The organism is Bradyrhizobium sp. DOA9 (genome assembly GCF_000617845.2).
GTDB lineage: Bacteria > Pseudomonadota > Alphaproteobacteria > Rhizobiales > Xanthobacteraceae > Bradyrhizobium.
On the sequence record NZ_DF820426.1, the window covers coordinates 519,044 to 633,384 of the forward strand.

At 63.0% G+C, this 114,341-nt stretch carries 101 protein-coding genes and 2 pseudogenes (2 of these 103 running past the window's edge); 69 read left to right on the forward strand and 34 right to left on the reverse strand.

Going from position 1 to position 114,341, the window contains the following annotated elements; genetic code table 11:
• Both BDOA9_RS35555 and BDOA9_RS35560 read right to left on the reverse strand, forming a co-directional pair.
• Nucleotides 1-929 carry the 5' portion of a winged helix DNA-binding protein gene (locus BDOA9_RS35555; protein ID WP_025038678.1) on the reverse strand. 46 nt of this gene lie to the left of the window's left edge, so only the first 929 of its 975 coding nucleotides appear in the window; its start codon is at nt 927-929; its stop codon lies beyond the left edge, outside the window.
• Between the two features lie 75 nt (nt 930-1,004).
• A complete protein-coding gene (locus BDOA9_RS35560) occupies nt 1,005-2,318 on the reverse strand; it encodes a hypothetical protein (RefSeq protein WP_042337049.1) in 1,314 nt (437 codons plus the stop codon).
• Between the two features lie 644 nt (nt 2,319-2,962).
• Between BDOA9_RS35560 and BDOA9_RS35565 the strand changes: the two genes are divergently transcribed.
• The 3 genes from BDOA9_RS35565 to BDOA9_RS35575 all read left to right on the forward strand — a co-directional run bounded on the left by BDOA9_RS35565 (nt 2,963) and on the right by BDOA9_RS35575 (nt 8,247).
• Entirely contained in the window at nt 2,963-4,207 is a 1,245-nt protein-coding gene (locus BDOA9_RS35565) for a GGDEF domain-containing protein (protein WP_152033752.1), read from the forward strand.
• A gap of 661 nt (nt 4,208-4,868) precedes the next feature.
• A complete protein-coding gene (locus tag BDOA9_RS35570; protein WP_042337183.1) occupies nt 4,869-5,948 on the forward strand; it encodes a HoxN/HupN/NixA family nickel/cobalt transporter in 1,080 nt (359 codons plus the stop codon).
• Between the two features lie 46 nt (nt 5,949-5,994).
• Complete coding sequence (locus BDOA9_RS35575) at nt 5,995-8,247, forward strand: TonB-dependent receptor (protein WP_152033753.1); 2,253 nt, start codon at nt 5,995-5,997, stop codon at nt 8,245-8,247.
• Here BDOA9_RS35575 and cybH (BDOA9_RS35580) read toward each other — a convergent pair.
• The gene (gene cybH, locus BDOA9_RS35580) at nt 8,244-8,966 is read right to left on the reverse strand and encodes a Ni/Fe-hydrogenase, b-type cytochrome subunit (protein WP_025038682.1); all 723 of its coding nucleotides are present in this window, start codon (nt 8,964-8,966) and stop codon (nt 8,244-8,246) included. The genes BDOA9_RS35575 and cybH (BDOA9_RS35580) overlap by 4 nt on opposite strands.
• 472 nt (nt 8,967-9,438) lie before the next feature.
• On the opposite strand from cybH (BDOA9_RS35580), the gene BDOA9_RS35585 reads away from it, so the two are divergent.
• From BDOA9_RS35585 to BDOA9_RS35695, 23 genes and pseudogenes are all read left to right on the forward strand, one after another.
• Entirely contained in the window at nt 9,439-11,436 is a 1,998-nt protein-coding gene (locus BDOA9_RS35585) for a methyl-accepting chemotaxis protein (RefSeq protein ID WP_192859684.1), read from the forward strand.
• Nucleotides 11,437-11,552: 116 nt separating this feature from the next.
• Nucleotides 11,553-12,876, forward strand: a pseudogene (locus BDOA9_RS35590) (DUF3422 domain-containing protein).
• A gap of 60 nt (nt 12,877-12,936) precedes the next feature.
• Nucleotides 12,937-13,953: a HupU protein gene (locus BDOA9_RS35595; protein ID WP_025038684.1), complete on the forward strand. Its 1,017-nt coding sequence runs from the start codon at nt 12,937-12,939 to the stop codon at nt 13,951-13,953.
• The gene (locus BDOA9_RS35600; protein ID WP_025038685.1) at nt 13,950-15,389 is read left to right on the forward strand and encodes a nickel-dependent hydrogenase large subunit; all 1,440 of its coding nucleotides are present in this window, start codon (nt 13,950-13,952) and stop codon (nt 15,387-15,389) included. The genes BDOA9_RS35595 and BDOA9_RS35600 overlap by 4 nt, the downstream gene beginning before the upstream one ends.
• A 196-nt stretch (nt 15,390-15,585) precedes the next feature.
• On the forward strand, nt 15,586-16,677 hold the full coding sequence (locus BDOA9_RS35605; protein ID WP_025038686.1) for a hydrogenase small subunit: 1,092 nt from the start codon (nt 15,586-15,588) through the stop codon (nt 16,675-16,677).
• A 29-nt stretch (nt 16,678-16,706) separates the two neighbouring features.
• Entirely contained in the window at nt 16,707-18,497 is a 1,791-nt protein-coding gene (locus tag BDOA9_RS35610; RefSeq protein ID WP_025038687.1) for a nickel-dependent hydrogenase large subunit, read from the forward strand.
• 9 nt (nt 18,498-18,506) lie between these two features.
• On the forward strand, nt 18,507-19,250 hold the full coding sequence (gene cybH, locus BDOA9_RS35615; protein WP_025038688.1) for a Ni/Fe-hydrogenase, b-type cytochrome subunit: 744 nt from the start codon (nt 18,507-18,509) through the stop codon (nt 19,248-19,250).
• Between the two features lie 17 nt (nt 19,251-19,267).
• The gene (locus BDOA9_RS35620) at nt 19,268-19,843 is read left to right on the forward strand and encodes a HyaD/HybD family hydrogenase maturation endopeptidase (protein WP_025038689.1); all 576 of its coding nucleotides are present in this window, start codon (nt 19,268-19,270) and stop codon (nt 19,841-19,843) included.
• Between the two features lie 26 nt (nt 19,844-19,869).
• On the forward strand, nt 19,870-20,166 hold the full coding sequence (locus tag BDOA9_RS35625; RefSeq protein WP_025038690.1) for a HypC/HybG/HupF family hydrogenase formation chaperone: 297 nt from the start codon (nt 19,870-19,872) through the stop codon (nt 20,164-20,166).
• Nucleotides 20,167-20,436: 270 nt separating this feature from the next.
• On the forward strand, nt 20,437-20,883 hold the full coding sequence (locus BDOA9_RS35630; protein WP_025038691.1) for a hydrogenase accessory protein: 447 nt from the start codon (nt 20,437-20,439) through the stop codon (nt 20,881-20,883).
• Nucleotides 20,880-21,743 carry a hydrogenase expression/formation protein gene (locus BDOA9_RS35635; RefSeq protein ID WP_025038692.1) on the forward strand — a complete coding sequence of 288 codons (864 nt, stop codon included), beginning with the start codon at nt 20,880-20,882 and terminating at the stop codon, nt 21,741-21,743. The genes BDOA9_RS35630 and BDOA9_RS35635 overlap by 4 nt, the downstream gene beginning before the upstream one ends.
• A complete protein-coding gene (locus BDOA9_RS35640; RefSeq protein ID WP_025038693.1) occupies nt 21,740-21,949 on the forward strand; it encodes a rubredoxin in 210 nt (69 codons plus the stop codon). The genes BDOA9_RS35635 and BDOA9_RS35640 overlap by 4 nt, the downstream gene beginning before the upstream one ends.
• Entirely contained in the window at nt 21,946-22,452 is a 507-nt protein-coding gene (hybE, locus tag BDOA9_RS35645; protein WP_025038694.1) for a [NiFe]-hydrogenase assembly chaperone HybE, read from the forward strand. Before BDOA9_RS35640 ends, hybE begins: the two co-directional genes overlap by 4 nt.
• Entirely contained in the window at nt 22,449-23,537 is a 1,089-nt protein-coding gene (locus tag BDOA9_RS35650) for a hypothetical protein (protein ID WP_025038695.1), read from the forward strand. The genes hybE and BDOA9_RS35650 overlap by 4 nt, the downstream gene beginning before the upstream one ends.
• On the forward strand, nt 23,530-23,871 hold the full coding sequence (hypA, locus tag BDOA9_RS35655; RefSeq protein WP_025038696.1) for a hydrogenase maturation nickel metallochaperone HypA: 342 nt from the start codon (nt 23,530-23,532) through the stop codon (nt 23,869-23,871). The genes BDOA9_RS35650 and hypA overlap by 8 nt, the downstream gene beginning before the upstream one ends.
• A complete protein-coding gene (gene hypB / locus BDOA9_RS35660) occupies nt 23,871-24,770 on the forward strand; it encodes a hydrogenase nickel incorporation protein HypB (protein ID WP_025038697.1) in 900 nt (299 codons plus the stop codon). The genes hypA and hypB overlap by 1 nt, the downstream gene beginning before the upstream one ends.
• Nucleotides 24,767-27,025, forward strand: a complete 2,259-nt coding sequence (gene hypF, locus BDOA9_RS35665) for a carbamoyltransferase HypF (protein WP_025038698.1) — start codon at nt 24,767-24,769, stop codon at nt 27,023-27,025. Before hypB ends, hypF begins: the two co-directional genes overlap by 4 nt.
• Entirely contained in the window at nt 27,025-27,261 is a 237-nt protein-coding gene (locus BDOA9_RS35670) for a HypC/HybG/HupF family hydrogenase formation chaperone (protein ID WP_025038699.1), read from the forward strand. The genes hypF and BDOA9_RS35670 overlap by 1 nt, the downstream gene beginning before the upstream one ends.
• Nucleotides 27,258-28,400: a hydrogenase formation protein HypD gene (gene hypD, locus BDOA9_RS35675; protein WP_025038700.1), complete on the forward strand. Its 1,143-nt coding sequence runs from the start codon at nt 27,258-27,260 to the stop codon at nt 28,398-28,400. The genes BDOA9_RS35670 and hypD overlap by 4 nt, the downstream gene beginning before the upstream one ends.
• The gene (hypE, locus tag BDOA9_RS35680; RefSeq protein WP_025038701.1) at nt 28,397-29,437 is read left to right on the forward strand and encodes a hydrogenase expression/formation protein HypE; all 1,041 of its coding nucleotides are present in this window, start codon (nt 28,397-28,399) and stop codon (nt 29,435-29,437) included. Before hypD ends, hypE begins: the two co-directional genes overlap by 4 nt.
• 6 nt (nt 29,438-29,443) lie before the next feature.
• Nucleotides 29,444-31,147 (forward strand): hydrogenase maturation protein, encoded by a 1,704-nt coding sequence (locus BDOA9_RS35685; RefSeq protein ID WP_340162415.1) that lies wholly within the window; start codon nt 29,444-29,446, stop codon nt 31,145-31,147.
• Nucleotides 31,144-32,580, forward strand: a complete 1,437-nt coding sequence (locus BDOA9_RS35690; RefSeq protein WP_042337052.1) for a sigma-54-dependent transcriptional regulator — start codon at nt 31,144-31,146, stop codon at nt 32,578-32,580. Before BDOA9_RS35685 ends, BDOA9_RS35690 begins: the two co-directional genes overlap by 4 nt.
• A complete protein-coding gene (locus tag BDOA9_RS35695; RefSeq protein WP_025038703.1) occupies nt 32,573-33,940 on the forward strand; it encodes a sensor histidine kinase in 1,368 nt (455 codons plus the stop codon). Before BDOA9_RS35690 ends, BDOA9_RS35695 begins: the two co-directional genes overlap by 8 nt.
• Before the next feature lie 123 nt (nt 33,941-34,063).
• Here BDOA9_RS35695 and BDOA9_RS35700 read toward each other — a convergent pair whose 3' ends face one another.
• Together BDOA9_RS35700 and BDOA9_RS35705 are read right to left on the reverse strand one after the other, a co-directional pair.
• Nucleotides 34,064-34,729 carry an RraA family protein gene (locus BDOA9_RS35700; protein ID WP_025038704.1) on the reverse strand — a complete coding sequence of 222 codons (666 nt, stop codon included), beginning with the start codon at nt 34,727-34,729 and terminating at the stop codon, nt 34,064-34,066.
• Nucleotides 34,730-34,756: 27 nt separating this feature from the next.
• Nucleotides 34,757-35,965 carry an aspartate transaminase gene (locus tag BDOA9_RS35705; RefSeq protein WP_025038705.1) on the reverse strand — a complete coding sequence of 403 codons (1,209 nt, stop codon included), beginning with the start codon at nt 35,963-35,965 and terminating at the stop codon, nt 34,757-34,759.
• 172 nt (nt 35,966-36,137) lie between these two features.
• On the opposite strand from BDOA9_RS35705, the gene nac reads away from it, so the two are divergent.
• From nac to BDOA9_RS35765, 12 genes are all read left to right on the forward strand, one after another.
• On the forward strand, nt 36,138-37,076 hold the full coding sequence (gene nac, locus BDOA9_RS35710; RefSeq protein ID WP_025038706.1) for a nitrogen assimilation transcriptional regulator NAC: 939 nt from the start codon (nt 36,138-36,140) through the stop codon (nt 37,074-37,076).
• Between the two features lie 112 nt (nt 37,077-37,188).
• Complete coding sequence (locus tag BDOA9_RS35715) at nt 37,189-37,629, forward strand: acetyl-CoA carboxylase biotin carboxyl carrier protein (RefSeq protein WP_025038707.1); 441 nt, start codon at nt 37,189-37,191, stop codon at nt 37,627-37,629.
• Between the two features lie 4 nt (nt 37,630-37,633).
• Nucleotides 37,634-38,986 (forward strand): acetyl-CoA carboxylase biotin carboxylase subunit, encoded by a 1,353-nt coding sequence (gene accC, locus BDOA9_RS35720; protein WP_025038708.1) that lies wholly within the window; start codon nt 37,634-37,636, stop codon nt 38,984-38,986.
• Nucleotides 38,983-39,642 (forward strand): 5-oxoprolinase subunit PxpB, encoded by a 660-nt coding sequence (gene pxpB / locus BDOA9_RS35725; protein WP_025038709.1) that lies wholly within the window; start codon nt 38,983-38,985, stop codon nt 39,640-39,642. The genes accC and pxpB overlap by 4 nt, the downstream gene beginning before the upstream one ends.
• Entirely contained in the window at nt 39,639-40,625 is a 987-nt protein-coding gene (locus tag BDOA9_RS35730) for a 5-oxoprolinase subunit C family protein (protein ID WP_025038710.1), read from the forward strand. Before pxpB ends, BDOA9_RS35730 begins: the two co-directional genes overlap by 4 nt.
• Nucleotides 40,622-41,047 carry a hypothetical protein gene (locus BDOA9_RS35735; RefSeq protein ID WP_025038711.1) on the forward strand — a complete coding sequence of 142 codons (426 nt, stop codon included), beginning with the start codon at nt 40,622-40,624 and terminating at the stop codon, nt 41,045-41,047. Before BDOA9_RS35730 ends, BDOA9_RS35735 begins: the two co-directional genes overlap by 4 nt.
• Nucleotides 41,044-41,835, forward strand: a complete 792-nt coding sequence (locus tag BDOA9_RS35740) for a LamB/YcsF family protein (protein ID WP_025038712.1) — start codon at nt 41,044-41,046, stop codon at nt 41,833-41,835. Before BDOA9_RS35735 ends, BDOA9_RS35740 begins: the two co-directional genes overlap by 4 nt.
• 83 nt (nt 41,836-41,918) lie before the next feature.
• On the forward strand, nt 41,919-42,686 hold the full coding sequence (locus BDOA9_RS35745; protein ID WP_025038713.1) for an SDR family oxidoreductase: 768 nt from the start codon (nt 41,919-41,921) through the stop codon (nt 42,684-42,686).
• 13 nt (nt 42,687-42,699) lie between these two features.
• A complete protein-coding gene (locus BDOA9_RS35750; protein WP_025038714.1) occupies nt 42,700-43,401 on the forward strand; it encodes an amino acid ABC transporter permease in 702 nt (233 codons plus the stop codon).
• A 1-nt stretch (nt 43,402) separates the two neighbouring features.
• On the forward strand, nt 43,403-44,167 hold the full coding sequence (locus BDOA9_RS35755) for an amino acid ABC transporter permease (RefSeq protein WP_042337055.1): 765 nt from the start codon (nt 43,403-43,405) through the stop codon (nt 44,165-44,167).
• On the forward strand, nt 44,164-44,940 hold the full coding sequence (locus BDOA9_RS35760) for an amino acid ABC transporter ATP-binding protein (protein ID WP_445291840.1): 777 nt from the start codon (nt 44,164-44,166) through the stop codon (nt 44,938-44,940). Before BDOA9_RS35755 ends, BDOA9_RS35760 begins: the two co-directional genes overlap by 4 nt.
• A gap of 144 nt (nt 44,941-45,084) precedes the next feature.
• On the forward strand, nt 45,085-45,834 hold the full coding sequence (locus BDOA9_RS35765) for an ABC transporter substrate-binding protein (protein ID WP_445291844.1): 750 nt from the start codon (nt 45,085-45,087) through the stop codon (nt 45,832-45,834).
• A gap of 79 nt (nt 45,835-45,913) precedes the next feature.
• Here the strand turns inward: BDOA9_RS35765 and BDOA9_RS35770 are convergent, their stop codons facing one another.
• On the reverse strand, nt 45,914-46,810 hold the full coding sequence (locus BDOA9_RS35770) for a LysR substrate-binding domain-containing protein (RefSeq protein WP_025038718.1): 897 nt from the start codon (nt 46,808-46,810) through the stop codon (nt 45,914-45,916).
• Between the two features lie 110 nt (nt 46,811-46,920).
• Between BDOA9_RS35770 and BDOA9_RS35775 the strand changes: the two genes are divergently transcribed.
• The 5 genes from BDOA9_RS35775 to BDOA9_RS35795 all read left to right on the forward strand — a co-directional run bounded on the left by BDOA9_RS35775 (nt 46,921) and on the right by BDOA9_RS35795 (nt 52,651).
• The gene (locus BDOA9_RS35775) at nt 46,921-47,670 is read left to right on the forward strand and encodes an SDR family NAD(P)-dependent oxidoreductase (protein ID WP_025038719.1); all 750 of its coding nucleotides are present in this window, start codon (nt 46,921-46,923) and stop codon (nt 47,668-47,670) included.
• Between the two features lie 23 nt (nt 47,671-47,693).
• The gene (locus BDOA9_RS35780; RefSeq protein ID WP_025038720.1) at nt 47,694-48,545 is read left to right on the forward strand and encodes a transketolase; all 852 of its coding nucleotides are present in this window, start codon (nt 47,694-47,696) and stop codon (nt 48,543-48,545) included.
• Nucleotides 48,542-49,552 carry a transketolase family protein gene (locus BDOA9_RS35785; protein WP_025038721.1) on the forward strand — a complete coding sequence of 337 codons (1,011 nt, stop codon included), beginning with the start codon at nt 48,542-48,544 and terminating at the stop codon, nt 49,550-49,552. The genes BDOA9_RS35780 and BDOA9_RS35785 overlap by 4 nt, the downstream gene beginning before the upstream one ends.
• Nucleotides 49,553-49,736: 184 nt before the next feature.
• Nucleotides 49,737-50,762, forward strand: a complete 1,026-nt coding sequence (locus BDOA9_RS35790; RefSeq protein WP_025038722.1) for a TRAP transporter substrate-binding protein — start codon at nt 49,737-49,739, stop codon at nt 50,760-50,762.
• A 35-nt stretch (nt 50,763-50,797) separates the two neighbouring features.
• Entirely contained in the window at nt 50,798-52,651 is a 1,854-nt protein-coding gene (locus tag BDOA9_RS35795) for a TRAP transporter large permease (RefSeq protein ID WP_244521653.1), read from the forward strand.
• 45 nt (nt 52,652-52,696) lie between these two features.
• On the opposite strand, the gene BDOA9_RS35800 is transcribed toward BDOA9_RS35795, so the two are convergent.
• The 6 genes from BDOA9_RS35800 to BDOA9_RS35830 all read right to left on the reverse strand — a co-directional run bounded on the left by BDOA9_RS35800 (nt 52,697) and on the right by BDOA9_RS35830 (nt 59,717).
• Nucleotides 52,697-53,587 (reverse strand): SMP-30/gluconolactonase/LRE family protein, encoded by an 891-nt coding sequence (locus BDOA9_RS35800; protein WP_025038724.1) that lies wholly within the window; start codon nt 53,585-53,587, stop codon nt 52,697-52,699.
• A 23-nt stretch (nt 53,588-53,610) separates the two neighbouring features.
• Nucleotides 53,611-54,717 carry an ABC transporter ATP-binding protein gene (locus BDOA9_RS35805; RefSeq protein ID WP_025038725.1) on the reverse strand — a complete coding sequence of 369 codons (1,107 nt, stop codon included), beginning with the start codon at nt 54,715-54,717 and terminating at the stop codon, nt 53,611-53,613.
• Nucleotides 54,718-54,727: 10 nt separating this feature from the next.
• Nucleotides 54,728-55,567: a carbohydrate ABC transporter permease gene (locus BDOA9_RS35810; protein ID WP_025038726.1), complete on the reverse strand. Its 840-nt coding sequence runs from the start codon at nt 55,565-55,567 to the stop codon at nt 54,728-54,730.
• Nucleotides 55,564-56,487: a carbohydrate ABC transporter permease gene (locus BDOA9_RS35815; RefSeq protein WP_192859685.1), complete on the reverse strand. Its 924-nt coding sequence runs from the start codon at nt 56,485-56,487 to the stop codon at nt 55,564-55,566. Before BDOA9_RS35815 ends, BDOA9_RS35810 begins: the two co-directional genes overlap by 4 nt.
• 62 nt (nt 56,488-56,549) lie before the next feature.
• On the reverse strand, nt 56,550-57,986 hold the full coding sequence (locus tag BDOA9_RS35820; RefSeq protein ID WP_025038728.1) for an ABC transporter substrate-binding protein: 1,437 nt from the start codon (nt 57,984-57,986) through the stop codon (nt 56,550-56,552).
• A 1,125-nt stretch (nt 57,987-59,111) separates the two neighbouring features.
• Nucleotides 59,112-59,717 carry a MarR family winged helix-turn-helix transcriptional regulator gene (locus tag BDOA9_RS35830; RefSeq protein ID WP_025038730.1) on the reverse strand — a complete coding sequence of 202 codons (606 nt, stop codon included), beginning with the start codon at nt 59,715-59,717 and terminating at the stop codon, nt 59,112-59,114.
• 151 nt (nt 59,718-59,868) lie between these two features.
• On the opposite strand from BDOA9_RS35830, the gene BDOA9_RS35835 reads away from it, so the two are divergent.
• The 10 genes from BDOA9_RS35835 (at nt 59,869) to BDOA9_RS35880 (ending at nt 69,059) form a co-directional block, all read left to right on the forward strand.
• Entirely contained in the window at nt 59,869-60,387 is a 519-nt protein-coding gene (locus tag BDOA9_RS35835; protein ID WP_025038731.1) for a flavin reductase family protein, read from the forward strand.
• Nucleotides 60,388-60,407: 20 nt separating this feature from the next.
• Complete coding sequence (locus BDOA9_RS35840) at nt 60,408-61,877, forward strand: 4-hydroxyphenylacetate 3-hydroxylase family protein (RefSeq protein ID WP_025038732.1); 1,470 nt, start codon at nt 60,408-60,410, stop codon at nt 61,875-61,877.
• Nucleotides 61,878-61,894: 17 nt separating this feature from the next.
• Nucleotides 61,895-62,275 (forward strand): hypothetical protein, encoded by a 381-nt coding sequence (locus tag BDOA9_RS35845; protein WP_025038733.1) that lies wholly within the window; start codon nt 61,895-61,897, stop codon nt 62,273-62,275.
• A 170-nt stretch (nt 62,276-62,445) separates the two neighbouring features.
• A complete protein-coding gene (locus BDOA9_RS35850) occupies nt 62,446-63,717 on the forward strand; it encodes an ABC transporter substrate-binding protein (RefSeq protein WP_042337186.1) in 1,272 nt (423 codons plus the stop codon).
• Nucleotides 63,718-63,759: 42 nt separating this feature from the next.
• Nucleotides 63,760-64,659: a branched-chain amino acid ABC transporter permease gene (locus tag BDOA9_RS35855; protein WP_025038735.1), complete on the forward strand. Its 900-nt coding sequence runs from the start codon at nt 63,760-63,762 to the stop codon at nt 64,657-64,659.
• Nucleotides 64,659-65,582 carry a branched-chain amino acid ABC transporter permease gene (locus tag BDOA9_RS35860; RefSeq protein ID WP_025038736.1) on the forward strand — a complete coding sequence of 308 codons (924 nt, stop codon included), beginning with the start codon at nt 64,659-64,661 and terminating at the stop codon, nt 65,580-65,582. The genes BDOA9_RS35855 and BDOA9_RS35860 overlap by 1 nt, the downstream gene beginning before the upstream one ends.
• Complete coding sequence (locus BDOA9_RS35865; protein ID WP_025038737.1) at nt 65,579-66,325, forward strand: ABC transporter ATP-binding protein; 747 nt, start codon at nt 65,579-65,581, stop codon at nt 66,323-66,325. The genes BDOA9_RS35860 and BDOA9_RS35865 overlap by 4 nt, the downstream gene beginning before the upstream one ends.
• Nucleotides 66,325-67,017 carry an ABC transporter ATP-binding protein gene (locus BDOA9_RS35870; RefSeq protein ID WP_025038738.1) on the forward strand — a complete coding sequence of 231 codons (693 nt, stop codon included), beginning with the start codon at nt 66,325-66,327 and terminating at the stop codon, nt 67,015-67,017. Before BDOA9_RS35865 ends, BDOA9_RS35870 begins: the two co-directional genes overlap by 1 nt.
• Entirely contained in the window at nt 67,001-67,684 is a 684-nt protein-coding gene (locus BDOA9_RS35875; protein ID WP_025038739.1) for a DUF2848 domain-containing protein, read from the forward strand. Before BDOA9_RS35870 ends, BDOA9_RS35875 begins: the two co-directional genes overlap by 17 nt.
• 22 nt (nt 67,685-67,706) lie before the next feature.
• Nucleotides 67,707-69,059, forward strand: coding sequence for an amidase family protein (locus tag BDOA9_RS35880; protein WP_025038740.1), 1,353 nt, complete (start codon nt 67,707-67,709; stop codon nt 69,057-69,059).
• A gap of 99 nt (nt 69,060-69,158) precedes the next feature.
• Here the strand turns inward: BDOA9_RS35880 and BDOA9_RS35885 are convergent, their stop codons facing one another.
• Genes BDOA9_RS35885 through BDOA9_RS35895 form a run of 3 tightly spaced genes read right to left on the reverse strand, consistent with a single transcriptional unit; the run spans nt 69,159 to nt 71,865 of the window.
• On the reverse strand, nt 69,159-69,503 hold the full coding sequence (locus BDOA9_RS35885; protein WP_025038741.1) for a hypothetical protein: 345 nt from the start codon (nt 69,501-69,503) through the stop codon (nt 69,159-69,161).
• 20 nt (nt 69,504-69,523) lie between these two features.
• Complete coding sequence (locus BDOA9_RS35890; RefSeq protein WP_052363165.1) at nt 69,524-70,402, reverse strand: amidohydrolase family protein; 879 nt, start codon at nt 70,400-70,402, stop codon at nt 69,524-69,526.
• Nucleotides 70,403-70,407: 5 nt separating this feature from the next.
• Nucleotides 70,408-71,865 carry an MmgE/PrpD family protein gene (locus BDOA9_RS35895; RefSeq protein WP_025038743.1) on the reverse strand — a complete coding sequence of 486 codons (1,458 nt, stop codon included), beginning with the start codon at nt 71,863-71,865 and terminating at the stop codon, nt 70,408-70,410.
• Between the two features lie 197 nt (nt 71,866-72,062).
• Between BDOA9_RS35895 and BDOA9_RS35900 the strand changes: the two genes are divergently transcribed.
• From BDOA9_RS35900 to BDOA9_RS36565, 6 genes are all read left to right on the forward strand, one after another.
• Entirely contained in the window at nt 72,063-73,025 is a 963-nt protein-coding gene (locus BDOA9_RS35900; RefSeq protein WP_025038744.1) for a hydroxymethylglutaryl-CoA lyase, read from the forward strand.
• The gene (locus tag BDOA9_RS35905; protein ID WP_025038745.1) at nt 73,022-74,269 is read left to right on the forward strand and encodes a CaiB/BaiF CoA transferase family protein; all 1,248 of its coding nucleotides are present in this window, start codon (nt 73,022-73,024) and stop codon (nt 74,267-74,269) included. The genes BDOA9_RS35900 and BDOA9_RS35905 overlap by 4 nt, the downstream gene beginning before the upstream one ends.
• Nucleotides 74,266-75,399 (forward strand): ABC transporter substrate-binding protein, encoded by a 1,134-nt coding sequence (locus tag BDOA9_RS35910; RefSeq protein ID WP_082848006.1) that lies wholly within the window; start codon nt 74,266-74,268, stop codon nt 75,397-75,399. The genes BDOA9_RS35905 and BDOA9_RS35910 overlap by 4 nt, the downstream gene beginning before the upstream one ends.
• Nucleotides 75,400-75,403: 4 nt before the next feature.
• Complete coding sequence (locus tag BDOA9_RS35915; RefSeq protein ID WP_025038747.1) at nt 75,404-77,116, forward strand: ABC transporter permease; 1,713 nt, start codon at nt 75,404-75,406, stop codon at nt 77,114-77,116.
• On the forward strand, nt 77,113-78,165 hold the full coding sequence (locus BDOA9_RS35920) for an ABC transporter ATP-binding protein (RefSeq protein WP_025038748.1): 1,053 nt from the start codon (nt 77,113-77,115) through the stop codon (nt 78,163-78,165). Before BDOA9_RS35915 ends, BDOA9_RS35920 begins: the two co-directional genes overlap by 4 nt.
• A gap of 88 nt (nt 78,166-78,253) precedes the next feature.
• Nucleotides 78,254-78,964: a GntR family transcriptional regulator gene (locus tag BDOA9_RS36565; RefSeq protein ID WP_082848008.1), complete on the forward strand. Its 711-nt coding sequence runs from the start codon at nt 78,254-78,256 to the stop codon at nt 78,962-78,964.
• 39 nt (nt 78,965-79,003) lie between these two features.
• Here the strand turns inward: BDOA9_RS36565 and BDOA9_RS37440 are convergent.
• Nucleotides 79,004-79,953 (reverse strand): IS630 family transposase gene (locus BDOA9_RS37440; RefSeq protein WP_152033754.1). Its coding sequence is split into 2 segments (ribosomal slippage): nt 79,004-79,615 and nt 79,618-79,953, totalling 948 coding nucleotides; the frame shifts between segments, so codons are not numbered across the junction.
• A 281-nt stretch (nt 79,954-80,234) separates the two neighbouring features.
• Between BDOA9_RS37440 and BDOA9_RS35940 the strand changes: the two genes are divergently transcribed.
• Entirely contained in the window at nt 80,235-82,328 is a 2,094-nt protein-coding gene (locus BDOA9_RS35940) for a methyl-accepting chemotaxis protein (protein ID WP_042337061.1), read from the forward strand.
• Nucleotides 82,329-82,751: 423 nt separating this feature from the next.
• Here the strand turns inward: BDOA9_RS35940 and BDOA9_RS35945 are convergent, their stop codons facing one another.
• Entirely contained in the window at nt 82,752-84,173 is a 1,422-nt protein-coding gene (locus tag BDOA9_RS35945; RefSeq protein WP_025038752.1) for an MFS transporter, read from the reverse strand.
• Between the two features lie 285 nt (nt 84,174-84,458).
• Between BDOA9_RS35945 and BDOA9_RS35950 the strand changes: the two genes are divergently transcribed.
• The 3 genes from BDOA9_RS35950 (at nt 84,459) to BDOA9_RS35960 (ending at nt 87,439) form a co-directional block, all read left to right on the forward strand.
• The gene (locus BDOA9_RS35950; RefSeq protein ID WP_025038753.1) at nt 84,459-85,415 is read left to right on the forward strand and encodes a hydroxymethylglutaryl-CoA lyase; all 957 of its coding nucleotides are present in this window, start codon (nt 84,459-84,461) and stop codon (nt 85,413-85,415) included.
• The gene (locus tag BDOA9_RS35955) at nt 85,412-86,647 is read left to right on the forward strand and encodes a CaiB/BaiF CoA transferase family protein (RefSeq protein WP_025038754.1); all 1,236 of its coding nucleotides are present in this window, start codon (nt 85,412-85,414) and stop codon (nt 86,645-86,647) included. The genes BDOA9_RS35950 and BDOA9_RS35955 overlap by 4 nt, the downstream gene beginning before the upstream one ends.
• Nucleotides 86,648-86,782: 135 nt before the next feature.
• On the forward strand, nt 86,783-87,439 hold the full coding sequence (locus tag BDOA9_RS35960) for a YitT family protein (RefSeq protein WP_210183864.1): 657 nt from the start codon (nt 86,783-86,785) through the stop codon (nt 87,437-87,439).
• A gap of 29 nt (nt 87,440-87,468) precedes the next feature.
• On the opposite strand, the gene BDOA9_RS35965 is transcribed toward BDOA9_RS35960, so the two are convergent.
• From BDOA9_RS35965 to BDOA9_RS35995, 7 genes are read right to left on the reverse strand one after another with little or no spacing between them, the layout of a single operon-like run.
• Complete coding sequence (locus tag BDOA9_RS35965; RefSeq protein ID WP_025038756.1) at nt 87,469-88,338, reverse strand: fumarylacetoacetate hydrolase family protein; 870 nt, start codon at nt 88,336-88,338, stop codon at nt 87,469-87,471.
• An 18-nt stretch (nt 88,339-88,356) separates the two neighbouring features.
• Nucleotides 88,357-89,337, reverse strand: coding sequence for a 3,4-dihydroxyphenylacetate 2,3-dioxygenase (gene hpaD / locus BDOA9_RS35970; protein WP_025038757.1), 981 nt, complete (start codon nt 89,335-89,337; stop codon nt 88,357-88,359).
• Nucleotides 89,338-89,358: 21 nt separating this feature from the next.
• Entirely contained in the window at nt 89,359-90,900 is a 1,542-nt protein-coding gene (gene hpaE, locus BDOA9_RS35975; protein ID WP_025038758.1) for a 5-carboxymethyl-2-hydroxymuconate semialdehyde dehydrogenase, read from the reverse strand.
• A 45-nt stretch (nt 90,901-90,945) separates the two neighbouring features.
• Nucleotides 90,946-92,457 carry an aldehyde dehydrogenase family protein gene (locus tag BDOA9_RS35980; protein ID WP_025038759.1) on the reverse strand — a complete coding sequence of 504 codons (1,512 nt, stop codon included), beginning with the start codon at nt 92,455-92,457 and terminating at the stop codon, nt 90,946-90,948.
• 30 nt (nt 92,458-92,487) lie between these two features.
• Nucleotides 92,488-94,110: a thiamine pyrophosphate-dependent enzyme gene (locus tag BDOA9_RS35985; protein ID WP_025038760.1), complete on the reverse strand. Its 1,623-nt coding sequence runs from the start codon at nt 94,108-94,110 to the stop codon at nt 92,488-92,490.
• A 45-nt stretch (nt 94,111-94,155) separates the two neighbouring features.
• On the reverse strand, nt 94,156-95,460 hold the full coding sequence (locus BDOA9_RS35990) for an MFS transporter (protein ID WP_042337064.1): 1,305 nt from the start codon (nt 95,458-95,460) through the stop codon (nt 94,156-94,158).
• Nucleotides 95,457-96,374, reverse strand: a complete 918-nt coding sequence (locus tag BDOA9_RS35995) for an NAD(P)H-binding protein (RefSeq protein WP_052363169.1) — start codon at nt 96,372-96,374, stop codon at nt 95,457-95,459. The genes BDOA9_RS35990 and BDOA9_RS35995 overlap by 4 nt, the downstream gene beginning before the upstream one ends.
• 218 nt (nt 96,375-96,592) lie before the next feature.
• On the opposite strand from BDOA9_RS35995, the gene BDOA9_RS36000 reads away from it, so the two are divergent.
• On the forward strand, nt 96,593-97,585 hold the full coding sequence (locus BDOA9_RS36000) for a LysR family transcriptional regulator (RefSeq protein ID WP_025038763.1): 993 nt from the start codon (nt 96,593-96,595) through the stop codon (nt 97,583-97,585).
• A 21-nt stretch (nt 97,586-97,606) separates the two neighbouring features.
• On the opposite strand, the gene BDOA9_RS37445 is transcribed toward BDOA9_RS36000, so the two are convergent.
• The 5 genes from BDOA9_RS37445 to BDOA9_RS36025 all read right to left on the reverse strand — a co-directional run bounded on the left by BDOA9_RS37445 (nt 97,607) and on the right by BDOA9_RS36025 (nt 102,535).
• Complete coding sequence (locus BDOA9_RS37445) at nt 97,607-98,944, reverse strand: RidA family protein (protein ID WP_025038764.1); 1,338 nt, start codon at nt 98,942-98,944, stop codon at nt 97,607-97,609.
• A gap of 350 nt (nt 98,945-99,294) precedes the next feature.
• Nucleotides 99,295-99,639, reverse strand: coding sequence for a MoaF-related domain-containing protein (locus BDOA9_RS36010; protein ID WP_192859687.1), 345 nt, complete (start codon nt 99,637-99,639; stop codon nt 99,295-99,297).
• A gap of 112 nt (nt 99,640-99,751) precedes the next feature.
• On the reverse strand, nt 99,752-100,726 hold the full coding sequence (locus BDOA9_RS36015) for a tripartite tricarboxylate transporter substrate-binding protein (protein ID WP_025038766.1): 975 nt from the start codon (nt 100,724-100,726) through the stop codon (nt 99,752-99,754).
• 37 nt (nt 100,727-100,763) lie between these two features.
• Complete coding sequence (locus tag BDOA9_RS36020; protein WP_025038767.1) at nt 100,764-101,516, reverse strand: SDR family NAD(P)-dependent oxidoreductase; 753 nt, start codon at nt 101,514-101,516, stop codon at nt 100,764-100,766.
• A 113-nt stretch (nt 101,517-101,629) separates the two neighbouring features.
• Nucleotides 101,630-102,535: a helix-turn-helix transcriptional regulator gene (locus BDOA9_RS36025; protein ID WP_082848040.1), complete on the reverse strand. Its 906-nt coding sequence runs from the start codon at nt 102,533-102,535 to the stop codon at nt 101,630-101,632.
• Between BDOA9_RS36025 and BDOA9_RS36030 the strand changes: the two genes are divergently transcribed.
• The 4 genes and pseudogenes from BDOA9_RS36030 (at nt 102,511) to BDOA9_RS36040 (ending at nt 107,720) form a co-directional block, all read left to right on the forward strand.
• Nucleotides 102,511-103,188, forward strand: coding sequence for a GntR family transcriptional regulator (locus tag BDOA9_RS36030; RefSeq protein WP_025038769.1), 678 nt, complete (start codon nt 102,511-102,513; stop codon nt 103,186-103,188). The two genes, BDOA9_RS36025 and BDOA9_RS36030, sit on opposite strands and share 25 nt — an antisense overlap.
• A gap of 86 nt (nt 103,189-103,274) precedes the next feature.
• A pseudogene (gene fahA, locus BDOA9_RS39820) lies at nt 103,275-104,549 on the forward strand (fumarylacetoacetase); the annotation flags it as partial.
• A gap of 144 nt (nt 104,550-104,693) precedes the next feature.
• Entirely contained in the window at nt 104,694-106,040 is a 1,347-nt protein-coding gene (hmgA, locus tag BDOA9_RS39825) for a homogentisate 1,2-dioxygenase (RefSeq protein WP_025038770.1), read from the forward strand.
• A gap of 27 nt (nt 106,041-106,067) precedes the next feature.
• Nucleotides 106,068-107,720, forward strand: a complete 1,653-nt coding sequence (locus BDOA9_RS36040; protein WP_025038771.1) for an FAD-dependent monooxygenase — start codon at nt 106,068-106,070, stop codon at nt 107,718-107,720.
• A 43-nt stretch (nt 107,721-107,763) separates the two neighbouring features.
• Here BDOA9_RS36040 and BDOA9_RS38590 read toward each other — a convergent pair whose 3' ends face one another.
• The 5 genes from BDOA9_RS38590 to mhpA all read right to left on the reverse strand — a co-directional run bounded on the left by BDOA9_RS38590 (nt 107,764) and on the right by mhpA (nt 113,799).
• Nucleotides 107,764-108,114, reverse strand: coding sequence for a hypothetical protein (locus tag BDOA9_RS38590; RefSeq protein ID WP_152033755.1), 351 nt, complete (start codon nt 108,112-108,114; stop codon nt 107,764-107,766).
• A gap of 348 nt (nt 108,115-108,462) precedes the next feature.
• Nucleotides 108,463-109,428 carry a Bug family tripartite tricarboxylate transporter substrate binding protein gene (locus tag BDOA9_RS36045; RefSeq protein ID WP_192859688.1) on the reverse strand — a complete coding sequence of 322 codons (966 nt, stop codon included), beginning with the start codon at nt 109,426-109,428 and terminating at the stop codon, nt 108,463-108,465.
• Nucleotides 109,429-109,978: 550 nt separating this feature from the next.
• Nucleotides 109,979-110,887: an NADP-dependent oxidoreductase gene (locus BDOA9_RS36050; protein WP_025038773.1), complete on the reverse strand. Its 909-nt coding sequence runs from the start codon at nt 110,885-110,887 to the stop codon at nt 109,979-109,981.
• Nucleotides 110,888-111,148: 261 nt separating this feature from the next.
• Nucleotides 111,149-112,207 (reverse strand): alpha/beta hydrolase, encoded by a 1,059-nt coding sequence (locus BDOA9_RS36055; RefSeq protein ID WP_025038774.1) that lies wholly within the window; start codon nt 112,205-112,207, stop codon nt 111,149-111,151.
• Nucleotides 112,208-112,224: 17 nt separating this feature from the next.
• Nucleotides 112,225-113,799 (reverse strand): bifunctional 3-(3-hydroxy-phenyl)propionate/3-hydroxycinnamic acid hydroxylase MhpA, encoded by a 1,575-nt coding sequence (mhpA, locus tag BDOA9_RS36060; protein ID WP_025038775.1) that lies wholly within the window; start codon nt 113,797-113,799, stop codon nt 112,225-112,227.
• Nucleotides 113,800-113,902: 103 nt separating this feature from the next.
• On the opposite strand from mhpA, the gene BDOA9_RS36065 reads away from it, so the two are divergent.
• A protein-coding gene (locus tag BDOA9_RS36065; RefSeq protein ID WP_025038776.1) for a LysR family transcriptional regulator crosses the window boundary here: on the forward strand, nt 113,903-114,341 show its beginning. Its footprint extends 500 nt past the window's final position; 439 of the gene's 939 nt are visible here — the first part of the coding sequence; it begins with the start codon at nt 113,903-113,905; the stop codon falls past the right edge of the window.

The following is a 114,341-nucleotide window of genomic DNA, read 5'->3' on the forward strand; positions in this document are numbered from 1 at the left end:
CCTGCAGGGAACGAGGCAGGCTTCGGACTGCTCACCGCCCCAATTGACGTGGAGGCGCCGTGACCTTCGTCTTTCTTCACCTGCACGATCGTCACCGACGAGCCATGATAGGAGCTCTTGGTCCTTGCCTTCATATATCCCGGTGCCGTCGGTCCAGGCGAATGGAGCTGAAGCAGATAGTCCTCCATCACCTGACGCACGCCAAGCGGATCACGCACAAGTAGCCCGGCCGCGTGCGACGTAACGTGGGTCGAGCTCGGCAACGGCACATCAAAGAGGGTGCGAAGGACCACATGCTCTTCAGCTGTGAGCGCAGGGCGGGTCTTAAGACGCAGTTTTTTGTCCATAAGCTTGGCCAATCGGTCGGCGCTACCTGCACCGGGCCGTTCGTGCTTCTCAAGAGCGATGAGGCCATCGCGCGTGAGCGCAAAATGAGCGAACTTCCCTGACGTCGTTCGTTCGACAAAACGCGCATTCGTCATCAGGCGGAGGATACGGCTGAGATTGGCGTCCTTCAGATCCAATTTCTTGGCAATAGCCGCCTTCTCCAGCTGACGCGATGGTGCATCCCGCAAGAGCTGCAGAATCTCAACGACGTGCTGACGGTGCATGACCTCGCTTGGCCGAGCCACCTTGGCTGTGTTGATCGACATTTGCAGGAGATCATAAAACGCCCTGAAGCGCTCGGCATAAGCGGCATTCTTCGGCGCGAGCGAGGCGCTCACCCGACGCAGAATATCGAACCATTCCCGCAGCTCCGCGTCACGGCGCCGGCTCTCAAGAGAGTTCCAGAGCCAGGCCCCGAGCGTTGCATAGATGCGCTCCAGGCTCCTTTCGGATCCCTCCTTGAGGAACTCCGAAATGACGCCCCGCGCCTCGGTCGCGGTGGCCTCGCCGCTCTCTATCTTTTCCAATGTAACGTCCGACATGGCCAAGTCCTACCGCACAACCCTTAAGATCATTTTACAACGCTTTACTCTGATTTTAGTCCCGGAATCTAGGTGTCAATGGCCCCATTTGTAGGCAGTCCAAACGGTTTTTTGGCCGAGTTCCCGGGTCGAAACACCGTTCGGCTCCTTGAGTAGTGGTAATACAGTACCTAGTCTGGCGTCGGCATATCGGTTGTGAGTGGGGTGCTGCACGACAAAACTTCGCGTGCCGAACTTCACTTCTACTTGGCTTGCAGTGGTCTGGTGGCCCTGCATGGTCCGGTCGTTCCCCATTGACGGGACCAGCATCACGTCAACATCCAGATCGCTGAAAGGCGTGGAGCAGACGTCACAAAAATCGAGGCAGATAGCGACCCCAATCAGTGCCCCTTCGGTCGCAAGGACGCAGATCCGCTCGCCGGCGACGATGTTTTCGATACCCCAATCGTCATCGGCATACGGGGCGATCTTGTCGTAGACGAGCAGCTCCCCACCATAACCGTCATAAATACGCGCCCGATTGACCGTGCCTTTGCCTGCCGTCTCGTGCCCCGTTCCCGGAAGGACGATCTCAGGAGGCTCGAGCGGGTCGGCCACGTCTCGCTCGCGGATCAGTTTGACGATCCTATCGCGCAGCTCTGGCGAGACCGTAAGCTCCGGCCAGACGATTGCGATGCAGTTCTCCTGAAAGGCGCCAGCCATCTGGACAGAGACTGCGTCCTCGGCCGACGCGGCATCTGCACCACGGACCGTAAAGCGCTTGTCCCCGTCTGCCGTGGCGAACTCCGCCTCGAGCTTGACCGCCTCGAAAAGACAGGCGCCCATCTTCCACTTCGCTGGGTCTTGGGCTGCACTGTGCAAGGTACGGCTATCGACCACCTCGACGGGATAGTTGTCAATGAAGGTCGGCAAGATCCGATGAAACAGCATGCCACGTTTTGTATATGCCTGGCTCCGCCGGGCGGGGCGGCCGGCACTCGCGCCAAGGCGTGGAATGAACCAGCAGCCGAGCTCCTCCAGGCACCATTCCTTTGGTGAGATCGGCCATTGCGATCGGCGTTCGAGCAGCACGCGATCTATCGCGCGGATCACTCCGCCAAGCAACAGGGCAACCTGCTCGGGGTTCTCTTCGGAGAGAGACCACAGGATGCGCCCTTCACCAATGCTGTTACCGAAATTCCTCGCTGATTCTTCCAGACGTCGCTCCGAAAGATTGCGGTAGCTCTTGTGCACGCTTGGCGGCGCACTGCGAAACAGTGCATCGAGCCCGATCAAGGCCTTCGTGAGCTCGTCCCGCCCAGCATGCGTCATCGAAGCCTGGGATTGAGCAAGCTCACCAGCTGCCGTCTTCCACTTGCCGAAATCCGGTGTTTCGACGCGGCTCTCCACACGCCCAGCCAAAAGACTCGTCCAAATAATTTTGCCAATATGCGTTATTGATAGCGAGCGGTTCGGTATTTGCAACCAGCCAGCTGAGTTTCGGCCTCTCATCATTCGCCACATGTGCAGCTGACGCTGAGCGTCAGCTCGCGCAGCAAATCTGCATCGAATTATTCGATAGTAACGAAAGTTGCATATTACCTCCGATATGCTTGACGAAGCCTGAGCGAAGCACTTCAGTCTGCGCGGCAGATCCGCGACGCGGACGGGGGCGCAAGTCATTCTCGGGCGAAAGCGTCGGGTCGGAAAGACTGCAGGTGGATCGCGACGGACGCCTGTTCGTCGCACACGCTTCGCCCAGCCACGTCTTCATGCTGGCGCCGAACGGCGAGTGCATAACATGCCGGGTACTACAATGACGACCCCATCGGCTGTGCGCCGCCGGCCAGGCAATGCTCAAGCATGGGCGCAATAACGGGGCCACGAGCACTGCAGGTGCATGCTGACGCTGTCAACAGGCCTGCTCGCATCGTCGTTGAACCAAATCTTAATAACGCTTGAAAGCCGTTTGCTAATCCCGGTCAGTTACATTCCTGACCGGACTGGGCAGGATTTCGCACGTGCAACCTACATTGGCATCGGTGGAAGCGTTCATGGCTGCGCGAAAGCGCAGCTCGACCGCCTTTCCCAGCGAAATCGAAAAGCAGTTCGAGGCGGATACCCATATCAAACGCTGCAAGCGGCTAACGACCGGCCTGCTTGTCTCCGCTCCGCTTTACAACCTGTTTCTTTTGGCCGATTGGCTACTTGTGCCTGACGTTGTCCACTTGGCGGTTTGGCTTCACCTGGCGATCGTGACACCATGGATGCTGGCGGCAGCCTTGATCATTTCGAGACGTCCTCGTCCGTTCATTCGAGAATGCCTAGCAGCGAGCGTGCCATTAGCGATCATCCTGCAGATTGACGTAGGATTCGCCTTTACCTCGAGTCCTGCTGCGGCACACTATCAATACGTGGTCATTCCAACGCTCCTTTACACCAACGTCTCTCTACATCGGCTCCAGTTTGTGTTCGCTCGCGCTGTGACGGCCCTTGTTCTAGCTCTTCACTTGAGCGTGGTACTGCGGGCCGACTATCTTTCGGCTCCCGTTGCAGTGACGATCATCGTTCAGATCGGGATCTGCGCCTACATCACTCTGGTCGCCAATTATACGATGGAACGGGACCTTCGCAGAGCTTATCTATTCTCGCTCAGGGACCGGCTGCGCCACGCCGAAGCAGATGCCGCCTCGCGGCGCGATGCACTGACGGGTCTGGCTAACAGATTTGAGCTCGACGAAGAACTGCGGCGGATCTGGTCCGCTTCCGCAGATCTCATGGAGGTGCCAATCTCCGTCGTCATGGTCGATATTGACCATTTCAAGCGGCTGAATGACCAATATGGCCACAGCACAGGCGACCTCTGTCTTAAGCGCGTCGCCGCACTGCTGACGACTGCACTCCGGTGCAAGGAGGACGTCGCGGTGCGATATGGTGGCGAGGAGTTCATGTTGCTGTTGCCGGGCGTCGAGATAATGGAGGCAGTGCGCACAGCTGAGAGAGTTCGCAGATCTATCGAAAGCCTCGCTATTCCGAACCACAACCCCGGGTTCTCAAGCGTGGTCACGGCGAGCTTTGGTGTGGCCACATCGGCTCCATTAAGCCTGTCTTCAGCGGAATTGATAGCAGCGGCCGATCAGGCGCTCTATGCAGCCAAACGAAATGGGCGAAACCAGGTGTGGCCCCCATTCGTCCAGCGAATGTCCGAGCACTCCGGTGTGTTGACCGGATCATCGAGATCGGGATCTTCGGCAGCAAGCACCGGATCACCGCCCAATAAGTTCTCCTCTCTGGACTGATGGGGCATCGTGATCGCCAGGTAGTTGCTCGCGAGAATCGGCCGGATCGGGCGGGGTGAAGTCTGCGCTGTCGGTATAGAGCTGCCCTGGAATATTCGTCTGCTCGGCAAGCGCCGATTGATCCACACCCCAGACGATCTGCCGGTCAGCACGATGACATCGCAGTTCTTTCAAAGAGGAGCCGTTCCGGCGACATTCTTGGGTGCATCAGATCCAGCGGCCGCGCGATGTCGTGCTCACACATGGCTCGCATCTTCGGAAGCAAACCTGTTAAAGCCCTACGTTTGCACTATCAGCCGCCCGGCTCGGCCTCCTTCTGTCCGGGAACGCGAGCTCTCGCAGACGCGAGAGGACCGGGTTGCGAACGAACCCTCTGTGCTTTGCCGGCCCTCGCGCTCGCCGTGCGAGGCCAATCTCGATGCGAGCTGTACCCGCTGTTTCGGCAAGGCGCGAAGGTCAACTTGGCAGTGTACTGGATAGCTCGTTGGCAGTAGGGGCGTCACCTTGCTAGAAGGTATTTGCGAGCTGACGCTACAATCCAATTGCAATTTCATTCGTTTGGGTGCCACGGAAGCTGCTTGCGGAAGAGACTTTCCAGAGTGGCCTGGCTCTTGCTGTATGATCATTTTTGATAGGGATCATACCGCGGGGCTTGGGGTGGATGCCGCAATTGACGAAATTCTCATTCCGGACGGCTGATCCCGGCCCAGCTCTGCTGTTCGGCGGACTTGTGTTGGTCAACATCGCCGTCTGGGCGTGGACCTTGGCGACGTTCGCCGACCGGCCCGCGGTGATGGCGAGCGCGCTTCTCGCTTGGGTGTTTGGCCTGCGCCACGCCGTCGATGCCGACCACATCGCGGCGATCGACAACGTCGTGCGCAAGCTGATGCAGGCGGGCGATGCGCCGCACAGCGCGGGCCTGTATTTCGCCCTCGGCCATTCCACCATCGTCCTGGTCGCGACCGCGCTGCTCGCGGTCGGCGTCGTCAGCCTCGGCGGCTACAGCCTGCTGAAGGAGATCGGCTCTCTGATCGGCACCTCGGTGTCGGCGCTGTTCCTGCTGGTCGTCGCGACGATCAATCTCACCATCTTCGCTGGTCTGTGGCGGACCCTTCGCGCCATGCGCGAGCACGGCGTCCACGACGCCGCTCAGCTCGGTGCGTTGCTCGCAGGCCGAGGGCCCCTGACGCGCCTGCTCGGGCCGATGTTCCGCCTCGTCACGAAGCCCTGGCACATGTATCCGCTCGGCTTCCTGTTCGGGCTCGGCTTCGACACCGCGACCGAGATCGGGTTGCTCGGCATCTCCGCGACCGAGACGGCGCGCGGTGTGTCCTTCGCGCATGTGCTGGTGTTCCCTGGGCTGTTCGCCGCCGGCATGGCGCTGGTCGACACTGCCGATTCCACGTTGATGGCGAGCGCCTATCGCTGGGCCTTCGTCGATCCCACGCGCAAGCTCTGGTACAACCTCACGATCACCGGCGCCTCCGTCGCGGTCGCGCTGTTGATCGGCGGCATCGAGGCGCTGGGGCTCGTCGGCGACCGGCTTGGCCTGTCCAGCGGGCTGTGGGCGACGGTCGATGGCCTCAACGATTCACTCGTTAATGTCGGCTCCGCCGTGGTCGCGCTGTTCGCGCTCGCTTGGCTGGTCTCGATCGTCCTCTATCGCCGCACCTTCGTCGATGGCGCGCGCCCCCCGTTGACCGAACCGATGGAGTGCGCCGATGGCACTGAAGCGGCATGACCGGCCCGGGCACCGATGCGGAGCGCTGCCCGTTCTGGTGGCCGGCATGTCCCTCGGCAACTATGGCATCGCCAGCGCTCAGGCAGATGACCTCGTCCATGAACTGCCTCCAGTCCAGGTCGAGGGCGGCGGGAGGCCTCAGGGCAAAACGCCTCCGGCGTCGCGCCGGGCCGCAAAACCCGTCGCGGCCGACAATCGTATCCTCGTCTATCCCGCCGCATCGCCCGAACCGGCGTCGTCCGGCGTCGCCACCGGCGTCAAGGGTCCGCAGAACATGGCGAGCGCGCTCACCGTCTCGGGCGACCAGCTCAATGCGCGACCGTTCACGCGTCCGGGCGAAGCGCTCGAAGCCGTGCCGGGCCTGATCGTCACTCAGCATTCCGGCGAGGGCAAAGCCAACCAGTATTTCCTGCGCGGCTACAATCTCGACCACGGCACCGACCTCGCCATCTACGTCGACGACGTCCCCGTCAACATGCGCACCCACGCGCACGGCCAGGGCTATGCCGATCTCAACTGGCTGATCCCGGAAACCATCGGCGCGATGGATGTGCGCAAGGGCCCGTACTTCGCCGACGAAGGCGACTTCGCCTCCGTCGGCAGCGTCCGTATCGGCCTGATCGACCGCGTCGAGAAAGGCCTCGCGCAGGTGACCGTCGGCAGCTTCGGCTATCGCCGCCTGCTCGGCATGGACTCTGCCAAAGTCGGCGACGGCGCGCTGCTCGTCGCCGGCGAGCTCGGCACCTATAACGGTCCCTGGACCAATCCGGACGACGTGCGCAAGCTCAACGCGCTCGTGCGCTACAGCCAGGGCACCGCGACGGACGGCGTGTCGATCACCAGCATGGCCTATGCCAACAGATGGAATTCGACCGACCAGGTGCCGCAGCGCGCGATCACGTCGGGCCTGCTCGACCGGTTCGGCTCTGAGGATCCGACCGACGGCGGCAACACCAACCGCTTTGCGCTCTCGGGCCGGATCGCGCAGAGCGACGACCTCGGCTCCTGGAAAGCCAATGCCTATGTCGTGAAGAGCCAGCTCGATCTCTTCAACAATTTCACCTACTACCTCAGCGACCCCGTGCTCGGCGACCAGTTCCACCAGCACGACGATCGCCTGATGGCGGGCGCCAATATCTCGCGCACGCTGAACGGCTTGTTCGCAGGCTTGCCGATGCAGACCACCTTCGGTCTGCAATCGCGCTATGACGCGGTCGATCTGGCGCTGACCAACACCTTCCAGCGCAGCATCCTGTCGAACGTCCGCAGCGACAAGGTCGCAGAGGGCAGCGTCGGCATTTATGCCGAGAACACCGTGCGCTGGACCGACTGGCTCAGGACCACGGTCGGCTGGCGCGGCGACTATTATGCCGCCGACGTCACCTCGCTGTTCAATCCCAGCAATTCCGGCCGCGTCGATGCCGCGCTCGGCAGTCCGAAATTCCGGATGGTGCTCGGCCCCTTCAACCAGACCGAATTGTTCCTCGGCGCGGGCTACGGCATGCATTCGAACGATGCGCGCGGCGCGACAACGATAGAGGACCCTAGCGATCCCGCGACAAAGCTCTCGCCGTCGCCGCTGCTGGTGCGCACGCGCGGCGCCGAGGTCGGCGTTCGCAGCAGGATCGTTCCCGGCCTCGATACCTCGCTCAGTCTCTTCATTCTCGACCAGGATTCCGAGATCCTGTTTTCGGGCGATGCCGGCGATACCGAGGCGACCCGCGCCAGCCGCCGCTACGGATTCGAGTGGACCAACCATTACCGGCCGCGGCCCTGGATCGACATCGACGCCGATCTCGCCATGACGCGTGCGCGCTTCCGCGGCTATGACGGCGATCAAGCGGCGGTCTACGCCTCGATAGCCGGCTTTCCCGAGACGCAAATCGGCAACGCGCTGGGCAATTACATCCCGAACGCGCCGGCGATGATCGCATCGGCCGGCATCACGCTCGGCGAGAGGACGGGATGGTTCGGCAGCGCCCGCTGGCGCTACATCGGCTCCAGTCCGTTGACGGAGGACAACGCGTTTCGTTCGCAGCCGACCAGCATCGTCAACGCGCGGCTCGGCTACCGCGCGGAGAACGGTTGGCGTCTTCAGTTCGACGTGCTCAACCTGTTCAACGCCAGGGCGAACCAGATCGCCTACGCCTATGGTTCGCTGCTGAAGACCGACACGCTCTACAACCTCTGTGCCGCGAAGGCCGCGCCCGCGGCAGTCTGCGCCAACGGCGTCATGGATTATGTGCTGCACCCGATGGAGCCGCTGGCCATCCGGGTCACGATGGCAGGCAGCTTCTAGTCCGGTCGTGAATCGCGAAAGGTACGTTCGCCGGTGATGATCGCGGACAGCATGCTCTGGCGCGACATGATGTCTTCGCGGAGTGCGGCATAGATGTGCAGGATCACGAATGTCACGATGAACCACATGCCCAAATGATGTAACGTGTGGACGTCCTGACTGTTTGGGAAGATCGAGAACACCCACCCGAACAGGCGATACCACAGGCTGCCGATGCCGGCGCCCTCCGCATAGAGCGCGAACCCGGTCATGATCATCGCGATCATCGCCATGACGAACAGGAACATCGCGGTATTGGCGAGAGGATTATGGCCGACATATTTCTTCGGGTAGCGCACCAGGAAGAGATACCAGCGCAGCTCGTACAAAAGGCCCCAGCGCCAGATCCGGTTGTAGAACGGCAGCGCGAAGAGTTGCCGCGCATAGGTATTGCCGACGAAGGCCCAGTAGATGCGGTAGAGGAAAGCTGCGGCCAGCGTCTGCCCGGATGCGAAATGGATGAAGCGGATATAGCCCATCGTGTACCAGTTCGAGGCCTCGCCCGGCATCGACGGCAGCGGCGAGGCGATCAGATAGCCGGTGATCACGAGAAGGGCGATCAGTGCGGCATTCAGCCAATGCCAGATACGCACCGGCGCTTCGTACACATAGATCGATTGGCGATTGGTTCCGGCGGCACCGACGGCATCGAGCGTGCCCGGTATTTCCATCTCTGTCATCGATAGCTCCTGCCTAAAGCGATCCGACGCAGAAACAAACGAATCAGCTCACTCTCTCCGACGATATCGCGGGCGGCCGTTTGCAGAGTCCCCGTTACGAAAAAAATTCGAGCAGCGCTTGATGCGCTGCACGATGCGCCAACATGGAAACGAATTGTGCCTCGCGATGGAAATTCACCTTTCAGTCCTCGCTTGAAACTGCTGGTTCTTTTTCAGCGCGAGCATCGCGGCATTGCCGAATGAACGCTAGCGCGGCGATCAACATCGCCGAGACGAAGGCTTCGTCCGCTGCGCAGCAGCAGGTTTCGGTTTACCGATGATTAGGGTTGAGACCGCATCGTCGCATCATTTCGAGCTTTCAGAGAGCGGGTATTGCGAAATGAATCTCAGCTTTGTCGCACGGGCTATCGCCCGGGATGGGCAACCGACGTCGCGCCTGTTTCACAGCCATGGGCGGATGAACGCCGCCGCCATGAGCCTTCCCAAGAGCGAGCCCGTCTTCGCCAACGTGTCGATCCGGGCGAAGATCATGATCGGTTTTGCGGTCGTGCTGCTGCTGTCGGCCGTAACCATGGCCGGCGCCTGGCTGGGTTATGACAAGATCCTCGACGGCTTCGGCGTCTACCGCGTCAGCATGTCGGAGTCCGATTATGCGCGCGAGATCGACAGCTCGTTGTCCGCCTATCAGAGCAACGCGCGTTATTTTGCCATGGCCGGGACCAGGGAGGCGGAGGCTGCCGCCGAAGAGGCAAGGCGAAAGCTTGAGCAGACTATCACCGCGGCCAAGACCGAGACGTCGACGTTAAGCTGGCAGCAATCCATCAAGGAACTATTCGAGGCCTATCGCGCCTATACCGACGCTTTCAACAAGATACTGGCGTTGCGCTCGGAGCTCGACCGCTCCGCGGCGATGCTGGAGGAGCAGGCGCGTGCGATCAAGGCCGCCTTGGGGGACACGAAGACGTCGCGCGGCGCCGTCGATGCGGGCGATGGTCTCCTCGATCGCTTCGAAACCATTGATTTGCTGGTGACGGCCGAGCTGAGGCGCCATGACGTCACGCTCGTGCAAGGCGCCAAGCAACGGCTCGACGCCGTGCGCCGGCTGGTCGATCGCGGCGCATTGCGGGCGACGGATGGCGGGCAGGCGCTTTCCGATCGGCTCGCCGCCTATGGCGAGAGCGTCGCGCGCGTCGCGGCATCCACACAGCAGATTGATCCTCTCGTCTCCGGGATGTGGAACCTGCGCCACAGCCTGTCGGGGGCGGCGGCCTCGCTCAAGCGCGTGGCGTTGGCCGAGCAGGCCGAGGCCGAGAAGAAAACGTCGGAGCAGATCGCCAGCGGCCAGTCCGTCGTAGTCGTTCTGGCGCTGGCGTCGATCGCCATCGGTCTCCTGCTCTCGTTTGCGATCGGGCGCGGCATCGCGCGCCCCGTGATCACCATGTGCAGCGCCATGGCGGAGCTCGCCAGGGGCCGGCATGAGATCGTGCTGCCTGGCTTGGGCCGTCGCGACGAGGTCGGCAAGATGGCCGGGGCTGTCGAGCTGTTCAAACGTCAGGCGATCGAACGTACCGAGCGGGAGGCGGCCGCGATCGAAGAGCGCAACAAGTCGGCCGCGGAGCTTCGCCGCTCCGAGCTGACGCGGTTTGCCGGCACGTTCGAGGCCGCCGTCGGCGACATCGTCAACGACATCTCGAGCTCGGCGCGGCAATTGGAAGTCGCCGCCTCGACGCTCTCGCGCAATGCGGAGGCGACCGGCGACCTCACGACCGCGGTGGTCGGTGCGTCGCGTGAATCGGCCGGCAGCATCCGTTCGGTTGCGGCGGCAGCCGAAGAGCTGTCGCTCTCGATCAACGAGATCCGGGCCCAGGTTCGCAATTCTAACGACATCTCGGAAAACGCAGTGCAACAGGCGCGCGACACTGATGTTCGCATCGCCGCGCTGTCCGAGGCCTCGCACCGGATCGGCGACGTGGTGAAGTTGATCACGGCGGTGGCGGAGCAGACCAACCTGCTGGCGCTCAACGCGACGATCGAGGCAGCGCGTGCGGGCGATGCCGGGCGCGGTTTCGCGGTGGTGGCCTCCGAGGTAAAGTCGCTTGCAAGCCAGACCGCGCGCGCCACCGAGGAAATCGGCGCGCACATCCAGGGCATGCAGCTGGCGACGGGCGAGTCGATCGCGGCGATCAAGACGATCGCCGGCACGATCGGGGAAATCTCGTCGATCTCGGGCTCGATCGCATCCGCCGTCGACCAGCAGACTGCGACCACGCAGGAGATCGCGCGCAGCGCCCAGCATGCGGCCTCAGGCACGGGTCAGGTCTCGACCAATCTTGAACAAGTCAATCGCGAGGCGACCGAGACGGGTGCTGCGGCCTCGGCGGTGCTGCAATCGGCCCGCGGCTTGACCGAGGCCAGCCAGCGCCTGCGCGTCGAGCTCGACAGCTTCATGGCGAACGTGGCGGCAGCCTGACGCCGGGTGGAGACGTCCTGCCATCGGATCGTTGCATCAGCCTGGGTACGGTGTGGTAGTGAACGATAAGGTCCGCGGCATGGCGCGCGGGCTGAAAGCGCTACCAAGGGAATGCGATGAACCCTGACCTCGACCTCGGCGGCTTTGTGCAGCATCCGCAGCGCAGTGCGGTGCTGGGCGAGGTGCATGCCCGCCCCTTCACCCCGGCTGACGGCTCCGCTCACCGTGCTGCGCTTTGCCTTTCTCGGCGAGGGGGAAGTTGCCGCCGCCGATCGGGCGCGGTTCGTGGCCTTCTGCACCTCGCATGGACAGCCGGCGCCGGATGCCGCGACCAAGCACCATCAGGTCTCGATCGGCTCGACCCAACTGCGCTGGGAGCAGCACTCAGAATTCACGACTTTCACCTGGATTCTCACCCCCACCGGCATGTCGGCCCGAGGGTTCGGCGAGATCGGCGATGAGGCCGCTGCCCTGATCAGTTCGCTGCGCCAGTCCGGGCAGCTCTTGGTCGCAGTCAAGCTCGAGGTCGAGCAGACCCAGGCGGCGCTGGAGCGCGCCCAGCAGCTGTTCGAGAGAGGCAGTCTCGCGATCGCTGCTGTGCGTAGCGGACCCGCCGTCATCGCATCGGACTTCCGCGCGGACGAGCAGGGCTTTGTTCGCATCCTCGTCGGCAATGAGGCCCTGTCGCCGGGCCGGCTCGGCGCCTTGGTGCAGCGGGTGCTGGAGATCGAGACCTATCGCACCCTCGCGCTGCTCGGCCTGCCCGCCGCACGCGAGCTTGCGCCGGCTGTCGATCATATTGGCAGGCGGCTCGTGGAAGTGCTGGAGGAGATGCAAGGGGCACAGGATCTCAAGCTCAACAACCATCTCCTGACCGAGTTGACGGCCTTGGCGGCGTCGCTGGAAAGGGGCGCTGCCGGCAGCCTGTTCCGCTTCGGCGCCAGCCGGGCCTACTACGAGATCGTGCAGGCTCGGCTCGCCGTGATCGAGGGCGGCGAGATTGCGGGCTATCCGACCTGGTCCTCCTTTCTTGCCCGCCGCATGGCGCCGGCAATGCGCACCTGCGCCACGATGGAGGACCGGCAGGCCAATCTGTCGATCAAGCTTGCACGCGCGGCCGATCTGCTGCGCACGCGCGTCGACGTCGAGCTCGAGGAGCAGAATCGCGATCTCCTGCGTTCGATGGACGAACGGACCAAGTTGCAGTTACGCCTGCAGAGCACCGTCGAAGGGTTGTCGGTCGCAGCGATTGGCTACTATGTCGTCAGCCTGTTCGGTTATCTCGCCAAGGGTGCCCACGATGGGGGCCTGCACGTCGAGCCTTCCCTGGCGACCGCGCTGTTCGTGCCGGTGGCCGTCGGCGTGGTCTGGATCGTCACTCATCAGATCCGAAAGCGGCATCTGAAGCACGACGGCGGCATGTCCGCCGGGCGCGAATGAGGTTCCCCGAGCCAAGGCGTTGCGTTTGTGCTAGGAACAAGAAGACATGGAGGAGCAGCGATGAGAGCATCGAACGGAACGACCAACGTGCTCTGGCTGCAAGGCGCAAGCTGCGGCGGCTGTACCATGTCGATCCTCGAAAGCGGCGCTTCCGGCTGGTTCGAGGAGCTCAGGCAGTTCGGCGTCAACTTGCTGTGGCATCCGTCGGTCAGTGAAGAGACCGGCGAGGAGGCGGTCGAGGTGTTGCAATCAATTCTCGACGGCAAGGTGCGGCTCGATCTCCTGTTGCTGGAAGGCTCCGTCGCGCGTGGGCCGAACGACTCCGGCCGCTTCAACATGCTCGCCGGCACGGGCCGCTCAGTCTATCGCTGGATGCTCGATCTGGCGCCACGCGCCGACTATGTGATCGCAGTAGGGAGCTGCGCCGCCTACGGCGGCGTGCCGGCCGCGGGATCGAACCCGACCGATGCGGTCGGGCTGCAGTTCGAGGGAACCGACAGCGGCGGTGCGTTGGGCGGGGCGTTCCGCTCGCGGCTCGGTCTGCCCGTCATCAACGTCGCGGGCTGTGCGCCGCATCCGGGCTGGATGATGGAAACCATCTTGGCGCTGACCACTAAGGATATCGCAGCGAGTGACCTAGACGGATATGGGCGCCCCAAATTCGTCGCCAATCATCTCGCGCACCATGGCTGTTCCCGCAACGAGTTCTACGAGTTCAAGGCCAGTGCCGAGACCATGTCGGAGCGCGGCTGCCTGATGGAGCATCTCGGCTGCAAGGCGACGCAGGCCGTGGGCGATTGCAACCAGCGCTCCTGGAACGGCGGCGGCTCCTGCACCAAGGGCGGCTACGCCTGCATCGCCTGCACGTCCCCGGGGTTCGAAGGCGCCCAGAACTTTCTTGAGACTGCCAAGCTTGCCGGGATTCCGGTCGGCCTGCCGACCGACATGCCAAAGGCCTGGTTCGTCGCGCTCGCCGCCTTGTCGAAGTCGGCGACGCCGCGACGCGTGCGGCTGAACGCAACAGCCGATCATGTCGTCGTGCCGCCGGGCCGCGCGACGACCAAGACCAAGCCATGAAACGGATCACGATCGGACCGTTCAACCGCGTCGAGGGTGACCTCGAAGTCCGTCTCGACGTCGAGGGCGGGCGCGTCGTGCGCGCCGAGGTGACGGCGCCGCTCTATCGCGGGTTTGAGCAGATTTTGGAGGGGCGTCCTCCGCTTGACGCACTGGCGCTGGCGCCGCGGATCTGCGGCATCTGCTCGGTCTCGCAATCGGTGGCCGCCGCCGCCGCGCTGCGCGACGCCATGGCGATCGAGGCCGCGCCCAACGGGTTGCTCGCCACCAACATCGCGCACGCCGCGGAAAACGCGGCCGACCATCTAACCCATTTCTACATCTTCTTCATGCCGGACTTTGCCCGCGAGGCCTATGCCGGAAACGACTGGCACGAAGCGACGCGCGAGCGCTTTGCCGCGACGCGCGGCAGCGCGGCGCGCGACGCTCTGCCGGCGCGGGCGAAGCTGCTGGAGACCATGGGCGTCATCGCCGGAAAATGGCCGCACAGCCTCGCGTTCCAGCCTGGCGGCACCACACGCGCTATTGATCTCGGCGAGCGGGTTCGGCTGTTGTCGATCACGACGGCGTTCCGCAGTTTTCTCGAGCGCATCGTGTTCGCGGATTCGCTGGAGAATGTGCTGGCGATTGCTAGCGCTGACGATCTCGATCGCTGGCGCGACGGCCGCGGCGGCGATTTTGCCCATTTCCTGCGGCTTGCGGATGGTCTCGCACTGAGCGAGCTCGGCCGGGGCACCGGCCTGATGATGAGCTACGGCGCTTATCACGGCGTCGAAGGGGGGCTGTTTCCGCGGGGGCTATTCGGACCGCGCGCGGCGATCGAGCCGTTGCCGCTCGCGCAAATCACCGAGGACGTCTCGCATGCCTGGATGCGGGATTCCTCCGTTGATCCCGCTCACAGCAACACGATTCCGGATCCCGACAAGCCGGCGGCCTACAGCTGGTGCAAGGCGCCGCGGCTATCCGGCCAGCCGATCGAGGTCGGCGCCATCGCGCGGCAGACGGTGGCGGGGCAGGCGCTGATTGCGGACCTGGTCTCGCTCAGCCGGACCAACGTGCGCAACCGCGTGATCGCACGGTTGATCGAGACGGCGCGCATCGCGCTTGCCATGGAGCAGTGGACGCGCGAGCTCCGGCTCTCGGAGCCGTTCTGCAACAATTCGCGCGACGTCCCTGACGGAAGCTATGTCGGCCTGGTCGAGGCCGCTCGCGGCAGTCTCGGGCACTGGATGGCAGCACGCGGCGGCAAGATCGAACGCTACCAGATCATCGCGCCGACCACGTGGAATTTCTCGCCGCGCGATTCCTTCGACGTCGGCGGGCCGCTGGAGCAGGCGCTGGTCGGCACCGAAGTCGGCGATGCCGGTGCGCGCGCGGTGGCGATCCAACACATCGTGCGTTCGTTCGATCCCTGCATGGTTTGCACTGCGCACTAGCCGGAAACTTCGTTGCCGACTGCAAATCGCGTTGTTTCCGCTTCGTGTCCTCAAGCGCTCCCTCGCATCATTCGAGAGAGCGATCCTGATGCTTAAGGGCTTGGAATCTCTCTACATTTGAATCGCGCGAAGCCGCTGGCCCGCTTCTTGCTGTCTTTGGCGTCATCGAAAGTCAAAGCCGAAGACGGGAGGACTTATGGGCACGGCGACGGAAACGTTTTACAGCGTGATCAGGCGGCAAGGGATCACGCGTCGAAGCTTTCACAAATTCTGCAGCCTGACGGCGACGAGCCTCGGGCTCGGGCCGTTGGCGGCGAGCCGCATCGCGAACGCGCTCGAGACCAAGCCGCGTGTGCCCGTGATCTGGATGCACGGGCTCGAATGCACCTGCTGCTCAGAGAGCTTCATCCGGTCCGCGCACCCGCTGGTCAAGGATGCCGTGCTGTCGATGATCTCGCTCGACTACGACGACACCATCATGGCCGCCGCGGGCCACCAGGCCGAAGCCATCCTCGAGGAAACGCGCGCCAAGCACAAAGGCCAGTACATCCTCGCGGTGGAGGGCAACCCGCCGCTGAACGAGGGCGGCATGTTCTGCATCGACGGAGGTAAGCCGTTCGTCGAGAAGCTGAAGATGATGGCCGAGGACGCAATGGCGATCATTGCTTGGGGCGCTTGCGCGTCCTGGGGCTGCGTGCAGGCGGCCAAGCCTAACCCGACCCAGGCGACGCCGATCGACAAGGTCATCACCGGCAAGCCGATCATCAAGGTGCCGGGATGCCCCCCGATCGCCGAGGTGATGACCGGCGTCGTCACCTTCATCACCACCTTCGGCAAACTGCCTGAGCTCGACCGCCAGGGCCGGCCAAAAATGTTCTACTCGCAGCGCATCCACGACAAGTGCTACCGGCGGCCGCATTTCGACGCCGGCCAGTTCGTCGAGGAGTGGGACGACGAGGCCGCGCGCAAGGGCTATTGCCTCTACAAGATGGGCTGCAAGGGGCCGACGACCTACAACGCCTGCTCGACCGTGCGTTGGAACGGAGGCGTATCCTTTCCGATCCAGTCGGGCCACGGCTGCATCGGCTGTTCGGAGGACGGCTTCTGGGACAAGGGCTCGTTCTACGACCGCCTCACCAACATCAAGCAGTTCGGCATTGAGAAGAACGCCGATCAGATCGGCATGGCGGCGGCCGGCGCCGTCGGCGCCGCGGTGGCCGCGCACGCGGCCGTGACGGCGGTGAAGCGGCTCGCGACCAAGCGCGAAGACGCCGACCACAATAGCTGATCGAAAAGACACATTAGGGCAGGAACACCATGGGTATCCAAACTCCCAACGGCTTCAATCTCGACAATTCCGGCAAGCGCATCGTCGTCGATCCCGTGACCCGTATCGAAGGCCACATGCGGGTCGAGGTCAATGTCGACGCCGACAACGTCATCCGCAACGCGGTCTCGACCGGCACTATGTGGCGCGGGATCGAAGTGATCCTGAAGAACCGCGATCCACGCGACGCGTGGGCGTTCACCGAGCGGATCTGCGGAGTCTGCACCGGTACCCACGCGCTGACCTCGGTACGCGCGGTCGAGAACGCGCTCGGGATCACGATTCCCGAGAACGCCAATTCGATCCGCAACCTGATGCAGCTCGCCCTGCAGGTGCACGACCACGTCGTGCATTTCTACCACCTTCATGCGCTGGACTGGGTCGACGTCGTCTCCGCGCTCTCGGCCGACCCGCGAGCGACCTCGACGCTGGCCCAGTCGATCTCGAGCTGGCCGCTGTCGTCGCCCGGCTATTTCAAGGACCTGCAGACCAGATTGAAGAAGTTCGTCGAGTCCGGGCAGCTTGGTCCGTTCAAGAACGGCTATTGGGGCAGCAAGGCCTACAAGCTGCCGCCCGAGGCCAACCTGATGGCGGTCGCGCATTACCTGGAGGCGCTCGATTTCCAGAAGGAGATCGTCAAGATCCACACCATCTTCGGCGGCAAGAACCCGCACCCGAACTGGCTGGTCGGCGGCGTGCCCTGTCCGATCAATGTCGACGGCACCGGGGCCGTTGGTGCCATCAACATGGAGCGGTTGAACCTGATCTCCTCGATCATCGATCGAATCATCGAGTTCAACGAATTGGTCTATTTGCCCGACGTGGCGGCGATCGGCTCGTTCTATAAGGACTGGCTCTACGGCGGCGGCATTTCGGGCCAGAGCGTGCTCGCCTATGGCGATGTGCCTGAACATGCCAACGATTATTCCACCAAGAGCCTGAAGCTACCTCGCGGGGCCATCATCAACGGCAATTTGTCCGAGGTGTTTCCGGTCGACCACGCCAACCCCGACGAGATCCAGGAGTTCGTTGTCCACTCCTGGTACAAATACCCCGACGAGACCAAGGGCCTGCACCCTTGGGACGGCATCACGGAGCCGAATTACGAACTCGGGCCCAACGCCAAGGGCACCAAGACGGCGATCGAGCAGCTCGACGAGGGCGGCAAGTATTCGTGGATCAAGGCGCCGCGCTGGAAAGGCCACGCGATGGAGGTTGGACCGCTGGCGCGCTGGGTGGTCGGCTATGCGCAGAACAAGGCGGAATTCAAAGATCCCGTCGACAAGTTTTTGAAAGACCTGAACCTGCCGATGTCGGCGCTGTTCTCGACCCTCGGCCGCACCGCGGCCCGCGCGCTCGAGTCGGTCTGGGCCGGCCGCCAAATGCGTTACTTCCAGGACAAGCTGATCGCCAACATCAAGGCCGGCGACAGTTCGACCGCGAACGTCGACAAGTGGAAGCCTGAGAGCTGGCCCAAGGAAGCCAAGGGCTTCGGCTTCACGGAAGCCCCGCGCGGCGCGCTGGCGCACTGGATCAAGATCAAGGACACCAAGATCGACAACTACCAGTGCGTCGTGCCGACCACCTGGAACGGCTCGCCCAGGGACCCCAAGGGCAACATCGGCGCCTTCGAGGCCTCGCTGATGAACACGCCGATGGTCAATCCGGAGCAGCCGCTGGAGATCCTGCGGACGATCCATTCCTTCGATCCATGCCTTGCCTGTTCGACTCACGTCATGAGCCCGGACGGCCAGGAACTCGCCAAGGTCAAGGTCAGGTAGGAGGCGGTCATGATGGATGCCATTGCTCCCGGCTCGGAGGCAGGGCCGAACCTCTCGGCGATCGCAGCGGACGCTTCCGGAGAACGGGCGGTGGGCCGGCCCACCGTCTATGTCTACGAAGCGCCGGTGCGTATCTGCCACTGGGTGAACGCGTTCGCGATCATCGTGCTGATGGTGACCGGTTATTTCATCGGGACGCCATTGCCGACTGTCGCGGGCGAGGCGTCCGACAACTTCGTGATGGGCTATATCCGCTTCGCCCATTTCGCCGCCGGACAGGTGCTCGCGGTGTTCTTCCTCACGCGCATCCTGTGGGCCTTCGTCGGCAATCACCACTCCCGGCAGATCTTCTACATTCCCCTTCATCGCAAGCAGTTCTGGAAGGAGGTCTTGCACGAGATCCGGTGGTACGCGTTCCTGGAGCGCGAGCCGAAGATGTATGTCGGCCACAATCCGCTGGCGCAGACCGCGATGTTCACGGGCTTCACGCTGTTCGTGGCCTTCATGATCGTCACCGGCTTTGCGCTCTATTCGGAAGGCGCGGGGATCGACAGCTGGCAGCACAAGCTGTTCGGCTGGGTGTTCGGGATCTGGCCGAACAGCCAGGACGTTCACACCTGGCATCATCTCGGCATGTGGGCGCTGGTGGCGTTCGTCATGGTGCACATCTACGCAGCAATCCGCGAAGACATCATGTCGCGCCAGAGCATCATCTCCTCGATGGTGTCCGGCGAGCGGCAATTCCGCGATTGAGAATGGGAGCCCGACCGATGCCGACATCCTCGCAAGACCGCATCCTGGTGCTCGGCATCGGCAACATCCTGTGGGCCGACGAAGGCTTTGGCGTGCGCGTGGTGGAAGAGTTCCACCGCCGCTACGCCGTGCCTGACAACGTCACCATCCTCGACGGCGGCACGCAGGGTCTCTACCTCGTGAACTATCTGGAAGAGGCAGACCGGCTGATCGTGTTCGACGCCATCGACTACGGCCTCGAACCCGGCCAGCTGAAGCTCGTGCGCGACGAGGAGGTGCCGCGTTTCACCGGCGCGAAGAAGATGAGCCTGCACCAAACCGGCTTTCAGGAAGTGATCAGCGCCGCCGATCTGCTCGGCAGGTGCCCGAAGCATCTGGTGCTGATCGGCTGCCAGCCGCTCGATCTCGAAGATTGGGGCGGGCCGCTGACGGCGCCGGTGCGCGACAAGATCGAACCCGCGATCGATCTCGCCGGCCAAATCTTGGCCGAGTGGGGCGTCACGGTGAGCCGTCGCAGCGCGCCGCTGTCGGACACCGAGCGGCTGCTCGCCAATGACATCGACCACGTCAATTACGAGATGCGGCCGGCCTGACGGCCCGGCCTTCTGGAGAAAGCGCGATGTGCCTCGGCCTGCCGATGACGATCGTCGAGACTGACGGAATGTCGGCGCTGTGCGAATTCCGGGGCGAGCAGCGCCACGTCTCCATGATGCTGCTCGACAGCCCACCGGTCGGTGGCCACGTGCTCGTCTATATCGATACCGCGATCCGGCTTCTGGATGAGGATGAAGCGCGCCTGATCGGTGCTGCGATCGACGGGCTCGGTGCTGCCCTCGACGGCGAGGATTGCGACCGCTACTTCGCCGATCTGATCGACCGCGAGCCGCAACTGCCGGCACATCTTCGGTCTGAGTAGCCGCCCCTCCTGCGGCTGCGATCCATCGTGCCCGGCCCCGGGGGCAGGCTTCGGGCGGGCATGTGTGCCTGAGAGCCGTCTTTCCATCTACAAAGATAGATTCCATCTAGATTGGAAAGTATCTTGTCGTCGCTGGATCCTCGTTCTGGTGACCAGGAAATATTTGATATAGATCAATAGGATAGATCGAGAAGGTTGCTGGAATATCCTGGCATGTGCCTTGCTAACCCTATCCCGAGCGAAAATCATAAGCTTGTCAGGGGAGGTCTGATGGAATTCCAGGTGGGGAAGCAGGATCTGACGCGGCATGGCCTGCTTGAGGTCGATGCCGCAACGGTCGATCAATTTCTTAGCCAGGCCGACGAGGCCGGCGCGGTCGCGGTGCTGCTGTCGGCGGGCGATCCCAATCGCTTTCCCGAGGCGATCGACGTCGCCGTGGTGCTGCCGGAGTTGATCACCGCGTTCAATGGCCGCTTGCGCGGCGCGATCATCGCCCGCGGTGACGAAAGCGCGCTCGGCCAGCGATTTGGCGTGCGTGTGCAACCGACGCTGATCCTGATCGCCAAGGGCGAGACGCTGGGTCTGATCGCCAAGATCCAGGACTGGTCGGTCTATATCGACCGCATCACGAAACTGATTGACCGGCCGCGCGGGCAAACGGCCGCGGTCGCCGTCACCATCGTTCCCCAGCATCGTGCGCAAGGTGTCGAGCTATGAAGGTCGGATTCTGGGATGCGCCCGAGGGCGCCGAGCAGCCGGTCAGCGTGTTTCCGATCGGCGAGGAGAGTCTTAATGCATCGAAGGGCAGCCTGACGGCGGCCGGAGCGCTGGCAAAGCTTGCAACGCTCGACAGCGCCGAACTCGCCAAGAGCTGCCCGAATGCGGTCGCGCTGCTGTCGAAGATCGCGCAAGCCATCGCGGGCCAGAAGGCGGATGCGCCGACGCAGCTGTTCCGGCTCGCCAATCTCAACGAGCTCGAGAGCAAGCTCATTGCCGACGTGCTCGGCGAAGGCGAGGTCGGCGGGGTGGTCGCATTGCCCGACGGGTCGCTGGCTCAGATCCAGGAATCGGTCCTGGCGGGGATCTGGCGCGTGCGGCTCGAGACCGACGCCACATCCGAATATCTCGAGATCGGCTCCATTCCGGAGATCGTCAGGCGCGCGGCCGCCGACCTGACCTCCGCCGATTTCGAGATCGGACCGGTGCCGGAAGGCGCCATGAACGTGCTGCCGGTGCTCGCCGAAATCCGCGAGCGCGCGCTGGCCTGGCGGCCCGGCATCCGCTCGCAGATCATCAACTTCACGCTGCTGCCGATGAGCCCGGTCGACATGAGCTTCCTGCAGGACACCATCCGCAACGGGCCGATCCAGCTCGTCTCGCGCGGCTACGGCACCTGCCGCGTGCTGTCGACGGGCATCCGCAATGTCTGGTCGGTGCAGTTCTTCAACGCCATGGACACCATCATTCTCGACACGCTCGAGGTCGGCGGCGTGCCGACCGTCGCGCTCGCCGCGGATGAGGATTTCGAGGATTCCGCCGAGCGGCTGCAGGAAATCATCGAGGCCTATTTCAAATGAGCGCCTTCGAGAATTTCGGCGTGCGTCAGGATGTCTCCGAGGCCACGCGGCTGGAATGCGGCATCTGCTGGACGGTCTACGATCCCGCCGACGGCGACGACGTCGCCCAGATCGCGCCCGGCACGCCGTTCGCGGCGCTGCCCGAGGAGTGGCACTGCCCGAACTGCGATGCTCCGAAGTCCAAATTCATGGCGATCGAAGCATGACGGGGGCTACGCCAAATCCCGAGGCCGACGCCATGGCGTGGGGGGCGCTTCTGGCCGAAAGCTATCGGGAGATCGGCGATCGCGCGATGCGCGATCTGCCGATCTATAATGATGCGCTCGGCGTCGAGGCGATCGGCTTCCGTCGGTTCAACGGCTCGATCGTCGGCATCATGGTCACCCCCTGGTTCATGAACGTGGTGATGCCGGCGAGTGCGGCGCGGGAGACGTCCGGCGCGAGCCTGCGGATCCGTTTTCCTGCGGGCGACATCGAGTTCACCCTCAGCGAGATCGGGCAGATGGGCAGGATCGCAAGCTGCTCGCTGTTCTCGCCCATGTTCGATTTCGCCGACATGGCGGCCGCGCGGGCGACCGCCGAGGCGGCGCTTGCCGAGCTGATGCTGCCGGATGACAGCGAGGAGGCGGTCCGACGCCGTGAGCCCGCGACAACCCCGATCGATCGGCGTAACTTCCTGCGTGGGACGTTAACGGAGCGGCGCGGATGAACCTGGCTTTCCGCAACGAGATCGACATCACGGTGTGGCTCGCCGGCGGCGTGATCGCCGACGTCGCGATCCAGCCGCGCAGCCGGCCGCCCCTGACGCGGCTGTTCGCCGGGAAGCCCGCTACGTCGTTGCTGCCGGTGCTGCCGCGCCTGTTCTCGCTCTGCTCGGTCGCCCATCAGGTGGCGTTCCTGTCGGCGGTCGAGGCCGCGCAAGGGCAGCAGGCGACGTCGGCGATGGCGCGCTGCCGCCTCACGGCGGTCGTTGCCGAGCGGCTGACCGAGTTGCTGCGCAGCCTGTTCGTCGGACGGCTCGCGCTCGACGGCGCGAGCGCGGCTGCCGTGCGCACAATGATGCAGGCGACTACCGTCCTCGGAGGCGCCAGCGAAGGCGTGTCGGAAACCTTGCGGCGCGAGGCCGTGGCACAGATCAAGACCGCGCTCACGGGCTTGGGGATTGCCGGCGAAGGTCCGGCGCTCGTGTCCGGCAGTGTCCTCGCTGCCCATATCGCACGTTGCGAGGGTGAGGGGTTGTCGCCGTCGCCGGTCGAGCAATCATTCCTGACGGCTGCTGACGATCTCGACGTCATTGAGCGCCTGCTCGCGGGCGGGGCTGCCTATTCCGACGCGCCGGAGCTCGGCGGCAGGATTCCGGAAACCGGTGTCTGGGCGCGATGGGCGCGGCGCGGAGCCGTCTCGCCGGAGGCCGGGCCGGCCGCGCGACTCGAGGCGCGCATCGCCGAAATCGCCCGGCTCTGCGCCTGGCTCGATCGCGGCGACGAAGATCTCGACGATGGCGCCGTCGCGAGCTACCGGCTTGGTGCAGGCAAGGGCGCCGCTGCGGTCGAATGTGCGCGGGGCCGGCTCTATCACGCCGTGGTGCTCGACGGGGAGAGCCGCGTCGTCAGTTTCGAATTCCTGGCGCCAACCGAGTGGAATTTTCATGCCCGCGGGCCGCTGGTCCGGAGCCTGAAGGGCGCGGTGCTGACGGCCGGCCGGCGCGGCCAGGACGCGGTTCGCGCGCTGGTCGGCGCGTTCGATCCTTGCGTCGGTTTCAAGCTCGATTTCCGCGAGGTCGGCCATGCATGAAATGGCGCTTTGCGAGGGCATTATCGGCATCGTCGAGGAGGAAGCGCGCAAGCGCTCCTTCGCCAAGGTCAATGTCGTCTGCCTCGAAATCGGTGCGCTCAGCCATGTCGCGCCGGAGGCGATGAAATTCTGCTTCGAGGCCGTCGCGGCACGGACCATCGCGCGCGGCGCGAGGCTCGAGATCATCGAGACGCCGGGAACGGCCTGGTGCATGGCCTGCTCGGAGAGCGTCGAGATCAAGCAGCGTCACGAGCCGTGCCCGTCCTGCGGCGGCTATCAATTGCAGGTGACGGGCGGGGAAGAGATGCGCGTAAGGGAATTGGAGGTCGATTGATGTGTACGGTCTGCGGCTGCGGCGACGGCAAGGCGTCTATCGAACACGCGCATGATCATGATCATGGGCATGGCGGACACCATCATCATCACGGTCACAGCCACGACCACGACCATGGCCATGTTCACCATCACCACCATGACCGTGCCGATGGTGAGACGGGCTTGCTCGATTGCGGCGCCAATCCGGCGGGACAGGCGATCGCCGGCATGAGCAGCGAGCGCATCATCCAGGTCGAGCGCGACATTCTCGGCAAGAACGACCGCCTTGCCACCGACAATCGTGCGCGCTTCCAGGCCGACGAGGTGCTTGCCTTCAACCTGGTGTCGAGTCCGGGCGCCGGAAAGACCTCGCTGCTGGTTCGCGCCGTCGCGGAACTGAAGGACAGCTTTCCGATCGGCGTGATCGAGGGCGACCAACAGACCTCTAACGATGCCGAACGGATCCGCGCCACCGGCGTGGCGGCGATCCAGGTCAACACCGGCAAGGGCTGCCATCTCGACGCGGCCATGGTCGGCAAGGCCTATGACCGGCTGCCCTGGCTCAACGGCGGCCTTCTCTTCATCGAGAATGTCGGCAACCTCGTGTGTCCGGCGGCGTTCGATCTCGGCGAAGCCTGCAAGATCGTGGTCTTTTCGACCACCGAAGGCGAGGACAAGCCGCTCAAATATCCGGATATGTTCGCGGCATCCTCCTTGATGCTGATCAACAAGATCGACCTCGCGCCGGTGCTTGATTTCGACCTTGCCAGGACCGTCGAATATGCGCGGCGGGTCAACCCCGGCATCGAGGTCATGACGGTGTCGGCGCGCACGGGCGAGGGGTTCCCGGCTTTCTATGCCTGGATCCGCAGGCGCTGGGCCAAAGCGAAGCAGGCCGAGATGGCGGCGCAGGGATGACGATGGACGGCGGGACGAGCGCAGAGGTGAGGAGACTGCGCCTGCACGTGCGCGGCGCGGTGCAGGGCGTCGGCTTCCGCCCCTATGTCTACGGCCTCGCCACGCGCTATCGTCTCGGTGGTTTCGTCGCCAACGATCCCCATGGGGTCGTGATCGAGGTCGAGGGTGAGCGCGCCGCCGAATTCATCACGGCGCTGCCGCTGGAGAAGCCGCCGCTCGCCCGAATCGACGACATCTCGGTGCATGCGGTCGGGACACTGGCGAGCGAGAGATTTTGCATCCGTGCCAGCGAGCAGGGCAGGGTGTCGACGCGTATCGTCGCCGACGCCGCCACCTGCAAGGAATGCCTGCGCGAGCTGTTCGATCCGAACAGTCGCTTTTATCGCTACCCGTTCGTCAACTGCACCCATTGCGGCCCGCGCTACACCATCGCCGAACGGCTGCCTTATGACCGTCCGGTCACGGCCATGAAGGGCTTTGCGATGTGCAGAGCCTGTGCGGATGACTACGCCGACCCGGGCAGCCGCCGTTTTCATGCCGAGGCGATCGCCTGCCCGGCTTGCGGTCCCAGGCTCAGCCACGAGATCGCGGACGTTGCTTCCGCGATTGCCGACGGCAAGATCGTCGCGATCAAGGGGCTCGGCGGTTACCAGCTGCTCTGCAATGCCCGCGATGATGACGTCGTGCGGCGGCTGCGGCAGCGCAAGCAGCGCGACCGGAAGCCGTTTGCCGTCATGGTCGGAGCGGTGGACGCGGTCGCGGATATCGCTGATGCCGATAGTACCGAGCTCGCGTTGCTCAAGAGCTCGCCGCGGCCGATCGTGCTGATGCGATCGCGCCACCAGCTCGCGCCGGCGATTGCACCGGAGCTGTCCAGGCTCGGCGTCATGCTGCCGGTCGCCCCGCTGCATCACCTGATCTTCGATGAACTGAACACCGCGCATGCGCGCTCCGGCGAAAGCTGGGCGATCGTCGCCACCAGCGCCAATCCCGGCGGCGAGCCGCTCCTGATCGACAATCGCGAGGCCGAGCGACGCCTTGCCGGCATTGCCGATCTCATCGTCACCCACGACCGCGACATCGTCACCCGTGCCGACGATTCCGTGGCGGCGGTGGTCTTGGGCCGGACCCAGTTCGTCCGCCGTGCCCGCGGCTACGTGCCCGAGCCGGTGCGCCTGGCGCGATCCGTGCCGGCGATCCTCGCGGTCGGCGGCGCCCTGAAATCGACCGTCACGGTCACGCGGGGCGACGAGGCCTTCGTCTCCCAGCACATCGGCGATCTCGACACGGCGGAAGGCGTCCGCTTCTTCGAGGAGGCGGTGGCGCACCTGCTGTCGACGCTCGATGTCGAGCCGGTCGCCATTGCTCATGATCTGCATCCGAACATGGCTTCGACCCGTTTCGCCGAGGCCAGCGGCAAGCCGCTGATCGCGGTCCAGCACCATCACGCCCATGCGGCCGCCGTGATGGCCGAGCACGGCGTTGTCGGCCCGGTGCTGGCGCTGGTGCTCGACGGTTTCGGCCACGGCAGCGACGGAGGCAATTGGGGGGGCGAGCTGCTGGCCTGCGACGGTGCACGCTTCCGACGGCTCGGACACCTCGCACCGATGAAGATGCCGGGCGGCGATCGTGCCGCGCGCGAGCCCTGGCGCATGGGCGCGAGCGCGCTGCATGGCCTCGGGCGAGGCGATGAGATCGCGACGCGGTTCGGAGCACGGCCGCAGGCCTCGCGCCTCAGCGCTCTGCTCGACCAGCCGGGCGTGCCGACGACGACCAGCGCCGGCCGCCTGTTCGATGCGGCGGCAGGGCTGTTGGGTCTCTGTCCGCTGCAGAGTTACGAGGGGGAAGCTGCGATGAAGCTGGAGGCGCTGGTGCGCAACCCCCGCATCGCACGAGACGGCTGGATCATCGAGAGCGGCGAGCTGTCCCTGGCTCCATTGTTCGAGCGGCTGGCAACCGGGAGCATCGATCCGGTCGAAGGCGCCGAACTGTTCCACGGCACGTTTGCCGCAGCTTGCATCGACTGGATCGGCCGGGCGGCGCGCGCGACCGGGATCACCACCGTTGCCCTCAGCGGCGGCTGCTTCCTCAACGCCGTCCTGTCGGACGAGATCGCGCGCGGCTGCAATGCGGCCGGCCTCTCGCCGCTGCCGCCGCGCCAGATGCCGCCCAATGATGGCGGTCTCAGCCTGGGACAGGCCTGGATTGCTGCGCTAACTCTCCTCGAACAACAAGACCTGAAAGGAACCGCCTGATGTGTCTCGCGATACCGGCAGAGGTCACGAAACTGCTGCCCGACGAGATGGCCATCGTCTCGATCGACGGCGTCAGCAAGGAGATCTCGGTCGCCTTGATCGAGAACCTCGCGGTGGGGGACTACGTGATCATCCATGTCGGTTATGCCCTGACCAAGATCGATCCGGAGGAGGCGCGGCGGACGCTCGAATTGCTGCGCGAGCTGAGCGTCGAGGGACAGGGAGTGGCGCCATGAAATATGCCGACGAGTATCGCGACAAGGAGATCGCATTGGGGCTCGCGAAGACGATTCGCGCCGAGACCGACCCGAAGCGGCCGTATCGTTTCATGGAGTTCTGCGGCGGCCACACCCACGCGATCTCGCGTTACGGTCTGGAAGACATGCTGCCGAACAACGTGCGGATGATCCATGGCCCGGGATGTCCGGTCTGCGTGCTGCCGGCCGGGCGCATCGATATGGCGATCCGGCTTGCGGAGCGGAGCGAGATCATCCTGTGCGTCTATGGCGACCTGATGCGCGTCCCCGGCTCGCAGGGCGCCTCGCTCCTGAAGGCAAAGGCACGGGGCGCCGATATCCGCATGGTCTATTCCACGATCGACGCGATCCGGATCGCGGAGGAAAATCCCGAGCGCGAGATCGTGTTCTTCGCCATTGGCTTCGAGACCACGACGCCGCCGACCGCGGTGATGATCCGGCTGGCCGAGAAGAAGCGGCTCGAGAATTTCAGCGTGTTCTGCAATCACGTGCTGACCCCGCCGGCCATGCAGAATATTCTGGAAAGCCCTGATATCCGCAGCATAGGGCGCGTCGAGATCGACGGCTTCGTCGGGCCGGCGCATGTCTCGACCATCATCGGCACCGCACCTTACGAGTTCTTCGCCGAAGAGTTCGGCAAGCCGGTGGTGATCTCGGGCTTCGAGCCGCTCGACATGATGCAGGCGATCTTGATGCTGGTGCGCCAGGTCAACGAGAACAGGCACGAGGTCGAGAACCAGTATAGCCGCGCGGTCACGCGCGACGGCAATCTGCGCGCCAAGGAGGAGGTCTCCGACATCTTCGAGCTGCGCGACCAGTTCGAATGGCGTGGGCTCGGCCAGGTTCCCTATAGCGGGCTGAAGCTGAAGCGCTCTTACGCGAAATATGATGCCGAGGTCCGCTTCGGCATGAACGAGGTTCGCGTCGACGACAATCCTGCGTGCGAATGCGGTGCCATCCTGCGCGGGGTGAAGAAGCCGGTCGACTGCAAGCTGTTCGGCACCGTCTGCACGCCGGAGACGCCGATGGGCTCCTGCATGGTCTCCTCCGAAGGTGCGTGCGCCGCGCATTGGACCTACGGCCGCTTCCGCGACCATCAGCAGAGGCGGGCATCATGAAGGCCTATCAGCGCAAGCTCGATATCAAGAACGGCTGCGTCGACCTCTCCCACGGCTCGGGCGGCCGCGCCATGGCGCAGCTGATTTCGGGGCTGTTCCACGAAGCCTTCGGCAATGAATGGTTGGCGCGCGGCAACGACCAGTCGGCCTTCGATGTCGGCGCCGGGCGCATGGTGATGACGACCGACGGCTATGTGGTCTCGCCGCTGTTCTTTCCCGGCGGCAATATCGGCTCGCTCGCGGTGCACGGCACCGTCAACGACATCGCCATGGCCGGTGCAAAGCCGCTTTATTTGTCGGCGAGCTTCATCATCGAGGAGGGGTTTCGGTTCGCCGACCTCAAGCTGATCGCGGACTCGATGGGGGAGGCGGCGCGCGCGGCCGGCGTCCACATCATCACCGGCGATACCAAGGTGGTCGAGCGCGGCAAGGCGGACGGCCTGTTCATCTCGACATCGGCTGTCGGGGTCGTACCTGATGGCCTCGATCTGTCGGCCGAGAACGCGCGCGTCGGCGATCGCGTCCTGATCTCGGGCACGCTCGGCGATCACGGCGTGGCGATCATGTCGAAGCGGCAGAATCTGGCCTTCGACACCGAGATCGTGTCGGATTCGGCGGCGTTGAACGGTCTGGTCGCCAGCATGGTCGAGGCCGGCGGCGCCGGCATTCGCCTGATGCGCGATCCCACCCGCGGCGGGCTCGCCGCGACGCTGAACGAGATCGCGCAACAATCCAACCTCGGCTTTCACCTCCAGGAGGAGGAGATCCCGGTCAAGCCGGGCGTCGCGGCCGTGTGCGAATTGCTCGGTCTCGATCCGCTCCACGTCGCCAACGAGGGCAAGCTGGTCGCGATCGTCGCGCCCGAGGTCGCCGATGCCGTGCTCGCCGCCATGCGGCAGCACCCGCTCGGCCGCGATGCCGCCGACATCGGCGAGGCCGTCGCGGACGATCATCATTTCGTGCAAATGGCGACGAGCTTTGGCGGTGGCCGGATCGTCGACTGGCTGTCGGGCGAGCAATTGCCGCGGATCTGTTGAGGGATCATGATGCGCATCCTGCTGCTCTCGCATGCCTTCAACAGCCTGACGCAGCGGCTGCATGTCGAATTGCGCGAGCGCGGCCACGAGGTGTCGGTCGAGCTCGACATCCACGCCGACGTCACCCGGGAAAGCGTTGCGCTCTACCGGCCGGACCTCGTGATCGCGCCGTTCCTCAAGCGGGCGATCCCCGAAGACGTCTGGCGCAGCGTGCGTTGCCTGATCGTGCATCCCGGCCCGCCCGGCGACCGCGGTCCCGCGGCGCTCGATTGGGCCATTCTCGAAGGAGCGGCCGAGTGGGGCGTCACCGTGCTGCAGGCGGACGGTGAGTTCGACGCCGGTCCGGTCTGGGCCTTCCGCACATTCCCGATGCGGCGCGCGGCAAAATCCAGCATCTACCGCAACGAGGTCACCTCATGTGCGGTCGAGGCGGTGCTGGAAGCCGTCGCTGCAATCGAAGCCGGGCGTCCGACGCCGCAGCCGATGCGCGAGGACGATTCGCGCATTCGCGTGCGCGGGCCCTGCCGCCAGCCGGACCGGGCGATCGACTGGCAGCACGACACGACCGAGACCGTGCTGCGCAAGATCCACAGCGCCGACGGCATGCCCGGCCTCCTCGACAGCCTGTTCTTCCGGGACGTGCGGCTGTTCGACGCCCATGAAGCGCGGGATATCTCCGGCGTACCCGGCACGGTCGTGGCGCAATGCGACGGGGCCTTGGCCCGTGCGACGGTCGATGGCGCGGTCTGGATCGGCCATGTGCGGCAGCTTGCGCCGAAGAGCCTGAAGCGGTCCGCGGCGAAGGTGTTCGCGGAGCAAGCCGCCGGCCTGCCGCGACGGCCGGATTGCGGCTATGCTCCCATTCAATATCGCGAGCATGGCGAGGTCGGCGAGTTGCAGTTCTCCTTCTACAATGGCGCCATGGCCACCGACGACTGCGAAGCGCTGCTGGAGGCCTACCGCGCCGCGCTGGCGCGCCCGACCAAGGTGCTGCTGCTGACCGGTGGCCTCGACTATTGGTCGAACGGCATTCACCTGGCCGAGATCGAGGCCGCCGGCAGTGCCGCCGATGAATCCTGGCGCAACATCAACGCCATTGACGATCTGGCCCGCGCCATCATCGAGACCACGGACCGGCTGGTGATCTCGGTCATTCGCGGGAATGCAGGGGCGGGCGGCGTGTTCCTGAGCCTCGCCGCCGACGAGGTCTGGGCCAGCGACCAGATCGTGCTCAATCCGCATTACAAGGACATGGGCAATCTGTTCGGCTCCGAATACTGGACCTATCTTTTGCCGCGCCGCGCGGGCGCCGAGAATGCGACGGGGATCACGCAATGCCGGCTGCCGATGGGCGTCGCCGAGGCGCAGCGCCTCGGGATCGTCGATCGCGTCCTCGCACGCGACGAGCTCGCCTGTGAATATCTCGTGAAACTCGCGGCTGCGGCGGGCGCTGATCGAGGCTTTGCCGCACGACTCACTGACAAGAAGAGACGCCGCGCGGCGGACGAGGCCGAGAAGCCCCTGCAGGCCTATCGCGACGAGGAGCTGCGGCGGATGAGGCTCAATTTCTACGGCTTCGATCCGAGCTACCACGTCGCCCGCTACAAATTCATCCACAAGGTGCCGAAATCGCGCACGCCGCTGACCATCGCCAATCATCGGTCGCGGCGAACGGCCGAGCGGCAGAGAGCCATGGTGGTGCCCTCATGAGCGTTCTGGGAACCATTCTCGTCGTCGACGACGAAATCCGGTCGCAGGAAGCGCTGCGGCGGGTTCTGAGGGAAGATTTCGAGGTGCTCTGCGCCGGCAACGCGGCGGACGCGGAAAAGCTGCTGGAGGGCGAGATTGTCCACGCCATCCTCTGCGACCAGCGCATGCCGCATGAATCGGGCGTGAGCTTCCTGAAACGCGTGCGGGAGCTGTGGCCCGATCCGGTGCGGATGATCATATCCGGCTATTCCGATTCCGAGGATATCATTGCGGGCCTCAACGAGGCCGGCATCTATCAATACATCACAAAGCCCTGGCAGCCCGAGCGGCTGCTCGTCATCGTCAAGGAGGCGGTGCAGCTCTATCGCCTGCAGAAGGAAACGGAAACGGCCGGCATCGACATCAAGGCGACCTCAGGCCACATCAAGAAGGTCGTCTCGGTCAAGCGTGGGGTTGCCAAGCAGCTCTATGATTTCGACCGCATCGTGCATTGCACTGAAAGTCCCATGCACAGGGTAATCGAGCTCGGCAAGCGCGCCGCGGACTACGACATCTCCGTGCTGATCACAGGCGAGTCCGGGACCGGAAAAGAGCTGCTCGCGCGCGCCATTCACTACCGATCGGCGCGCGCCAGTAAGGCCTTCGTCGTCGAGAACTGCGGCGCGCTGCCGGACGAGCTGCTCGAAAGCGAGCTGTTCGGCTGCAAGAAGGGTGCCTTCACCGGCGCCTATCAGGATAGGATAGGTCTGTTTGAGGTTGCCGACGGCGGCACCATCTTCCTCGACGAGATCGGCGAGACCTCACCGGCCTTTCAGGTCAAGCTGCTCCGCGTGCTGCAGGAGAGCGAGATCCGCCCCCTTGGCGCGCAGCGCGTACGCAAGGTCGACGTCCGCGTGGTGGCGGCGACCAATCGGGATCTAGAGGCAGAGGTCGAGGCGGGCCGCTTCCGGCGCGATCTCTACTATCGCCTCGCGGCATTTCCGGTCCACATGCCGGCCTTACGCGAACGGCCAATGGATGTCTCCTTGATCGCCGAAGGCGTGCTGTCGTCGGTGAAAACCTCCTTCAACCGGCCGGGCCTGCGCTTTTCTCCTTCCGCGCTCGAAGCGTTCGCCAAATACCATTGGCCGGGCAATGTCCGCGAGCTACAAAACGAGATTCAGCGCATGGTGGTGCTGGCCGACACGGACGAACTGCAGGCCCCGCCGCTGCTGGGCCGGCGCAATGGCAAGCTGCCGGTCGTCGCGGTCGCTGGCAAGCTAAACGGCGCGGCGACCCTCAAGGACAAGGTGGAAGATCTGGAGAAGGCCGTTATCATCAGCACTCTGGAACGGTACGAAGGCAATATCAGCCGGGTCGCCAACGAGCTCGGGCTTTCGCGGGTCGGTCTCAGGAACAAGCTGTCCAGGTATGATTTGAGGAAGAATGCCTGAGGTGACGCATCCTCCCGAAGCCGGCGAGCCTAAAACGCTGCTGAAGTTGATCGGAAAGCGCGGGGCGATGGAGCTCGACCACGAGCGCGAGGGCGCCTGGATCGAAGTCATCCGCAAGATGGACGAGGTCTATTCCGACCTGCTGCGCTACGAGGTCGATCTCGAGCACAAGAATGCGGAGCTGGAGGAGGCGCAGGCCTTCGTCACCAACGTCATCGAATCCGTCTCCGACATCCTCATCGTCCGCGATGCCAAGGGGCTGGTGCAGCAGGTCAATTCCGCCTTCCAGAACATGCTCGGCTGCGGCGTCACCGACATCGTCGGCGGGAACATCGCCGACGTGATCGATATCAGGGACAAGGCCAAGCTGGTCCCGCTGCTGAAGCCGCGCGGCGCTTCCGACGTCGTCGACGGCGAGCTCAGGTTTTCGCGCGAGGGCGGCAGCTCGGACCTGTTCGCCATGAACGCATCCCCCCGCCACGATCATCGCGGCCGCTTTATCGGCGTGGTGCTGACGGGACGTCCGATCGGTGAGCTTCGCCGCGCCTACGAGGAGTTGCACAAGGCGCATCACGAGCTGCAGCGGGCCCAGCGGCAGCTGGTCGAGCAGGAGAAGATGGCGAGCCTCGGCCGTCTCGTCGCCGGCGTCGCCCACGAGCTGAACAATCCGATCAGCTTCGTCTACGGCAACGTCCACACCTTGATGCGCTATCGCAGCGCTATCGTCGCCTATCTCGATGCGGTCCATGACGAAGCCAAAGGCAGTAACCTCGCGGCTGAGCGGCGAAGCCTTCGCATCGACGAGATCCTGGAGGACTTCGGCCCGCTCATCGAAGGCACCCTGGAAGGCGCTGTCCGCATCAGCGAGATCGTAAAGAATCTGCGCCGACTGTCCTTCAGCAAGCTCGGCGAAGTCGAGCGCGTCGACATCGAGCGTCTGATCAACACTGCAGTGCTGTGGGCCGTGCGCACCAAGCAGGTTCGGATCGATCTGCAGATCGAAATCGAGCCGGAGCTCTGGGTCTCCGGCAACGAGGGGCAATTGCACCAGGTGATCGTCAATCTCGTGGAGAATGCGATCGACGCAACGCGCGGCACCGAATCGCCGCGGCTAGTGGTATCGGCGGCGCGCAAGGGCAACGAAATCCTGTTCCGGATCTCCGACAACGGCCCGGGAATCGACAAGGACCACATCAGCCACATCTTCGAGCCGTTCTTCACGACCAAGCGGGTCGGCGAGGGGACCGGGCTCGGCCTCTGGATCAGCTATGGAATCGTGCGCGAGCACGGTGGCGAGCTCGGCGCCGGATATGGGCCGGAAGGCGGCGCGACATTCTCTTTTGCCTTGCCGGCGTCGTAAACAGCTGACCTACAGCCTGTAAAGAACTTGCGCGCTCGACCAAGAGAGCCCCGCTCCGCAGGCAGACGGCGTCAGTTCCTGCGCGAACGCTATCGACGCAATTTTCGGCAAAGCGAAGGGCATTCAGTTCGCGCAGCGCGCTTCCAGTACGTCGACAAAGGAGCGGTCCCAGCGGCCGTCGCGAATGGCCTGCATCGTTGCCTCCTCCTTCTGGTGCTGAGCCAGCGCCTTCTCAATGACGCTCGCGGCCAGGGCAGGCTGAAAGGCGAGGAGTCCATCCTGGTCGCCGACGATGACGTCGCCGGGATTGACCACCATGCCGCCGACCGTGATCGGCACGTTGATCTCCCCCGGACCGTCCTTGTACGGGCCGCGGTGGCTCACGCCGCGGGCATAAACGGGAAACGTCCGTGCGCCGATTTCGGCTGCGTCGCGAATGGCGCCGTCGAGCACCATGCCGGCGAGGCCCAGCGAGGCGGCCGCGAACGTCATGATGCCGCCGACCAGCGCGTTGGTGGTGTCTCCGCCGGCATCGACCACCATGACGTCGCCGGGCCGGCAGAAATCATAGGCGCGCAGAATGGCGAGGTTGTCGCCGCCGCGCGTCTTTACGGTCACGGCGGTGCCGGCCATCGGGGCGGGCGCATGGTAGGGCCGAAGACCGATACTGCCGCAGTTGCGGTGCAGTTGATCGCTGAGCAGCGCCACCGCGATGGTGCGCAGCTTGGCGATGGTCGACGGCTCGACCTGGGGCGCGGAGGGGTTTCTGACGATTCCGGGATTGGCCATGGCGGGGTGCTTTCGATCGATTGCAGGTTAGCGCAGTTCGGCAACCGCGCGGGCGATGCGATCCGTGCCTTCGTCAAGCGCGGTCTGCGACGTCGCGATCGAGGCACGGAAGAAGGGCGACAGACCGTAGGCGGCACCCTGAACGAGGGCCACGCCGGCCGCCTCCAGCAAGTACATCACGACGTCACCGTCGTTATCGAGGCGAGTGCCGGCCGGCGTCGTCCGCCCGATCAGGCCCGCGCAATTGACGTAGAGATAGAAGGCGCCGTCGGGCGGCCGGCAGCTCAGCCCGGGGATGGCGTTGATGCGCGCCAGCGTGCGGTCGCGACGCGCCCGATAGGTCGCGACGGTCTCGCCAACGAAACTCTGCTCGCCAGTGAGCGCCGCGACCGCCGCCGCCTGGCTGATCGAGCAGGCATTGCCCGACGACTGCGACAGCAGCGTGTTCAGCGCGCCGATGAGGTCGGCGGGTCCGGCGATCCAGCCGATGCGCCAGCCGGTCATCGCATAGGTCTTGGAGACGCCGTTGACGGCGAGGACGCGCTCGCGCAGCTCGGGCGCGGCATTGAGCAGATGCGGCGTCCTCTCGCCGTCGAAACGGATGTGTTCGTAGATGTCGTCGGTCATGACCAGCACATGCGGATGGCGGGCGAGAACGTCGGCAATCCCGCGATATTCCGCTGCGGAATAGCTTGCGCCGGTCGGGTTCGATGGCGAGTTGATCAACAGCCAGCGCGTCTTCTCCGAGATCGCCGCCTCGAGCTGCGCCGGCGAGATCTTGAAGCCCTGGCTCTCCGGACACGCCACGAGCTTGGGTATCCCCTCGCAGGCGAGCACCATGTCCGGATAGGACACCCAGTAGGGCGCCGGGATGATCACCTCGTCGCCGGCCTCGAGCGTCGCCTCGAGCGCGCTGTAGATGGCGCTCTTGGCGCCGTTGGTGACCACGATCTCCGCGGGATCGTAGAGGAGATTGTTCTCGCGCTTCAGCTTGGCGACGATCGCCTGGCGCAGCTCCAGCGTGCCGGCAAGCACCGTATACCGCGTCTCTCCCTTCTCCATCGCCCGGGCGGCGGCGGCGCGAATATGCGCGGGCGTGTCGAAATCCGGCTCGCCGACCACGAGGCTGACGATGCTTTTGCCCTCTCGCTTGAGAGCGCTCGCCCGATCTGCAGCCGCAGTGCTGGGCGAAGGCTTGATGCGTCTCACGCGCGCGGAGATACGAGAACGGTTCATGGCGATTGACCCCGGTCTGGAGAGGTGCGACGCTAAAGACAGCCGCCGGCGCTGACCAACACGAGTTCAATCTGGCCTGATAGGCATATCTTATGGTTGGATTCTTCCTCGGCGCCCCATTGAATGCCGCTCAGCCGGGCAGGCCGCTGCGCCGATCGATCCGAGGGACAAGGTGAATCTGAGGCGTCTTCAGTATTTCGTGAAGATCGTCGACGTCGGCAGCCTGACGCAGGCCGCCGATGTGCTTCATGTCGCGCAGCCGGCGCTCAGCCAGCAGCTCGCGACCTTGGAGGGCGAGGTCCGTCAGCAGCTCCTGGTGCGCACCAAGAGCGGCGTCGTGCCCACGGAAGCGGGCAAGGTGCTGTATCGCCACGCGCAGCTCATATTGCGTCAATGCGAGCAGGCGCGCACCGATATGAGCGCGGCGGCGAAAAGCATCTCCGGTGCGGTCGCCGTCGGACTTGCGCCTGGAACGGCCGCGGCCGGACTCGCGCTGCCGCTGCTGCGGACCGTGCGCGCCCGCCATCCCGGCATCCTGCTCTACCTCAACGAGACCTACGGAACGACGCTCTCGGAGCTCGTCATGAACGGCCGGATGGATCTCGCCGTGCTCTACGGCGGCAAGACGGCCGTCCATGGCCTCTCATTCGTGCCGCTGCTGCGCGAGCAGCTCTACGTCGTCGGCCCCGCCAGCATGATGGCCCCGCCGGGCGAGATCAGTGTGCCGGCGCTGGCCGACATGGATCTCTATCTCGCCCGTCCCTACAACGTCGTGCGCAAGATGGTCAACGAGGCCTTCGCGGCGATCGGTCAAGCGCCGAAGGTCGTCGCGGAAATCGAATCGGCGAGCACATTGACGGCGGTGATCGCCGACGGGCTCGGCGCGACGATCCTGCCGGAATCGATGGCCCGCCAGGTGGCGGGCTCCTGCGGTGGCTGGCAGTCCCGCATCGTCGATCCGATCATCGAGGCGCCGCTGGCATTGTGCCAGTCCGATCATTTGCCGCTGTCGGAGCCGGCCCAAGCCATCAAGGAAATCCTGCTCGAGCTCGTTGCCGGGCTGCCCGGCAACCTCGTCGTCGCCGAGGAGCGGGCGCAGAAAGCGTCATAGCGCTCTCTTATATGGGCAAAGCCAAACCGTCTTGGTCGGGGAAGACCGCCGGCGGTAGCGTTCGCGGACAGGTGCGACGCCGCGGGCGCCGACCTCCACGGACGGCCGGAGCATGGATCTCGATCGTATCAAGTCACTGATTGACGCCATGGCGGCCTCCGATCTGGCCGAGATGGAGTTCAGCGAGGGCGGCATGTCGCTGCGGCTGGTGCGCCGACCGCAGCCCGCCGACTCGCGGCCGGCGCTACCGGCGGTCGCCGCCACGGCGCTTCGAGCGAGCCGCCCCGAGCCTGCGCAAGCGGCACCGGTCGAGGACGCAGCGAATGGCGTCGTCGCGCCGCTGTTTGGCGTCGCCTATCTGCAGCCCGATCCCGATGCGCCGCCCTTTGTTACGGTGGGCCAGGCGATCACCGCCGGCACGACATTGTGCGTCATCGAAGCCATGAAGATGTTTCACGAGGTCAGGGCCGATCGGGACGGAGCCGTCGCCGCAATTCTCGTCGCCACCGGGCAGGAGGTGGAGGCGGGGCAAGAACTGATGCGGATCAGGTAGACCCATGTTCGGCTCGGTCCTCATAGCCAATCGAGGCGAGATTGCGCTGCGCATTCAGCGCGCCTGCCGGCGGCTCGGGCTGCGCACCATCGTCGTCCATTCGGAGGCCGATCGCGAAGCGCCCTACGTCCATCATGCCGACGAGGCCATCTGCATCGGGCCGGCCGCGGCAACGCAGAGCTATCTCAACCAGGTGGCGCTGCTGTTCGCCGCCGAGGTCAGCGGAGCCGAGGCGATCCATCCCGGCTACGGCTTCCTGTCCGAGAACCCTGGTTTCGCCGAGCAGGTCGAAGCCGCCGGCCTGACCTTCATCGGCCCGACCGCCGCTGTGATGCGCGTCATGAGCGACAAGGTCGCGGCCAAGCGGGCGATGCGGGCGGCCGGCGTTCCCTGCGTACCCGGTCCGGATGCGGCGCTCGGCGATGACCTCGATCTCGCGCGCGCAATCGCGCGGCAGATCGGATACCCCGTGATCCTGAAAGCGGCGGGCGGCGGCGGCGGCCGCGGCATGCGGATGGTGGAGAGCGAGGCTGGCCTCGTTGATGCGATCGCCGTGACGCGGGAGGAAGCGCGGCGCGGCTTCGCCAACAGCGAGATCTACATCGAGAAATTCCTGCGCCGGCCGCGACATGTCGAGATCCAGGTGATTGCAGATGCCCATGGCAATGCCGTCTGGCTCGGCAGCCGCGATTGCTCGCTGCAGCGACGGCACCAGAAGGTGCTGGAGGAGGCGCCGGCACCGGGACTGGACCAGGCCGTGCTGGCGCAGATCGGCGAGCGCTGCGCGGAGGCCTGCCGGCAGCTCGGATACCGCGGCGTCGGCACGTTCGAATTTCTCGTCGAGGATGGCGCGTTCTACTTCATCGAGATGAATACGCGCCTGCAGGTCGAGCACCCCGTCACCGAGATGACCGCGGGAATCGACATCGTCGAGGCGCAGATTCGTGTCGCTCAGGGCGAGGCGCTGCCGTTCGCGCAGGGCGACATCGCTTGCCGCGGTCATGCCTTCGAATGCCGGATCAACGCCGAAGATCCCGACACGTTCGTGCCGTCCCCCGGCGTGATCACGGCCTGGGAGCTCCCCGGCGGGCCCGGCGTGCGCATCGATAGCCACGCCAGCGCCGGGTATCGCGTGCCGCCATATTACGACTCGCTGATCGGTAAGCTCGTCGTGCACGGCACGAATCGCGCCGAGGCGCTGGACCGGCTGCGCATCGCTCTCGACGAAATGCGCGTGGAGGGGATCGCGACCAACCTGCCGCTGCACCGGCGCCTGGTCAGGGATGCCGCGTTCATCGGTGGCGGCGTCAGCATTCACCATCTCGAGCAGCAGTTGCGCGGGAGCGGCGAGGCATGACGATGGACCTGCCGCAACTCAGCCTGTTGGGGACGACCGCGCTGCTGTTCGAAGCGCCGGGCGAGACCTCGCTGACGACGCAGCGCCGCATCTGGGCCCTGGCGCTGGAGGCGGGGCTTCTGCCGGGCGTTCGGGAAGCCGTGCCGGGCATGAACAATCTCATGATCACGTTCGCAGAGCCGCCGCGGCACCGCGGGCAACTCGAGCATAGGCTGATCGAGCTGTGGCACACCGTCGAGCCGCTTCCGGCGGCCGGACGCTGCCTCGATCTGCCGGTGGTCTATGGCGGCGACGGCGGCCCGCACATGGCCGATGTCGTGGCCCACACCGGATTGAGCGTCGACGATATCGTCGCGATCCACAGCGCACCGACCTACACCGTCTACGCCCTCGGCAGTCATCCCGGGTATTGCTATCTCGGCGGCATGGACCAGCGCATCGCGACGCCGCGGCGGAAAGTGCCGGTGCTGCGCATCCCGCGTGGCGCCGTCTCCATCGGCGGCAGTCAGACCGGCGTCTCCGCCTCCGATGGGCCAAGCGGCTGGAATACGATCGGCAGCACCGAGGTCGCGTTCTTCGATGTCGAGCGCACGCCGCCGGCGCTGCTGCAGCCCGGTGACTGCATTCGCTTCAAGACCATCCGGGTGCTGCGATGATCGAGGTGCTGTCGGCCGGCGCGCTCGCCACGGTCCAGGATCTCGGCCGCACCGGCGCGCTCAATCTCGGCGTCGGGACATCGGGTGCGATGGATCCATTGGCGCTCGCCGCCGGAAACATCCTGCTGCGCAACGAGGAGAATGCGGCAGCGCTCGAGATACCGCTGCTTCCGTTCCGCGTCCGCTTCACCCGTCCGACGGTGTTCGCCGTGACCGGCGCGGATTGCGCGCCGCGGCTCGACGAGGCGCCAGTGCTGCCATGGTGGGCGCACCGCGCAGATGCCGGCCAGGTGCTCTCGCTCGCCGTTCCCTCAGCTGCGACCTGGCGCGCCTGCCGCGCCTATCTGTGCATCGCGGGCGGGATCGATGTTCCCTCGGTGCTCGGCTCGCGCAGCACCCAGCTGCGCGGCGCCTTCGGCGGGTTGGAAGGCCGTCCGCTGCGCGAGGGCGATCTATTGCCGGTTACCGAGACATGCGGTCGCGCCAAGACAGGCTTCGGCATCACGCCGCCCGGCCTTGCTCTGCCATTGCAGGTGGACGGGCTGACCGCCGTGCGGGTGCTGCCGGCGGCCGAGTACGACAGCTTCACGCCGTCCTCCCACGAGGCGCTATGGTCCGAGCCCTGGAAGATTACGTCGCAGAGCGACCGCTACGGCTATCGTCTCGCGGGCCCCGAGCTCAGGCCGCAGCGGCCCATGGAGCTGCGCTCGCACGGCATTGTTCCAGGCGTGATCCAGGTCCCCCATGGCGGCCAGCCGATCATCCAAATGCGCGATGCGCAGCCGTCGGGCGGCTATCCCAAGATCGGCACCGTCATCGAGGCCGACCTCTGGCGCCTCGGCCAGGCTCCCATCGGCAGCCGGATTCGTTTCGTGCTGTGCAACTGGGACGAGGCGCTGGACGCGTTGGCGGCGACCCGGCGCTGGCTGACCAACGCCCGCCGATTGGTCGAGCTCTACTGCAACCTGGGAGCGGTGCGATGACCAGCCCACTCGACCATGTCGACCAGCTTTGCGCCTTCCTCGCGGCGACTGACATCGGCCTGCTCGAGCTGAAAGGCCCAGCCGGGACCCTACGCCTGCGGCATGACGGCGCCCGCGTCGAGGTCCAGATGATAGAGGCAGCTACGGCGGCGGTGGCTACTGTGCCCACGCAGGTCATTCGGGCGCCGGTGCCGGGCATCTATCTCGACCGCCATCCATTGCGCTCGCAACCATCGGCCGCCGTCGGCGCCGAAGTCGCCGCCGGCACGCCGCTCGCCTTCCTCCAGATCGGACCGCTCTTGCTTCCAGTCCCGGCACCGGAGGTCGGCCTGGTGGTCGAGAAGTTTGCCGAGCATGGCGCGACCGTGGGATACAGCGCACCGCTGATCGGATTGCAGCCGCACGGGAGTGACGCCCAATGAAGATCGATCTCAATGCCGATCTGGGCGAGGGCTACGGCGCCTGGTCCATGGGCGACGACGATGCTCTGCTCGGCCTCGTCTCGTCGGCCAACATCGCCTGCGGCTTTCACGCAGGCGATCCGCTGATCATGCAGCGCACCGTGGAATCGGCAAAGGCCCGCGGGGTCGATATCGGCGCCCATGTCGGTTTCCCGGATCGCCAGGGCTTCGGCCGCCGCGTGATGCAGATTGATGCCACCGAACTTGCGGCGATGGTCATCTATCAGCTCGGCGCGCTCGCCGGCATCGTCCGCGCAGCCGGTTACCGCATGACCCATATGAGCTTCCACGGTGCCTTGGGCAACATGGCGGCCGCCAACGCCAAGCTCGCCGAACCGCTGGTCCGCGCCGTCGCCGCGTTCGATCGGGAGCTCCTCATCGTATCGTCGAGCAGCCGCGCCATCGAGGGGGCGGCGGCGGCCTGCGGCCTGCGCGTCGCAACCACCTTCCTGGCGGACCGCGCCTACGACGATGACGGATTGCTCGTGCCCCGGGGCACGGCGGGCGCGGTCATTCACGACCCAGCGCTCGTGCTCGAACGGGTGCAGCGCCTGCTCTGCGACGGCGTCGTCATCACCGCGACCGGCCGGGCGCTGCCGATGCAGGCCACATCGATCCTGCTGCATGGCGACACGCCGGGCGCGGTCGAGTTCGCCCGGACGATCCGTGCCGCGATCGAGACCGCCGGCGGGGAGGTTGCGCCGGTGTCGCGCCTGATCACCGGCAGCCCCGGGCGTGGCCGATCATAAGCGTACCTTATCCCGCCAAAGTGATTCCATCTTGGCGGCGGAACTGCTCCATCGGTAGCCTCTGGAGAACAGCGAGGAGTCAGATGCCATTTTCCGACTACAGGACGGCTCTCGTCACCGGCGCCTCGTCCGGCATCGGCCTCGCCGTCGTCGAGCGCCTGGCGCGCGAGGGGCTGCAGGTGCACGCGCTGGCGCGCAGCGCCGATCCGCTGAAGGCGCTGGCGGAGCGCACCGGCTGCATTCCCCATGCCGTCGACGTTCGCGATCTGCCCGCCATCACCAAGCTCGCGGGCAGCGTCGAGTTCGACATCCTCGTCAACTGTGCCGGCGTCGACCGGCCCAAGAAATTCCTGCAGGCGGACGCCGAGGATATCGAGCTGCTGCTCGACGTGAATCTGCGCGCCGTCCTGCATCTGTGCCGCCTCGTCGTGCCCGGCATGGTGGCGCGCGACCGCGGTCACGTCGTGAACATCACTTCGATCGCCGGCGCGTATAATTTCGGCGGCAACTCGACCTACCACGCCACCAAGGCGGCGGTCAGCATGCTGTCCCGTCAGCTCCGCATCGACGCCTTCGGCAAGCGCGTTCGCGTCACCGAGGTGTGCCCGGGGCGGGTCGCGACCGATATCTTCGCGCACGTCCACGGCGACTCCGCCGCCACCCGCGCCGCCTTCATCGAGGGATTCGAGCTGCCCGCGCCGGAGGACATCGCCGACGCGATCGCCTTCGCCATTGCCGCGCCGGTGGCGGTGAACATCGGCCATATCGAGATTACACCGACCCTGCAGGTGCCCGGCGGACTGTCGACGGTCCGTCCCGAGCGCCCCGCCAGCCCTCCAGCCGTCACCTAGAGCGGAGGCCGCGATGAAGGGCTTCGACCTCATGGCGATCCTGCTGAACCCCGAGTTCAGCCGCATGCTCGTCCACGGGGTGAAGATGACCTTCATCATCTTCGCAGGCTCCTGGCTGCTCGCCATGAGCCTCGGTATCACCCTCCTTGCGATTCGAATGCTGCCGGGCCGGATCGCCGACGCCCTGGTCGAGGCCTACGTTGCCTATCACCGCAACGTGCCGACGCTGGTGCAGCTGATGCTCTGGTACTTCGGCGTCTCCAGCCTGCTGCCCGAGCGGCTCCAGGTCTGGCTGTCCGATCAGAACGGCGAGGCGATCTTCGCGGTGATCGCGCTCGGGCTTTGTCAGGCCGCGTATTTCAGCGAAGACCATCGGTCGGGCTTGCGCGCCGTGCCAAAGGGGCAGTGGGAGGCCGCCCGCGCGCTGGGTCACAGCTATCTCGGCGCGATGGCTTACATCCTGCTGCCGCAGGCGGTCCGCAACGCGATGCCGGCGCTGGTGAACCACACGGTGTCACTGTTCAAGAACAGCAGCCTTGCCATGGCGATCGGCGTCACCGAACTCACACATGCGGTGAAGGAGGTCGAAAATCAGAGCTTCCGCGCTTTCGAGACCTACCTGATCGCGACCGTCTTCTACCTCGCATGCTCCCTGCTCCTGATGTGGCTCGGCTATTATTTCGAGCGGCGCAGCCGCATGGCGGGAGCGCTCTGACATGACGCTCCTGTTCAACATGATAGGCATCGTCAGCGACAACTGGCTGCTGCTGCTGGTCGGTCAGTTTCCGAACGGTCCGCTCGGTGGGATCGCCGCGACCCTGATCCTGTCGATCCTCGGAATTGCGCTGGCGTTCCCGCTCAGCGTGACGATGGCACTCGCGCGTCTGTCGCCCTGGCCCGTGCTGCGCTGGCCGGCGACGGCGCTGGTCTACATCGTGCGCGGCGTTCCGCTGCTGCTGATCATCCTCTGGGTCTATTTCCTGCTGCCGCTCCTGATCGGCGAGAGCGTTCCCGGCTTCGTGACCATGCTCGCCACCCTCGTCATCTACGAGGGAGCGTTCCTCAGTGAAATCGTACGAGCCGGAATCACGGCATTGCCGCGAGGGCAGATGGATGCGGCGCGGGCGCTCGGCCACAGCCACCTCGGCGCGATGCGCTACGTGATCCTGCCGCAAGCGCTGTTCAACATGATCCCGAGCATCATTAGCCAGTTCGTCTCCACCATCAAGGAGACGACGCTGGGCTACATCATCAACGTACCGGAGCTGACCTTCGCGGCGGGACAGATCAACAACCGGCTGCTGACCAAACCCTTCGAAGTCTATTTCATGCTCGCCATCATCTATTTCATCGTCTGCTGGACTCTTACCAAGCTGGCCAGCACGCTCGAGCGCCGGATTGCCGCCCGCCGCGCCCGATCCATGGATGGCGTCGCAGCCCCCGCTCTGGCGGCCGCGCCGGCCGGCGCCTCGAGGACATGACCATGTCGCACCAAGCCCCGAGCAATACGGCAGCTCCGATGATCGAATTCATCGGCATCAACAAGTTCTACGGCTCGCTGCCGGCCCTCGTCGACGTCAACGCCGAGGTGAAGAAGGGCGAGGTGGTGGTGGTATGCGGCCCCTCGGGCTCAGGCAAGTCGACGCTCATCCGCACCGTCAACCGGCTCGAGGAAATCCAGTCGGGAGTGCTGCGCTTCGACGGACAGGATGTCCACGCCAAGATAGGCAGCTCGGCGATGAATCACCTGCGCAGCCGCATCGGCTTCGTGTTCCAGAGCTTCAATCTGTTTCCGCATCTCAGCGTGCTGGACAATGTGATGCTGTCGCCGGTGAAGGTGAACGGCATCAAGCGGAGCAAGGCGCGGGAGATCGCGCTTCAGCTGCTCGACCGGGTCGGGCTTTCCAGCAAGGCGGAGAACTATCCGGCGCAGCTGTCCGGCGGCCAGCAGCAGCGTGTCGCGATCGCCCGAGCGCTGGCCATGGAGCCGCCGGCGATGCTGTTCGACGAGCCGACCAGCGCGCTCGACCCGGAAATGGTCGGCGAAGTGCTGTCGGTGATGCGGGGGCTCGCTCGCGACGGCATGACCATGATGTGCGTCACCCACGAGATGAATTTCGCACGCGATGTCGCCGACCGCGTCTGGTTCATGGATGCCGGACGCCTGCTCGAATCGGCGCCGCCCAGTGCGTTCTTCGGCTCGCCCCAGCATCCGCGCGCGCAGCGCTTCTTGTCGGACCTGCGGGCGCGATGACGACGCTTGCCTTCACTGCAAAACAGGGAGTTTGGAATGTCGATTGGGACTGAGATCGGAAAATGTGTGCTCCGCGCGGCTATTGTCGCAGCCGGCCTGAGTTGCCTTGCCCCGGTGGCGATAGCCGATCAGCTGGCCGATATCATGCAGCGCAAGGAACTGCGTTGCGGCACCTTTGCTGACGTGACCCCGTTCGCCGCGCCGGACCCGAAAACGCGCGAGATGGCGGGCTTCGATGTCGACCTCTGCAGGGCCATCGCCAAACGCTGGGGCGTGGAGGCGAAGATCAGCCCGCTCTCGGTCGAGGCGCGAGTGCCCGAGGTCAAGCTCGGCCGCGTCGACATCACGGTCGCCAATCTCGCCTACACGTTGGGCCGCGCCGAGCAGATCCAGTTCTCCGACCCCTATTACCTCGCCAAGGAGATGTTGGCGGTGAAGGCCTCGGACCCAGGCGCCACGAAGGCCGACTTCAAGGGCAAGCGGCTGGCCTCGACCAAGGGATCGACCTCCGAACTCGCGATCAAGCTGAACGAGTCGGACCCGCTCACCTTCGTCGACACCGGCTCGGCCTATATGGCCGTCCAGCAGAACAAGGCGGTCGGAATGGTGGCCAACACCATGACCATCACCAAGCTCGTCAACGAATCCAAGACCGCCGGCCAGCCGCTGAAGATGATCGAGGAGCCGATGGCACTGCAGCCGATCGGCATCGGCATGAAGAAGGATGAACCGGCGCTGCTCGCCAAGGTCAACGAGACACTGCTCGCACTCGATCAGGCTGGCGAGATCAACCAGCTCTGGGACAAGTGGCTCGGCCCGGCCACCGAGTTCAAGATGACCCGCACCGACAAGGTCGTGCCGCTCAGCCAGCTCAAGTTCACGCCGCTGCCGTGAGCCGTGCCGCCGGGATCGGTGCCTCCTTCCGTCGACGCAAATCAGCCGTCCGCTTGATGTTCGGTCAGACAGCTCGATGTCACCGCCACGACTCCGGTTTCTCGACTCCGAGTTGCGCTACGACCCACTCTGCGAAAGCTCGCACCGCCGATCTCTGTCGGCTGGCGCGCGGGTAAATGAGGCGGTGACCAACATATCGAATATTGGTTGCGCGCTTCGCCAATGGAGCAACCAATCGCCCGCTGGCCAGTTCGCGTTCAGCCAGAAGGGTCGATTCCAGAGCAACCCCCAATCCCTCGGCCGCCGTCGCAATCGCCAGAAAGCTACGATCGAATCTCATGCCGTGAAGTGCGGGAGCTTCCAATCCATTTGCGGTAAACCATTGGTGCCACTGCACCTGTTTCACATCGGAGCGGATCAGCGTCCGATCGAGCAGATCGGCAGCCTTTTTTATCGACTTTGCGAGGGGGGGCGAGCAAAGCGGCGTGACCATCTCCTCGGCGAGAGGAACAACTTCGACACCCTCCGCACGCGGTGGACCGTAGACGATATCGACATCGAAGTCGTCGTTGCTGAAGCGCGCATATTCCGTGCTCGCAGCAAGCCGAACCTCGAGCTTCGGATAAGCGGCGAGAAATTGTGAAAGCCTTGGCGCCAGCCATTGCGCAGCAAAGCTCGGCGCGGAGTGGACGCGTACCAATTGCGGTCCGCGTGCGGCGACCTCTTCGAGCCCGCGGCGGAGTTGATCGAAGGCGGCTCCGGTGTGACGCATCAGATTTTCGCCCTCAGGCGTCAATCGCACCGAGCGCGTGCTGCGCTCGAACAGAACCGTCCGAAGCGTATCCTCAAGCTTGCGGATCGCATGACTGACCGCACTCGGCGTCAAGTGAAGCTCATTCGCCGCATCGCGGAAGGATCCCGTGCGGGCGGCAGCTTCAAACACGCGAATTGCCGATATTGGGACATTTGAAAGCATTTCATAAGTGAACCAGATTCATCGATCCGTGACAACTATGCGCTTGTCCGTTTTAGTGGCGCAGGTCATTCGTAATCTTGGCAAGCAAGAATAATTTGAGGGAGGAACAGATGCTGCTCAGCGGTAAGACGGCCATCATTTCGGGTGCGGCTTCGCCGCGCGGGATCGGGCTTGCAACGGCCCGCCGGTTTGCCGCCGAGGGTGCTCGGGTCGCCATTCTGGATATCGACGCCGCAGCAGCTGCGGGTGCGGCGGCCACTCTTGGTAAGGAGCACCTCGGTTTACGCTGCGACGTCGCTGACAAGTCATCCTGCGAACGGGCTGTCGTAAGCGTGGTCGAGGCATTCGGTGGTATCGACATCCTGATCAACAATGCCGGCATTACTCAGCCGGTGAAGCTCCTGGAGATTTCGGCGGCCGATTGGGATCGCATTCAGGACGTCAATCTGAAAGGCGTTCTGTTCCTCTCCCAGGCAGCCATTCCGCACATGCGCGCCCGGAAGTCCGGATCGATCGCATGCATGTCGTCGGTTTCGGCTCAGCGCGGTGGGGGAATTTTCGGCGGCCCGCACTACTCTGCTGCGAAGGCCGGCGTCCTTGGTCTCGCCAAGGCCATGGCCCGGGAGTTCGGTCCGGATGGCATTCGTGTCAACTGCGTCACGCCGGGCCTGATCGGCACTGATATCACGTCAGGCAAGCTGACCGATGATATGAGGACGAAAATCCTCGAAGGCATTCCACTCAATCGTCTTGGGACGGCGGAAGACGTCGCTGGCATCTACACCTTCCTGGCGTCGGATCTTTCCGCCTATGTCACGGGCGCCGTGATCGACGTAAATGGCGGCATGCTTATCCACTGACGCACCAGACAAGGTCCAGATCAATGGAAACCTCCACCAAGACACTGACCAATACACCTACCCTGGCGGATCGCGCCTACAACATCCGCCGCAACGCCTTGCGCATGGGTGAGGTCCAGGGCCAGGGTTATATCGCACAGGCGCTGGACATCTCAGACGTTCTCGCGGTGGCTTACTTTCACGCAATGCGGTATCGGTCCGAAGATCCGGCCTGGGAGGAGCGCGATCGCTTCCTGCTCTCAAACGGGCACTACGCCATCGCGCTCTACGCAGCGTTGATCGAGGCGGGGATCGTCCCTGAAGAGGAACTCGAAACCTATGGCAGCGACGAGAGCCGGCTGCCGATGTCGGGCATGGCCTCCTACACGCCCGGAATGGAAATGTCGGGTGGCTCCCTCGGACTGGGGCTCAGCATTGCTGTCGGCATGGGCCTCGGCCTCAAGCGCAAGAAATCCGAGGCGCGGGTGTACACACTGTTCTCCGATGGTGAGCTCGATGAAGGCTCCGTCTGGGAGGCGATCCAGTCGGCAGGCCACTACGGGCTCGACAATCTGATCGGCATCGTCGACGTCAACAACCAGCAGGCGGACGGTCCGTCCACCCAGGTCATGGCATTCGAGCCGCTGGTCGAGAAACTTCAAGCCTTCGGCTGGTTCGTGCAACGTATCGACGGCAACGATCTGGATGCGGTGATCGCAGCATTCGATACGGCCAAGTCACATCCCGAGCCAAAGCCGCGGATGATCGTCGCCGACACGTTGATGGGAAAGGGCGTTCCTTTCCTGGAGCAGCGCGAGAAGAACCATTTCATCCGCGTCGAGCAGCACGAATGGCAACTGGCGCTTGCCGCGCTGGAAGCCGGGAGGCAGGCATGAAGACCGTCAGATCAGCACCGCAGCCGGGCAAGCCGCGCCTGACTACCTCAGCCATGATCGCCTCGATCGCTGCCGAGGGACAGAAGACGAAACCAGCGCCGTTCGGGCACGCGCTCGTCGCGCTCGCACGTAGCCGCTCCGAGGTGGTCGGTATGACGGCCGATCTCGGCAAATACACTGACCTGCACATCTTCGCCAAGGAATTTCCGGACCGATATTACCAGATGGGCATGGCCGAGCAGCTTCTGTTCGGCGCTGCCTCCGGCCTTGCCGCAGAAGGCTTCATGCCCTTCGCGACGACCTATGCTGTGTTCGCATCCCGGCGGGCCTATGATTTCATCCACCAGACGATCGCGGAAGAAGACCGCAACGTAAAGATCGTCTGCGCGTTGCCGGGCCTGACCTCGGGCTATGGTCCGAGCCATCAGGCCGCCGAGGATCTCGCGCTGTTCCGCGCCATGCCGAACATGACTGTCATCGATCCCTGCGATGCCCATGAAATCGAGCAACTGGTGCCTGCCATCGCGGCGCATCAGGGACCGGTCTACATGCGCCTGTTGCGCGGCCAGGTACCGGTCGTGCTGGAAGAATACGACTACAAGTTCGAGCTCGGCAAGGCCAAGCTGATCCGTGACGGGAAGGACGTCCTGATCATTTCATCGGGCATCATGACGATGCGTGCGCTCGAGGCCGTGCAAGCGCTTCAGGATGACCGCGTGGATGCCGCGGTGTTGCACGTTCCGACAATCAAGCCGCTCGACACCGAGACGATCTTGCTGGACGCCGGCAAGCCGGGCCGCCTCGTCGTGGTTGCCGAAAACCACACGATGATCGGCGGGCTTGGCGAGGCCATTGCCGCACTCCTCATGCGTTCAGGCGTTCATCCGCCTTTCCGCCAGATTGCGTTGCCGGATGAATTTCTCGACGCCGGCGCACTTCCGACCTTGCACGACCGCTACGGGATTTCCACTGCAGAGGTCGCAAGGCAGATCAAGCAGTGGCTTTAGTCTGCCGCCGCTAGGCGCCAACCAAGCCAAGCCTCTGTGAGGACCTACGCCCGCCGCATGTTGCGGCGGCAAACGATGCCTCTTGCCCAAACGCCGGCGGACGAGAGCCGGAGGGCGAAATGCCCGAACACCGTATGCCGGCTTTGCAGCGGGCAGTAAATCAAAGCAGGATCTGGAGGAATACATGACTGTCTCGAAGCCAGGAAGCATCAGCCGCCGTTCGTTGTTGATGGCGGCCACGGCCGTACCTCTCTGCGGGATTCTGACCCGGCCGGCATCTGCTGCCGAGTTCGTGTACAAGTTCGCGACCGGACAGGATCCGACGCATCCGGTGAACATTCGGGCGCAGGAAGCGATCGACCGTATCCGCGAGGCGACCAGCGGCCGGCTCGAGATCAGGCTGTTTCCGGCCAACCAGCTCGGCTCCGACACCGAGCTCCTGACCCAGGTCCGTAGCGGCGGCGTCGAGTTCTTCAATCAATCTTCCTCCATTCTTGCCACCCTGGTGCCGAGCGCAGGCATCGTGAACACCGGCTTCGCATTCGCCGACTACGACAGCGTGTGGAAGGCGATGGACGGCGACCTCGGCACCTACATTCGGGCGCAGATCGCCAAGACGCCGATCATGGCCGTGTCGAAGGCCTGGGATAACGGCTTTCGACAGGTGACCTCGTCCGGCCGCGAGGTGCGCACGCCGGATGATCTGAAGAATTTCCAGATCCGTGTTCCGCCTGCCCCGCTGTTGACCTCGCTCTTCAAGGCGCTCGGAGCCGGGCCGACGCCGATCAACTTCAACGAAGTCTATTCGGCGCTGCAGACCAAGGTCGTCGATGGGCAGGAGAACCCGCTACCAATCATTGCGACCGCGCGCCTTTACGAAGTGCAAAGCACGTGCAGTCTGACCGGCCACGTCTGGGACGGTTACTGGATTCTCGGCAACAAGCGCGCCTTCGAGCGTCTGCCGAAGGATGTACAGGAAATCGTGACGCGCGAGCTCGACCGCTCTGCCATCGACCAGCGCGCCGACATCGCAAAGCTCAGCCAGTCACTGCGCGCCGATCTCTCCGCCAAGGGGCTCAAGTTCATCGACGTCGATCGCGCCGCGTTCCGCCAGGCGCTGTCGAAGACAAGTTTCTACGCAGACTGGAAAGCCAAGTTCGGCGAAGAGGCCTGGTCGCAGCTCGAAAAAGCCGCGGGCCAGTTATCATGACCAGCGTGACCCATACGCCGCACGCAGATGCCGGTATGGCGGCCGGCGCGTCTCACGCAGGCTCGCTCAGTTGGATAGTGAAAGCGAACACGGTGCTCGGTCACGCCGTTGCTATACCGGCAGCGCTACTCGTGCTGGCTGAAGTCGCAGTGTTGTCCGCAGGGATCGTAGCCAGATACCTGTTCCGTTCGCCAATCGTCTGGTCGGATGAACTTGCCGGCATCCTCTTCCTCTGGCTCGCCATGTTTGGATCCGTGATTGCGTTCCAGCGGGGCGAGCATATGCGGATGACCGCCATCGTCGGGATTCTCAGTGCTGAAGTCCGAGCGTTCCTGGACGTCGTGGCCGCCGCGGCATCGCTGGCATTCCTTGCGCTCGTCGTATGGCCAGCCTATGAATTCGCGGCCGACGAGGCATTCGTCACCACGCCGGCGCTCGAGATCGCCAACAGCTGGCGTGCGGCGGCGCTGCCGATCGGGCTCGGTCTGATGCTGATCGCCGCGATCCTCCGCCTTACCCGCATCGCGAGGCTGCGCAACTTGCTCGTATCCCTGGCGATCGTCGTAGGCATCATCGCGACCTTTGTTCTGCTCGCTCCCGTCTTGAAGCCGTTGGGAAATCTGAACCTTCTGATTTTCTTCGTATTCATCGTCGGCGCGATGGTGTTTGCAGCGGTGCCGATTGCGTTTTCATTCGGCCTCGCCACCGTCGGCTATCTCGCCTTGACAACCAGCACTCCCGATGTGGTGATGATTGGACGGATGGACGAGGGCATGAGCCACCTGATCCTGCTCGCTGTGCCGCTTTTCGTCTTTCTTGGCCTTCTGATCGAGATGACGGGTATGGCCCGCGCGATGGTAGGCTTTCTCGCGAGCCTTCTCGGCCACGTGCGCGGCGGACTGCACTATGTGCTGGTCGGCGCAATGTATCTGGTTTCGGGCATTTCCGGCTCCAAGGCGGCGGACATGGCCGCCGTGGCGCCGGTACTGTTTCCAGAAATGCGGCAGCGCGGGGCCAAACCGGGCGATCTCGTCGCGCTCCTGGCCGCAACCGGCGCTCAGACCGAAACGATCCCGCCGTCCCTCGTTCTGATCACGATCGGCTCGGTGACCGGCGTCTCGATCTCGGCATTGTTCACCGGCGGCTTGCTTCCGGGCGTTATTCTTGCTGTCATGCTCGCTGCCGTGGTGTCGTGGCGATATCGCCGCGAAGATCTGTCCCACGTCAAGCGGGCGACGGGGCAGCAGATTGGCCGCGCCTTTGTCATCGCGGTCCCTGCTATCGCACTGCCATTCGTGATCCGGACTGCCGTCGTCGAGGGCGTTGCGACCGCCACAGAGGTCTCGACCATCGGCATCCTTTACTCAGCCTGTGCGGGTCTCTTCATCTACCGCCAATTCGACTGGCGCCGGATCTATCCGATGCTGGTCGAGACGGCCTCGCTGTCCGGGGCAATTCTGCTCATCATCGGCGCGGCGACGGGAATGGCCTGGGCGCTGACTCAGTCGGGGTTTTCTGCCTCTCTTGCCAAGTTCATGACCAGCCTTCCCGGCGGCGTCCCTGTCTTCCTGGCGGTCACGATCGTGACCTTCGTGATCCTGGGCAGCGTGCTCGAAGGGATCCCGGCCATCGTGCTGTTTGGCCCGCTGCTGTTCCCGATCGCGCGGCAGGTCGGGGTGCACGATGTCCACTACGCAATGGTGGTCGTCCTCGCCATGGGCATCGGACTGTTCGCGCCGCCGTTCGGGGTCGGTTACTACGCGGCCTGTGCCATCAGCCGCATCAACCCGGATGAGGGCATGAAGCCGATCGTTGGCTACATGCTAGCCTTGCTGATCGGGACCCTGATTGTGGCCGCCGTTCCCTGGCTATCAATCGGCTTCCTTTGAGGTCGTGGTGAGAGGGCCTCGCGCGACAAGCCGCGAGGCCGTTCGTCAGGTGAATTTCGGCAGATGCAGTGGCAGACCTTCGCATGGCATATCGATCTCCTCGACCTGGCCCCTGCCAACTTCGGTGACGCGCAGCTTCCTGCCCTCGAGGGTGAAGGCACAGTTCGTCGGCTGGGGGCCGTCCAGGATCAGGCGATCGACGACCTCACCCTCGCGGTTCAGAACCGTGACGTTCTTCTGGTTGTAGACCGTGCAATAAAGCCGGCCGTCCGTGCCAAAGGCCATTCCGTCCGGCCCCTTGAAATCGGGGTTGGTATCCGGTTGGAGGACGTTGCCGAATACCACGCGTTTTGGTGCAGTTTCGCCGAGGACGTCGTATCGGTAAACTTCACCTGTGAAGGACGCGTTGGCATAGAGGTGATTGTCGGGGCCGAAAGCAATGCCGTTGGTGAAGCGGATCTTGCGATCGAGGACGCGCAGAACCTTCATGACTGCCGGATCGATCTCATAGACACGGCCGTCCCAATCGAGGTCCATGTAGCCGTCGACGAAGGCCTGTCCGTTGATGAAATCCTCGGCTGCCATGCCTGAATCAGTCATATAGAGCAGTCCGTTCGGGCCGAAGCAGAGGTCGTTCGGGAACAAAAAGCGGTCGGCACCTTCGCCCTGCATGCGCCGGATCTCGTTTCCACCCTGATCGATGCAGATCAGAGCCCTTAGACCTGCTTCCGCGACCCAGATCCGGCCGTGGCCATCGGTGGTCAATCCATTCGGGCGCCCGCCGGTGGTGCGGATCACCCGGCGATTGCCGCGGTTATCCAGCCTCGTGATGCAAAGGGTGGCAGCGGACATTTCCGTCACATACATCGATCCGTCCGGCAGGCACACCGGGCCTTCGGGCGCTCCGATTTCGGTTACAAAGAGCCTCGATGCCATTCTTCCCTCCCGTTCTGGCTGCGCTACGCGATGACCAGGCCGCTGGCCGGATCGATCAGCACTACGCGATTGAGATCAATAGCGAGCTCGATCCGCTCACCATGGTTGGTGACGTCGTGAGCCTGCAACTCGGCGACGGCATCCACGCCGCCGATCTTGATAGTGGTGAATGTGCGCGTCCCTGTCGGTTGAATGAGATCGGCGGTGGCCGAATATGAGACCACTCCTTCGCGGAGAGGCCCGCCGCCACCAGCCCGGCTGAAATGCTGGGGACGAATGCCGACGAGAACCTGTCGCTCCTCCGCGCCACTCAGCAATGCGGCTTTCGCGGGCGGAAGTGTCAGCGAACCGCCGGACTTAAACACGGCTTCTGCAGCAGTTCCCGACGTTTTGAGGGTCGCCGGGATGAGGTTGATCGACGGAGACCCAAGGAAGCCGGCAACAAATCCAGTGCGGGGTTGCTCGAACAGCTCCAGCGGAGCTCCCTGCTGCTCGATCTTTCCGTCGCGCAGCAGCACGATGCGATCGGCGAGCGTCATCGCCTCGACCTGGTCGTGGGTGACGTAGATCATTGTCGTCGTGATCTCGTGATGCAGACGCTTGATCTCGCTCCGCATCTCATCGCGCAGCTGCGCGTCGAGATTCGAGAGCGGCTCGTCGAACAGGAACAGATCCGCCTTGCGCACGATGGCGCGGCCAATGGCGACCCGCTGGCGCTGCCCACCGGACAGCTGGCGCGGGTAGCGCTGCAAGAGATTGCCGATGCCGAGCATCTCGGCGGCTTCACCGACCCGCTTTCTGATTTCGATCTCGGGAGTCTTCCGTGCGCGAAGACCGAAGGCGATGTTCTCGTTGACGGTCAGATAGGGGTAGAGGGCGTAGTTCTGAAATACCATCGCGATGTTGCGCTCGCGTGGGCGCAGATCGTTGACCACAGCACCGCCGATCGTGATCGTTCCGTCGTCCGGATCCTCAAGGCCTGCGATGGTTCGCAAGAGCGTGCTCTTGCCGCAGCCGGACGGACCGACCAGAACTGCGAATTCGCCGTCGGCAATGGAAAGGTCCACCCCGCGAACCGCGTGCACATTGCCGTAATATTTATGCACGCCGGACAACTTGACATCAGCCACTCTATTCTCCCTAACCCTTGACTGCGCCCAGGGAGATCCCGCGCACGAGATAGCGTTGCATCACGGAGACCGCAACGAAGATCGGCAACGTCCCCAGCACCGACATCGCCGCGATCTTCGCCCAGAAATTCGATTGTCCGCCGAAGTAATGCGTCAACATGACCGGGAAGGTGATGACCTCGGTACGCGTCAGCACGAGTGCGAAGAGAAAGTCGTTCCAGGCGAACACGAAGGTGAAGACCGAGGTCGCCATCAGCCCGGGGCGTACCATTGGGAAGACGACTTTCCAGATCACCTCCCAGCGATTGAGGCCGTCGACAAGGGCGCTTTCCTCGAGCTCCAGCGGAACGTCGACGATATAGCCGCGCATCATCCAGATAACGTAGGGAAGGTTGAATGCCGTGTAGAGCAGGATCAGGCCGAAGTAGCCGTCGACCAAACCGAAATGGACGTAGATCAGGAAGATCGGAAAGACGACGGCAATCGGTGGGATCATGCGCTGGGAGATGATCCACATCGCGAGGTTCTCGCCGCCAGTCCCATACCGGGCGAGGCTGTAGGCGCAGAGCGTTCCCAGCACGATCGCAATGCCGGAGCTGACGCCGGCGACAATCAAGCTGTTCAGGATCGCCAGGACGTCACCATCCTTGAACAGGACGTAATAGTTCGAGAACTGGATCTGCTCAGGGATCCATAGGGGCGGCACATGATAGATCTCATCCGGCGTCTTGAACGAAATCATGAACAGCCAGTAGACCGGAAACAGGAACAGCAGGATCACTATGCCGGCGCCGAGATAGCGGACGGCGAGAATGCGGGCTTTTTTTGCCGGAAGCCTGCCGATCCTCATCGCGTAAGCTCCATGCGCTTGAGGACCAGGGTGGTGATCAGCGTCAGCAGCGCGATTACCAGGAAGGAAATCGCGGCTGTGTAGCTAGTCTCGAATTGCGAGAAGCCTTGCACATAGGTGTAAAGAGAGACGGTCTCGGTCATCGAGCCTGGCCCGCCTTCGGTAAGGGCCCAGATGATGTCGAAGATGCGGACGAGGTCGAGGCCGCGGATCAGGCAGGCCACGGCGATCACGGGGGCGATCGCCGGCAGAACGATTGCACGAAGCACGCGCAGGTAGGACGCGCCGTCGATCTCCGCAGCCTCGAGTTGCGACTGGTCGACGTTCGACAGGGCTGCAAGCAGGAGCAGGAACATGAAGGGCGCCCACTGCCAGACTTCGCAGATGATGATCGCCGGATAGACGTAGGCGGGATTGACGGTCCAAAGGATCCGGACCGGCTCGCCGGCGAAGAAACTCAGGATCTGGCCAATCGGGCCGAAGCGGACGTCAAACATCAGACGCCAGGTCGCACCCGCGACGATCGGAGAGATCACCGTCGGAAGCACCAGCAGCGCGACGAAGATCTGTCGACCCGGCATACCATCGATGAAGAGCTGCGCCATCAAGAAGCCGACCAGCAGCTCCAGGGGCAGGGCGATCGCGGTGATGATGGCGGTATGACCGAGCGAAGCCCAGAGGCGGGTATCCCTGAACAGCTCCGCATAGTTCAAGAGGCCGACGAACGACGTGTCGTTCTCGGTCATCGTGATGCGCTGGAAGCTCACGATCAGCGAGTAGATCAGGGGAAACAACCCGACTAGGAGGAGGATCAGAATGGCCGGCGCGACGATGAGATAGGGCAGGCGGTCCTCGAGCATGCGCCCGAAGCGACTGGGGCGGCGCTGCTCGGCGCCATTGAGGCTCACAGAAACTGTCATCATCAGTCCGGAAACACGGCAACGCACGGGAGGGCGACGCCTCCCGTGCGTTATCCAGTCAGTTATTGCGGGTAGGCGCCGGGCTTTGCGGCCCAGACCTTGTAGACGGCTTTCTGGTTCTCGATGCCGACCTTCTCGGTGATCGCGTCGAATTGCTGCGCCATGCGCTCGAGAATGGCCTTGGGATCTTCGCCGGCCCACAGGCTCGAGATCGCCTTGGTCATTGCCTCGTCGTACTTGTCCTGTTGCAGTAGCGAGAGATCGAGCAGGCCCTTCTCGCCCGATGTCTTGATGGTGTCGAGATACGCCGCAGCGTCAGGCCAGAGCGAACGGTATTTCTCGCTCGCGTAATGCGACAATCGGAACGGGTCGCGGAGCGTATAGGGAAGTTGGACGCGCTCGAGGCTCGTCTTCTTGCTGTTCAGCCACTGGATGAAGAGGTAAGCGGCCTCCTTGTTCTTGCTGGTTGCCGACACCGACAGGTCGAAGCCGACGCCAAGTTCCGGACGCCCGAGCGGGGTGAGCGCATAACCGACCTTGCCGGCGACCTGCGATTTGGGCACCCACTTCAACGCTTCCTCGCCCGAGCCATAACCCGCGGCCCACCGGCCGTACGGCGGCCAGGAGATCGTCATCGCTGTCGTGCCTTGGAGGAATGCCGCGAGATTGTCGACGAAATTCCACTGCTCCACGCCGGGCGGCATGAATTTGTTTTCCGCGAGCATCTGCTTGAAGACTTTGAGGCCGACATCGCCGTTCACCGTCGCCTTCATGGTGTCGGCATTGAAGAACTTTCCGCCCTCCATGCGGAAGCGCTCCTGGAACATGTATTGCGGGTAGGGCGCGGTGCGGAAGAAACCGGCGCCGTAAACCTTGGGCGCCATCTTGTCGGTGATGAACTGACCGATCTCGTCGAATTGCTTCCAGTCCTTTGGCGGAGCCAGCTCGTAGCCGAACTTAGCCTTGAACTCGTCCTTCATCTTCGGATCCTCGAAGATGTCCCTTCGGTAGTAGAGCAACATCACGTCGCCATCATCCGGGAAGCCGTAGATCTTCCCGTCATACTGCATCTGGTTGTCGCGATAGGCGGCCGCGATGTCCTGCAGCTCGTCACGGTAGCCAAACTTGTCGACGTATTTGTCGAGCGGCTCGAGCGCGCCGGCACGCGCAAGATCGGGCATCCAGGACGGAATGACGTTCAGCGCGTCATACGCGCCGGCGCCTGACTTGAAATCCTGCATGATCTTGGTGAACATCTGGTCGGTCGGCACCTCGACGACCTTCACCTTGACGCCGGTCAGCTTCTCCCACTTTGGCCCGGAGTAGTTCAGCGGATCGAGCGACTGGAGGCCCGCCTCCCAAACGATGCTGATCGTCGTGCCCGCATACTTTTTTGCGGCTTCGACCGCGATGTCTGCTGCATCCTTGTCAGCAGCGAGCGCCGAGCCACCAGTGAGCGCCAGAACGGCGGCTGCGCTGAGAATCGTTCTGAACTTCATACTTTCCTCCTCTTCCCCTGAACGTCCGCAAGCCGAAACTGGCTTTCGAGCGCTTTCACGTGGTCTCGGCCGATCAGTCAGCCGACCGCATCTGAGCCGGTACCGGCTCGGACGGCGCCGAACAAACGAATTCACCCATTTTGAGGATTGCCACGCGGCGCTTGGGACTGACCCTGCCAATCCGAATGAGCGCAGTCTGGCTTCATAGAAGCACGCGTCCTCCCAAAACCGCTAGAGAGCGTTGATTTTGGAGCTAGTCTGCGTTGAGGTGGAACTGGCCGACAAATGAGAACTTTGCAAGCATTGATGAGCTGTATTCACTCATCGAGAAGCGGAAAGCAGCCAGCTTCGTTTGATCGGTACGATCAATCCAGCAAGGCGCGATCTCGACGGTGCACCCGCGCTCCGGCCGTGCTGAAAGCCTGCCCCTGCAGTGGCCGGACGGATCGGCTCGCTGAAAGGGATGATGTCTGACGTGGGCGCTGGCGAGCTGTAGCTGGCACCGTGATCCGTCGAGCGCAGCTGTAGCGATCGCATCTCGCAGCGGCTGACAAGGCCGACGGCATGCCGATTCCATCCTAAGCAAGAGTGCCTTTGGAGCTGACGCGTACGGTCCGGGGTCCGAAGCCCGGCATTCGCCGCGAACCGGAACTGTCGCAACACGAGGATATCGTGGCGCCGCTCGCCGAGAACGAGTTTGATGCTGTCCCGGAGGAGGGCGACACTGACGCCCTACAGGCGACCCTCCCAACCGCGCGATGCCGTGCCTTGCGCGTTCGGTCAGCCTCTATCCAGACAATAAAGTGGGTCTTTGAGCGGGGCGATATAAACGGGTCAGGCTGATCTCGTTAACTGATCCCGACAGCCGTTCGATGGCGAAGGGGCGGCCGCGGTTCAGGCGTCATTGGCTACCATGTGCAGGCAATTTAACCCGACTAGAGATCTCGGACTGGACTAGCAGCCACCGTGAGTTCAAGAGCCGATAACAGCGAGGGACAGCCGTAGCTGGCCCCGCCGAGATCCCCTTTTTTGCGAGCTTCGACTTCCCGTAGATCGCCATTGAATTGAAGAGTGATAGACTCAGGTAACGGGAGCGATGGAGTAGATGCCCGCCGCCCGCCACTACTACCGAGTACTAGAACGCGTCGCCCGTCGTTTCTTACGGGATTCTGGCGCTTCTGTTCTGGCGGCTCGCTGATCCTCCTGAAGCCTGAGCGCCGCTCTGACATGTTCGGCGAGCTTCAAGGCGCTGTCTGCGTTCGAAGCGAGCCGCGACAATAATTGCGACAGCATTTTGAACTCGTCGCGCGTCAGCATCCCGAACAATGCGTCGTTGACCGGTCTCTGCAAGGCGGCAAGGCGGATCAAAAGGCTCAACCCACGCTGGGTGAGGGTAAGTTGGACCCGGCGTCCGTCTTCGGGATGGGGGCTCTTCTCGAGCAAGCCGTCGGAAACCAGTTTGTTGATTTCGTTGGTGACGAAGGCGCCGCTTAAGTACAGCCGTTCGGCGACCTTATTCACTCCCATTGGCTGTGCTGCCGTCGAATTCTTGATCGCGATCAAGATCAGATATTGGGTCGGCGACAGGTCGACGAAGCCGGCGAATATCTCCCGGCAGGCCTCCAAACCACGTCCGAAAGCGAAATAGTCGTAGAGGAGGCCGCGAAGCATGCGGTCTCCTTCCTTGTCGAGCAACTCGGGTTTCGACGCCGTCAATAGCGCATCGGTCACGGTTTTCTCTCCGCGAAATCATAGCCTTGCGAGCTGCTTAAAAAGCACGCATGCGCTCGCCCAGCAAGTGGGCTTGACACTCCCATATCGCTTTGCCAGAAAGCTACTTAAGAATTATAACTCAGGATCGTAGCAGCGAGGGCAGCCTCCCATGGAGGACCGTGCGTTCAGGCGAGTTTTGGGAGAATTCGCGACCGGCGTTGCGGTGGTGACCGCGCGCGGCAGGGGCGACGAGCTCATCGGCATGACGATGAGTTCATTCAACTCCGTATCGCTCGACCCACCTTTGGTTCTGTTCAGCGTCGACCGAAAGGCTCGCAGCCTGCCCGCGATGCTCGAAGCCAAGGGCTTTGCCGTCAACATTCTCGCGCGCGATCAGGAGCAGATCTCCAACCAGTTCGCGCGCGCGCTTTCCGACAAATGGGACCAGGTGAAGACATCGCTCGGCCACGCCGAGGCGCCGCTCATCTCCGGGGCGCTGGCTCATTTCGAGTGCGCGCCCTATGCAATCTACGAGGGCGGTGACCACGTCATCTTCGTCGTCCGTGTCGTCCGCCACTCGGCCCGCGCCGAGGCGGCTGCTCCCCTGATCTACTTTCGCGGTCGATACCGCGACCTGGTCGACGAAACCGAACGCGAGCCGACCTGGCCGCTTCCCATTCATTACTAGCTTCGAACCGGAGAACCGCGATGCGTAGCGCAAAGGACTATTTGTCGGGCCTGAAGGATGGTCGCACCATCTACATCAACGGCGGCTCCGTGGGCGATGTGACGACGCATCACGCCTTTCGCAATCTGGCAAATTCAGTGGCCGGATTGTTCGACTTTGCCAGCGCCTGGGAAAACGCCGATCTCATGACGTTCGAGACCGATGCCGGACGTGCCAACCGGATTTGGCAGCTTCCGGCATCCTACGCCGACCTGCTCCAGCGGCGAAAGGCGCTGGAAGCATGGGCGGGCTTGCATGCGGGCTTCTTGGGCCGCGCCCCGGACCACGTCGCATCGTGCATTTCCGGCCTGTACATGGGGCTCGACCTGTTCAAGGCCTATGATCCGGCCCGCGCCGGCGCACTTGAGAGCTACTACCGCTACGCGCGCGACAAGGACCTCTACCTCACCTACGTCATCATCAATCCGCAGGCGGACCGCTCGAAGGGCGCCGCCGAGCAGGCCGATCCGTTCCTCACTGCCGGCGTCGTCGATCGCGATGCCGAGGGCATCACGATCCGCGGCGCCAAGATGCTCGCCACCGGAGGCGTGGTGGCCGACGAGGTCTTCGTCACCACGATCCAGCCGATGCGTCCGGGTGAAGAGCGTTACGCGATGTCCTTTGCGATCCCGATGAATACGAAGGGCCTCAAGATGCTGTCGCGCAAATCCTACGAGGATGCCGCCGGCGCGGTGTTCGACAATCCCCTGTCGAGCCGTTTCGACGAGAACGACTCCGTTCTCTATTTCGATGACGTGAAAGTGCCGTGGGACCGGGTCTTCATCGAGGGCAACGTTGAAATGTGCCAGAAGCAGTTTCACGCCACGCCATGTCACGTCTACCAGAACTACCAGGCGATGGTCCGTCTCAGCGTGAAGCTCAAGTTCCTGACTGGCCTTGCGCATCGGACCGCCGACATGAACGGCGTCACCCAGTTCCCGCAGGTGCGTGAAATGCTCGGCCAGCTCGCGGCCGAGACCGGCATGGTGGACGCGCTGGTGGCAGCCATGGAAGCCAAGGGCACGCAGGTCGGTTCCTATTTCATCCCGGACCGGCACACGCTCTATTCCGCGCAGGTCCTGACGCAGCAGCTCTACGCCCACATCATCAACACGCTTCGCGAGCTCGCCGGCGGCGGCATGATCATGCTGCCTTCGTCGGTTGCGGATTTCGATAACCCAGAGATCGCGGCCCTCATCGGCAAGACCCAGCAGTCGCCGAAGGCCAATTCGCACGACCGGGTGAAATTCTACAAGCTCGCCTGGGATGCCGTGGGCTCCGAATTCGGCTCGCGCCACCAGCAATACGAGATGTTTTACGCCGGCGCGACCTTCGTCACCAAGGGTCATTCCTATCGCACCTACGACTGGGCCGGCGCCGACCGCCTGGTGCAGACCATGCTCGATTCCTACGACCTCAACGGCGTCTCGACCGCCAGCAAAGCCGCTTGAACCAAGAGAGACAACACATGCCCGTCAACAAGAAGCACGACGAATTCCACACGCTCGACATGGCAACCGGCTGGGAAGTGCCGCCAGGTTATCCGGCCGGCATCCAGCAGAAGATCATCGCCGGCGGCCTAGATGAGGAGAACCGGCGCGGTACGCGAACCCGGCTGCTCCGTTTCGCACCGGGCGTCTATACGACCGCGCCGTTTTCGCACGAGTACTGGGAGGAGGTCTATCTCGTCTCGGGCGACCTGATCGTCGGAAACGATGCCAAGGGAGAGGGCGGCAAGAGCTTCCCGCCGAACACCTATGCCTGCCGGCCGCCGCACGCGCCGCATGGGCCGTTCAAGTCCATTGGCGGCTGCCTGCTTTTGGAGATGCATTACTTCGACCCGGTTTGATGCCGAATCGCTACGACCAGCAACATCGTCGACCAGCCAAGGGGAAGAGCAATATGACGTTCAAAGGTATTTCCATCGTAGTTGCGCGTTGTCTGTCGTCATTCGATCTGCTCTGCAGGCTAGATCGCGGGTTGCCTCAATCCAATCTTCGGTTGGTGGTCGATGGCCTCGTGGGAGCTCTCGCGATCGGCGTCGTCGCGACAACGCCGGCCGCCGCACAGGAAAAGCCGAGCTCGCTGGGACTGGGCATCTTCACCTTCACGTCGGGGCCCGCTGCAGCCTACGGCATGCCGGGCAAGAATGCCGCCGATCTCATGATCGACGAGATCAATGCAAAGGGCGGTATCGAAGGCGTGCCGGTCAGCGCGACTTACGTCGACGAGGCGCAGGGAGCGCAAGGTGTGATCGCGGAATATCGTCGGCTGGCGGGCGATGCGAAGAACCAGGTGATGATCGCCGCCCTCTCCAGCGCGAACTGCCTGGCGTTGGCGCCGCTCGCCGAGCAGCTCGAAGTTCCGACCGTCGGCTGGAACTGCGACACCCATCAGTTGCTGATGGACGGCAAGAGCAAATATGTGTTCCGACCCAACGGCAACACCGTGCCGGAATTCATCGCCTACGCGATCTATCTTCTCGAGCGCAAGCCGGATGTGAAGACGGTCGCGATCATCAACCCGGACTATGCGTTCGGCCATGACGCGGCCAAGATCTTCACCGCGGCGCTGAAAGCGTTGAAGCCTGACGTCGAGATTGTCGCGGAGCTCTATCCGAAGCTCGGGTCGCCGAACTACCAGACGGAGATTTCCCGCCTCACCACCGTACGCCCCGACGTCGTGTTCTCCAATCTCTGGGGCGCCGATCTCGAGAACTTCGTTCGCCAAGCAACGCCGCGAGGGCTGTTCGCGTCCAGCCAGGTGGTGCTCGCGCTCGGCGAGACGGTGCTGCAACGCGTGCCGTTGCCTGACGGCGTGATCGTCGGCGTTCTCGGCGATGGCTGGTGGATGTCGCCGGATGCCGGGGCCAACCCCGAGACGGTGAAGTTTGGCGGGGCGTACAAGGCGCGCTTTGGGGAATATCCGGTGTTCCCGTCGATCAAGATGGCCAACACGCTGATCTACGTGAAGGCTGCCTACAAGGCAGCGATGCAGAAAAATGGCGGAAAGTGGCCGACCCGTGCCGAGCTCGCGGACGCCATGAAGGGCAGCACGGTTGCGACCCTGACCGGCACCGCGCAGACGCGCGCCGACAATGACGGACTCGTCGACCAGATCGTCGGCGTCACCGTGAAGACCCCGGCGCAGCAGTTTCCCGTGATCGGCGACATGGTTCGCTACAAGGGCGACAGCCTGATGCCGCAGGCAGGGCAAGATCCGCTGGCCTGGATTGCAACGCTCAACCCCGAGTTCGCCAAGTCCCTTCCGAAGCCGGGAAGCTACAAATAGGCGCGCGATAGCGTTCACTTCATTCACGTTGGGCGCAAGCCGATGTCGAATGCAATCATCCCCCTGCTGCTGGACAGTCTCGCCAGCGCCGCGTTGATCTTCTTCGCGGCCGTTGGTCTGACGCTGGTGTTCAGCGTGCTGCGCGTCCTCAACGTCGCCCATGGCAGCCTCTACTCGATAGGCGGGTATGTCGCAGCCTCGCTCTGCCTGTTCATCGCGAGCCGGCAGCTCAACCCCTATCTGTCGTTCGCAGCGTTGTTGTTCAGCGCCGTCTTCGTCGCGGCCATCTTTGGTCCGCTGATTGAGCGCAGCCTGGTCCGCTGGACCTACGGCAAGTCGGAAGCGGTGCAGATCCTGATCACGTTCGGGCTGTTCCTCATGCTGGAGGACTTGCAGCGCATGATTTTCGGCGTGCAGTCCTTTTACGAGGACGCGCCGATGCGGTTGCTCGGCACGTTGACCATCGGCGGTGTGGTCTATCTCAATTACCAGATCCTGCTGATCGGCATGGCGCTCCTGGTCGTTATCAGCCTGAGGCTCCTGGTCAACCACACTCGGCTTGGGCGCCTGATCACGGCAGTGGTGACCGACCGTGAAATGGCACAGTCGATTGGCATCGATACCAACCGGATATTTATCCTGGCGTTCTCGCTCGGCGTGTTCCTGGCGGCTCTCGGAGGAGCGCTGGCGACGCCGACGTCGGGCATCGCTCCAGGGCTCGGCGCCGATACGATGGTGCTCGCCTTTGCGGTGGCGGCGATCGGAGGGCTTGGACAGATCGAGGGGGCCGCGGTGGCCTCGCTGATTGTTGGTGTAGCGCGCGTGCTCGCGATCTATCTCGTCCCATCGCTGGATGCCGTTGCGCCCTATGCCGCCATGCTTGTCGTGCTTTTGATTCGCCCCTACGGCCTGTTCGGGTCGATGACCGCCCGGAGGATATGATGCGGACGATCGTCGCCGCTTCAGCGGTACTCATACTTGCCGTGCTGCCCGTCGCCGCCCCCTGGCTGCAATTCGTGTTGACGCTCGCGATCGCCAAGGGATTCGCGGCACTCGGCGTCGCCGTGCTGCTCCGCGCCGGCCTGATCTCGATCGGGCATGCGATGTTCTTCGCCGCGAGCGCCTATGGCGTTGCCTTCCTGGCGCGGGCCGGCATTAACGACCTCGGCCTGCTTCTGATCCTCTCTGTGCTTGCCGCCGCGCTGCTCGGCGCGATCGCCGGACTATTTCTCGTCCGCTATCGCGCGATCTTCTTCGCGATGCTGAACCTTGCAGTCTCCATGGTGTTCTATGCCCTGTGTGCCAAGCTCTACAGCGTCACCGGCGGCACCGACGGCATGACGGTGCCGGTTCCGGCCGTGTTCGGTGTCGTACTTGGCGAACCCACGTTCAAGAGCGTCCTGTTCTACATCAGCCTGGCCCTGATGTTGCTTGTCGGTCTTGCCATCCAGCGCTACCTGAACAGCCCGCTGGGCCACGCGCTCGCGGCTGTTCACTCCAACGAAATCAGGCTCGAATATCTGGGGATCCCGGTCTGGGCGGTTCTGCTGGTTGCCTACGTCGTCTCGGCGGCGCTGGCGGGTCTTGGCGGCGCAATTGCTGGCTTTGCGATCGGTCGCGTCGTCCCGGACTTCGCGTTCTGGACTGCGTCCGGTCACCTCGTGCTGATCGCCGTGCTGGGCGGCATCGGCGGCGTGCCCGGCGCGTTTATCGGCGCCCTCTTCCTGGAGTTGCTGCACAGCGTAGCCGTGACCGTGACCGATGCCTGGAATCTGATCGTGGGTCTGACGCTGATCGTCGTAATCATGTTCCTGCCGCAAGGGTTCTACGGGCTGTTCTCACGCAAGGAGGCGTCGAGCCTATGACGCGTCCCATCCTGGAGGCGAGGGGCCTCCACGTCGCTTTCAACGGGGTCAAGGCCGCCGATGGCGTCAGCATCTCGATCCACGACGGCGAGTTCCTGGCGATCATCGGGCCGAACGGATCGGGCAAAACGACGCTGCTCAACATCTGCACCGGGTACATCCGACCGGGCTCGGGCAGCGTGCTGCTCGACGGCCACGACATCACGCACCTGTCGCCGCGCGCCATCGCGCGGCGCGGCGTCGCGCGCGCGTTCCAAATCCCGCAGCTGTTTTCCGCGCAGCGCGTGATCGACAACATGATGCTGGCGCTCGCCGCAAAGGACGGCCTCTGGAACGCGATCCGCCCCCTCGATACCGGAGCACGGCGCGCGGAGGCGAAGGCCTTGCTCGACCTGATCGGGCTCGCGGACGATACCGACCGGATCAGCAGTACATTGCCTGAAGGCCATCGCAAGCTGCTGGATATCGCCGTCGCGCTGGCGCTCAAGCCACGGCTCCTGCTGCTGGACGAGCCGACCAGCGGCGTCAGTGCGCTCGAACGCTTTCCCCTGATGGAGGCGCTGATGAGCGCGCTGCGTCAGCGCCAGATCACCGCGCTGTTTGTCGAGCACGACATGGACGTGGTCGCCCGTTATGCGAGCCGGGTCCTGGTGTGGAACGCCGGAAACATCATGGCTGAGGGTCGGCCCGATCAGGTGTTCAGCAACGCGCAGGTCCGCGAGCGCGTCATAGGGGTCGCCTGATGCTCAGTCTCGACAAGGTCTGCGTCTCGATCGAGGGCGTCCGCGTGCTGCGCGGCGTCAGTTGCGACATCATCGAGCGAAAGACGACGGTGTTGATCGGCCGCAATGGCGCCGGCAAGACTACGACGCTGCGTGCGATCATGGGTCTCATCGCGCATGACGAGGGCTCGATCCGTCTCGATGCCGACGATCTTGGCAGCAGGCCCGCCTACACCCGCGCGCGGGCCGGCATCGGCTACGCGCCGGAAGACCGCCGGCTGATTCCGGAGTTGAGCGTCGAGGAGAACATCCGCCTGCCGGCGCTGGCGTTGAAGCTCGATCGTGCCGAGATCGCGCGCAGGCTCGACGAGATCTATCAGCTTTTACCCGAGTTGCACGTGATGCGCTCCAGGCCCGCGGGCGGCGTGTCCGGCGGCCAGGGCAAGATGGTCGCGCTGGGCCGCGCGCTGACGGTGGCGCGCAAGGTCCTGCTGCTCGACGAACCCTTTCAGGGCCTGGCGCCGGCCCTCGCGCTCGACTATGCGCGCACGCTCGGCGAGTTGCGCAAGCACCGGCCCGAGCTCGCCATGTTGATCACCGAATCGTCGCCGGCGCTGCTGGACCGGATCGCCGACAGGACGCTTCAGATCGAGCGCGGCGAAGTCATGGCGACATCGACCAAGGAGAAGGAACTTCATGTTGCTGCAATTTGAGCGCCTCGCAAATGACCGGACGGACCAGATTGGCGTCGAAATCGACTTTCTCATCATCGCGGGCTGGGCGGGCCGGGACGCCGCCGCCATTGAGCACCACATCGAGGAGCTCGCAGCTCTCGGCATTCCACGTCCCTCGACAACGCCGCTCTACTACCGCGTCGCGGCCCAAACATTGACCCAGGCAAGCCGCCTCGCGGTGCTCGGTCCCGACAGTTCTGGCGAGGTCGAGCCGGTCATCGTCGCGATGGCCGACGGGCTCTGGATCGGCATCGGGTCAGACCATACTGATCGCAAGGCGGAGGCATCGGGCATCGCTCTTTCGAAGCAGCTCTGCGGCAAACCGGTCGGCTCGCAGCTCTGGTCCTATGCGAGTGTCGAAGACCACTGGGACGAGCTCGTCCTTCGCTCGTGGGCGACGATTGACGGCACGAGGGTTCTCTACCAGGACAGCCCGGTGTCCTCGTTGAGGACGCCGCGCGATCTCATCCGCCGCTACGCAGGCGCAGGCACGCTGCCGGCCGGCACGTTGATGTTTTGCGGTACGCCCGGTGCCATCGGCGGCATTCGGCCAGGAACGCGCTTCGAGATGGAGCTGAGCGATCCCGTGCTCGACCGCAAGTTGACCCACGCTTACGACGTCGACGTGCTGCCGGTCGTTTCTTGATCTCGCCTCGCAGGCGGTGTCCATGACAGCAATGAACGGTCGACCCAACCAATCTGCCGTTGCACGCCTGGAGACCGCGCTGGCACGGATCCGGCTGCCGGAAGCGCAGAACGTCTTCACGGCGGTCTTCGCTGACAGCGCCCGGGGGGAGGCCGAAGCCGCAGATCGACGCGCCGCTGCAGGCCGCCCTCGCGGCCCGCTTGATGGTCGTATTGTATCGGTCAAGGCGCTGTTCGATATTGCGGGTACCGTGACGAGCGCGGGTTCCGCCGTGCTGCGCACCCTGCCGCCCGCGATTGACGATGCATTGGTCGTAACCCGCCTGCGCGCCGCCGGAGCCGTGATCATCGGCAAAACGCAGATGACTGAATTTGCCTTTTCCGCGCTCGGCACGAACCCGCATGACGGTGTCCCAGGCAATCCTCACGATCGCCGATGCTTGCCGGGCGGGTCGTCATCGGGAGCTGTCGTCTCGGTCGTGGACGGAATGGCGGATATCGCCATTGGCAGTGACACCGGAGGATCGATCCGAATTCCTGCGGCCCTATCGGGCGCGGTCGGCTTCAAGCCGACAAGCGGGTTCGTGCCAACCGAGGGTGCGTTCTCACTATCGTCGAGCCTCGACACCATCGGCCCGATTGCCTCGACCGTCGCAGACTGCTTCGCGGCCGATCAAGTGCTTTCGGGGGGAAGCATGGCGTCGCGGCCGCAGATGGCCTCTCCTTATACGTTTCGTCTCGTCGTGCCTCGCGGCCGCCTGTTTGACCGTTGCGAGCCCCAAGTGCTCAGCGCATTCGAGAATGCCGTAGAACGGTTTCGGTCTTGCGGTTTGCAGATCGAGGACAGATCGATCGAGGCGACGCTCGATCGTGTGGCCGAAATTGACAAGATCGGCACGTTTCCGTCGATCGAGCTCGGCGCGACGCTGCGTGGTCTCGGACTATCAAGCCTGGACGGGGTCGACCCGAAGACCCGCGTTCGCATCGAAGCGGGCGCCGGCCTCCTAGGTGTCGACTATGTGCGCATGACGCGGCTCCGGCAGGCCGCAATCCGATCCTTCGAACAATCCTTCGGAAACAACGAGGCTTTTGTGCTGCCGACCACGCCGATCCGCGCGCCGCTGTTGTCGTCGGTCGAGGAGCACAATGCGTTCCATCAGGCCAATGGCCTGGTGCTGCGCAATCCACGCATCGCCAATATGCTCGATTGCCCGTCGATTTCGTTGCCAATCCCGGTTGGCGGCCTGCCCGTCGGCCTGATGCTGATCGGCCGCAGGAACGCCGACCGACGCTTGTTGGAGATCGCGACCAGTGTGGAAACGATGCTGCGAGCGAGGCCAAGCGGAGCAGGGGCGTATTCCGACACCTCAACATAATTGTTGGTAACGTTGCGCGCGGAGCCTCCGACAGGTGCCCAAGATTACGACGATCCTACCAAGCCACTTTGCCGGAAACCTAGCAGGCTGTTGAAGAACTCAGCCGCGTTCGCAAACGAAGCCTGAATCGTCGCCATTGTGTATGTAGAAGTGGCCGACGAGCCTGCCAGCGGTGCCGATCGTAACCCATCCGCGACTGCAGACAGGGTCATTCTCGTCGCGCCCTTCCCATGAGAACTCAGCGCAGGCTGTACCGTCTCGGGCGCCGTAGCGGACGTCTAGTAAGCCGTTCAGCGCACCGAAGGCGATTTCACCGTCGGACTTGCCATTGAAGGTGAGATGCGCCTTTTCGACAAGATCGAGGAAGTCGCTGTCCCAGTTGTCCATCTCGACGATGCGCCAGCAGCCAGCAAAGGCCTTGGCGAAGCCGGGCACCTTGGCCACGTTGTTCGACCAGATCTCGACTAGCCCTGATTCCAATAAAGTCGCGCGGGATTGTCGACCAGGATCCGGCGAACCAGCCCATCGTCTGCCCACGACCAGAGCTGATCGAACAAAGCCGCGCCGTCCGGTTTTCCGCCGCGGCCGCGCGTATGAGGCCAATCGGATCCCCAAATCAGGCGTTCAGGGGCTTGGCACACCAATTCGCGTGCCATCGGATCGACATCCCTGAAACCATCGGCTTCGGCTGAGGCGTGGTAGACGCCCGACAGCTTCACCCAGATGTGCGGCAGGTCGAGCAAGCGACGCAACGATTGGCCTGCCGGCGTCGTCAGGCCCTTCGGCTGACGAACAAAAGCAAAATGTCCGAGGACGACCCGGCAGGGCAACTCCGCCAGGACAGGCTCAGCCTGGCACAGCAGTTCGTTGTGATGGGAGACGACGATTTCGACGTTCCATCCGAAGTCAGCAACAAGCGCAGCTGTCGCCCGAATGGCTTGAGGTGAGGGCGGGTCGCCGCGACCGAGATAAAGTCGGATTCCGCGGACGCCTTGTTGATGCAGCTGGCGAATGTCTTCCCGGCTGACGCCGCGCGGCAGGATCGCGACGCCGCGCGCAGTGTCGCCGAAGAAGCGCAGCGCGTCGAAAAAGCAATCGTTGTTGGTGCCGTACGTGGATGCCCCGATCAGCACGGACCGGCTGAGGCCGATCCGACGGCGGAACAGCGCGTAGTCATGTTTCGTTCCGATTGTGGTCAATGAGCCCGAGGGGACGGGGAAGGTCGGGTCGAAGACGTGATGGTGGCAGTCCACGGCTCCGACGGGAGCCGCGTGAGTGGGCGGCGTCGTACCCGCCGAATTCGGCACGGATAGCTGCTCGCCCGCGATCGTATTCGTCAGCACCCCCCTCATCTCCCTGTGATCGCAAGACTTTGCATGAACGATCCGACGTTGGGTTGGTCTTCGAGCGACCACGCCGTTTCGAGAATTCGGCGCCGTTGATCGGCCGGCCAGATATCGCCGACATTGCTCTCGAACTTCTCTTCGATGTCGGAGCGCTGCACCGGGTGGCCGGGAAAGCCCGGCAGATCGTCGCGCTGCTCCGACAGAGTGCGGCCGTCCTCCAGCGTGACGGCAATCCGATTGGTTGCTCTTGCGGGCACCATTGCAGTCAGGGCCGGATCCTCGACGACGGTCGTTGACTTGAGGATCGCCGCAGCTTTCGGATCGCGCAGCTTGCCTTCGGCATAGCTGTGGACGCTCAGTCGCCCGTCGAGCAGGGTTCTGACCACGGCAAACGGCAAGCTGTGATCCGCGGTTTCGGATGTGGTCGGCGCCCATTTTTCCGGCGCGTTTGCCGCAACATCCTTGGCGCTCTTCGTCGTCGTGATTTCGACCTTCTTGATCTTTGCACCCCTGATCTGTGCATGGAGCGCAGCAGCTGCCGGAACGGCAGTCTGGATGAAGGCCTGGGCCGGATAGAATTTGTAGCGCACGTCGTCGATCTTGAACGGGCGCGACTTTCCGCCGAAGCCAGTCAGGTCCAATTCGAATTCCCCGGACACCACTTTCATGAAACCGGCCTTTCCCTCGAAGATAGGCGAGGGGCCGCTGATGTGCTTGCCCGCAAGCAGGGCCGAGACGATCGCCGTGCGGGCCGCCTCCGCGTCGGCCATGCCCTTCCAGTTCGAAATAGTATCCGAGCGCGTCTGAAACAGCGGGATGTGCGCGCCAAGCGCGATATTAACGGCCTGGGCGAGCTGGGCAGGCGGCAGCTTCATCAGGCGTCCGGCGGCGAGAGCAACTGCGACCAGACTATAGGCCGGATGATCGAATCCGCGCGCCCGAAGACTGGGGCCGTCCAGAAGATGGCACATGATTTCGTAAGCCAGGACGATCGCAGTGATGACCTCCTTGCCGTCATTGCCGTTCATCTCTCCGACTGCAAAGCAGGCGGCGATGTGGTCGCTTGGGTGACCGGTATCGTGGCCGGTATAGAAATCGTTCAGGTCGAATTCGCGGATCGCGCAGCCGTTGGCAAAGGCTGCCCACTCGACGCTGGTTTGCCGCGCCGACCCGAGAAGAGTGCAGGGGCCGTTCGCCGTGCCGCTCAGTTCGCGTACTGCAACGATGGGCCCTTCATCGAGTGCGGCGATGCCGCATCCGAGCGCATCGATCAGATGCGCCTTGGCCGCCGCCACCGTGCTCGGCGGAAGATCATCATATCGGAGACTACTGGCGTAATCGGCAAGTCGCGCTGCAAGGTCGTTGGACGCCGCCGCCGCCCCCTTCGCGAACAGAAAATGTGAGCAGCTTGAAGCCAGAATCCCCTTCCATATCGCTCGGCGGCTGAAGATCGGTTCCATCGAATGGCTCCATCATTGTTAACAATTTGCTAGCAGATCGTCTCGGGAGTCAATCTACCGTTGGGCGCGCGAGGTCGCTTTTAGCTTATTTTGCAACATTTTGTGGCAACAATCATTCAAACGGCCGGACTATTTTGGTTGACAATTTTGTCTATATTCGCACTTTGACGACGGTTCGCAGGAATGGGAGAGCGCACATGACGGACCTGCCGGCGCGGGTTGAGATCAATGAGGAAGGTCCGAGAGAAGGTTTTCAGATCGAGCCGGGGCCGATCGAAACCGGCGACAAGGTCCGACTGATCGAAGCGCTTGCTGGGACCGGCGTCGCTCATATTCAGGCCTGTTCCTTTGTCAGCCCGAAGCTCGTCCCGGGCTGGCGGGACGCCGACGCCGTGGTGCGCGGCTTCTCGCCTCGTTCCGGCGTGGAGTACACCGGCCTCTGGTTCAATGAGAGGGGTCTCGATCGGGCACTGGCGCATGCGGACAAGCTGTCGTTGCGCGGAGCAATTTCGCTCTCCGCCTCGGACGATTTCAGCCGCCGCAACCTCAATCGCAGTCACGCGGAAAACCTGGAGCGGATGCGTTCACAGACGACCCTGCACCTGTCGAAGAATGTTCCAGTCACGCGCGTGGGCGTCATGGCTGCGTTTGGCTGCAATTTTCAGGGGGAGGTCACGGTCGCCGACGTGGTGCGGACGGTGGGCGATGGTTTCGGTATTGCGGGCGAAGCGGGCATATCGATCGACGAGATATCGCTTTCGGATACGATGGGATGGGCAATTCCATCGCGCATAGAGGCGGTGGTCGGTGCCGTTCGCGAGCGATGGCCGGATCAGCGCATCAAGCTCCATCTTCACGACACCCGTGGCATGGCTGTCGCAAACGCAGCGGCCGGACTTCGACTAGGTGTTGACAAATACGATTCGACTGTTGGTGGCCTCGGCGGATGTCCGTTCGCGGCTCACGCGGGAGCTGCGGGCAATATCGCAACGGAGGAGCTCGTGATGCTCTGCGAGGAGATGGGCATCGAAACCGGGATTGATCTGGATGCCTTGATCGAAGCGGGGCGTCTGGCGGAATCGATCGTGGGTCATCCACTGCCGAGCGAGCTTCTGCACGCAGGCAGTCTCCACGCGGCGCGACGGAAGGTGATGCAATGACAAATGTTCATCCCCTTGAGGGGTTGAAGGTCCTCGAATTCAGTCACGCCGTCATGGGGCCGACGGCGGGATTGTTGCTGGCCGAACTCGGGGCCGACGTGATCAAGATCGAGCCTGCGCCGGGCGGCGATCCGACCCGACAGCTGGCCGGCTTCGCAGCCGGCTATTTCTCGGCGTATTGCCGCAGCAAGCGAAGCCTGGCCATCGACCTGAAGCATCCCGAAGGCAAGGCGCTGGTTCATCGATTGGTCGCCGAGGCCGACGTCGTCCTGGAGAACTATGGTCCTGGCACAATGGATCGGCTCGACTGCGGATATACCGAGCTGTCTGCGATCAATCCGCGGCTTATCTATCTGGCTTTGAAAGGCTACCTCAAGGGGCCTTACGAAAACCGCCCGGCTCTCGACGAGGTCGTGCAGTTCCATGCCGGGCTCGCCTGGATGACCGGTCCTCCCGGCAAGCCGATGCGCGCGGGCGCTTCGGTCAACGATATCATGGGCGCGATGTTTGGCGTGATCGCGCTGCAGTCAGCCCTGATCGAGCGTCAGAAGACGGGCAAGGGGACAATCGTGAGTGCGGGCCTGTTCGAGAACGCCTGCTTCCTGATGTCGAACTATATGGCCGGCATGATCGCCGGTGAGCAAGAGCTGCGGCCGATGCCGGCGCGCCGGGGTGCGTGGGCGATCTACGAGCCCTTTGCCACAAAGGGAGGCGGGCAGGTTTTCGTGGGCGTCACGAGCGATAGCCAATGGACGCGCTTCGTTAAAGAGTTCGAGCTTCAACAGCTGGCAGATGATCCCAAGCTGGCGACTAACCGTTTGCGCACGCAACAACGCGAGCATATCCGCCCGATCATTCAGGCGCGGCTGCTCGGGCTGGAGCTGGATGATGTGAAGTCACGGCTCGATCGGGCGAATGTCTCGTGGGCTCCAGTTGGCAAGCCGTCTGATTTGTTCGAGGATCCACACCTGCAGGCTGCGGGTGGTCTTGTGGATGTTTTTGTCGGAAAGGGCGGTGGCGCCGAGGGACAAATCGTTCCCCTTCCGGCATTGCCGATGGCGTTTGGCCAGGATCGGGCACGGCCCGGTCTGGTGAGCCAGCCCCCCCTGGTCGGCCAGCACTCCGAGGAGATATTGCGCGATGTCGGTGTCAGTGCGGAGGAGTTTGCCCGCCTGTCGCAAGACGGCGTGGTCGCCTCCACAACGGCTGAGCGCTTAGAAGTCCAGCAGGCGAAGCGCACATGACCTGGTCTTCCCAGGCAGGCGATCGATCGGGACATCGTCTTTCGGCGGGCATTGCTGGCCTGCTTGCCATGGGCTTGATCGGTCTCGGGCTGTCGACACCTGCCCGCGCGCAGGCCGACGTTGCGGGCAAGAGTGCGGCGGAATTGCTGCCGGATCTCCCTCATGAGATCGTCAGGAACGCCTGTAACGAAGGCAAGCTCACGATCTACATGACGATTTTCCGCAACAACGCCGCTCTCGTTCTCGACCGTTTTCGCCAGCGCTTCCCCTGCATCGCGATCAATACCTTCGTGGGAACCGGTGGCACTCTTTACGAGCGCTTTTCCAGTGAATTTCGTGCCGGCAGCAGCCCGGCCGACATTTTCATGAATGCCAGTCCGACTTTCGGCGATGCCCTTGCCGACAAGGGAATGTTGACCAAATGGACCCCGCCGAATGCCAGCCGCGTTCCCGCACAGTGGCAACGGCCGGGTTATTGGTATGCCATCGCAATCGAAGAGATCGGGGTCGGCTGGAACACCGAGAGCCTGACCGCGGAGCAAAAGCTTTGGCTCGACAATCTGAAGACTTGGGATCAGCTGCCGTCCGCGCCCTTCAAGGAGAGCGCGGCCGTGGTCAACCCGCGCGCCGGCGGCTCGGCACAGTTGCCGCTCGATTTTTTTCGAACCACATTTGGCGATGACTTCCTCAGGAAGCTCGCTCGTCTCAAGCCCACTGTATTTGACGGCATCAATCCGCTTGTCGAGCGCCTCGTGGCGGGAGAGTTCGATCTCGCTCTGGTAGGTTTGACAAGCACGTTCGCGACGCAGAGGGCCCGCGGTGCTCCGCTCGCTTGGACCGTACCCAACCCAAGTCTCGCTATTCCCAATTTCCAGGCTATTCCTGCGACTGCTCCCCATCCGAACGCGGCTAAGCTGTTTTTGGCTTGGTCTTTGACCGAGGAAGGGCAGACGGCTTGGGTGACGAAACTCGGCATGGAACCGGCCAACCCGGAGATCGAAATCCCGCGGTTCCCGGATGAACCCGATCCCTTGCCGCAGCCCTCAAATTTCTATGCCCCGGATTGGAAGGCCATGACGAAACGGCGCGCGGCCAATGCCGAGTTTTTCACCGAGCTGTTCGGACATTAGGCCCATGTCGGATCTTGTGATTCTGGCAAAGCCGGCCCGCATCATGCGTCTCCTTGATGGAGAGACGCTTCTGAGCTTTGCTCTTCTGTTGACGCTCGCAGCCTTGGTGCTGTTGCCGCTCGGTTACCTTGCTTTCGGCGCGCTATCCAGCGCACCACCGCATGCCCCGGACGCTAGTCTGACATTTAAAAATCTTGTCGATGTTTATGCGACGTCCCGTTTCGTTGAACCGCTGCTTACGACATTGGGAATCGGGATCGCGACCGGCATCGTCTCGACCGCCATTGGCTTGGTGTTGGTTTGGCTACTCGTCCGTGTTGCCGTACCTGGCGCGCGGGTGTGGCGAGTGTTGTTGACGGTTCCTCTCTATTTTTCGCCCTTGATGCTGGCTTTCGCCTTCGTGGCACTCGGCGCCCCGCGAGTAGGACTTGTCAACCAGGTGTGGCAGGCGATCGGGGCAACGGGGTCACTCGTCAACGTCTACAGCTTTGTAGGGATCATCTTCGTACTTTCCGTCCATTACGTGCCTTATGCGTTGATCGTCCTGGCCGGACCGGTGGAAGCCGTCGGATCCGAATTGGAAGAGGCTGCGTCGGTGCTTGGCAGCAGCCACCTTCAGGTGGCGCGCTTTATCGTGTTGCCACTGCTCAGGCCTGCCTTGCTTTCAACCTTTATGATCATTGCAACGATGGCCGCCGAGAATTTTGCGGTCCCGACGCTGCTCGGTCGTTCTGCACATATCAAGACGATCCCGGGTGAAATCTACTACATGGTCTCGGCGGAGCCCACGTCGCCGAATCTGGCGGCTGCGCTGGGATCGCTCCTCCTGTTGATCGCCTGCGCCGGTGTCATGGGTTATCGCTGGATGGCCAAGGCTTCGGATCGTTATGTTGTGGTAACCGGCAAGCCGAAACGACGCGCGCGCACCGATGCTGGAAGATGGCGGCCGGCTTTGCCGGTATTGCTCGGTACATATCTGTGCTGCACCACGTTGCTTCCTCTGACAGCCCTCGTCTACGGCTCGTTCCTACCCTTCCTGGGACGCCGGATGAATCTCGATCTCCTGACCTTGCGAAACTACGAGACTGCGCTGCGGCCGGCGAACCTTCAGGCGTTGACGAACAGTCTGGTGCTGGCGGGTCTGGCCGCAACGATCTGCGTAGCGCTGGGCTTTCTGGTAAGCTTTTGCGTCGTGCGGACCCGCGCTCCATTGCGCGGAGCCCTGGACTATATCAGCTCGATGTCGGTTGCGATTCCGGGGATGGTGCTTGGCATCGGCATGTTGTGGGCCTATGTCGGCGCACCGATGGGATTATGGGGCTCCATCTGGATTTTGCTGTTGGCCTATGTTGCGAGGTTCGTCGTTCACCCCGCGCGAGCCGTATCGGCGGGGCTGCTGCAATTGTCGCGTGACCTCGACGAAGCCGGTCGCGTGTTGGGTGCGTCGGTGGTGCGGCGCATGCTGGACATCTCGGCACCGATCGTTCGAGTTCCGTTGTTGTCCTCCTGGCTGGTCGTTGCCATCTTCGCGTTGAACGAGGTGACGTCGACGGTGCTGCTCTATTCATCCCAGTCCCTTACGCTCTCGATCCTGACCTGGAATTCACTCAACTCGATTGGCGCGATGCAGGCCTTCGCATTCGCCGTCCTGCAAGGATTAATCACAATGGTCCTTGTCACTTGTGTCTATTTCCTGTCCGGGAAGGAGCGCGCATGAGCGCCACGCATGTCGAACTCAGCGGTCTTCAGAAGCGGTTCGCTCCCGGCCTGACGGTGGGCCCGATCGATCTTGCCATCGACGCCGGGGAAATCGTCGCGTTGCTAGGGCCGAGCGGATGCGGCAAGACGACGTTGTTGCGGTGTATTTCCGGTCTGGAAACGCCGAGTGAAGGTGAAATCAGGATTGGCGGCAGAACCGTCTTTTCCGCAGCCGGGAATATCAATGAGAGTCCGGAGCGACGTCAGGTCGGATTCGTGTTTCAATCTTATGCCCTCTGGCCGCATATGACGGTTGCCGAAAACGTGGCGTATGGACTCAAGCTTCGTAAAGTGGTCCGCCCAGAGATCCGGCAACGCGTCGAGGCCATTCTTGCCAGCGTCGGCTTGGCAAACATGGCCGATCGCTATCCCTCGACGCTCAGTGGAGGACAGCAGCAGCGCGTCGCCATTGCCAGAAGCCTGGTCGTCGAGGCTCGTGTGATATTGTTCGACGAGCCATTCAGCAATCTCGACGTCAATTTACGGGAGGAAATGAGGTACGAGCTGCGACGGCTGATCAAGCAATCGGGTGTGACCGGCGTATTCGTCACGCACGATCAGGGCGAGGCCATGGTCGTGGCGGACAGGATCTGTCTGTTGCGCCAAGGTCGGGTCGAGCAGATTGGACCTCCGCGTGAGCTGTTCCAGAAACCTGTTTCCCGATTTGCGCTGAATTTCTTCGGCGCTTCAAACATCTTGCCGGTCGCGCAAGAAGGTGATGGGTATGTCGTTCTCGAGGGTGGTCATCGCCTGGAAACGGGATCGAAGTTGAAGCGCGATGGTCTCCTGGCGATTCGACCGGAAATGCTGAGATTCCTTCCCGAGAATGCGGCGGGTGCGAACATCATCAAGGGTGAAGTGAGAAATGCCACGTTTCTCGGCGGGATGACGGTCTACGATGTCGACGCCGCTGGCGTTGTCCTGAAAGTGAGCAGTTCGGAGGCCGAGCACGCCGTCGGGGCGCGGGTGGCGCTCGAACTGCCGGAACGGGCGCTAATTCGCGTCTGATCTATGGTGCGAGACAGACTTGCGGCACACGGGTGGAAAGAGGCAATATCGACATGCTTTGTCGGAAAAGAATTGGCAGGGTTGAGCATTGGTTGCGAGAAAGCAGACGAAGATCTCGGTCAGGACAGTCGGAGAGCGGACCGGAGATCGGTCATCGAAGGAGCGGGGTGAAAAGCCGAACTACTACCGCCTTATTCGTGAATTGATCGTTTCCGGCGAGCTCGTGCCAAACGAGCGCCTTATCGAAAACGATCTTGCGCAACGCTTCGGTACGAATCGGGCGAATATTCGCATTGCGCTCAGTCGGCTCGATCAGGAGGGTTTGGTCAGTTGCTCTCCGAATCACAGCGCCAGGGTACGCGTCGTCGAAAGAGATGAGGCGCTTCAGATCTTTGAGACGCGCGGCGCTTTGGAACGCCTGGTTGCGGCGCACGCGGCCCGCAACGCAACGCCGACGCAGTGCCGCAAGATGCGCTCGCTGCTCGGCGCGATGGAAAAGGCGCTGGCAGCGGAAGACATGAATGCCTTTTCCGACGAGACGGCCAAATTGCGAGCGGTCATTTGGAGTGCGTCGCGGCACGAGACGGCGAGCCGGCTTCTGTCGGCAGTGAACTACCAGCTCGTTCGTTTTCGCTATCGCTCGATCACCGTTCCTGGCCGCGCAGAGCAATCGCTCCGGCAGTTCAAGGCAATCGTGGATGCGATCGAAGGAGGTCGTCCGCTTGCTGCGGAAGCCGCCATGGATGCGTATTCCGCCAGCGCCATTGCGAGCCTCCGTAAGGCCTTCCGGAGGCACTGAACAGCGGTGCGAACAGCCGCCAGTTGGCGCTAGAGCGTTTCACATTTTGACTGAAGCATAACCGGCGTTGGCGAAGTAGTTGGCGCATTCGCGAGGCTGGATGTCGTGGACTAGATGACCGATGTGGCGCCAAGTGTCCTCGATGGTGCGCTTCTGAGCTTGCCGCATCCAGTGTTTGATCTTGGCGAAGGCCTGTTCGATCGGATTGAGGTCGGGTGAGTAGGGCGGCAGGTACCAGAGCCTGGCGCCGGCGGCCTGGATCGTCTGCCTGACAGCTTTCGATTTGTGGCTTCCGAGATTGTCGAGAATGACGATGTCGCCTTCGCGCAGGGTCGGCCGGAGAAGGTGCTCGACATAAGCGCGGAAGCACTCGCCGTTGATCGGTCCGTCGAAGACACAGGGTGCCGTGAGCCGGTCGTGGCGGAGCGCACCGAGGAATGTGAGGGTCCGCCAGTGACCATGCGGAGCAAAGCCGCGCAGACGTGCTCCTTTGGGGCCCCAGCCCCGCAAAGGGGCCATGTTGGTCTTGATCCAGGTCTCATCGATGAAGACGAGCCGGCCCGGATCGAGCCCGGCCTGCCAGGACCGCCAACGCTGGCGTCTACGAGAGACGTCGGCGCGAGCCTGTTCGAGGGCGAACAGTGTTTTTTTTTGAAGCGCAGTCCTTCCCGACGCAGGAACAGCCAGACCGCGTTGTGTGAGACCTTGACCCCACGGGCCGCCAGTTCCGCCTTCAGACCATGCAGCGTCAGGTGCGGCGTCTCGGTGATCCGCTCGACGATGAAGGTGCGGTGCGGATCAAGCACCGGCTTGCGGTGACCGCCCATCTTGCCAGGCGCAACCGAGCCGGTCGCTCGATAACGCTGCGACCACTTCACAACCGACGACACCGCAACACCAAACCGTTCCGCCACGGACCGGCAGCTCTCACCTTTGGCAACAGCGGATACCGCACGCTTGCGTAAATCGTTGGAAATTGGTCGGACCATCGATGCTGGCCTCCAGCCCAGCCAGCATCTTGAATCATATTCGCCCCAGCTCGGGAATCCCTTCCGATTCAATAAATCCGTGAACCGCTCTAAAACTTCAAGACAGGAATATTACGGCCTCGGCCCGACGATGAGATCCGCGAGGTGCAAGAAGCCCGCCTGCCTTTGCCGTTTGGTCGCCTAGTCTGGCAGAAAAAACATGCCTGTGCTTGCAGCTTCCATTAATTCGTTAACGGGCTTGTCCTAGAGTCGCATAACCTTGTCAGCACACGCTGGAAACAATGTTTGAAAATCTGTCCGTTCGCGCGATTCTTGGATTGGTCATCGGTATTTTGGGAAGCCTCCTGGTCAGCCAGGTGGCTTTAAGTGTTTATGACTCATTGGGTCGTAACAGAGCCGCCCAGCGGGTCGATCAATTGGCCGCCGTAAGTCAGCAATTGTTTACGACCGTATCGAGTTTCCGCCGCGAGCGAGGGACCTTCCTCGCCGGGCTCGTGGCCGAGGCCCCGGCTGATGCCACTGCCGACAATCGCATAGCGACCAACCGAAGATTGGCCGAGACGGCCTATCAGCAGGCTCAAGATCGCTTGGCAGTCTCGGCCGACTCCAAGCTCGCGGATCGGAGCAAGGCGGTCGTTGCCGCGCATGAAACCTTGAGCGACCTTCGTGCCAGCGCCGAGGCTGCCATCCATTCGCCGAAGGCCTCGCGCGATCCCCGCTTTGCCGAGCAGTTCGAGCGTATGACACAGGCCTATCTTGATACGCTGGTCGGCCTGACGGACGCGATTGAGCAAAGCCTCATGCTGGTCGATCCCATGATCGACTATCTGCTCGGCGTAAAGCAGGCGGCATGGGCAGTTCGCGACTCTGCCGGACAAGTCATCATTCGGATGAGCGCCGCGGCTTCGAGTGGCAAGCCATGGAGTACCGCCGAAATCGTCGGTGCGGCAGAAGACGCCGGTCGCGCTGATCGTGCGTGGAGCGAGGTGCGGCACGCCCTATCTCGTCCGGATGCGCCGTCGGCCCTCGTCGAGATTATCGCTCGCTCCAAGCAACCCGAGATGGTCGCCATGACCCAGCAGCACAACGAATACGTCAAGACGTTGAACAGCGGGCAGCCGATCAACGTCAAATACGCAGATCTGGCAAGAATTGAATCCGCGCTCCAGGACCTGCCGTCGAGTGCCGCCACAACCGCCCTCGACGAGATGGTCGTTCGCGCGGGGCAGCAAATGAGTTCGGCCAGGCGCGGGCTCATCATCGATATCGCGATGATGCTGGTTGCGGTCGTTATAACCGCCGTTGGGTTTTTGCTGGTTCATCGCAGGATCACGGCTCCCCTGCGCAATCTCGCCTTTGCAATGCGGGGTCTGGCACAGCGGAACTATGGAATCGAGCTTGCAGGACTCGACCGATCCGACGAAGTCGGTGAGATGTCGCGCGCGGTTGCGGTGTTCAAGGACAGTATGATCGACGGCGACCGGCTCGCACAGGAAAAGGAAGTCGAACAGCAGGGCAAGGAACGTCGCCAAGTCGCGGTGGAGAACCTGATCAAGCGCTTCGAGGTTTCGGTTACGGAATCGCTGCACACGCTCGCGTCCGCTTCGGACGAGCTGAATGCCACGGCGCAATCGATGTCGGCGACCGCAGATGAAGGACGTTCGAAGGCGGCCGAAGTCGCCAATGTTTCCCGCGAGGCATCCGCGAATGTGCAGACAGTCGCGGCGGCGACCGAACAACTTTCGGCGTCGATCAGCGAGATCAACAGGCAGGTCGCGGATTCCACGGGGATCGCGAGTGCGGCAGCCCAACAGGCTGAATTGACCAATCGCGAGGTACAGGCGCTCTCCGACGCCGCGCAGCGGATCGGAGACGTGGTCGAGCTCATCAGCGGCATTGCGAAACAGACCAATCTCCTGGCGCTGAATGCGACGATCGAGGCCGCGCGTGCAGGCGAGGCAGGTAAAGGATTCGCGGTGGTCGCCGCCGAGGTCAAAACTCTCGCCACTCAGACCGCGAATGCGACCGAAGATATCACCAACCAGGTTGCGGCCATCCAGGCTGCGACTGGTTCATCGGTTCTGGCAATCCAATCAATCAGTCAGACCATCCAGCGCGTCAGCCAGATCGCGTCGGTCATCGCCGCCGCGGTGGAAGAGCAAGGGGCCGCGACGCGCGAGATTGCCCGGAACGTCCAGCAGACATCAGAAGGGACGACGGAAGTGTCGCGGCACATCGTCAGCGTTTCGGACGCTGCGACCGAGACTGGCGCGGCGGCCGGCGAGGTGCTCGACGCCGCCAGGATGCTGTCGCGTTTATCGAATGATCTAAGAGCCGATGTGGACCAGTTTGTCGAGAATCTGCGGGTGGCCTAGGCGAGCCGCGGCCGCGCGTCGTGGCCCACCGGCCAAGCCGTCTATCCTGCTTCGAGCGCACACCCGATGTCCGCACGGAGGTGCTTCGCCATCGCCGCGACGAGAGCGGCGCCAGGCAGAGTCATGAAAGCTGGACCGAGCAGGGTTAGCAGATCGCAGCCTCGCTGTAGGTTGGAGCTAGATAGTCGTCAAGGACCAATCGGTGGTGCGCGGAGGCCGAACCCAACCAAGGTGTTCAGGCTGAGAGCGATCGCCAAGGTCACTGCGCCCATAGACCCAGAATGACGGTTAGTTTTGCAGAACGCGATTCCGCATATGGTTGCGATCTGCCCTGAACCATCGTGCGGATATAGAATCGGACCAGCGAAGTCACCGGCTGGAATGCGCCGGACAGGAGCTGAGCGACCTTGACATAAATTTGGGTTAAGCCGCAATCTGATCTCGAGTCCTTGGCCCGAACATTGCAACTACAAGCACGACGATCAACATCGCCATTGTGATCGTGGCAAATACCCCGGAGACGCCGGAATTGCGGAGCACGAAAGCGACAATGAAGCCCGAAAACATCGCGCCCACCCGGCTTGCCGAATAGACGATGCCCGCCGACTGAGCACGAATGCGCGCCGGAAACACCTCGGTCTGATAGGCGTGGTACGCAAACGACAGCGTGGTGTTCGCGAAGGTGATCGCAAGCCCGCAGGCGATGATCGCGGCAGGCCGCACGAACTCGGCGAAGCCGTAGCCGGCGCAAGCAATGACGAAGGCGGTGGTCACGATAATCCATTTGCGTTCTACCCTGTCTGCATAGCCGATCGCAATGAGCGGCGCGAGCGGTGCGGCAAACGCAATGATGAAGGAGTATTCGAGGCTCTTGGTGATCGTGATGCCCTTCTCGATCAGGAGCGTGGGCGCCCAGCTCGAGAAGCCGTAATATCCGAATGCCTGGCAGATGTTGAAGACGATCAGCGTCAGGACGATCGGAAGGTAGGGTGTGCGCCAGAGATCGGGCAAGGCCGCAGTGGTCGATGCCCGGGGAATGAACATCGGCTTTGTCGCAGCGAGCTTGCCGCCGATCTGCTTCTCGACCCGTGCCTCGACCGCCGAAAGGATCTGATCCGCCTCGGCGGCCCGGCCCATTTGCGAAAGCCATAAGGGACTCTCCGGCACAGCGCGACGGATAAACCAGACGATGACCGCTCCGAATGCCGCAATGCAGATGACCCAACGCCAACCGTCGAAACCAAGCGGCGATTGCGGCACCAGCCACCATGCCATCAACGCCACCGACGGTTGCGCGAGAAACATGATCGTCTGATTGAGCGCAAAGGCGCGTCCGCGCATGCGGCGCGGAACGAGCTCGGTGATGTAGGCGTCGATGGTGATCGCCTCGACGCCCAAGCCGATGCCGGCGAGCAGACGCCAGATCAGCAAGCCTTCCGTCGTCGTCTGAAATGCCATAATCACGGTGGCAGCCGTGTAAATCACCAGCGCCCAGGTGAACACAAAGCGCCGGCCCAGCTTGTCCGGAATGAACCCTAGGAAAAAAGTGCCAATGAACAAGCCGATGAACGTCACGGCAACGAAGGCACCAATACCCTGAAAGCCGAAGAAGTTCGCCGTCGTCGTCGAAAGCAGGCCGCTCTTTGTCAATCCCGGAGCAATGTAGCCCGTAAAGAAGAGGTCGTACAGTTCGAAGAAGCCGCCGAGAGAAATCAGGACGACGAGACGCCACAGATAGCGGCACATGGGCAACCGCTCCATGCGTGCGGCGATGTCTTCGATGGTCCCTCTGCCGCTGTCAACGTGCGCCCCGGCGTCAACCGCTGTGGCGGTATTTGCGGCCATGTCCCATCCTCCCCCGCTTTTGGCCCGCTTTGAGGCCGAGATCGCAAGCTTTGGTATCTTGCTTGGAGGAGAGGCACGATGCCGAGTAGGCTCCGATAGTACCAATAGAACTATCCGATACGAGGCTTCTAAAAGCCAGATGCTTGGCCGCGTCTTCACGGTTGCGCAGCCGGTAGGCGGCATCTGATTCTTAGAACGAGCCAATCTCCAAATTGTAATTGTCAGGGTGACGCAGGGCATCCACGTTCGAGCATCTTCAAGGATACGGTCGGGAGGCAATCATCGATGGATCTGCCAAAGCGCGTCATCATCAATGAAGAAGGACCGCGCGAGGGGTTCCAGATCGAGAAGGGGCCGATCAAGACGGCTGACAAAATCGCCCTCGTCGATGCGCTGTCGGGATGCGGTCTCTGCCACATCCAGGTGGGCTCCTTTGTCAACGCCAAGCACGTGCCTGGTTGGGCGGATGCGGAAGCTGTTTTCGCCGGCTTTACACCGCGGGAAGGTATCGATTATTCGGCAGTATGGTTCAACGAGGCCGGGCTTCGGCGTGCGCTGGCCTTCAAGGATAAGTTGGCGCTCGAGGGATTCATCTCACTGAGCGCTTCAGAGCCTTTTGCGATCAGAAACCTCAACCGTGACCGCGCCGGGCAGATCGAAGCGATGACGAAGTATGTCCAGCTTCACCGCGACGCGGGCCTGCCAATCAGGAAGATCATCGTCATGGCAGCTTTCGGCTGCAACTTCGCCGGCGATATCGCCGCCGGCAAGGTCGTCGAGACGGTCGAGGATGCGCTCGCGCTCGCACGCGACGCCGGCGTCGCGGTCAACAACGTTACTTTGGCCGATTCGATGGGTTGGGCGACGCCCAAGCGCGTCGCGACCGCAATTGGAGCGGTTCGCAACCGTTGGCCCGACCTGGCTGTCGCGCTGCACCTGCACGACACGCGCGGACAGGGCATTGCCTGTGCCTACGAAGGGCTACGGCTCGGGGTCACGAGCTTCGATTCTGCCGTGGGCGGGTTGGGCGGTTGCCCGTTCGCCGGCCAGCCCGGCGCGCCGGGGAACATCGCTACCGAAGAGCTTGCTCTCCTGTGCGAGGAGATGGGTATTGCGACTGGTCTCAACCTGGAAGCGCTCATCGAGGTGGCGAGGCTGGCTGAACGGATCGTTGGACACGGTCTGCCAAGTGCCGCCCTCCGTTCGGGCACTCTTGCTTCATTCAGAAGGAACGCCGCATGACGACGGATGCGACAAAGCCACTGACCGGCCTCAAGGTCCTTGATTTCGGTCATACCATCATGGGGCCGTGCGCTGGCGTCGTGTTTGCCGACCTGGGTGCCGACGTTGTCAAAATCGAGTCCGTCGAAGGCGACCCCACCAGAAAGCTGCCGGGCTTCGCCGCGGGATTTTTTGCGACTTATAATCGCAACAAGCGCTCGATAGCGGTCGATCTCAAGCGTCCGGACGGGCAGGCCATCGTGCACCGGCTGGTAAAGGATGCCGACATCGTGCTCGAAAATTTCGGACCAGGCACGATCGAACGACTAAGATGTGGATGGGAGGACCTACGGAAGATCAATCCCCGCCTGGTGTACCTTTCGATGAAGGGCTTTCTGAAGGGTCCTTATGAGAATCGCGGCGCGCTCGATGAGGTCGTGCAGATGCAGTCGGGCCTCGCCTACATGACCGGACCTCCCGGCCGTCCGCTCAGGGCAGGGGCCCCCATTGTCGACATTCTCGGCGGCGTGTTTGGCGTGGTTGCGGCGCTATCGGCTCTTCGCGAACGGGATCGCACGGGCAAAGGCCAGAAGGTCTCGAGTTCCCTGTTCGAAAGTGCGACCTTCATGCTCGGCGCCGTCGTGGTCGGAAGCGCAGTCCTCGGCGGCCCAATGCCGCCAATGCCGGCGCGCAAAAATGCCTGGGGCGTCTACGACGTCTTCACGTCGAGCGATGGCGGTCAGGTCTTCATCGGCTGCACGTCGGACGGCCATTGGCAGCGGCTCTGTGACGTGTTCGGCTTCGCTGAATGGCGGGACGACCCGCGGCTGACCGGAAACGCCAATCGCTGCGAAGCGCGTCAGTGGATGCTTCCTGAACTCGAGCAACGGCTGGCCCGGCTTCCGCTGTCCGAGATTCTCGACAAATGCGAAACGGCACGAGTGGCCTATTCCCGCGTCGGAAGGCCGGATGAGCTCGCGGTTGATCCGCATCTGCTTGCCCATGGGGGGCTGCTGGCGACCGCGGTGTCGGGCTATGGTGGCGGACCCAAGGTCGGAATTCCCGCACTGCCACTGGAGTTTGGAGACGAGCGGGAAAGACTGGGTCTCGAACGCCAGCCGCCGCGTATCGGCGAGCACACTGACGAGCTGCTCCGTGCTGCTGGTTACACGGATCGCGAGATCGCAACCTTCGTATCCTCGGGCGCAGTGGCGCAAAAGTCGGAAGCGCTGGATGCGCCATCGGTTGCCTAGGGCCGCGATGAGATCGGTTCAGATTTTTATCGCGTGTTTTGAGCCTGATCTTTCCTGAACAGCCGCTGGGTAAGCGACGGTGGGAGCGGGGGCAATTCCATGCGTCGCTGCCCCGGTCGAGCGGAGCCAACACAAATGTCCGCGGACGGGGCGATAACATTGATTGAAAGCAAGCCGACCGCAGGCGCCTCGGCCGATGTGGCGCCGCACACGAGATGGGAAGACCTGCAGGCCTTGCTCACCGGCTCGTTATTCATGGCGCTCGCCATGGTGCTCTTCAGGCAGGCAGGGCTCCTGACCGAAGGCACGGCGGGGTTCGCCGTCATCGTCCACTATCTCACGCACTGGCCGTTGGGGCCGTTGCTCTTCGCCATCAATATCCCATTCTACATCTTCGCATGGGTTGCGCTTGGCCGCAAGTTTACGATGCGGACATTCGCTGCAATCAGTCTCGTCGGCCTGTTCGTGGAAGGCCTACCGCATGTCATCGCCATTGCGTCGATCAATCCCGTCTTTGCCTCGGTCTTGGCTGGACAGTGCGCCGGAATTGGCATTCTGATTCTGATCCGTCACGGCGCCAGCATGGGAGGCCTCACGGTTCTGGGCCTCTATTTGCAACAGCGGCGCGGCTTTCGCGCCGGGTGGGTGCAACTCTGTGGCGACTGCCTGATCCTGGCTCTCGGAATCTGCACGGCGACGCCACAGACCTTGGCTCTCTCTATCCTCGGTGCAGTGTCGCTCAACGCCGTGATCGCCATCAATCATCGCCACGGACGCTACTACGGGACATGACCCGAAAGGACGAGCATCCGTCCTGATGCTCAGGTCTCGTCGACAACACCGTTGCGCAAAAGGCCGATGCCTTCGGCTTCCACGTCGACGATGTCACCGGGTGCGAGCCACCGGGGCGGATCAAAACGGGCCCCGGCCCCTGTCGGCGTTCCTGACAGAATGACGTCACCGGGTACAAGAGTCGTGAAGGTCGAGATGTAGCTGATCAACCTCCGGAAATCGAAGATCATCCGGCTGGTGCGATCGTCTTGCCGGATCTCGCCGTTGACACGCGTGGTAAGCCGGATATCGGCAAGCTGAGCTTCTGAACGGTATGGGACGATCCAGGGGCCGATGGAGCCGGTGCCGTCGAAATTCTTACCCTGGGTCACGTTGAATTTAGCGTGCCGGACCCAATCGCGAATCGTTCCTTCGTTGGCGATCGAGAGGGCCGCGATGTGATCGAGTGCGTCGATCTGTCGGATGTGTCGCCCCGGCTTGCCGATGATGAAAGCAATTTCGCCTTCGTAATCGAGCTGCTGAGATGCCTTCGGACGCGTCAGCGGAAACTCATGGCCCACAAATGAACGTGGAAAGCGGATGAACAATGAGGGATTGCTTGGTGCGGCCTGGCCGTCTTTGTATTCCTCGTTTCGGTCCGGGTAGTTGACCCCGACGCAGATGATCTTTTCGGGGCTTTCGATCGGCGGAACCAGGCGGAATTCACCATCCCCAAAGTCGAGGGGGAAGGACGTTCCGGCATCCACGAGCTGGTTCAAGGCGCCATCGGCGATGACTTCCTTGAGCCCAGGCCAGCGGCTGCCAAGGCGAGCACTGAGATCGACCACGCCACCGGGACGGAAAAGGCCGTAGCGGATCTTGCCGTCAACAAGGAACGTGCAGAGCTTACCTTGGGTCATGCGCAGCTCCCCGTCCGATCACGGCGCAACGATCGGCGTTGACTTTAGCTTGGAAGCGCGAAGCTCAGTGCCCCTGAAGTTTGAGCCTTCCTCAAACCAGGATCGCGGGGCGGGAGCACCCCAAAGCGTTTGACGCTGTGGGTCCTTCAAGTCCCAGCGGATCGGTTCCAGGTCCGGGTCCACGGTCTGGTAGTCCGAGCAATAGATCTCGATGCGATGTCCATCGGGATCTCGGATGTAGAGAAAAAACGCGTTGGAGATACCGTGCCGGCCGGGGCCACGTTCGATGTTTTCGACGTAACCGGTCGTCGACATCAGATCGAGCAGGTCGATGATGTTGAGCGGCGTCGGCACCCAGAACGCCACATGGTGCAAGCGCGGTCCGCGCCCGTTCGTGAACGCGATATCGTGCACCCCGCCCTTGCGATGCATCCACGCGGCCCACAGCTCTGACCCGTCCTCCGTGTCGGTGTATTCCGTGACCCTGAAGCCAAGCGAGTTGTAGAATGCGACGGAGGCCCGCACGTCAGGCGAGAAGCAGTTGAAGTGGTCGATGCGCAGCGGCTTGACGCCCTTGTAGAGCCCGTATTGCTGGTGGATTGGAGCGAGCCGATCCATGCGGGCATAGAATTCGAGCGGGATGCCCTGGGGATCCCGGGTCCGGAACGTACGCCCCTGGTGCGGAGCGTCGACCCATTGCACCGGCAGCCCCTGAGTTTCGAAATGCTTCGCGGCGCGGTCGAGGTGCTCTTCATCGAAGACCTTGAAGCCGAGTTCGTTGGCGATGCCGTGCTCGCCTTGCTCGAGGATAACGCAATGATGCCCTCGCTCTTCGAGCGCGCGCAGATAGACCCGTCTTTCGTCCTCCGCCGTCACCTGCAGGCCGAGCGTGTCAACATAGAAGGCGCGGGACGCCTTGAGGTCCGTAACGGTCAGAACGATGTGGCTCAGCCTGACGATGTTGAAGGGCGGATATAGAACGCTGGCGGGAATTGACATTCTCTTTCTCCAAATCTCTGGTCAGACCCCGATGCGCGGGATCTTGTGACCGCCGTAGGCAATCGCGATGTTCTTGGTCTCCATGTAGAACTCGAAAGAATAGTCCCCGCCATCGCGACCGATGCCGGACTGCTTGACGCCGCCGAACGGTGTCGGCAGATGGCGGACATTCTCGGAGTTCACCCAGATCATGCCGGCGTCGAGGTCGCGCGCGATGCGGTGTGCGCGGCCGACGTCGCGCGTCCAGATATACCCGGTCAGGCCGTAGCGGACGTCGTTCGATATGCGCACGGCATCTGCCTCGTCCCTGAAAGGGATCATCGTCAGCACCGGACCGAAAATCTCTTCCTGGGCGATCCGCATGTCGTTGCGCGCGTCCGTGAACAGGGTGGGCTGGACATAATTGCCCTTGCCACCCAGCGCTCGTTCGCCGCCGACCGCGACCGTTGCTCCCGATTCACGGGCGAAAACCGGATAGCTGAGCACTTTTTCGGCGTGGCGGGGATGGATCAGGGGGCCGATTTCGGTGGCAGGATCGAGTGGATGGCCAACTTTCAGGCTCGCAACGCGTTGAGCGGCCTTGGTGGCGAAATCCTTGTAGATGCCTTCCTGCACAAGGGCGCGCGAGGACGACGTGCAACGCTCGCCGTTGAGCGAATAGATCATGAAGAGAACCGCATCGAGCGCACGGTCCTGGTCTGCGTCGTCGAAGACAATGACGGGATTCTTCCCCCCGAGCTCGAAATGGACCCGCTTCAGGGTCGCTGCGCCCTGGCGCATGATGTGGGAGCCGGTCGTGGTCTCGCCGACGAAAGCGACGGCCTTGATTTCGGGATGCTCGGTCAAGCTCTTGCCGGCGCTCTCGCCCATTCCGTGCACGAGATTGACCACCCCGGCGGGGCCGCCGTGCTTGCGGATCACCTCGTCCATGATCTCCGTCAGGATGACGGCGGAGAGCGGACTCCATTCGGCCGGCTTGTGGACGATCGTACACCCTGCCGCAAGCGCCGGCGCGATCTTCCAGGTCGATAGCATGAACGGCGTATTCCACGGCGTGATCACGCCGACCGGTCCGATCGGCTGGCGCATGGTGTAGTTGATGTGATCGGTGTCCGGCAGCGACTGGCCATCCGCTGCCCCGGGTGCGCGGTCGGCGTAGAAGCGGAAGTTCTCCGCGCCTCGCAGGGCCGCTTTTGCCATGTAGCGGATGGGCTGGCCGGTGTCGGAACTCTCCACGAGTGCGACCTCGTCCGATCTCGCCTCGATGGCATCGGCAATGGCATGAAGGATCTCGCGCCGTTTTGCCCCGGAGACATTTCGCCAGGTCTTGAATGCCTTCGCGGCCGCTTCGCAGGCCTTGTCGATATCGGCCGCATCGCCCGAGGCGACCGTGGATTGCTTTTCGTTCGTGACCGGATCGATCGTCTCGAACGTTGCACCGGAGACCGACAGCGTCCGTTGTCCTGCGATCAGGTGCGGCACGACGGCCTCGCTGAAGCGTTTCAGGTAGCCGAAAGCTCGTTGCCGGTTGGCATTGAGATTGTTCGGAGATGCGTCTGGCATGCTATTCCCCTGTGATTGGATTGCTCGATCCCGGCAGACGATCTGTCAGAGCGCAAGGCAGATCGATTTCGTCTCCATGTAGTTCTCGACCGCCGATGCGCCGTGCTCGCGGCCGATGCCGGACTGCTTGAAGCCGCCGAAGGGCATGTTGGGGTCGACCACATTGTGCATGTTGACCCAGACCGTGCCGGCCTTGACTGCGTCGGCAAAAGTGAAGCAGCGGTTGATGTCCCGCGACCAGACCGATGCCGAGAGCCCGTAGACGGTGTCATTGGCCTGGCGGATCGCGTCGTCCATGTCCTCGAACGGCATCAGGGCTGCGACGGGCCCAAAGATCTCCTCGCGCACGAGAATGTTATCGGGCTTGGCCCCGAGGATCACGGTCGGCTTGACGAAGAAACCGGCGCCGTCCGCAGCCGCACCGCCTGCGACCACTCTCGCGCCTTCGGCGACGCCTTTCTCGATCAGGCCAAGCACGCGCGACTGCTGCTTCTTCGAGACGAGGGGATTGATCTGGTTGGCGAGGTCGAACCCGGAACCGATCTTAAGGCTATTGGCGACGCCGACGAATGTCTCGGCCACCTTGTCGTAGATGCCCTTCTGCACCAGCACGCGGGAGCCGCAGGTGCAAACCTGGCCTTGATTGAAGTAGACGCCGATCGCGGCCGCCACCCCGATGAGATCGGGGTTCATGTCGTCGAACATCACCATGGGCGACTTGCCGCCGAGCTCGAGCGAAAAGCGGGTCATATTGTCGACCGCCGCGCGGCCGATGATCTTGCCAACTTCTGTCGAGCCGGTGAATGCGACCTTGTCGATGCCGGGGTGCGAGGCGAGAGCGGCGCCAGCCTCGTGGCCATATCCGGTCACGACGTTGACGACGCCCTCGGGAAAGCCGACCTCGCGAATGATCCGTCCGAGCCGAAGCGCGGTGAGCGGGGTCTCTTCCGCGGGCTTCAGCACGATGGTGCAGCCGGCCGCCAGCGCGGGCGCGATTTTCCAGATGGCCATCGAGAGCGGAAAGTTCCATGGTACGATGGCGCCGACCACGCCAACCGGCTCCTTGCGAGTCATGGCGCGATAGCGAGTTCCTGGCGGCACCGCGATCGAGACGTCGAGAGTCTGACCGTAAATCTTGGTGGCCCAACCGGCCATGTAGCGCAGATGTTCGGCGGACGCGCCGACTTCGATGGCTTTCGCGATCCCGATCGATTGGCCGTTATTGGCGGTCTCGAGCTCCGCCAGAACGGTGCCGTCGGCCTCAAGCGCGTCGGCGAGCCTGAGCAGCAAGCGCTCGCGATCAGCAGGCCGCAGTTTCGACCAGGCCCCGTCCAGGGCCTTTCGCGCTTCCTTGACCGCCGCATCGATCTCGGCCTTGCCCCCCGCGGGGACGAGGGCAATGGTGCCGCCCGCGGCAGGATCGTACACCGGGATGGTTGCGCCACTGGCTGCAACGACGTCACGCCCGCCAATCGTCATCGTGTGTTCGCCGGCGAGGAAGGTCCGGGTCGCATCGCTTACGGGCAATTCGGCGGAAGCGCGAACGTGTGTGGTCATCGATATCTCCTGATGATTGTGCATTTTGCTCTAGGAGGCCGGCGGATGGATGAAAGGCCAGGGACTTGCTTCGGAGCCCTTCTCGATCGGCACCTCGATCACGCTGGGCGCGTCCAATGCAAGCGCTTCGACCAGTGTCTTCTTCAATGCGGCGGGCGAGCTTGCGCGATAACCTCTCACTCCAAAGGACTCGGCAAGGCGCACGAAATCCGGGTTGGTGAGCTCGGACCCGATGTAGCGCCCTTGATAGGCCTGGCGCTGATCGCGCAGCACGTTGCCATAGGCGGAGTTGTTGAAGACGATTGCCACGACGTTGATGCGATGGTGGACGGCCGTGGCCAGCTCCTGGAGACCGAACAGGAAGCCGCCGTCGCCGGACACGGATACGACCGGCTTGTCCGGATTGGCGACTTTCACCCCGAGCGCCGTGTTGTAGCCAAAACCGAGATTGTCCTGATAGCCGCACGTCACGTATTGCCGGGGCGCATAGACGGGAAAGCCGAATCGGCCGGTGAATCCCATCTGGCTGACTTCCTCAACGAAGAAGCCGTCGCGCGGCAGGCTGGCGCGGATGACGTCGAGATAGGCCATCTGGGGCTGCACCTCGGCGATGGCGCTGCGAGCCGTGGCCTTGAGCTGAAGCAGTTCGTCGCGTCGCGATGGCGGACCAGTCGTCTTCAGCGCCTCGATCAGGGCTCGTGTTCCGTCCGCCGCGTTGGCGATGATGCCGACGTCGGGCTTCAGCCTCACCATCTCGATCGGATCGATGTCAATGCGGATGATCTTGATGTCTTTGGGCATCCAGCGCCAGCGCATGTACTGAAGCTCAAGCCGGCTGCCGATGCCGATCAACACGTCCGCAGTTTTCCAGTAGTCGCGGGCAGCCACGAAATCGAGCGACAACGGATCATCGTCCGACACGATACCCTTGCCGGAGCGGTGAGCTGTCACCGGGGCCTGCAGCCGTTCGGCGAATTCCTTGATCTCTCGGCCGGCACTGACGGCGCCGCCCCCGACCATGATGAGCGGGTTCTTCGCAGCGGCAATCACGGCCGCGGCCTTCTTGATCTCGTCCGGATCCGGGGATGGCGCGGGCAGCACCTGTCCGATCTGGTCTGGGTTGGCACTGTTCCCCGATTTGCCAAATACGTCCCAGGGCGCCTCGACCGCCACCGGGCCTTGCCTGCCGCTCAGCATCTGCGTGAACAGCGCGGCCATCACATCGCTCGCCTCGCTCGGATGATTGATACGTGCCGCCGCCTTCGTCAGTCCGCGCAGCGTCGCCAGTTGGTCGGGCAGTTCGTGAAGTTGGCCTCGCCCGCGGCCAATCAGATCGGACATGATATTGCCGGTAACACAAAGCACAGGCGCGTTTGCTCCATAGGCGGTACAGAGCGCCGCGCCCGAGTTCAGGACGCCCGGACCGGGAACGACCGTGTAGACGCCGGGTCTCCCCGTCGATTTGGCATAGCCATAGGCCATGTAGCCGGCACCTTGCTCATGCCGGGTGTGGATGAAACGCAGCTTGTGGCGTTGCTCGTAGAGCGCGTCATTAAAGTCGTACATGTGCGCGCCGGGAATGCCGAAGATCGTATCGACCCGGTGGTTGATGAGGGACCTGGCGATCAGAGCGCCGGTAGTTTCACGATGCATGGGCTGTTTTCCCGGATGACGTTGGCGGCGTAAACATGGGACAGCTCACAGCCGTTGCGGCTCTAGCCTCGGCTGGGAGTCGGCCTTGTCGAAGAAGGCTGCGATAAGGAGGATGGCGACGATCTGCCCGATCGCGATGGCGTGAACGCCATTCACCGGCGAACCGGTCGCATCTGCGACGATGCCGATGTAGGAGGGCGCCACGAAGCCGGCGAGATTGCCCACCGAGTTGATCAAGGCGAAGCCGACGACGGCGGCCGGTCCGAAATAGACCCTGGCCGCATAAGCCCAAAACACTGGGATGCAGCCGAGCACGCCGCTTGCAGTGAGCGCGAGCCCGACGATGGCGAGGGTCGTATTGGTGCTGTTCAGAGAGGTGATGACGAGGCCGATCGCCGCGGTGAGGCCGCCGACGACCAGATACCATTTGCGCCCACCCGCATCGGACAGGCGGCTGAACAAGGGCATTGCCACGAACGCGCAGAGCGAGGGAACTGCCGCGAGCCAGCCGATCGCGACGGGATCGGCGATGCCGGATCCCTTGATGATTTGCGGCATCCAGAACGCGATGCCGTAATTGCCGAGCAGAAGCAGGAAGTATACCGCGGCCATCAGTAGCGTGCGGGGGCTCCTCAGCATGTCGCCGATCGCATGCGTATGCGCCAGGCGCCTGGAGGTCTCCACGCCCTCTTCGACGATCAGGCGCTCGTCCTTCCCGAGCCAGCCCGCGTTCTTCGGCTCGTTGGGCAGAATGACGAATAGGAGGGGTGCAAGTGCTATCGTAACCACTCCCTCGATGAGGAAGAGCCATTGCCACCCGGACAGTCCCGCAAAGCCCGAGAGATGGCCGAGAATGTTCCCCGAGATCGGCCCATTGAGCATCCCCGCCAGTGGAATAGACATCAGGAACCAGCCGTTGACGCGTCCCCGATAGCCGTTGGGAAACCACCGCGAAAAGTAGAGCTGCGTCCCGGGTGCGAAGCCGGCTTCGGCCGCACCGACAAGGAAACGAAGGACATAGAACCAGGTCTCGTTCGTCACGAATGCCATCGCGACCGTCGCGATACCCCAAGTCACAAGAATGCGCGTGAACCAAGCCTTGGCACCGACACGCGCCAGGATCATGTTGCTCGGTATTTCGAAGACGAAGTAGCCGATAAAGAAAAGGCCTGCACCAAAGCCGTATGCCGCGTTGGACAGGCCAAGCTCCTTGGACATCTGGAGCTGTGCGAACCCGACGTTGAAGCGATCGACGATGCCGATCAGTTGCACGACGAAGAGGATCGGCAGGATCCGCCAGGCGACCTTGGCGTAGACCGAATTCGAAGAGAGCTGTTGCGATTTCATCATGAAGTCCTCTCTTGGCGCGTCAGAACGCCCCGCTGCCGCGCATGGCTGCCGAGATCGAGTCCAAGGCCGGGGAGGAGATCGCGAACGCCGGTCGGGGCGCGCCCCACCAGAGTGCGAAAGTCGTCCGTGAGTGCGCTCATGTAGCCCTCGCGGATGGCCCGTCCATAGGCGATGCGCCGCGCGATGAGATCTGCGCGCAATCCCTGACGTTCAAGGTCGGCGGCCTGCTCCTCGTCGGAGATGGCCTGGTATCTGACGGGTAGGCCGAACACTTCGGAGAACATCGCGCAGAGATCGGCGCAGCTTAGGAGCTCGGCCCCGGATAGTCGCCATGCCACTTGACTGCGTTCCGACAGGACGGCCGCTGCTGCGGCCTCCGCAAGATCCGCGCGGCCGATGAAGGGAAGTCGGGCCTCGCCGGCGGCCATGCGGAAGATCCCGTCCTGCTTGGCGGCGTCGGCAATCCGCTTCACGAAGTTGTCGGCATAGGGGCCATCGCGCAGCATCACCCAGTCTGTGCCGGACGCCATCAGGTCTGCCTCCATCAGGCGATGAACGCGGGCAACGCTGGAAGGGGAGTTGGGATCAACGTCGAAGAAGCTCGTGTAGAGAATGCGTTTGACCCCGCACGCGAGCGCTGCTTCGAGCGCGTTGCGGTGAAGCCGAATGCGTTCCTCGTCTTGTCCCTCGACCGAGACCATCAGAAGCGTGTGAATGCCGCGGAAGGCGGACGTGAGGCTTCCTGGCTCCGCGAAGTCCGCCTGTCTGACGTCGTCGGCGAAGTGCTTCAGTGCGGGCGCGTTCGCCAGCCGGCGTGTCATTGCGACAAGCGGCTGTCCGGTGGGCCGTTGTGCGGCGACTGAACGCAGAATCCTGCCGCCGAGATAGCCCGACGCACCGGTAATCCCTATCATGCGATCCTCCCCGATCGCGCCGAGCCGTGCGTTCACGGCGATGCAGTCGGTTCGAGGACCGTCTGCTTCGTTGATATGGGCGATCGTTTGAAGGCAGAGTGATGGACTTGCCGACCTCAAACAAATATAACTTCCATATAGAGACTATCTGTATTTTAGATGTTGATCCGAGAGCCGCGGCATGCGGCTCGAGAAGGATCGAGAAGCTCAGGATCCGTATGACGCTCAGTCTCAGGCAGTTGCGCTATTTCGTTGCGATCGCCGACGCGGGCGCGTTTGCTCGTGCTGCCGAGGCACTCAACATCGCGCAGTCGGCGCTCAGCCATCACGTGTCGGAGATCGAGACCGAGCTCGGTGTGAGCTTGCTCAATCGTCGGCCTCGTGGCATCGTGCTGACACCTGCGGGCCGAAGGCTCTATGAGCACGCCGGCGCCATCCTCTCCGCGATGACCAAAGCGGAATTCGACGTCAAGACGTTCACGGAGGTTGCGAGCGGTCCAGTCGCGGTGGGCCTCACCCATACCGCAGCTGCCGTCAGCGCGCTGCCGCTCATGAAAATCGTCGGTGCGAACTGCCCAAACGTGCATCTGACGATCAGCGAAGGCCTCAGCCCGCATCTGACGGAACGGGTGCTCTCGGGCGTGCTGGACCTCGCCCTTGCCTTCAATCCCTCGAACGATGCGCGACTGGAGCGTGCGCCCATTCTCAGGGAAGAGCTATTTCTGGTCGGCCGCCCCGAGGTCATTGGGAAGTCGAGCTCGCCCGTGCGCTTTGCCGACATACCTCAGGGCGCGGTGCTCGGACTCACCCCGCCCACCTCGCGTGCGATCCTTCAAACGCAGTTTCTGCGAAGCCAAATCAAGCCCAGCCCGACGCTTGAGATCGACTCGCTGAACATCATGCGCACGGCACTCGAAGCCGGCCTAGGCTGTGGCATTCTGGCAAGATCGACCGTGGGATGCGATCTCTTGCGCGGCGAGGTTCATGCCCGGCGCATCATCGAGCCGACCCTGATGCGCGATCTCAGCTTGATCTGGCTGGCGGAGCATCCGCACACGCGGGCGTTCGCAGAGGTGAGGCAGATGCTCAAGGACATTGTGCTAGAGGACGTCAGGAACGGCCGGTGGCCGGCAGAGATACTCGAGCCGGAGGGAAAGCGGTCTGGGAAGGGCGGCGAAAACAATCGCCGGGCCAACGCACGGTCGAGATAGCTGTCTCGGACGACCCCTCGTCTATTGCGGCGTGACGGCCGTGACGTCGACCTGGACCAGCATGCCCGGCGTCGGCAGTCGTGCGACATTGACGAAGGTCTGGGCAGGCTGCATTTGTGTCCCGAATGTTTCGGCCATGCATCGCCTGTAATCGGGGAGGTATCGGCTGTCGGTGACGAAGACGAGCAGCTTCGCGATGTCCGCAAGCGCGGCGCTCTGCGTCGACAGCAGCGTTTCAGCCTTCCGCAAGGATGCACGGCACTGCGCCAGAAAATCTCCTGCGAATTGGACGGTCCCATCGTCCGACGCGGCGCCGACCCCCGACAAGTAAAGCGTCCGGCGCGGACCAGACACCGTGACCGTGGCTGCGACACCCGGGTTGGTCTCGTCGGCACGGCTCTTTCTCGCGAAGTTCCGCCCGTCACCAGGATCGGGCATCATTGCAAGGATGTCGTAAGTGAAGGTCTCACCGAGCGCGCTGAGCTGCGGTACATTTAGAAGTGTACCGGGAACGCGGACGACGTCCTCCTTGGGAAGCTGAGCGCGGCATTTGGCCGAGTCCAGTTGCCGGACGTCACCGGTCACGAAAGTCGTCGACCGGACGACGTTATCGTTACTCCCGCCGAGAGCCTGCATTTCGGCTTTCATTTTCTTCTGCACGTAGCCGCATTGGCTGACGAAATCCTGCGGGAACATGGCGATCGGAAGACCCTGACCGGCCCCCTCTTGAATCGCGTGCAACCCGGACACGTAGGTCGTGTTGTCACGGCCGGAGACTTCAAGCACCTCGGTGGCGCCGACGTTCCATTTACCGAGCGTCTCCTTGTTGCGGACGATGGCGAACGTTTCGCTATCGGGATTGGCGATCGCCGCCGTCGCCTCGATTTCTACCATCATGCCAGCGTGAGCGAGCTGCGAAATATTTGCGATCGTCAGTGTTGGGCGAGGAGGGTCTCCGAACCGGTTGTCAATGCATTTGTGGAGGTCGCCGACATTGCGCGCGTCCGTCAGATAGACCCTGAGCATGGCGATGTCGGCCAGTCCCGCGCCGCGCGTCGCCAGCATCCTGCCGATCTTGTCGAAAGCATAGTCGCATTGCTTGGCGAATTCGCCGCGAAAGCGCACCTGAGGCGCATATTGCGTCGTGCTGTCCTCGTCTTCTGCGCCGACGCCCCACACGAAAATAGTCCGGCTACGGCCGGCAATGGTGACGATATCGGCGAAATGCCCCTGGTGTGCGGGGACAACGTGGAAGCTGCGCCTCGAAAATCCGGCGTCGTCCGCGCGGGCGCCCGGAAGCGGCCACAACAAGGAGCCGAGTGCCGCGAGAAGCGCCAGAGATCCAATGCCTGTCTTCACTGCCACTCCCGCGATCTGTTAAGGCCAGCCGTCCCTGACCGGGCTGGCGCGGCGCATGCGCTAGCGAAACGCACCGCGTTCAGTATATCAAGCCTAACCTCCAGATAGATTCTATCTGAGTTTTAGATGGCGTCAGGCTGCGACGGCCGCACTGGATCCGACGTCCACGAATCGCATCAGCTGATCGGACCTGCGGTCCGGATTACACGCGAGGCAGAGATGGCTTCGTGCCTCGGTCGAGGCCAGCTGGCGCCGGACAACGTCTTGCGCGGCATTTTCGGTTCCGCGCGCGAATGGCCCCAAGCTGGAGACGGTTTCGGGGTAGCCGCTCCAGCTGAGGGCGCGTCACGCTATTTGACTTCCGCGAGCGTTCCACGCCGCCGTGATGCGGACCCATCCGGCAAGATGATGTTCGTGTACGCAATTCCGCGTTTAAAATCGTCGACGTGAATGACGTGCTGTCCTGCGCGGCGGGACCAATAGATCATGTAGATTCCATCGCCGATCGGGGTCGTCGTGATGTCGACATTGGCGGTGTTCTTGCCGTCAGGAGAGGTGAACACCATCTCGTGCGCCGATTTGAAGTCGAGGCGGAACTTCTGGTCGCCGAAATCCACGTTGTAGGATTTTCCAGCTGCAATGAATTCGCTGTCCTGAGCTACCGGAACGGCGTTGGGGTCGGCGGTTTCCGCCATCGCGGAATGTCCGAGTGCGAGCGGAACGACGATCGATGCAACAATCCAAAAGTGCTTCATACAAGTTCTCCTGTACATTGAAATAGCTCCAAGCCGACGTGGCCTGGTAGCGTCACTCGATCCTCGCCAGGCCGGCGCGGTCGATCACGCTATTCCATCGCGTGATCTCGCCTGCCACGAAATCGCGCATTTCAGTCGGCGATGTCGCCTTGGCGCGCACCCCGAGATCATCAAGCTTCTGCTGGAAGGCGACGTCGTTGACCATTGCGCGCAACGTTTCGTTTAGCCGCGTGATAACTGGGGCGGGTGTGCCAGCGGGCGCGGCGATGCCGATCCAGGAGATCACTTCGAAGCCGGGAATGCGGCTGCCGATCGGCGGAATCTTGGGCAGGCCCGGCCAGGGCTCGGCGCTGGTGACGCCGAGGCCATGCAGCGTGCCCGCAGTGATACCCTGGCGCGTTACGGTGATGGTGTCGATGATCAGGTCGATGTTGCCGCCGAGCAGATCGGTCAGCGGCTGCATACCGCCGCGATACGGCACATGGGTCAGCTTGACCTCGGCGGTCAACGATAGAAGCTCGCCGACCAGATGCTGGGTCGATCCGAAACCGACCGAGCTGAAAGTCAGCTTGCCGGGCGCGGTCTTCGCTGCGGCGATGAGGCCAGACAGATCGGTGATGGAGCTGTCGGCGCGCGTCGCAACCACGAAGGGGAAGGAGCCGATGAGCGAGACGAAGCTGAAGGCCTGCACCGGGTCGAACCTGAGGCTCTTGTAGAGCGCGCCCGAGACGGCATGACCGCCGGTCAAAAGGATGAGGGTATGTCCGTCGGGCGTGGCCTTCGACACCAGCTCAGACGCGAGATTTCCGCCGGCGCCGGGCTTCGCATCCACGATCACCGTCGCGCCAAGCCTTTCCGCGAGCCCCGCAGCGACGAGGCGCGAGATGGTATCCGCATTTCCACCGGCACCGAACCCGTGCATCAGCGTGATAGACTTCTGTGGCCGTTGGTCGGCCGCCGTGACCGCTGAGGCGATCATGACGGTCAGCAGCCACGCACTGGTGGCGGCCGCAAGCTTGCGAAGCATGTAACCTGATCCTTCAATTCAAGGCTGACGGCCCAATCTAGAGATGGCGCCCGCCGTCGACCACGATGACGGTTCCGGTGCTGACCCGCAGGTGCGTAGCGCATGCAACGATCGCGGCAGCGACGTCGTCCGCCTCGACCACGCGCTTGAGCGGCGTCGATTTCGCGCTCGCCTCCAGCGCCGCCCGATCGCGCCCGGGCACGAAGTCGGTGGCGACTGCGCCAGGCGATACGCTGATCACGCGAATCTCGGGTCCCAGCGCGCGGCCCAGCGACATGCTGATGTTGTCGAGCGCCGCCTTGGAGGCGCAATAGGCGACGTTGCTGCCCGAGGCGGTGAATCCGGAAATCGAGGACACGTTGACGATCACGGCGTCCCCCGACGCCCGCAATTGTGGCCGCAGCGCGCGGATGGCGGAGTAGGGGCCACGCACATTGGCTATCAGGATCTGCTCGAACAAATCGTCGGTCAGAGTATCGAGGTCGTGATGCGGGATCGCGCGGGTGAACCCGGCGGAATTGACGAGGATGTGGAGCTTGCCGCCACGCCCGTCGATATGTGCGGCAAGGGCCTTGAAGCTGGCGGGATCCTCCAGCGCTAGGTGCGCCACCTCGTGCCGGCCGGCGGGCAGGCTGCGCAGCAACTCCCGCGCGCGATGTTCGCTGCTGTGGTAGCCGATGATCACGTCGGCTCCGGCGGCCGCAAGCCGTTTCACCGCGGCGGCGCCGATGCCGTTGCTGCCGCCGGTCACGACAGCGAGACGCCCGGCCAGTTGATCGATATCGCTCATTGAAAAGTCCTCGTTCGGACCGAACCTTGAGCCGGCCGGATCGGGAAGTCTGTCACCTGATCGAGGGACAGCGGCAGCGTCTCGGCCGGGCTATGGCTTGGCGATGCGTCTCGTCAGTTCAACACGAGGCGCATCAATTCGTTCTGCGAGGAGATACCGAGACGGGCATAGGCCCGCTTCTTGTAGGTGAGAACCGTGTTAAGCCGGACACCCAGCTCGAGGGAAATCCCCTCGGAGGTGAGGCCGAGAATAATGGCCGCGCAGACCTCCGTCTCGCGCTGCGTCAGTACCGGTGCTACGCCGGCAAGGCGATCCCGATAATAGCCGAAAGAGTGCCGCCGGTCGGCCAGCCCGTAGTCGGCGTGGCGGCGCGTCAGTGCCAGCAGGAGATGGCCACGCTCGGCGATGCGCTGGATGTCCTCGTTGGTGAAGCCTTCGCCTTCACTCCGATAGATATTGATGCGCAGGGCACGGTTGCCTTTGGTTTCGATCAAGCTGACGCGGTGATCGAGGCTTACGGAGGTGTAGCAGGAGCGCCGGTAGTCGGAATGGGCGATCTCCGACGCCTGCGTGTGCAGGATCCAGCTCTGGCGGCCCTCGCGATTGATCTGCGGCAGCACGCGATTGGCGAGGTCATGCCGCCAGTAGTCGCGGCAATACTGATCGGCGACCCCGCGGGCGATCGGCGCCATGCCCGTGTTCTCGGCGAGAACCACCCGAGGCCTTTGATGGGGCTCGAAAGCGAATGCGGTGAGGTGGCTGGCCTTTGCCCAGTCGAACGTCGTGCGGAACAACTTCGCGGGGAAAGTCGGCGTACCGAGATGCTCGATCAGATCGGTAAGGCCAAACGTGTCCGCCGCCGGCGATGGCAGTCCGATGAGGCGTTGGGCCCACATGTCCGCTCTCCTGTTCCCCTCGTCTTCGCCTTGGCGCTTGGCTTTTCTATAGACGAGGCAAGGTTTGTATGCAAATTTGCGTGCAAAGTTGGCCTGCCATGCCCCACGACGATCCGCTGCCATCCCGCCTATCGAGCGACGTCTACAATGTGTTGCGCCGGCAGATCGTGACCGGGGAGCTGCGCCCGAACCAGCCGTTGATCGAGCTCGACCTTGCCGAACGACTCCAGGTCAGCCGCACCCCGGTGCGGGAGTGCCTTCAGCGACTGGCCCATGCGGGTCTCGTCGTGCCGCGCAAGCGCGGCTGGGCGGTGCGTGAATTCACGCCTGACGAGATCAGGCAGAACGCCGAGCTGCGCATGGCGCTCGAGGGCTACGCGGCAAGTCTCGCCGCGATCCGCGGCTCGCCGTCGGACATCGCCGCCATCGTGGCGATCCACGAACGGCGGCTGACGCTGCGCAGCTCGGACGAGGAGAAGCGGGTGAAGACCAACCGCGATTTCCACGACGCGATCATGCGGGCCTCCGGCAACGGCCGGCTCACCGATGCGATTTATCATTCGGGTCAATTCTATTTCAATGCGCCGATCGCCCGTGCGACCACCGGCGAGGAGCTCAAGCTCGGCAACGCCGATCACGCCCTGATCGTCGCCGCCCTCCTGAAGCGCGACGGCGCAGCCGCCGAACGCGCGATGCGCGCACATATTCAGCGTACCTTCGCCGTGTTCTGGCGCGTCACGGGCCTTGCCGAGCCACTGCATGTCCAGCCGCGCTGATCCGCTGACCAAAGGTCCCCCGCGCATGTGACAGAAGCGATGCCGGACGCATGCTAGGTCGCCGCTGACGCGCGGAGACTCCCGAAATGACAAATCTCGCCCTCGACGCGAGCCACGATGCCTCACGCCGCAGCTGGGTGGCGAGCTCCAACCAGCCGGGGACGGATTTTCCCATCCAGAATCTGCCATACGGCGTCTTTCGTCCGATGGCCGATGGCGGGACACCGCGCGGCGGCGTCGCGATCGGCGATCATGTTCTCGACGTTTCCGCCATTGCGCCGCTGCTCGGCGAGGCGCAGGCCCTCGCCGGCCTGCTTGCCGCTGCGACGCTGCAGCGCCTGATGTCGCTATCACAGGACGCGTGGACCACGCTGCGCCTTGCCCTGGCCGGTCTGCTGGCAGCGGGATACGGCGAGCAGCACCGGGTCGCACGCCATCTGCATCCGATGTCCTTGATCGAGATGTTCCTTCCGGCGAGGCCCGGCGGCTTCGTCGATTTCTTCGCCTCGATCCAGCACGCGACCAATGCCGGTCGCATCTTCCGGCCGGACAATCCGCTGCTTCCGAACTACAAATATGTGCCGATCGGCTACAACGGTCGGACCTCGACCATCGGCATCGGGGGGACGGTGCGCAGGCCTTGCGGGCAGACCCGTGCGGCCGGTCAGGAGATGCCGTCATTTGGGCCGAGCCGGCGGCTCGACTTCGAGACGGAGCTTGGGGTCTTCCTCGGCGGACATTCCGAGCAGGGTGTGCCGGTGCCGCTGGCGCGCGCCTGGGATCACATCTTCGGCTTCTGCCTGCTCAACGACTGGTCGGCGCGCGACATTCAGGCCTGGGAATATCAGCCGCTCGGCCCATTCCTCGGCAAGAGCTTTGCCACCACCGTCTCGCCCTGGGTGGTGACGGCGGATGCGCTGCGTCCGTTTCGCGTGCCCGTGCGATCGCGGCCGCCGGGCGATCCGGCGCCGCTGCCCTATCTTGCCGACGAGGACGATCAAGCCAGCGGCGCGGTCGACATCATGCTGGAAACGCGGCTGGCGACCGCACGGATGCGCCAACAGGGGCATGAGGCGGTGCGCCTTGGCCGGGCGTCGACGCGCGAATTGTACTGGTCGGTCGGCCAGATGGTGGCGCATCACACTAGCAACGGCTGCAGCATCGAAGCCGGCGATCTCTATGGCAGCGGCACCGTCTCCGGAGACGACGAAACCGCCCTTGGCAGCCTGCTTGAGATCTCGCGCGCCGGTGCGCGCGCGTTGCCCTTGCCGTGGGGCGAGCAGCGCACGTTCCTCGACGACGGCGACGAGGTGACCGTCACGGCCCGATGCGTCCGCGATGGCTTTGCGCCGATCGGCTTCGGCAGCTGCCGCCGCACAGATTCTTCCCGCGCTTGTCAATTGAGTTGGCAGGCGCGCTGTCACCCGCGCATGGGACTGACCGGACCGCTTGGAATGACAGGATCACGACCAGCTCCACATGTTCTCACGGAAGGCCCGTCGGCCATGACCATCCATACCAATGCTTTCAGCGAAGCCGTGCTTTCGCCGCGCGACGGCTCGCCGGCCTATATGACCGGCTTCGAGAATTCCTTTGCGACCGAGGCAGTTCCCGGCGCCCTCCCGGTGATGCGCAATTCGCCGCAAAAGGCGCCGCTCGGCCTTTATGCCGAGCAACTCTCTGGCACCGCATTCACCGCGCCGCGCCACAGCAACAAGCGGATCTGGTTCTATCGCGTGCGACCCTCGGTGCTGCACGGCCGGGGCTTTCGCGAGGTCGATGCCGGATTGATCCGGACGGCGCCCTGCCGCGAGGAATCGCGCCTCCCAATCGCGCAGCTGCGTTGGCCGCCAATCGCGATTCCGGCCGATCCTTGCGACTTTCTGTCCGGCCTGCGAACGATTGCGACCAGCGGTGATGCGCATACGCAGCTCGGCATGGCCGCCCATGTCTATGTCGCGAACCGCTCGATGGACGACCGCTACTTCTACAATGTCGACGGCGAGTTGCTGCTCGTTCCCCAGGACAATGCGATCCGCGTCTTCACCGAATGCGGGCTGGTCGACGCCGGTCCCGGCGAGATCGTGATCATGCCGAAGGGCATGAAGTTCAAGGTCGATCTGCCGCACGGGCCCGCGCGCGGCTATGTCTGCGAGAACTACGGCAACTATCTTACGCTGCCCGAACGTGGACCGATCGGCGCCAATTGTCTGGCCAACCCCCGCGATTTCCTCACGCCTGTCGCAGCCTATGAGGACAAGGAGACGCCTTGTCAGCTCTACGTCAAATCGCTTGGCCGGCTCTATGTGACAGACCTGCCGCAATCGCCGCTCGATGTCGTCGCCTGGCACGGCAATTTCGCGCCGGTGAAGTATGACCTGCGCCGCTTCTCGCCGGTCGGTTCAGTGCTGTTCGACCATCCGGATCCGTCGATCTACACAGTGCTGACCTCGGCCTCCGAGACGGTGGGAACGGCCAACGTCGACTTCGTGATCTTCCCGGAGCGATGGGTGGTGATGGAAAGCTCATTCCGCCCGCCGTGGTACCACATGAACGTCATGAGCGAATTCATGGGGCTGATCTACGGCGTCTATGACGCCAAGCCTGGCGGCTTCGTGCCCGGCGGCATGAGCCTTCACAATGCCCTGATCGCGCATGGTCCGGACGCCGAGGCGTTTGACAAGGCATCGCACAAGGATCTTGTGCCAGAGCGGCTCTCGGGCACGATGGCGTTCATGTTCGAGACCCGCTATCCCCTGAGCGCGACCGCTTACGCCTCGCAGCTCGACTTGCTCGACGGCGCCTATCCCGATTGCTGGGACGGCCTCGCGCGCAAGTTCGAACGCCCGTGAACCCGCTTACGATGGTCCACAGGCCAGATGGCCAGCCATAAGACCTTCGAGCAGTTCCGCGAAGCGCTCAAGCCGGTTGGCGGACCGCAAGGGAAGGGCTGGAGCGGCGCCGACGTCGTGATCGTCGGCGCCGGCCCAATCGGCTTGACCGCCGCCAACGTCCTAGGGGCGCTCGGCATCCGGACCATCCTGGTCGAGCGTAATGTGCTGACCTCGGACTTGCCGCGCGCGCTGGTGGTCGACGACGAATACATGCGCCTGCTGGACAATCTCGGTATTCTCCAGCGAATGCACGACGATATCGCCGCGCCGTTCGGCATCTATTTCTATTCGTCGTGCGGGCGGCCGATCGTCAAGGTGGTGCCGTTCCAGACGCCGAACGGCTTCGGCACGCGAACCGGCATCGTGCAGCCCGTCTTCGAGAAGATCCTTCTGACGCAGCTCCAAAGGTTCGACTGCGTGGACGTTCGATATGGGTCGACCCTGACCGGTCTGACCGAGGCGCCCGACGGGGTACATCTCGACCTGCAGACGGCTGAAGGGCGGCAGAAGATCACGGGCCGCTATCTCCTGGCCTGTGACGGCGCGAGAAGCTTCGTTCGCTCTCACCTCGGCATTGCCTTCGAAGGGAAGCGCATCGACCAGCCGCATCTGGTGATCGACCTCGCCGAATTCCCAGATCAATCGCCGTTTTCGCGCTTCTTCTGCAATCCGATCCGCCCGCTCAACAGCATCCCGACGCCTTATGGCGGCCGTCGCCTGGAGTTTATGCTTTCGCCTGACGACGACCAGCAGGCCGTCGCGTCCCCGGAGAGCATTCGCCGTTTGCTCGATCATCATTCGCCATATCAGGGGATAGACGCAAAGATCATCCGCGCCGTCGTCTATGGTTTTTCCGAGCGGGTCGCCCGGCGCCTGCAGCGAGGGCGGATATTCCTGCTTGGTGATGCCGCCCATGTGATGCCACCCTTCGGCGCGCAGGCAATGAACACGGGAGCGCGCGACGCCAACAACATCTGCTGGAAGATCGCGGACGTTCTGGCAGGAAGGGCCGGCGAGGAGCTTCTCGAGACCTACGAGACGGAACGGCGTCCGCAAGTGGAGGCGATCATCCGGTATTCGGTCACGATCGGCCGGCTCGCGAACATTCGCAGCAAGCCGCTGGCCCTGCTGCGGGACCTCGTCTTCTCGGCCCTGAACCTCGTTCCCTCCACGAGGCGGTTCTTATCCGGCATGAGATACATGCCGAAGCCATGGCTAGAACGCGGCTTCCTAATTCGTCATGGCAAGCGGCATGCCGGCCTTGTGGGCCGCGTATTTCCGCGCATTGGCCTCGTCCTCGGCGACGGTACGTTAAAATCCATCGATGAGATTTCGGCAAACGCATTCATTCTGGTTGGCATCGGCCTCGACGCGAAGCGACTGCAGGAGCCGATGCGCCATCCGATGGCTCAACGGCAGCGTTGGAAGGCCATTGTCATCCGGCTCGAGGACGGTGCGGCTGACGCGGCCGAGACCATCGAGGTCGGGCGGATCGTTGACCACGACATCAGGCAGACCATGTCCGCCCATCGGGGCCAGCTCGTTCTGGTTCGTCCTGACAGGTACGTCGCGATCGCCAGCGATCAGGCCGCGTTCGCGGCGGACGTGGATGTCCTCTGGCGCACCTTCGCACTATGAACCACGGATGCGCCTCAACCAGACCGTCCCGGCACGATTAGGATCAGATGAAGGCGACGCCCATCGGCGTGCCTGCGATGAGGTGCCGAGCTTCAGGTCGACGTAGGGCATTGCTCGCTTCCTGCCTCGGATTGCGTGCCTGGCTCAATTGAGAATGGGTTCGGCCGCCGAATGGCATTCTAGTGCAGGCATTCCACCATTGGGTGCGATCGAACCCACATCGAGCCAATATTGTTGTCAAAGGACGCCTCTCATCATCGGCGACGTTGCGCCAGGCCGCGACCGCGGCGCCGAACGCACATCCCTTCGCAATTGAAGAAGATTGCATCGACGGCTCGACCATCCGATGCGCCATCGAGAAGCCGCAGAACGTCATCCGCTTCTCGACCATCAACGGCGACGGGCCCTGCCGGCGTATGCGACGGTCCCCGCCTTGAACGTTGAATGCCGCGCCCCGTGACCTCACGGCGAAACGAGCGGACCGAGCCGATGGGGTAGGCCTCGCCGGCCCCAAATCGTCGCGACCGCATGGCGGATTGCCGCCAGGGTATTTGCCGTATCCGCCACGGGCAGGTCGTTCCTGCATTTACGCGTGTGTGGGCAGAGACGCCAAGTCCTGGGGAAAGACCGGGTCCAAGGTTAGCCGGTCTCGGCCGCTGCGCAAGATCGAGATATAAGGTCTCTATTTTCTAGAACAGGTTCGCGGCGTTCTCGGCGCTATCTCCACTTCGATTCCCTGCGTTCAATCTTCGGGGATGTAGCTGGACGTCTTGACGATCTGCGCCCAGCGCTCTGTGTCGGCTTTGATCAGCGCCCGAAATTCCTCTGGGCTTTCGCCCGTCGCCGTAAAGCCAAAGGTGTTGAAACCTTCGAGCACCTTCTCGCTTCTCAATGCGATGCGGACCGCGTCGTTAAGATTAGCGACGAGCGAGGAAGGCAAGCCGGCGGGGCCGAGAATGCCGTACCATTCCTCAGCGATCACATCCTTGAAGCCGAGTTCGTTCAATGTGGGCACGTCGGGCAGGAAGCGCGAGCGCTGTGCTCCCGTGATAGCCAGCACGCGCAGTGTTCCGGATGCGGCCAGAGGCAACGCAGATGATAGGACGGTCAACGCAACCGGAATTTGCCCGGCAATCACGTCCTGCATCATGGGCGAGCCGCCTCTGTAGGGAACGTGAGTCGGCTGCACACCCGCACCACGCCAGAGCATGTCTCCGATGAAATGCAGCATCGAACCCGCACCGGGGGTGCCGAAGGAGGCTTGATTCGGGTTGGCTTTGCACCAAACGACGAAATCGGCAATCGATTTGACGTCAGGTCCGACTTTTGGACCGGCTACAATCACAAGGGGAGCGGTGCACACCGTGCTGATCGGCGTGAAGTCGCGCGGCGGATCATAGCTGAGCTTCTTGTAGACATGCGGATAGAGCACAACCATCGACGCCGGCGTGAGGATGAGAACGGAACCGTCGGCAGGGCTGGATTTGATTGCATCCAGCGCAATGCGTCCGCCAGCGCCAGGCTTGTTGTCGACGATAACCTTCGGGGACTGCTCTCTCATCCTGTCGGTCAGCAGGCGTGCCATCGTGTCGGCGGCTCCGCCGGCCGGAAACCCGACGACGACTCGCGAGAGTTGGGCAAGCGACTGGGCAGCGGCCGTTAGCGGGGTGATCGCTGTCGTTGCCAGCATGCCGGCTTGAGTGGCCAAGAAAGAGCGTCGCGTGATCATACCGCGCCCCCACAGGGCGCTAGCCGAGTCGAGATATGCCGCTCCATGGCTCCTCCGGCCTGGTCCGCCCTGTGATTGCGGGCAGTCTTGTGCAACTGATCGGGCACCAGGGTGCAAGATAGTTGTCGAAGGCAGCCAAACCGCACCAGTAGAACTTATCGATAGAGATTATCTCGAAATCAGATTGCTGACCTCGGCCATCGGATGTAAAGCCGTATCTCAGGTCGGACTCGAAGCTCACTTCCGCCACCTGAACCAGGTCACGATGCGATCGCGATACGTCAGTCATTCTTTGCATGCCTTGCGGAAGTCGGGCTCCTCTTCCGTTTCTTCGCGTTGAGAGAATGCTGGGTAGCGACCCAATCTTATGGGAGGACCGCAACGCCCCATCGGTACGCGAGCCCAGCGTAGAGATTTCGCCAGGCTAAGCGCACGCCGCGGAGCAGCTTCGCGGCGTGGATTTCAGCATACAACTAAGTCACAATTCTGCGGCTGGCGGACACGCACTTACGAAAGGACCATGGCCTAGCTAAGTCACTTTGATGATGAGCTTGCCCGTGACACGGCCTGCCTCACTGCGCTTTTGCGCCGCTGACGCTTTCTCGATCGGGAAAGTCTCCTCCACAGGCATGCGGAAGACGCCTTTGGAGTGAAGCAGAGCCGCTTCGGCAAATATCAGCTCCGGGTTCTTTTGAAATTCCGTGAAAGATCCTTGCACTCCATACTTCTGCGGCGCGTGGAAATCGGCGATGGTAACGACTCGGGAAGGATCGCCGATCAGCTCGATCAAGTCGGGAACATCCGATCCGGCGAAGTCAAGGGCTGCACTCAGCCCATTGGGAGCGAGCAGCTTGACTCGTTCGACCAGACCCGGTCCGTATGTCGTCGGCCTCGCACCGAACGATCGAAGATGCTGGTGCTTCGCCTCGCGCCCGGTGGCGATCACCGCAATCCCGCGCTGATGCGCGAACTGAAGTGTGGCAGTCCCGACACCACCTGCCGCTCCATGCACAAGGATCGTCTCACCGGATTTCAAATTGAGCAACCCGAGGGCGCGAGTCGCCGTCTCAACGGCCGTCGGATAACCCGCCGCTTCGTCGAATGAGAGACTGTCAGGCTTGTGAGCCCAGTTCGTGAGAATGGCGTGTTGCGCTACCGTGTTGATACCTTGACCGAAAACCGCATCGCCGACTGAAACGCCTGTAACACCCTCTCCCACCTCGTCCACTACGCCCGAAGCGTCGAAGCCGATGCCGGAGGGGAAAGTAAGGGGCATCTGCTCTCTGAAATAGCCAGCTCGCAGTTTCCAATCTATCGGGTTAACGCCTGCGGCGCGGACGGCAATCCGCACCTGTCCGGCAGCGGGATGCGGCTCGGGGGTCTCGACCAGCCGCAACACTTCGGGGCCGCCATATTCGCTGAACTGAACTGCCTTCACGGATGTCTCCTATGGTCGGTCATTTCGCAGAACCGTCGTGACAGAGGGTACTCTCAAGAGGAGAGCTGCACTAAATTGGAGATTGATGCCAAGACGTAAAGAGGGCAGTTTTCCGGGAGTTTGTTACCTAGAGAGAACTGCCTGCAGCATGGAAAATGGGCGGGCGGCCCGACTGAGATACGGGCCCAAATTGGCGCGCTTCCTCCGCAGCGAAAGCGTCGATCTGGTTTTGTTGGTTTTCTCAATTGAATCCACGAGCTCTTACGATGAGAGAGCGGCTGCGAACCACCGTGCGGCCAGCACATTGCGCTCGGCCGCATGATTGTAGATGGTATGTTCGCCGTCCGGCCACGTTTCGAGACGCGACAGCGGGTGGTGATTGCCGGTGAGGAAACTCTGCTGGGTGCCGACAGGGACCAGCGGATCTGCGCCACCCTCGAGCACCAGCGTCGCGCAGGCGAGCGGCGCACGCTCGCCATCGAAGACGAGCGCTGGCAGGAGAGGCGCGAGCTCGGCCGCATCGGCGACGCCGAAGAGAGCGGCGAGTTGCTCCTGTGCGGTACGGAACGGCGGGATCTCGGCCCGGATCGGAGCGCCATTGATGCAGCAGGCGGTAATGCGCTGATCGCGTACAGAAGTGAGCGCGGCGAACAACCCGCCGAAGCTGTTACCCCATACCCCGACTGGTTGTTCGGGCGTGCAGTTCTGTACATATTCGACAAAGCGGGAAAAGCCCGCAGCGATGTGCGCGTCCGCGAACACGCCGCCCTCCAGGCGGCTGTCGCCCTGACCAGGACCGTCGACCAGCAGGCAATCCAAGCCGCACCGGCATAGCGACTCCGCCATCGACCGATAGGCCGTCGACCAACCGCTCATACCTCCAAACACGATGACCGTACCGGACGCCGCACCAGCCCCGCTATGAAAATGCCACCCGTATAACGTACCGTCCCGGTAGGGCACGCTGACGCGCGAGACTGGGAAATATGACAGGGCTGCGAAGCGACCGAAGCAGTGCGTCATCTGGCGATAGAGACAGCGCTTGCGCTCACTATCGGCGTTAAAAGCCATCTGGGCAAAGACAAAACACACCGCCGCAGCATGCCACAACTCCCTCCCACGCGCGGGATCTTGCTCGGCGCGGGCTTCCTGCTCGCGTCCTAGCTTTTCCAGCACCTCGTCCCAGCGCGCGCCCTCCCGGACCAGCCGGTGAGCGCGTTCGGCCAAGTCGCGAGGCATGCCGTAGTCCGCCATGCGTGTGAGCGGCATCGCACGACACAACGCCTCGATCTGCTTGAACTGATCTTCATCAAACTGCATCGGCGCCTCCGGAGCTCTCAAGCGGCCACCACGTTCTGGCGCCAAGCAAGCTTGCCACGCAGATCGTCGACAAGCCGCGGCAGCTCTGCATCCGTTGCGGCTAAGCCGAACACATAAGTGTCCGGGCGGGTCAGCATCGCCACGACATGCTTTTCGGCCAGGTACGCTCCGTAGACGCCCTCCACATCAACAATGCGCTCGACGCCAGGGCCGGCATCGTCCGCAAGCGTGAACAATCGGCAGCCGAGATCCCTCAGGAAGCCGACTCTGGATGAATCGAGCGTCGCGACGGGATTACTCTGTGCGATCAGCGCGAAGCGATAGCCGACTTGGGCGTCCAACCGGCTCGTCATTCCGCCGACTCGCACCTGTCCCTGTGGCGGCACTGAGCCAACCACCTTCCCAGCCTCGTCTCGCCGCTCGTTCTGGATCACACCGGCGTTCAGGCGCGGGAACGGTGGAGGCGGCGGGACCAGGTTGAAGCGGAACGCCAGGTCCCGGAAGAAGGCAATCAAGCGGCTATGCGTGTTCGCCACTTTGCCCAGCATTACCGCGGAGCTCATGATGTTCGCAACGTGCGGGCGGCGTTCCAGTTCGTAGCTGTCGAGAAGGTCGGGAGTCGCGGTGCCCCGCAGCACGAGATCGAGCTTCCAAGCGATGTTTGCTGCGTCGCGGATGCCGGAACAAGCACCCTGGCCCATATAGGGCGGCATTGTGTGGGCGGCATCTCCGCCGAGGAAGGTCTGTCCCTTGCGCCAGCTCTGTGCCATGCGGCATTCGAATGTGTAGACGACCTGGCGGATGATCTTGATGTCGTCCGGACCGACGCCATGATACTGCCTGAGCAGTTTCCAGGCGGCTTCCGGCTTCTCCATTTCGGCCGTTTCCTCGTGCTTAAGCAGCGCGAATTCAAAACGCTGGCGGTTCTTACCGATCGGCAGGAACATGTGGCCCCGCGCCGGATCGCAGTACTGCTTGGTCTCCTCGAAGCTCGACGCGAGCGGCCGCTTGCGCTCGCCGTCGATGTTGAGCCAGCGTTCGTTAAAACCGTTGTCGTCGCGTTCGATGCTGAGCGCCGAGCGGACGAAGCTGCGAGCGCCATCCGCACCCAGCACATAACGCGCGCGCAGCGTGTCAGCGCCCGCTGCGGAGTTCACCGCCAGTTCCACTGATCCGCCCGATTGCCGGAGCCCGGTGAGCTCGGTGCCCTGACGGACGCTGACAGTCGGCAGCGTGCGAACCCGGCGGTCGATTGCCTCCTCGATGTCGGGCTGGTGGATCGAGATGTGCGCGGGAAATCCCATCGGCGGGCTGGGGAGTTTGCCGACATCGATGAGTGGCTTGCCTTTGGCATTGTAGAAGACGTAGGAATCGATCGGCGAAGAGTCGCGTAACGCATCATCGATGTCACAGGCAAAGCTCAACAGCCGCGCCGTCTCGCCATCGATGTGGGTCAGCCGGGGCAGGCCGTAGAGCGTTGCCCAGCGCTCGATGACGACGACGCGGTGGCCAAGCTGTCCCAAGAGCGATGCGGCGGTAAGTCCAGTCGGACCATAGCCGACGACGGCAACATCGAAATCTGCGGGTGCCACGAGATTCCTCCCCCTGTTTGGGAGGACCTTCTGGGATTGATTATCATTTGTACAATTGATTGTATCGATTGCTATGATCCATATCATGGATGGGTGGTGCGTCATGCGCTTCAAAGGCCTCGATCTCAACCTGCTCGTTGCACTCGACGCGCTGCTCACTGAGCGCAACCTCACGGCGGCGGCACGCGGTATCAACCTCAGCCAGCCGGCAATGAGCGCCGCTGTCGCGAGGCTGCGAGCCTATTTCAAGGATGATCTCTTCGTCATGCGCGGGCGGGAGTTGATGCCCACACCACTCGCCGAGCAGCTCGCCGCGCCGACCCGCCAGACGCTGCTCCACATCCAGCTCACGATCGCCGGCCGCGAAGCGTTCGACCCCGCAAAGTCCGACCGCCGCTTCCGCATCGTCCTGTCCGATTTCATGACCGTTGTGTTCTTCCGCAAAGTCGTCGAACGCGTCGCAAGCCTTGCGCCGGGTGTTAGTTTCGAGTTGCTGCCGTTCGACGATGAGCCGGACGAGCCGGTGCGCCGCGGCGAGATTG

Coding starts and splice junctions, on each gene's coding strand:
- BDOA9_RS35565 (WP_152033752.1), top strand. CDS start 2,963: ATGGCTGCGCGAAAGCGCAGCTCGACCGCCTTTCCCAGCGAAATCGAA.
- BDOA9_RS35570 (WP_042337183.1), top strand. CDS start 4,869: ATGCCGCAATTGACGAAATTCTCATTCCGGACGGCTGATCCCGGCCCA.
- BDOA9_RS35575 (WP_152033753.1), top strand. CDS start 5,995: ATGTCCCTCGGCAACTATGGCATCGCCAGCGCTCAGGCAGATGACCTC.
- cybH (WP_025038682.1), bottom strand. CDS start 8,966: ATGACAGAGATGGAAATACCGGGCACGCTCGATGCCGTCGGTGCCGCC.
- BDOA9_RS35585 (WP_192859684.1), top strand. CDS start 9,439: ATGAGCCTTCCCAAGAGCGAGCCCGTCTTCGCCAACGTGTCGATCCGG.
- BDOA9_RS35595 (WP_025038684.1), top strand. CDS start 12,937: ATGAGAGCATCGAACGGAACGACCAACGTGCTCTGGCTGCAAGGCGCA.
- BDOA9_RS35600 (WP_025038685.1), top strand. CDS start 13,950: ATGAAACGGATCACGATCGGACCGTTCAACCGCGTCGAGGGTGACCTC.
- BDOA9_RS35605 (WP_025038686.1), top strand. CDS start 15,586: ATGGGCACGGCGACGGAAACGTTTTACAGCGTGATCAGGCGGCAAGGG.
- BDOA9_RS35610 (WP_025038687.1), top strand. CDS start 16,707: ATGGGTATCCAAACTCCCAACGGCTTCAATCTCGACAATTCCGGCAAG.
- cybH (WP_025038688.1), top strand. CDS start 18,507: ATGATGGATGCCATTGCTCCCGGCTCGGAGGCAGGGCCGAACCTCTCG.
- BDOA9_RS35620 (WP_025038689.1), top strand. CDS start 19,268: ATGCCGACATCCTCGCAAGACCGCATCCTGGTGCTCGGCATCGGCAAC.
- BDOA9_RS35625 (WP_025038690.1), top strand. CDS start 19,870: ATGTGCCTCGGCCTGCCGATGACGATCGTCGAGACTGACGGAATGTCG.
- BDOA9_RS35630 (WP_025038691.1), top strand. CDS start 20,437: ATGGAATTCCAGGTGGGGAAGCAGGATCTGACGCGGCATGGCCTGCTT.
- BDOA9_RS35635 (WP_025038692.1), top strand. CDS start 20,880: ATGAAGGTCGGATTCTGGGATGCGCCCGAGGGCGCCGAGCAGCCGGTC.
- BDOA9_RS35640 (WP_025038693.1), top strand. CDS start 21,740: ATGAGCGCCTTCGAGAATTTCGGCGTGCGTCAGGATGTCTCCGAGGCC.
- hybE (WP_025038694.1), top strand. CDS start 21,946: ATGACGGGGGCTACGCCAAATCCCGAGGCCGACGCCATGGCGTGGGGG.
- BDOA9_RS35650 (WP_025038695.1), top strand. CDS start 22,449: ATGAACCTGGCTTTCCGCAACGAGATCGACATCACGGTGTGGCTCGCC.
- hypA (WP_025038696.1), top strand. CDS start 23,530: ATGCATGAAATGGCGCTTTGCGAGGGCATTATCGGCATCGTCGAGGAG.
- hypB (WP_025038697.1), top strand. CDS start 23,871: ATGTGTACGGTCTGCGGCTGCGGCGACGGCAAGGCGTCTATCGAACAC.
- hypF (WP_025038698.1), top strand. CDS start 24,767: ATGACGATGGACGGCGGGACGAGCGCAGAGGTGAGGAGACTGCGCCTG.
- BDOA9_RS35670 (WP_025038699.1), top strand. CDS start 27,025: ATGTGTCTCGCGATACCGGCAGAGGTCACGAAACTGCTGCCCGACGAG.
- hypD (WP_025038700.1), top strand. CDS start 27,258: ATGAAATATGCCGACGAGTATCGCGACAAGGAGATCGCATTGGGGCTC.
- hypE (WP_025038701.1), top strand. CDS start 28,397: ATGAAGGCCTATCAGCGCAAGCTCGATATCAAGAACGGCTGCGTCGAC.
- BDOA9_RS35685 (WP_340162415.1), top strand. CDS start 29,444: ATGATGCGCATCCTGCTGCTCTCGCATGCCTTCAACAGCCTGACGCAG.
- BDOA9_RS35690 (WP_042337052.1), top strand. CDS start 31,144: ATGAGCGTTCTGGGAACCATTCTCGTCGTCGACGACGAAATCCGGTCG.
- BDOA9_RS35695 (WP_025038703.1), top strand. CDS start 32,573: ATGCCTGAGGTGACGCATCCTCCCGAAGCCGGCGAGCCTAAAACGCTG.
- BDOA9_RS35700 (WP_025038704.1), bottom strand. CDS start 34,729: ATGGCCAATCCCGGAATCGTCAGAAACCCCTCCGCGCCCCAGGTCGAG.
- BDOA9_RS35705 (WP_025038705.1), bottom strand. CDS start 35,965: ATGAACCGTTCTCGTATCTCCGCGCGCGTGAGACGCATCAAGCCTTCG.
- BDOA9_RS35715 (WP_025038707.1), top strand. CDS start 37,189: ATGGATCTCGATCGTATCAAGTCACTGATTGACGCCATGGCGGCCTCC.
- accC (WP_025038708.1), top strand. CDS start 37,634: ATGTTCGGCTCGGTCCTCATAGCCAATCGAGGCGAGATTGCGCTGCGC.
- pxpB (WP_025038709.1), top strand. CDS start 38,983: ATGACGATGGACCTGCCGCAACTCAGCCTGTTGGGGACGACCGCGCTG.
- BDOA9_RS35730 (WP_025038710.1), top strand. CDS start 39,639: ATGATCGAGGTGCTGTCGGCCGGCGCGCTCGCCACGGTCCAGGATCTC.
- BDOA9_RS35735 (WP_025038711.1), top strand. CDS start 40,622: ATGACCAGCCCACTCGACCATGTCGACCAGCTTTGCGCCTTCCTCGCG.
- BDOA9_RS35740 (WP_025038712.1), top strand. CDS start 41,044: ATGAAGATCGATCTCAATGCCGATCTGGGCGAGGGCTACGGCGCCTGG.
- BDOA9_RS35745 (WP_025038713.1), top strand. CDS start 41,919: ATGCCATTTTCCGACTACAGGACGGCTCTCGTCACCGGCGCCTCGTCC.
- BDOA9_RS35750 (WP_025038714.1), top strand. CDS start 42,700: ATGAAGGGCTTCGACCTCATGGCGATCCTGCTGAACCCCGAGTTCAGC.
- BDOA9_RS35755 (WP_042337055.1), top strand. CDS start 43,403: ATGACGCTCCTGTTCAACATGATAGGCATCGTCAGCGACAACTGGCTG.
- BDOA9_RS35760 (WP_445291840.1), top strand. CDS start 44,164: ATGACCATGTCGCACCAAGCCCCGAGCAATACGGCAGCTCCGATGATC.
- BDOA9_RS35765 (WP_445291844.1), top strand. CDS start 45,085: ATGCAGCGCAAGGAACTGCGTTGCGGCACCTTTGCTGACGTGACCCCG.
- BDOA9_RS35770 (WP_025038718.1), bottom strand. CDS start 46,810: ATGCTTTCAAATGTCCCAATATCGGCAATTCGCGTGTTTGAAGCTGCC.
- BDOA9_RS35775 (WP_025038719.1), top strand. CDS start 46,921: ATGCTGCTCAGCGGTAAGACGGCCATCATTTCGGGTGCGGCTTCGCCG.
- BDOA9_RS35780 (WP_025038720.1), top strand. CDS start 47,694: ATGGAAACCTCCACCAAGACACTGACCAATACACCTACCCTGGCGGAT.
- BDOA9_RS35785 (WP_025038721.1), top strand. CDS start 48,542: ATGAAGACCGTCAGATCAGCACCGCAGCCGGGCAAGCCGCGCCTGACT.
- BDOA9_RS35790 (WP_025038722.1), top strand. CDS start 49,737: ATGACTGTCTCGAAGCCAGGAAGCATCAGCCGCCGTTCGTTGTTGATG.
- BDOA9_RS35795 (WP_244521653.1), top strand. CDS start 50,798: ATGGCGGCCGGCGCGTCTCACGCAGGCTCGCTCAGTTGGATAGTGAAA.
- BDOA9_RS35800 (WP_025038724.1), bottom strand. CDS start 53,587: ATGGCATCGAGGCTCTTTGTAACCGAAATCGGAGCGCCCGAAGGCCCG.
- BDOA9_RS35810 (WP_025038726.1), bottom strand. CDS start 55,567: ATGAGGATCGGCAGGCTTCCGGCAAAAAAAGCCCGCATTCTCGCCGTC.
- BDOA9_RS35815 (WP_192859685.1), bottom strand. CDS start 56,487: ATGACAGTTTCTGTGAGCCTCAATGGCGCCGAGCAGCGCCGCCCCAGT.
- BDOA9_RS35820 (WP_025038728.1), bottom strand. CDS start 57,986: ATGAAGTTCAGAACGATTCTCAGCGCAGCCGCCGTTCTGGCGCTCACT.
- BDOA9_RS35835 (WP_025038731.1), top strand. CDS start 59,869: ATGGAGGACCGTGCGTTCAGGCGAGTTTTGGGAGAATTCGCGACCGGC.
- BDOA9_RS35840 (WP_025038732.1), top strand. CDS start 60,408: ATGCGTAGCGCAAAGGACTATTTGTCGGGCCTGAAGGATGGTCGCACC.
- BDOA9_RS35845 (WP_025038733.1), top strand. CDS start 61,895: ATGCCCGTCAACAAGAAGCACGACGAATTCCACACGCTCGACATGGCA.
- BDOA9_RS35855 (WP_025038735.1), top strand. CDS start 63,760: ATGTCGAATGCAATCATCCCCCTGCTGCTGGACAGTCTCGCCAGCGCC.
- BDOA9_RS35860 (WP_025038736.1), top strand. CDS start 64,659: ATGCGGACGATCGTCGCCGCTTCAGCGGTACTCATACTTGCCGTGCTG.
- BDOA9_RS35865 (WP_025038737.1), top strand. CDS start 65,579: ATGACGCGTCCCATCCTGGAGGCGAGGGGCCTCCACGTCGCTTTCAAC.
- BDOA9_RS35870 (WP_025038738.1), top strand. CDS start 66,325: ATGCTCAGTCTCGACAAGGTCTGCGTCTCGATCGAGGGCGTCCGCGTG.
- BDOA9_RS35875 (WP_025038739.1), top strand. CDS start 67,001: ATGTTGCTGCAATTTGAGCGCCTCGCAAATGACCGGACGGACCAGATT.
- BDOA9_RS35880 (WP_025038740.1), top strand. CDS start 67,707: ATGACAGCAATGAACGGTCGACCCAACCAATCTGCCGTTGCACGCCTG.
- BDOA9_RS35895 (WP_025038743.1), bottom strand. CDS start 71,865: ATGGAACCGATCTTCAGCCGCCGAGCGATATGGAAGGGGATTCTGGCT.
- BDOA9_RS35900 (WP_025038744.1), top strand. CDS start 72,063: ATGACGGACCTGCCGGCGCGGGTTGAGATCAATGAGGAAGGTCCGAGA.
- BDOA9_RS35905 (WP_025038745.1), top strand. CDS start 73,022: ATGACAAATGTTCATCCCCTTGAGGGGTTGAAGGTCCTCGAATTCAGT.
- BDOA9_RS35910 (WP_082848006.1), top strand. CDS start 74,266: ATGACCTGGTCTTCCCAGGCAGGCGATCGATCGGGACATCGTCTTTCG.
- BDOA9_RS35915 (WP_025038747.1), top strand. CDS start 75,404: ATGTCGGATCTTGTGATTCTGGCAAAGCCGGCCCGCATCATGCGTCTC.
- BDOA9_RS35920 (WP_025038748.1), top strand. CDS start 77,113: ATGAGCGCCACGCATGTCGAACTCAGCGGTCTTCAGAAGCGGTTCGCT.
- BDOA9_RS35940 (WP_042337061.1), top strand. CDS start 80,235: ATGTTTGAAAATCTGTCCGTTCGCGCGATTCTTGGATTGGTCATCGGT.
- BDOA9_RS35945 (WP_025038752.1), bottom strand. CDS start 84,173: ATGGCCGCAAATACCGCCACAGCGGTTGACGCCGGGGCGCACGTTGAC.
- BDOA9_RS35950 (WP_025038753.1), top strand. CDS start 84,459: ATGGATCTGCCAAAGCGCGTCATCATCAATGAAGAAGGACCGCGCGAG.
- BDOA9_RS35955 (WP_025038754.1), top strand. CDS start 85,412: ATGACGACGGATGCGACAAAGCCACTGACCGGCCTCAAGGTCCTTGAT.
- BDOA9_RS35960 (WP_210183864.1), top strand. CDS start 86,783: ATGTCCGCGGACGGGGCGATAACATTGATTGAAAGCAAGCCGACCGCA.
- BDOA9_RS35965 (WP_025038756.1), bottom strand. CDS start 88,338: ATGACCCAAGGTAAGCTCTGCACGTTCCTTGTTGACGGCAAGATCCGC.
- hpaD (WP_025038757.1), bottom strand. CDS start 89,337: ATGTCAATTCCCGCCAGCGTTCTATATCCGCCCTTCAACATCGTCAGG.
- hpaE (WP_025038758.1), bottom strand. CDS start 90,900: ATGCCAGACGCATCTCCGAACAATCTCAATGCCAACCGGCAACGAGCT.
- BDOA9_RS35980 (WP_025038759.1), bottom strand. CDS start 92,457: ATGACCACACACGTTCGCGCTTCCGCCGAATTGCCCGTAAGCGATGCG.
- BDOA9_RS35985 (WP_025038760.1), bottom strand. CDS start 94,110: ATGCATCGTGAAACTACCGGCGCTCTGATCGCCAGGTCCCTCATCAAC.
- BDOA9_RS35990 (WP_042337064.1), bottom strand. CDS start 95,460: ATGATGAAATCGCAACAGCTCTCTTCGAATTCGGTCTACGCCAAGGTC.
- BDOA9_RS35995 (WP_052363169.1), bottom strand. CDS start 96,374: ATGATAGGGATTACCGGTGCGTCGGGCTATCTCGGCGGCAGGATTCTG.
- BDOA9_RS36000 (WP_025038763.1), top strand. CDS start 96,593: ATGACGCTCAGTCTCAGGCAGTTGCGCTATTTCGTTGCGATCGCCGAC.
- BDOA9_RS36010 (WP_192859687.1), bottom strand. CDS start 99,639: ATGGCGGAAACCGCCGACCCCAACGCCGTTCCGGTAGCTCAGGACAGC.
- BDOA9_RS36015 (WP_025038766.1), bottom strand. CDS start 100,726: ATGCTTCGCAAGCTTGCGGCCGCCACCAGTGCGTGGCTGCTGACCGTC.
- BDOA9_RS36020 (WP_025038767.1), bottom strand. CDS start 101,516: ATGAGCGATATCGATCAACTGGCCGGGCGTCTCGCTGTCGTGACCGGC.
- BDOA9_RS36030 (WP_025038769.1), top strand. CDS start 102,511: ATGCCCCACGACGATCCGCTGCCATCCCGCCTATCGAGCGACGTCTAC.
- BDOA9_RS36025 (WP_082848040.1), bottom strand. CDS start 102,535: ATGGCAGCGGATCGTCGTGGGGCATGGCAGGCCAACTTTGCACGCAAA.
- hmgA (WP_025038770.1), top strand. CDS start 104,694: ATGACCATCCATACCAATGCTTTCAGCGAAGCCGTGCTTTCGCCGCGC.
- BDOA9_RS36040 (WP_025038771.1), top strand. CDS start 106,068: ATGGCCAGCCATAAGACCTTCGAGCAGTTCCGCGAAGCGCTCAAGCCG.
- BDOA9_RS36055 (WP_025038774.1), bottom strand. CDS start 112,207: ATGCAGTTTGATGAAGATCAGTTCAAGCAGATCGAGGCGTTGTGTCGT.